Raw genomic sequence first — 114,291 nt, 5'->3', positions numbered from 1 at the left:
TACCTCGCGCAGAACTTCCTCGCGTTCTTCAAGCGCGATTACCACCGCGTCGCGACGCTGCATCTCGAATCGGGCTGGGTGCCGCCCGAGACGCGCGTCGAGGAACTCGAAAGCGCGATCCGCGCGGTGTGCGAGCCGTATTTCGACCGTGCGCTGAAGGATATCTCGCTCGGCCAGGTGCTGATGCGCCTGTTCTCGACGTCGCGCCGCTTCAACGTCGAGATCCAGCCGCAGCTGGTGCTGCTGCAGAAGACGATGCTGAACGTCGAAGGGCTCGGCCGCTCGCTCGACCCCGAACTCGACCTGTGGAAGACCGCGAAACCGTATCTCGAGCGCTGGATGACCGAGCAGATCGGCCTGCGCGGCTGGTATGAGCGTTTCAAGGTCGAAGCGCCGCAATGGAGCAAGACGCTGCCGCAACTGCCGCGCCTGATCCATCACGCAATGGCGGCGCGCCACGACGCGCCGCGCGCGGCGAGCGAGGACCTGATGCGCCAGATCCTCATCGAGCAGAAACGTACGAACCGGCTGATGCAGGCGCTGTTGATCTTTGGCCTCGCCGTCGGTGTCGGCGCGCTGGTCGCGCGCGTGCTGCTCGTGCTCGCGTACGGCGCATGATCGAAAGGAGCCGCGCGATGCCCGAACCGAAACAACCTTCAGCGCCCGGCGTGGCCGATTTCGCGACGCGCGACCCCGGCAACGCGTCGTTCTGGGACGAGCGTTTCGCGCGCGGCGTGACGCCGTGGGAATTCGGCGGCGTGCCGGACGGATTTCGCGCGTTCGCGCAGCGGCGCGAGCCGTGCGCGGTGCTGATTCCGGGCTGCGGCAGCGCGCAGGAGGCCGGCTGGCTCGCGCAGGCCGGCTGGCCCGTGCGCGCGATCGATTTCGCCGCGCAGGCGGTGGCGGCCGCGAAGGCGCAACTCGGCGCGCATGCGGACGTCGTCGAGCAGGCCGATTTCTTCGCATACCGGCCGCCGTTCGGCGTGCAGTGGGTGTACGAGCGCGCGTTCCTGTGCGCGCTGCCGCCGAGCCTGCGCGCGGACTATGCGGCGCGGATGGCCGAACTCTTGCCCGCCGGCGGATTGCTGGCCGGCTATTTCTTCGTGATGGCGAAACCAAAGGGGCCGCCGTTCGGAATCGAGCGTGCCGAACTCGATGCGTTGCTCGCGCCGCACTTCGAACAGATCGAGGATCTGCCCGTGACCGATTCGCTGGCCGTGTTCGAAGGGCACGAGCGCTGGCTCACGTGGCGCCGTCGCTGATCCCCGTGCGTCGCGCCCGTTGCCGGAGCGCGCCGGGGTTTCGGCTATAATTCAAGGTTTTGCAAGCCGTTTCCAGTTTCTGCGGGAAAAATATCATGCCGATCTACGCCTATCGATGCGAAGCGTGCGGTTTCGCGAAGGATGTACTCCAGAAGATGAGCGACGCGCCGCTGTCGCAGTGCCCGGAATGCGGGAAGGATGCTTTTCGCAAGCAGGTCACCGCCGCCGGCTTCCAGCTGAAGGGTTCCGGCTGGTATGTCACCGATTTCCGCGGCGGCTCGGGCGGCACCAGCGCGCCGGCCACGGCGTCGAGCGACGGTGCTGCAGCGCCGGCCGACGCAGCGCCCGCGGCCGCCGCGCCGGCCGCCGCGAGTTCCGAAAGTACGACGACGAGCGCTGCGCCGGCCCCGGCCGCGGCGCCCGCCGCCGGCAGTTGACAGTCGCGGCCCGGTCGGGCCGCGCCCACACCGCGCCGCCGGCGCGGTTCATTGACGGCAGATGATGAAAAAGACGACCCTGAAATCGGTGTTTCTGACCGGCCTGCTGGTTCTCGTCCCGCTCGCGATCACGCTGTGGGTGCTCGGCCTCATCATCGGCACGATGGACCAGACGCTGCTCCTGTTGCCCGAATCGTGGCAGCCCGAGCGCGTGCTCGGGTTCCACCTGCCGGGGATCGGCGCGGTGCTGACGCTCGCGTTCATCTTCGTGGTCGGGCTGGCCACGCAGAACTTCATCGGCCAGAAGCTCGTCACGTGGTGGAACGCGGTCGTGCGTCACATCCCGGTCGTCGGGCCGATCTACACGAGCGTCAAGCAGGTGTCGGACACGCTGCTGTCGAGCAGCGGCAACGCGTTCCGCAAGGCGCTGCTGATCGAATACCCGCGTCGCGGCTCGTATACGATCGCGTTTCTGACCGGCGCGCCCGGCGGCGACGTGGTCAACCATCTGACGGAAGAGTACGTGAGCGTGTACGTGCCCACGACGCCGAACCCGACGTCGGGCTTCTTCCTGATGTTGCCCAAGAGCGAAGTCATCGAACTCGACATGTCGGTCGATGCCGCGCTCAAGTACATCGTCTCGATGGGCGTCGTGGCGCCTCCGGCGCCGACTCCGGCGCCCGCCCGCCGTCCCGTCGAGCCGCCGCTGTAAGTAAAGAATCATCGCCCGGGCCGCGCGTTGCGGCGCCCGTTGATCAAACCGAACGAAAGCAAACATCATGTCGATGCGTACTGAATACTGCGGTCTCGTGACCGAACACCTGCTGGGCCAAACCGTGTCGCTGTGCGGCTGGGTGCAGCGCCGCCGCGATCACGGCGGTGTGATCTTCATCGACCTGCGCGATCGTGAAGGCCTCGTGCAGGTGGTGTGCGACCCGGATCGCGCGGAAATGTTCGCGACCGCCGAAGGCGTGCGCAACGAGTTCTGCGTGCAGATCAAGGGCCTCGTGCGCAACCGTCCGGAAGGCACGGTCAACGCCGGCCTGAAGAGCGGCAAGATCGAAGTGCTGTGCCACGAACTGAACGTGCTGAACGCGTCGGTCACGCCGCCGTTCCAGCTCGACGACGACAACCTGTCGGAAACGACGCGCCTCACGCACCGCGTGCTCGACCTGCGCCGTCCGCAGATGCAGCACAACCTGCGCCTGCGCTACCGTGTCGCGATCGAAGCGCGCAAGTACCTCGACGAGCAGGGCTTCATCGACATCGAAACGCCGATGCTGACGAAGAGCACGCCGGAGGGCGCGCGCGACTACCTCGTGCCGTCGCGCGTGAACGCGGGTCAGTTCTTCGCGCTGCCGCAGTCGCCGCAGCTGTTCAAGCAGTTGCTGATGGTCGCGAACTTCGACCGTTACTACCAGATCACCAAGTGCTTCCGCGACGAAGACCTGCGCGCCGACCGTCAGCCGGAATTCACGCAGATCGACTGCGAAACGTCGTTCCTCGGCGAGCAGGAAATCCGTGACCTGTTCGAAGACATGATCCGTCACATCTTCAAGACGACGATCGACGTCGAGCTCGACGCGACATTCCCGGTGATGCCGTACTCGGAAGCGATGGCGCGTTTCGGTTCGGACAAGCCGGATCTGCGCGTGCAGCTCGAATTCACCGAGCTGACCGACGCGATGAAGGACGTCGACTTCAAGGTGTTCAGCACGCCGGCCAACGCGAAGGACGGCCGTGTCGCGGCGCTGCGCGTGCCGAAGGGCAGCGAGCTGTCGCGTGGCGACATCGACGGCTACACGGAATTCGTGCGCATCTACGGCGCGAAGGGCCTCGCATGGATCAAGGTCAACGAGAAGGCGAAGGGCCGCGACGGCCTGCAAAGCCCGATCGTCAAGAACCTGCACGACGCATCGATCGCGGCGATCCTCGAGCGCACCGGCGCTGAAGACGGCGACATCATCTTCTTCGCGGCCGACCGCGCGAAGGTCGTCAACGACAGCCTCGGCGCACTGCGCCTGAAGATCGGCCATTCGGAATTCGGCAAGGCGAACGGCCTCGTCCAGGCCGGCTGGAAGCCGCTGTGGGTCGTCGACTTCCCGATGTTCGAATACGACGACGAAGATGCGCGCTACGTCGCGGCACACCACCCGTTCACGAGCCCGAAGGACGAGCACCTCGAATACCTCGAGACCGATCCGGGCCGTTGCCTCGCGAAGGCCTACGACATGGTGCTGAACGGCTGGGAAATCGGCGGCGGCTCGGTCCGTATCCACCGCGAGGAAGTGCAGAGCAAGGTGTTCCGCGCGCTGAAGATCGGTGCGGAAGAGGCGCAACTGAAGTTCGGCTTCCTGCTGGACGCATTGCAGTACGGCGCGCCGCCGCACGGCGGTATCGCATTCGGTCTCGACCGCATCGTCACGATGATGGCCGGCGCCGATTCGATCCGCGACGTGATCGCGTTCCCGAAGACGCAGCGTGCGCAGGATCTGCTCACGCAGGCGCCGAGCCCGGTGGACGAGCGTCAGCTGCGCGAACTGCACATCCGTCTGCGTCAGCCGGAACAGCCGAAGGCGTAACGCTTGTCGCAACGCGTGCGCGCGGCGACGCGCGCACGACACCCAACGAAAAAGGCGCCGTGGTGCGCCTTTTTCGTTTTTTGCGGTACAGTCGCAGCACTTGCCGCACGTTCGGGCACGGGCCCGCCGCACGGCCCGGTGCCGCATGAAACCAAGATGACGAAGCCGCCGAAAATCCCCGAATCCGTTCTCGTCGTGATCTACACGCCCGAACTCGACGTGCTGGTGATCAAGCGTGCCGACCAGCCCGATTTCTGGCAATCGGTGACCGGATCGAAGGACGCGCTTGACGAGCCGCTCGCGCTTACCGCCGCACGCGAAGTGGCAGAGGAAACCGGCATCTCGGTCGGCACGCACGACGTGCCGGCCACCGCGCTGGTCGACTGGCACCACCGGATCGAATACGCCATCTACCCGCAATACCTGCATCGCTACGCGCCAGGCGTCACGCGCAACGTCGAGCACTGGTTCGGCCTGTGCGTGCCGGGCCGCGTCGACGTGACGCTGTCGCCGCGCGAGCACGTCGACCATGCGTGGCTGCCGTTCCGCGAGGCGGCCGCGCGCTGCTTCTCGCCATCGAACGCCGAAGCGATCCTGCAATTGCCCGTGCGCGTGGCGCTCGCCCACGCGCCGCACGGCTCGTCGGCATGAATGCGGAAACCCGCAAGCGCTTCGCGCAATTGCGGCAGATGTTCCTGCAGGAGCGCGGCTCCGCGTCGCGGCTCGCATTCACGGCCGGCAACACGGTGCGGCTGTGCGAGACCGGCAGCGAATTCTTCAGCGCGCTGATCGAGCGGATCGATGCGGCGAGCGAGCAGGTGATGCTCGAAACCTACATCTTCTGCGACGATGCGGCCGGCCGACCGGTGTCGGACGCGTTGATCCGCGCGGTGCAGCGCGGCGTGCGCGTGCGCGTGATCACCGACGGCGTCGGCACCGCGCGCCAGCCGCTGTTCGACACGTGGGCTGCGGCCGGAGTCGAGCACTGCATCTACAACCGTTACCTGTTCGGCCGCTTCGGCTTCTCGCGCACGCACCGCAAGCTCGCGGTGATCGACCGGACGGCCGCGTTCTGCGGCGGCATCAACATCGTCGACGACTTCACGCAGGGCAGCGCGACGTTGCCGTTCCCGCGCTGGGATTTCGCGGTCGAGATGGCGGGGCCGGCGGTGGCGGATGTGAGCGCCGCGTTCGAACTGCAGTGGCATCGGATCCAGTTCGGCCACAAGCCGTATGCGCAGTACGCGGCGGGGCTGCACGGCGGCGAAGCGTTTCCCGACATGTTTCGGCGCTGGATGCGCAGCCATCGGTGGGTCAAGGCCGGCGCGCTGCGGATCGTGACGGAGCCGAGCGTCGCGTTCGTCGCGCGCGACAACGTCGTGAACCGCCGCGCGATCGAGAAGGCCTATCTCGCGGCGATCGGCCAGGCGCGCCAACGGATCCTGCTCGCGAACCCGTACTTCATGCCGGGCCGCAAGCTGCGCCGTGCGCTGACGGGCGCGGCACGCCGCGGCGTCGACGTGCGCATCCTGATCGGACGCAAGGAATTCACGGCGCTCGATACGGCCGTGCCGTTCCTGTATCACTCGCTGTTGCGCGCCGGCGTGCGCGTGGCGGAATATGACAAGACGATCCTGCACGGCAAGGTGGCCGTGATCGACGACAATTGGGCGACGGTCGGCTCGTCGAATCTGGACGCGCTGAGCCTGATGCTGAACAATGAGGCCAATGTCGTGCTGGTGCGCTACGACAGGGTCACGAACGAACTGCGCGACGCGATCGCGGCCGCCTTCTCCGAAGGCCGCGAAATCGACGCCGCGCGGTATGCCGCACGGCCGCGTATCGAGCGTATCCTGAACTGGCTTGCGTACAACACGTACCGCATCGTGATGAAGGCACTGACCGTCGGCGGTTACGACTGAAGCCGACTCAGCACTCGCTTCAAAATATCTGTCCGCACGTTCGTGCGGAAAAGCCGCTCCGGTCCCGCCGGAATCGCGCAAAATAGCGGCTCGGTTAGACACCGGTTTCTAATAATTTCCTTGTTTCGCGAGCGGTCGCACTCAATAATAGTACGGCCGTTCGATTTTATTTGAACCCCCGAACGGTTACAGAAATAGCTATGCGAAAAGGCGAACAGACGCGTGCCGCGATACTCGAAGCTGCTTTGGACCTCGCCAGCCGTGACGGGCTGGAGGGGCTGACGATCGGCCTGCTGGCCGAGCGCATGCAGATGAGCAAGAGCGGCGTGTTCGCGCACTTCGGATCGCGCGAAGACCTGCAGGTCGAGGTTGTCCGCGAGTATCACCATCGTTTCGAAAACGAGGTGTTCTTTCCGAGCCTGCGCGAGCCGCGCGGTCTGCCTCGTCTGCGGGCGATGCTGGCGCGATGGATCGAGAAGCGCATCCAGGAGGTGACGACTGGCTGCATCTACATCAGCGGCGCCGTCGAGTACGACGACCGGCCTGACAGCCCCGTACGCGAGCAGTTGATCGCGAGCGTGACCGCCTGGCGTGCCGCGTTGCTGCGCGCCATTTCGCAGGCGAAGGAAGAAGGCCATCTGCGTGCGGATTCCGATCCGGACCTGATGCTCTTCGAGTTGTACAGCTTCACGCTCGGCCTGCATCACGACGCACGATTCCTGCATTCGCCGGATGCCGTGCGCCTCACGTGGGCCGCGCTGGAAAAGACGATCGTTTCGTATCAGAGCGAGAGCCGTTAGCGGCGCGGAACCGCCCGCCAGGAGCTCGAGCCGTTTGCCCACCTTTGGAGAGAGTCATGGGACAGTACGCCGCGCCGCTGCGCGACATGCAATTCGTGTTGCACGAGCTTCTGAACGTCGAAGCCGAGGTCAAGCAAATGCCGCGGCATGCGGACCTCGACGCCGACACGATCAACCAGGTCCTGGAGGAAGCGGGCAAGTTCTGCTCCGAGGTGCTGTTTCCGCTGAACCAGGTCGGCGACCGCGAAGGCTGTACGTATGAAGGCGACGGCATCGTGAAGACTCCGACCGGCTTCAAGGAAGCGTATCGGCAGTACGTCGAGGCCGGCTGGCCGGCGCTCGGCTGCGATCCGGACTACGGCGGCCAGGGCCTGCCCGCGTTCGTGAACAACGCGCTGTACGAAATGCTGAACTCCGCGAACCAGGCATGGACGATGTACCCGGGCCTGTCGCACGGCGCCTACGAATGCCTGCACGCGCACGGCGCGCCGGAACTGCAGCAGCAATACCTGCCGAAGCTCGTGTCGGGCGAATGGACGGGCACGATGTGCCTGACCGAGCCGCACTGCGGCACCGACCTCGGCATCCTGCGCACCAAGGCCGAACCGAACGGCGACGGCTCGTACTCGATCAGCGGCACGAAGATCTTCATTTCGAGCGGCGAGCACGACATGTCGAAGAACATCATCCACCTCGTGCTCGCGCGCCTGCCGGACGCGCCGCAAGGCACGAAGGGGATCTCGCTGTTCATCGTGCCGAAATTCATTCCGGACGCCGCGGGCGAGCCGGGCGAGCGCAACGGCATCAAGTGCGGCTCGATCGAACACAAGATGGGCATCCACGGCAACTCGACGTGCGTGATGAACCTCGACGGCGCGAAGGGCTGGATGGTCGGCGAGCCGAACAAGGGCTTGAACGCGATGTTCGTGATGATGAACGCCGCGCGCCTGGGCGTCGGCATGCAGGGCCTGGGCCTCACGGAAGTCGCCTACCAGAACTCGCTGACGTATGCGAAGGAACGTCTGCAGATGCGCTCGCTGACGGGCCCGAAGGCACCGGACAAGCCGGCCGATCCGATCATCGTGCACCCGGACGTGCGTCGCATGCTGCTCACGCAGAAGGCCTACGCGGAAGGCGCGCGCGCGTTCACGTACTGGTCCGCGCTGCAGATCGACAAGGAGCTGTCGCACGGCGACGAAGCGGTGCGCAAGGAAGCGGCCGACCTCGTCGCGCTGCTCACGCCGATCATCAAGGCGTTCCTGACCGACAACGCGTTCGAGTCGACCAACCACGCGATGCAGATCTACGGCGGCCACGGCTTCATCTCCGAGTGGGGCATGGAGCAATACGTGCGCGACGCGCGGATCAACATGATCTACGAGGGCACGAACTCGATTCAGTCGCTCGACCTGCTGGGCCGCAAGGTGCTCGGCGACATGGGCGCGAAGCTGAAGAAGTTCGGCAAGCTCGTCACCGAATTCGCGGAAGCCGAAGGCGTGAAGCCGGAGATGGCCGAGTTCATCAATCCGCTCGCCGACATCGGCGAGAAGGTGCAGAAGCTGACGATGGAAATCGGCATGAAGGCGATGCAGAACCCGGACGAAGTCGGCGCCGCCGCCGTGCCGTACCTGCGCACCGTCGGCCACCTGGTGTTCTCGTACTTCTGGGCACGCATGGCGCGTATCGCCCTCGACAACGAAGCGTCGGGCGACCCGTTCTACAAGTCGAAGCTCGCCACCGCCCGCTTCTACTTCGCGCGCCTCTTGCCCGAGACGGCCGCGACGATCCGCGCCGCGCGCGCCGGTTCGAAGACGCTGATGGAAGTCGACGAATCGCTGTTCTGACGCGAGTCCGGGCGGTGCGCGCCGTGCGCCGCCCGAACGCAACGGTTCCTGGTACTCACTTCGCCGTGCAGCCCTTACAACCCGCGCTGCACGACACTATCCGGAGACATCCCGTGAGCAATTTCCTGATTCGCAAGGTCGCCGTGCTGGGCGCTGGCGTGATGGGCGCGCAGATCGCCGCGCACCTCGTCAACGCGCGCGTGCCGGTGCTGCTGTTCGACCTGCCGGCCAAGGAAGGCCCGAAAAACGCGATCGCGCTGAAGGCGATCGAGAACCTGAAGAAGCTGTCGCCCGCGCCGTTCGGCGTGAAGGACGACGCGAAATACCTCGAAGCCGCGAACTACGAAGACGACATCGCCAAGCTCGCCGAGTGCGACGTCGTGATCGAAGCGATCGCCGAGCGGATGGACTGGAAGCACGACCTGTACAAGAAGGTCGCGCCGCACATTGCGCCGAACGCGATCTTCGCGACCAACACGTCGGGCCTGTCGATCACGAAGCTGTCCGAAGGTTTCTCGGACGAGCTGAAGTCGCGCTTCTGCGGCGTGCACTTCTTCAATCCGCCGCGCTACATGCACCTCGTCGAGCTGATCCCGACCGCGCATACGCGCCCGGAGATTCTTGACCAGCTCGAAACCTTCCTGACGAGCATCGTCGGCAAGGGCGTCGTGCGTGCGAAGGACACCCCGAACTTCATCGCGAACCGCGTCGGCATCTTCTCGATCCTCGCGGTGATCACCGAGGCCGCGAAGTTCGGCCTGCGCTTCGATGAAGTCGACGACCTGACGGGCAGCCGCCTCGGCCGCGCGAAGTCGGCGACGTTTCGCACCGCGGACGTGGTCGGTCTCGACACGATGGCGCACGTGATCAAGACGATGCAGGACAACCTCGCCGACGATCCGTTCTTCCCGGTCTACCAGACGCCTGCCGTGCTCGCCGAGCTGGTGAAGCAGGGCGCGCTCGGCCAGAAGACGGGCGGCGGTTTTTACAAGAAGGAAGGCAAGGCGATCAAGGTGCTCGACGCGAAGACGGGCAGCTACGTCGACGCGGGCGCGAAGGCCGACGAGACCGTCGGCCGCATCCTGAAGCGCCCGCCGGCGGAACGCCTGAAGCTGCTGCGCGAGACGGACCATCCGCACGCGCAGTTCCTGTGGTCGATCTTCCGCGACGTGTTCCACTACATCGGCGTGCATCTCGAATCGATCGCCGACAACGCGCGCGACGTCGATCTCGCCATCCGCTGGGGCTTCGGCTGGAACGAAGGCCCGTTCGAAGGCTGGCAGGCTGCCGGCTGGAAGCAGGTCGCCGAGTGGGTGCAGGAGGACATCGCGGCCGGCAAGGCGCTCGCGAACGTGCCGCTGCCGTCGTGGGTGCTCGAAGGCCCGGTTGCCGAGAAGGGCGGCGTGCATACGGCCGAAGGCTCGTGGGCGCCGGCATCGAAGCGCTTCGTGCCGCGCTCCGACCTGGCCGTCTACGACAAGCAGGTATTCCGCGCGCCGCTGATCGGCGAAGCGGGCGCCGATCCGAAGTCGTACGGCAAGACGCTGTTCGAAACCGACGCGGTGCGTGCATGGGTCGACGATCGCGCCGGCGAGGACGACGTCGTGATCGTGTCGTTCAAGTCGAAGATGAACACGATCGGACCGAGCGTGATCGACGGCCTCGTGCAGGCGATCGAACTCGCGGAGAAGGACTATAAGGGCGTCGTGATCTGGCAGCCGACGTCGCTGAAGCTCGGCACGCCGGGCGGCCCGTTCTCGGCCGGCGCGAACCTCGAAGAGGCGATGCCCGCGTTCATGATGGGCGGCGCGAAGGGCATCGAGCCGTTCGTGAAGAAATTCCAGGAAGGCATGCTGCGCGTGAAGTACGCGAACGTGCCGGTCGTCGCGGCCGTGTCGGGCATCGCGCTCGGCGGCGGGTGCGAGCTGATGCTGCACAGCGCGAAGCGCGTCGTGCACGTCGAGAGCTACGTCGGTCTCGTCGAAGTGGGCGTCGGCCTCGTGCCGGCGGGCGGCGGCCTGAAGGAAGCGGCGCTGCGCGCGGCGGATGCCGCAACGGCCGCGAACGCGACCACCGACATCCTGAAGTTCGTCACGAAGTCGTTCGAGAATGCGGCAATGGCGAAGGTGTCGTCGTCGGCGCACGATGCGCGTGCGATGGGCTACCTGAAGCCGTCCGACACGATCGTCTTCAACGTGTTCGAACTGCTCGACACCGCGAAGAAGGAAGCCCGTGCGCTGGCCGCCGTCGGCTACCGTGCGCCGCTGCGTGCGAAGGACGTGCCGGTGGCAGGCCGTTCGGCGATCGCGACGATCAAGGCATCGCTCGTCAACATGCGTGACGGCCGCTTCATCAGCGACCACGACTACCTGATCGCGAGCCGCATCGCGGAAGCCGTGTGCGGCGGCGATGTCGAAGCCGGCAGCCTCGTCGACGAGCAATGGCTGCTTGCGCTCGAGCGTCGCGCGTTCGTCGAGCTGCTCGGCACGCAGAAGACGCAGGAACGGATCATGGGCATGTTGCAGACCGGCAAGCCGGTGCGTAACTGAGCGAGCAGACAAGGAGTCTGAAATGAGCAAACAACTGCAAGATGCATACATCGTCGCCGCCAGCCGTACCCCGATCGGCAAGGCCCCGCGCGGTGTCTTCAAGAACACGCGCCCCGACGAGCTGCTGGTCCACGCGATCAAGTCGGCGGTCGCGCAGGTGCCGGGCTTCGACACGAAGCTGATCGAGGACGCGATCATCGGCTGCGCGATTCCGGAAGCCGAGCAGGGCCTGAACGTCGCGCGCATGGGCGCGCTGCTTGCGGGCCTGCCACAGACGGTCGGCGGCGTGACCGTCAACCGTTTCTGCGCGTCGGGCATCACCGCGCTCGCGATGGCGGCCGACCGCATCCGCGTCGGTGAATCAGACGCGATCTTCGCGGGCGGCTGCGAATCGATGAGCATGGTGCCGATGATGGGCAACAAGCCGTCGATGTCGCCGCACATCTTCGATCGCAGCGAAGACTTCGGCATTGCGTACGGAATGGGCCTGACCGCCGAGCGCGTCGCGGAGCAGTGGAAGGTGAGCCGCGAAGACCAGGACGCGTTCTCGGTCGAATCGCACCGCAAGGCGCTCGCCGCGCAGCAGGCCGGCGAGTTCGGCGACGAAATCGCGGCATACACGATCACCGAGCGTTTCCCGAACCTCGCGACTGGCGAAGTCGACGTGAAGACGCGCGAGATCGCGCTCGACGAAGGTCCGCGTGCGGATACGACGCTCGAAGGCCTCGCGAAGCTGCGCACGGTGTTCGCGAACAAGGGCTCGGTCACGGCCGGCAACAGCTCGCAGACGTCGGACGGCGCGGGCGCGCTGCTCGTCGTGTCGGAGAAGGTGCTCAAGGAATTCAACCTGACGCCGCTCGCGCGCTTCGTGAGCTTCGCGGTGCGCGGCGTGCCGCCGGAAATCATGGGCATCGGTCCGAAGGAAGCGATTCCGGCCGCGCTGAAGGCCGCGGGCCTGAAGCAGGACGACCTCGACTGGATCGAATTGAACGAAGCATTTGCCGCGCAGTCGCTGGCGGTGATCCGCGATCTCGGCCTCGATCCGTCGAAGGTCAACCCGGTTGGCGGCGCGATCGCGCTCGGCCACCCGCTCGGCGCGACCGGCGCGATCCGCGCGGCGACCGTCGTGCACGGCCTGCGTCGCCGCAACCTGAAGTACGGGATGGTCACGATGTGCGTCGGCACCGGCATGGGTGCGGCGGGCATCATCGAACGCCTGTAAGCGGAGCGGGACTGTAGCGATCACGGTGCGCGAGCCACGAGCTTGCGCACCGTTTTTCATTCCGGAAGAGGACAGACCAAGGAGACGGTTGTGGCCGAAATTCAAGTGGAACGCGCCAACGGCGTGATGACGATCACGATCGCGCGTGCGGCGAAGAAGAACGCGCTGACGGCGGCGATGTATCAGACGATGGCCGATGCGCTTGCCGACGCGCAGGAAGACAAGGCAATCCGCGCGATCCTGCTGCGCGGCAGCGACGGCAACTTCAGCGCGGGGAACGATCTCGAGGATTTCCTGAAAACGCCGCCGAAGGACGAGAACGCGTCGGTGTTCCAGTTTCTCGCGCGCATCAGCAGCGCCAGCAAGCCGGTCGTCGCCGCGGTGCCGGGCATCGCGATCGGCGTCGGCGTGACGATGCTGCTGCACTGCGACCTCGTCTACGCGGCCGACACCGCGACGTTCTCGCTGCCGTTCGCGCAGCTCGGGCTATGCCCGGAAGCGGCGTCGAGCGTGTTGCTGCCGCGTCTGGCCGGCCACCAGGTCGCCGCTGAAAAGCTGCTGCTTGGCGAAGCGTTCGATGCGCTGGAAGCGCACCGGATCGGCATCGTCAATCGTGTGCTGCCGGCGGCCGAACTCGATGCATTCGCGGCGAAGCAGGCTGCGAAGCTCGCTGCGCTGCCGGCGTCGTCGCTGCGCGTGACGAAGGCGCTGCTGAAGGATACGGGCGGCGTGGCGGTTGCCGCGCGGATGACCGAGGAAGCCGGCCACTTCGCCGCGATGCTCCGTGCACCGGAAGCGCGCGAGGCGATGACGGCGTTCTTCGAGAAGCGCAAGCCGGATTTCCGTCAGTTCGACTGATACGGCGGGCCGCGCCGGCGATGCGTGGCCGGCGCGCCCGGACGGCCGAGGTCAGGCCGTCCCGTAATCGACGTGGCCGGTTTCCCGGCAGAAGCTGACCAGCCGCAACCCCGCCGCCTTCGCGATGCCGATCGCGAGCGACGACGGCGCGGAGATCGTCGCGACCATCGGGATGCCGACCCGTGCCGACTTGCGCACGAGCTCGTAGCTCGCGCGGCTCGACAGGAACACGAAGCCGTCGGTCGTGTCGGCGCGCGACAGCACGAGCGAGCCGATCAGCTTGTCCAGCGCGTTGTGGCGGCCGACATCCTCGAACGCCATCCGGATCGCGCCTGTTGCGTCGCACCACGCGGCCGCATGCAGGCCGCCGGTGAGCCGCGTGAGCGCCTGGTGCGCGGGCAGCGCGCGGGCCGCGCACGCGAGCGCGTCGGGCGCGAGGCGGGCGAGAAAGCCGGTGTCGGGCACGCGTTCTGGCGCGAGGTCGAGCAGATCGATGCTCTCGATGCCGCACACGCCACAGCCGGTGCGCCCCGCGAGCGCGCGACGCCGGTCCTTCAGCGCGGCGAACGCCTGCTGGACGACCTCCAGATGCACCTCCGCGTGCGGCAGCGGCGCGTCGGCGTGCAGGATCACCTCGATGTCCTTGATGTCGCTGCCACGCGCGACGACCCCTTCCGATATCGCGAAGCCAACCGCGAATGCTTCGAGGTCGAGCGGCGTGCACATCATCACAGCATGCGAGATGCCGTTGAAGACGAGCGCGACCGGCCATTCCTGGCCGACATAGTCGTGCGCGGTTTCGACTGCGCCGCCGCGCGTGCGGCGCACGGACAGCTCGATCGCGCCGCGCGGCTCGTCTCGCGGTGCATCTCGCGGTTGGTCGCGCAGTGGGGCGCGCAGTGGGTCGAATTGGGTCGGATTCACGAGCACTCCCGTTGGTTCGAAGCACGTGCGGCGACGATCGCATTCGCCGCTCGCGCGCAGAGGTTCTAAAATACCTCAGGCAGGCCGGCCACGCCGGCATCCGCCACTCAGGTAACGACCATGGGACTCAGCGACGCTCCGCTGCTATTCAACTTCGAACACGATTCGTCGGAAAACCTGACGTACATTCCGATGATCGTGCGTTTCAATCTCGACCGCTTCGGTCTGCGGATTTCACTGGAGCAGTGGCAACTGCTGCCGCTCGAGGACCGCAAGCTGCTCGCGCGCTTTCCGGCCGACGACGACACCGCGATCGAGCCGAACTTCGATCACGCGTTGTTCGAGATGCTGCGCACGCATGCCGACCTCGAGCCGTCGTGGTTCCAGCCGGACGATCAGCCGGCCTGGCGCGGCACCGACACGGTGCCGGATGCGCTGGTGCAGCAGAGCGCGCTGGCCGGGCTGCCGGCGCCTGCCCTTGCGCAGTGGCAGCGGCTCGCGCCGTTCCAGCGCTACGTGCTGATGAAGCTGTCGCGCAAGCCGAAGCTCAATCACGACTTCCTGCCCGCAATGCGGGAGTTCGGGCTGACGGCCACGCACTGACGGGCCGCGGTGCTGCAGCGCGGCGCGCGCATTACAGCGGCGGCAGCGACCGCGGCTTGCGGTCGGCGCCGGTCGCGACGTAGGTGAGCGTCGCTTCGGTGACCTTCACGATTTCGCCCATCAGGCGCATGCGTTGCGCGTACACCTCGACGTCGACCGTCACCGACGTGTTGCCGGTGCGCGTGATGGTGGCGTAGAAGCTCAGCAGGTCGCCGACGAACACTGGCTGCTTGAAGACGAACGAATTGACCGCGACCGTCGCGACGCGGCCGTTCGCGCGCTGGCTCGCGGGGATCGAGCCGGCGATGTCGACCTGCGACATGATCCAGCCGCCGAACACGTCGCCGTGGACGTTGGCGTCGTGCGGTTGCGGGACGACGCGCAGCGCGGGCTGCTTTTGCGGGAGCTCGAGGGTCGAATCGGTCATGGCGGGTGCTTTCATCCTGTAATAAATGCGCCGCCGCGCGCACGACAGCCGGCGAGGCCGCCGGCAGCGGCGCGAAGCGGCTTCTGCGACAATACAACGTTCGCAAATTGTACGAGAAAGCGCGCCAGTCGGCCGTTGCCGCACGCGCCCGACCCATCGCCGATCCTTCCCCCATGCGCCGATTTCCTGCTTCCGGCGAGCCCGCGCCGGCTCCGACCGGGCCTCGCAACGACTGGCAGACCATCCGGTCGTTGCTGCCGTATCTCGCCACTTACAAACTGCGCGTGGCGCTCGCGCTCAGCTGCCTGATCGGCGCGAAGGTCGCGAACCTCGGCGTGCCCGTCGTGATGAAGCGCATCGTCGATCATCTGTCCGCCGTGCAGCAGCTCACCGCGCTCGGCCGCGCCGAACACTCGGCCGGCATCGTGCTCGCGGGCGGCGTGGGCCTGCTCGTCGTCGCATATGCGCTCGTGCGGCTGTCGACGTCGCTGTTCACCGAGTTGCGCGAAATCCTGTTCTCGAAGGTCACCGAGAGCGCGGTGCGCCAGCTCGCGCTGCAGGTGTTCCGGCATCTGCACGGGTTGTCGCTGCGCTTTCACCTCGAGCGCCAGACCGGCGGCATGTCGCGCGACATCGAGCGCGGCACGCGCGGGATCCAGCAACTGATTTCCTATTCGCTGTACAGCATCCTGCCGACGCTCGTCGAGGTCGGGCTCGTGCTCGGCTTCTTCGTGGTCAAGTACGAGGCGTACTACGCGTACGTGACGCTCGCGGCGCTCGTCACGTACATCGTGTTCACCGTGAAGGTCACGAACTGGCGCACGCACTTTCGCCGCACGATGAACGAGCTCGATTCGCGTGCGAATTCGCGCGCGATCGATTCGCTGATCAACTACGAGACGGTAAAGTACTTCGGCAACGAAGAGTGGGAAGCGCAGCGCTACGACGAGAACCTGAAGCGCTACCGCAAGGCCGCGATCCGCTCGCAGAACTCGCTGTCGGTGCTGAACTTCGGCCAGCAGGCGATCATCGGCACGGGGCTCGTGTTCATCCTGTGGCGTGCGACGCAGGGCGTGCTGGCGGGCAAGCTGACGCTGGGCGACCTCGTGCTGATCAACACGTTCATGCTGCAGCTGTACATTCCGCTGAATTTCCTCGGCGTCGTGTATCGCGAACTGAAGCAGAGCCTCACCGACATGGACCGGATGTTCGGGCTGCTGTCGGCCGCGAAGGAGGTCGCGGATCTTCCCGACGCGCGGCCGCTCGCGGTGGCCGGCGCGCAGGTGCGCTTCGAGCACGTGAACTTCTCGTATGAAGCGTCGCGCGCGATCCTGCACGACGTGACGTTCACGATCGACGCGGGCACGACGACCGCGGTGGTCGGCCACAGCGGCTCGGGGAAGTCGACGCTGTCGCGGCTGCTGTTCCGCTTCTACGATCTCGACCGCCAGACGGGCGGCGCGATCAGGATCGACGGCCAGGACATTCGCGACGTCACGCAGGACTCGCTGCGCGCGTCGATCGGGATCGTGCCGCAGGACACCGTGCTGTTCAACGACTCGATCTACTACAACATCGCATACGGCCGGCCGACCGCGAGCCGCGACGAAGTGATCGCGGCCGCGCGCGCCGCGCACATCCACGACTTCATCGAAAGTTTGCCGAAGGGCTATGACACGCCGGTCGGCGAGCGCGGACTGAAGCTGTCGGGCGGCGAGAAGCAGCGCGTCGCGATCGCGCGCACGCTGCTGAAGGATCCGCCCGTGCTGCTGTTCGACGAGGCGACGTCGGCGCTCGATTCGCGCTCGGAGCGCGCGATCCAGCACGAGCTCGACCAGATCGCGCGGCATCGCACGACGCTCGTGATCGCACACCGGCTGTCGACCGTCGTGCATGCGCAGCAGATTCTCGTGATGGACCACGGACGCATCGTCGAGCGCGGCACGCACGACGAACTCGTGCGCGCCGACGGGCTGTACGCGCAGATGTGGGCGCTGCAGCAGCAGCGCGCGGCGGCGGGCGGGGAGGCGGCCGAGGCCGCGTGAGCGTGGGTGCCGCGCGACGCGGTGCGTGGCGGGAGCGGGTGGTTGACCGTCCGTCCGTTCGGTAGCGGGCGGTGTCACGACGTCACGGCCCGGCGGCCCGGCGGAGCGTTCGCGGCGTGTGAACCCGGCTCGGCGGGGGCTTCAGCGGCCTGTCAGGCCATCGGCCGCCGCGCCGGCGAACCGGCGAACCGGCGAACCGGCGGCCGCCGTTCGGCCACGAAACGATCAGCCCGCGGCGGCGCGCAGCCGCGCGTCGAGCTCGCCGAGCTGCGCGGGCGTACCGACGTTCTCCCAGATACCTTCATACAATTCGCCGGTCGCATGGCCGGCCTCGATCGTCGCCTTGAAGTAGGGCGACAGCGCGCGGTGCGTGCCGGGCACGATGTCGCGGAACATCCGCGTGTCGTACACGCCGATGCTGCCGAACGTCACGCGCGGCGTGCCGGCGAGCGACAGCCGGCCGTCGTCGCGGAGCACGAAATCGCCGGCTGGATGGAACGGCGGGTTCGGCACCATCACGAGATGCATCGCGGGCGCGTCGAGCGCGGCCATCTGCGCGGCGCGCGCGGCGAGCGTCCGGTAGTCGAATGCGCAGTACACGTCGCCGGCAACCGCCGCGAATACCGTCGGCCGGCCGTCACGTTCGAGCAGCGGCAGCGCCTGCGCGATGCCGCCGGCAGTCTCCAGCGCGTCGCCTTCGGCCGAATACGCGAGCCGCACGCCCCAGCGCGAACCGTCGCCGAGCGTGGCCTCGAGCTGGTCGCCGAGCCATGCGTGGTTGATCACGATCGTCTCGATGCCCGCGCGTGCGAGCGCTTCGATCTGCCAGACGATCAGCGGCTTGCCGCCCGCTTCGAGCAGCGGCTTCGGGCGGGTGTCGGTGAGCGGGCGCATCCGTTCGCCGCGCCCGGCGGCGAAGATCATCGCCGTGGTCAGGGTAGTGCTCATGTTCGGCCGGGTGTCAGGGCGGTAGATGGCGGTCAGAATGGCGGTCAGAACGTATAGCCGACGTCGGGCGCCGCCTTGTCCTCGAGCGCGTCGAGCAGCTTCGCGAACGGCACGAGCGGGCGGTAGCGCAGCGCGACCTTGCGCGCATAGGTCAGAAAGCGCGGCAGGTCGTTCAGATAGTGCGGCTTGCCGTCGCGATAGTTGATGCGCGCGAACAGGCCGAGGATCTTGATGTGGCGCTGCAGCCCCATCCATTCGAGCTGGCGGTAGAACTCGCCGAAATCCGGGTCGACCGGCAGGCCGGCCTTTTTCGCCTTCTCCCAGTAGTACGCGAAGCAGTCGAGCTCGAACTCCTCGTCCCAGCTGATGAACGCGTCGCGCAGCAGCGACACGACGTCGTACGTCAGCGGCCCGTAGACGGCGTCCTGGAAGTCGAGCACGCCCGGGTTCGGCTCGCAGACCATCAGGTTGCGCGGCATGAAGTCGCGCAGCATGAAGCCCTGCGGCTGCGCATGGGCGCTCGCGACCAGCAGCGCGAAGGTGCGCTCGAGCGTGTCGCGCATCACGTCGGTCACGGGCTTGCCGAGGTGGCGGCCGACGAACCACTCGGGCAGCAGCTCCATCTCGCGGCGCAGGAACGCTTCGTCGAACGGCGGCAGCACGTCGGGCTTCGAGCTCAGCTGGAAGCGGATCAGCGCGTCGAGCGCGTCGCGCATCAGCGGGCGGGCGGCGACCGGGTCGGCCGGATCGAGCACCGAGATGTACGAGGTGCGGCCGAGATCGGTCACGAGCATGAAACCAGCGTCGAAATCGTATGCCAGCACGTCCGGCACGTGGTTGCCGGCCGCGGCCAGCAACTGTGCGACCTGGACGAACTCGCGGCACTTCTCGGGCGGCGGCGCGTCGACTGCGATCAGCGCACCGCCAGGGCTCGTGGCAGACGCGACACGGAAATAGCGGCGGAAACTGGCGTCCGACGAGGCGGGCGCGAGCGTCGACAGGTCGAGGGCGTAGCGCTCGGCGAGCGGGTGCAGCCACGCGATGAGCGCTTCGAGGCGGGCGTCGGGCTGGGATGCGGCGGATGGGGGCGTCATGAAACTCGGCGGAGGGGGGAACGTCTTGCCATATAATACCCCACGACTTTTTTGACGCGCCCCGCGTCAGCTTCCGCCGTGCAGGCCCGCCGCCTGTCGCGCCGCTTGCCCGATCGCCTTCCCCGTTTGCGCTCCGCCGCAGTCGCGGTTCGACGGTGCGGCCCGCCGTGCGCGAACATGCTATGCAGGTACGGTTGACAAGGGGCGATTCGCCAAACGATAGATGCCGCCCAAACCGCTATTCCCGAATGTCTTCCCCGGTGACGGGGCGCCGCGCAAACGGCGGCTCGCGCTCGCGCTCCTGGCCGTGCCAGGCCTCGTGCCGGCCGTGTCGTACGCGCAGCTGTCGGGCGCGGCCGCGCAGCCGCAGCCGCTCGATTCGCCGTGGGATCTGCGTCTCGCGCCCCAGCTCGAGGATCATCCGCTGAAGGACGGCGCGAAGCCGGCCGCCTTCGTGATCGCCGACCATGCGAGCGGTACGGCCGAGCAGGACCTGGCCGCGAAGGGTTCGGCCGAGCTGCGCCGCGGCGATGCGGTCGTGAAGGCCGATGCGATCCACTACGATCAGGATACCGACATGGCCGACGCGTACGGCCAGGTCCGGGTGATCAACAACGGCACGTCGTTCGCGGGCCCCGAGGCGCATCTGAAGATCGAGGCGAACCAGGGCTTCATGACGGCGCCGAAGTACCACTTCAACATGACGGGCGGATCGGGCAGCGCGGAGCGCGTCGACCTGCTCGACAGCGAGCGCTCGGTGTTCGTCAATGGCACTTACACCGCGTGCCAGTGCTCGACGAACCCCGCGTGGTACATCAAGGGCAGCCGTTTCGACTTCGATACGGGCGCCGACGAAGGCACCGTGCGCAACAGCGTGCTGTTCTTCCAGGGCGTGCCGATTTTCGCGAGCCCGTGGATGACGTTCCCGTTGTCGGGCGAGCGGCGCAGCGGCCTGCTGCCGCCGACGTTCTCGATGAACTCGAACAACGGGTTCGAGCTGACGCTGCCGTACTACTTCAACATCGCACCGAACCGCGACCTGACGCTCACCCCGCGCATCATCTCGCGGCGCGGCGTGCTGACCGAGGCGACGTTCCGTTATCTGTCGCCGACTTATTCCGGCACGTTTACGGCGAATTACCTGCCGGACGACCGGCTCGCGCACCGCAACCGCTACGCGATCTACTGGCAGCACCAGCAGAACTTCGGCGGCGGTTTCGGCGGCTACGTCTATTTCAACAAGGTCTCGGACAACACGTATCCCGAAGACCTTGGGTCGATGAACCAGTTCATCAACGGGACGCAGACGCTGTACCAGCAGGAAGCCGGCCTCACGTACAACAAGGGCCCGTGGTCGGTGCTCGCGCGCTACCAGCACTGGCAGACGCTGCCGCCGTCGATCGCGCCGTACAGCCGCGAGCCGCAGCTGAACGTGAAGTACGCGAAGTACAACGTCGGCGGCTTCGACTACGGCGCGGAAGCCGACTATTCGCGGTTCCGCATCACGACCGCCGATTCGACCGAAGGCGACCGCGTCGTCTTCAACCCGTACCTCGCGTACGGCGTGTACGGCCCCGGCTACTTCGTCGTGCCGAAGGTCCAGTACCACTTCGCGTCGTACGACCTGAACTACCTGTCGTCGGGCACGCCGAACAGCCCGAAGCGCTTCACCGAGTCGATCCCGACCGTGAGCTTCGACTCGGGCCTGATCTTCGACCGCTCGGTGCGACTGTTCGGCCAGGACTTCATCCAGACCCTCGAGCCGCGCCTGTACTATGTGTACACGCCGTATCGCGACCAGTCGAACGCGCCGCTGTTCGACACCGCGGAATCGGACTTCGGGCTCGCGGAGATCTACCAGCCGAACACGTTCGTCGGCAACGACCGGATCGCGGACGCGAACCGGATCACGGCCGGCCTGACGTCGCGCTTCATCGATCCGCGCACCGGCGACGAACGCGCGCGCTTCGTGATCGCGCAGCAGTACTACTTCGCCGACCAGCGCGTCACGCTGAACTCGGGCCAGACCGCGGCGCAGGCGCGCCACTCCGACCTGATCGTCGGCGCCGCGCTGAAGCTCGGCTCGGGCTTCATGTCCGAGACGGCGTTCCAGTACAACCAGAACAACAACCAGCTCGTGAAATCGAGCGTCGGTTTCGGTTACAGCCCGGGCGAGCGCCGCGTGATCAACGTCGGCTATCGCTACACACGCGCGAACACGACGCTCGACGGCCAGCCGATCAACCAGTTCCTGGTGTCGGCGCAGTGGCCGCTTACGCGCCGGCTGTACGCGATCGGCCGTTTCAACTACGACCTGGCCGGAGATCGCGTGGTCGACGGTCTGCTCGGCTTACAATACGACGCGGATTGCTGGGCGCTCGGGGTCGGGGTCCAGCGGTTCGCGAACGGCGTGAATACGTCGGGGCAGCAGAACTCGTCGACGCGTTTCATGATGCAGCTGACGCTCAAGGGCCTGTCGACGGTCGACAACGGCCTCGTCTCGGCATTCCGCGCCGGGGTGCCGGGCTACACGCCGCTGCCGTCCGCACCGCCGCCGATGTCCCGCTTCAGCAACTACGAGTAACGCCGGCTTGTCTGCACCGGTCAGCACGATTTCAATGGAGTATCAGTGGCAATGAAGAAAACCCTTCGTTTCGCGGCAGTCGTGTCCAGCCTCGCCGCGTCCGCCGCGCTGCTCGCCGCTGCGCCGGCCGCGGCGCAGGCACTCGGTTCGCAAGGCGCGCAGCTCGCCGACGAAGTCGTCGCGGTCGTCAACAACGACGTGATCACGGGCCGCGAACTCGACCAGCGCGTCGGCCTGATTTCGCGCCGGCTGCAACAGCAGAACGCGCCCGTGCCGCCGGCCGACCAGCTGCGCGCGCAGGTGCTGAACCAGATGGTGCTCGAGCGCATCCAGGTGCAGAAGGCGAAGGACGACGGGATTCGCGTCGACGACGCCACCGTGCAGGCCACGCTGCAGCGCCTCGCGCAGGCGAACGGGATGACGCTCGACCAGTATCGTGCGCGCATCGAGGGGCAAGGCGTGCCCTGGAGCATCTTCACGAACGACGCCCGTACCGAACTGATGCTGTCGAAGCTGCGCGAGCGCGAAGTCGACGGCAAGATCACCGTGTCGGACGCCGAAGTCGCGAACTACATCGCGAGCCAGCGCGGGCCGAGCGCATCGCAGCAGCAGGACCTGCGCCTGGAGCACATCTTCATCAAGGCGCCGACCAACGCACCGCAGCCGGAGATCGAAGCCGCGCAGAAGAAGGCTGAGGCGTTGCTGCAGCAGGCGACGTCGGGCGCCAATTTCGAGAAGCTCGCGAAGAACAACTCGGAAGCGGACGACGCGAAGAAGGGCGGCGACCTTGGCTTCAAGGCGCCGGGCGCGCTGCCGCCGGACGTCGTCGCAGCCGCATCGAAGCTGCGCCCGGGCCAGGTCAACCCGACGCTGATCCGCGTGCCGGACGGCTTCGAGGTCGTGCGTCTGGTCGATCGCCGCGAGAGCCAGGGCACCTCGGCCGCGGCACCGAAGATCGTGCAGACGCACGTGCGCCACATCCTGCTGCGCGTGGGTGAAGGCAAGTCGGAAGGCCAGGCGCGCCAGCAACTGCTCGACATCCGCAAGCAGATCGAGGCCGGCGGCGATTTCGAGAAGTTCGCGCGCACCTACTCGCAGGACGGTTCGGCGTCGCAAGGCGGCGATCTGGGCTGGATCAGCCCGGGCGAGACCGTGCCTGAATTCGAGCGTGCGATGAACAACCTGCAGGATGGCCAGATCAGCCAGCCGGTGCGTACCGAGTACGGCTATCACCTGATCCAGGTGATCGGCCGCCGCGATGCGGAAGGCTCGGTGCAGCAGCAGATGGATATCGCACGCCAGGCCATCGGCCAGCGCAAGGCCGAGCAGGCGTATGCCGACTGGCTGCGCGAGCTGCGCGACTCGTCGTACGTTCAGTACAAGATCAGCGGCATGGGCCAGGCGAACTGAGCGGGCGCCAGATGACGACACCCGCGCTGCAGATCGCGATCACGACCGGTGAACCCGCGGGTGTCGGTCCGGAGTTGACCGTGCAGGCATTGCAGGACGCCGCGCGGCGCTGGCCGGATGCACATTTCACCGTGCTCGGCGACGCCGCGCTGCTCGATGCGCGCGCGGCGGCCGTCGGCGCCGACCGGGCGGTGCTCGCCGGCGCCAGCCAGGTGTCGGTCGCGCATCACGCGCTCGCCGCGCCCGCGCAGGCGGGCACGCTCGACGCGGCCAACGGCCGCTACGTGCTCGGGCTGCTCGACGCGGCGATCGACGGGGCGGTGGCGGGGCGGTACGACGCGATCGTCACCGCGCCGCTGCAGAAGAGCACGATCAACGATGCCGGCGTGCCGTTTACCGGCCACACCGAATATCTTGCGGAGCGCACGCACACGCCGCGCGTCGTGATGATGCTGGCGGGCACCGGCGAGCGGCCGCTGCGCGTCGCGCTCGCGACGACCCACCTGCCGCTGAAGGACGTATCGGCCGCGCTGACGATCGACGGTCTCGTCGAGACGCTCGCGATCATCGATCACGATCTGCGGCGCGACTTCGGTCTCGCCGCGCCGCGCATCCTCGTGACGGGGCTGAACCCGCACGCGGGCGAGAACGGTTATCTCGGGCGCGAGGAGATCGACGTGATCTCGCCGGCGCTCGCGCGCGCGAAGGCGCAGGGCATCGACGCGCGCGGCCCGTATCCGGCCGACACGCTGTTCCAGCCGCGCTACCTCGCGGATGCCGATTGCGTGCTCGCGATGTTCCACGATCAGGGCTTGCCCGTGCTGAAGTACGCGACGTTCGGCGAGGGCATCAATGTCACGCTCGGGCTGCCGATCATCCGCACGTCGGTCGATCACGGCACCGCGCTGGATCTGGCCGGCACGGGCCGCGCGGATCCGGGCAGCATGGTCGCCGCGCTCGACACGGCCGTCACGATGGCGCGCCATCGCCGCGCGTCCTGACGCGCCGGCCTTCGCGGCCTGACTTTATTCGTCGTATTTTTCGTTTTTCTCAGTCGATGTCGAACAGCAGACAGCATCAAGGCCACTTCGCGCGCAAGCGCTTCGGGCAGAACTTCCTCGTCGATCACGGCGTGATCGACTCGATCGTCTCGACGATCGGCCCCGCGCGCGGCCAGCGGATGGTCGAGATCGGCCCCGGGCTCGGCGCGCTGACGGGCCCGCTGATCGAGCGTCTCGCGACGCCCGAGTCGCCGCTGCACGCGGTCGAACTCGACCGCGACCTGATCGGCCGGCTGCAGCAGCGCTTCGGCGCGTTGCTGGAGCTGCATGCGGGCGATGCGCTCGCATTCGATTTCCGCTCGCTCGCGGCGCCCGGCGACGCGCCGTCGCTGCGTATCGTCGGCAACCTGCCGTACAACATTTCGAGCCCGCTGCTGTTTCACCTGATGACGTTCGCGGACGCGGTCATCGACCAGCATTTCATGCTGCAGAACGAAGTCGTCGAACGGATGGTCGCAGAGCCGGGCACGAAGGCGTTCTCGCGGCTGTCGGTGATGCTGCAGTACCGCTACGTGATGGAGAAGATGCTCGACGTGCCGCCGGAATCGTTCCAGCCGCCGCCGAAGGTCGATTCGGCGATCGTCCGGATGATTCCGTACGAGCCGCACGAACTGCCGGACGTCGATCCCGTGCTGCTCGGAGAAGTCGTCACGGCCGCGTTCTCGCAGCGCCGCAAGATGCTGCGCAATACGCTCGGCGACTATCGCGAGACGATCGATTTCGATGCGCTCGGCTTCGATCTCGCACGACGTGCGGAGGATGTCAGCGTGGCCGAATACGTCGGCGTCGCGCAGGCGCTTGCGGCGGTGCGCAAGTCCGCAGACTGATCGCAGCGCGCGCCGCGTCGAGGTTCACGAGGCTGCCCTGCCGGGCGGCCTTTTTATTGCCCGGCCGTTTCGGCGGGCGGTGCCGCGCCGCCGTGCTCGCGTCACGCCCGCCGGCGCGGCGGCGCGTTGACGAGCGCGATGCCGGTCAGCACCAGCGCGGCCGCGGACATGAAGCGCCAGCCGACCGACTCGCCGAGCAGCAGCACGCCGAACGCGACGCCGAACAGCGGCGACAGGAACGTGAACACCGACAGCCGCGATGCACTGTAGCGCGTGAGCAGCCAGAACCACGACAGATAGCTGACGAACGCGACGATCACCGACTGATAAGCGAGGCTCGCGAGCGCAAGCGGTGTGACGCGTGCGAACGACGTCTCGCCGAGCACGGCCGCGAGCCCGACCAGCACGACGGCCGACACCGCGAGCTGGTAGAACAGCGTCTTGCTCGCGCTCGTGCGCGCGAGCGACGTCGAGCGCACGACGACGGTCGTCGCGGCCCACATCGCGCCGCCGAGGATCCCGAGCGCGTCGCCGGCGAGCCCGGCCAGCACCGACGCGCCGGGCGCGCCCGGTTTCAGGAAGCCGTCCGCGAACGCGAGCGCGATGCCGGCGAAGGCGAGCGCGACACCCGCCCACTGCGTGCGCTGCAACCGCTCGCCCGGCGCGAACAGGTGCAGGCCGAGCGCCGTGAAGCACGGTGCCGTGTACAGGAAGATCGCCATGTGCGATGCGCTCGTCAGCGTCAGGCCGAAGAACACGCAGATGAACTCGCCGGCGAACAGTGCGCCGGCCGCGATACCCGCGCCGAGCGTGCCGTCCGCGCGAAACAGCGGCGTGCCGCGCGAGCGGGCCCAGCCCCACAGCAGCAGCGCGGCGATCACCGAGCGCAGCCCGGCCTGGAACATCGGCGGGATGGCCGCATTCGTGCTCTTGATCGCGACCTGCTGGAAGCCCCAGATCGCGCAGAGCAGCAGCATGACGCCGACGGCGCGGGTATCGAGCGCGCGGCGCACGGGCGAAGCGGCGAGCGCGCTCATCGACGGGCCTCGGCGCAATGGCGGGAAGACGGCAGCAGCGGGCGGACGGCGCGGACGGCGCGCTCGAATCGGCGGTTTCGCACGGCGGGCAGTGTGGGTGAGTGAATAGGGTGAGTCGCGTTTCCGCGGCGGGCGGCATGCCCGCTTTTGGTGCGAGGTGGGACGATGTTACCCGATCGGCCGCGACGACGGAGCGCGTCGCGCCTGATGGTTTCCACGGGCGTGCGGGCGGCGGTGCCGCGCGCCGATGCGCGATATCGGCCGGTGGCGCACGGGCACGCGCGGCGAGATTCATGCGACTCCGGTAGAATTTCCGGTTCTGGAAAGGCCCCACAGGAGTACAACACATGCGTTTGCTGCATACGATGCTGCGAGTCGGCGATCTCGACCGCTCGATCAAGTTCTACACCGAATTGCTCGGCATGAAGCTGCTGCGCCGCGAGGATTATCCGGACGGCAAGTTCACGCTTGCGTTCGTCGGCTATGAAGCGGAAAGCACGGGCACCGTGATCGAGCTGACCCACAACTGGGATACGCCGTCGTACGATCTCGGCAACGGTTTCGGCCACCTGGCGCTGGAAGTCGACGACGCGTACGCGGCCTGCGACAAGATCAAGGCGCAAGGCGGCAAGGTCACGCGCGAAGCGGGCCCGATGAAGCACGGCACGACCGTGATCGCATTCGTCGAGGATCCTGACGGTTACAAGATCGAGTTCATCCAGAAGAAGGCGCACTGAGCGCCGGACGAGCGGTTCGCGCCGCGTTACGCGTCGCGGGCAACGAAAACGGGCGATGCGGCGTGATCCGCATCGCCCGTTTGGCGTTTACGTCGCGACCGACGGCGTTACAACGACGGCAACAGCTCGGGCGGATGATGCTTGAGCGTGTGCCGCGCTTCGCGGAATTCCGGAAAGATCGATTCGACGGTCTGCCAGAAGGCCGGACTGTGGTTCATTTCGCGCAGGTGCGACAGTTCGTGCGCGACGACGTAGTCGATGATCGACATCGGGAAATGGATCAGCCGCCAGTTCAGCCGGATCTTGCCGTCGCTCGAGCAGCTGCCCCAGCGCGTCGCCGCCGACGACAGCGCGACCATCGAATACGTGACGCCGAGTTTTTCCGCATAGACGACGAGGCGTTCGCCGAAGATCCGCTTCGCCTCGTTCTGCAGCCAGCCCTGCACGCGATCCTTGATCTGCTGCATGTCCGCCTGCACGGGCAGCGGCAGCGACAGCCGCAGTGTCTCGGTGTCGAACGCGAGGGCGCCCGCGCCGAGCGCGATCGTCACCGTCTTGCCGAGATACGGAAGCTGCGCGCCGTCGCGCCAGTCGATTTGCGGTAGCGCGCGCTGCTCGGTGCGGGTCTTCCATTCCGCGAGCTTCGCGAAGATCCAGCGCTGCTTCTCGGCAATCGCCGCTTCGATGTCGGCGAGCGTGACCCAGCGCGGCGCGGTGATCGACAGCCCGCTGCCGTCGATCGTGAAGCCGATCGTGCGGCGCGCCGAGCGCTTCAGCCTGTATTCGAGCACGCGGCTGTCGAGCGCGAACGTGCGGATGCGGGAGCGATCGGGGGCGCGGCCCGGGTCGAGCGGGACGGAGGGCGCAGCGGTCGCCGGCGTGGCTTCAGGCTGCGTGGGCGTCGACGTGGGCGGGGCGGCGGGTGCCGACGGTGCGGCAGCCGGCCCGTCGAAGAGCGGCAGATCCATCTGGCGATGATCGAGAGCCACGACGGCAGGCCGTGGCCGCGGACGCTTTTTCATCAATTCGCTTCGTTTCGTCGTACGCAACGGCGGCAATCCGGGAGATTCAGATGCGCGCGGCATCGCGCGTACCCGCATTGCCCGGCTCGCGATAGGCGTCCGGATCGATGCGGCGCATTTCCGCTTCGATCCACGCTTCGACCTGCGAGTTCAATACGTCGGGCGTTTTGCCTTCGACCGGAATCGGCTTGCCGATCGACACGGTGACCACGCCCGGGAATTTCGTGAACGAATTGCGCGGCCACACACGGCCTGCATTGTGCGCGATCGGCACGACCGGCGCGCCGGTTTCGATCGCGAAGCGCGCGCCGCCCGTCTTGTACTTGCCCTGCTTGCCGACCGGCGTGCGTGTGCCTTCCGGGAACATGATCATCCATGCGCCTTCCGACAGGCGCTTCTTGCCCTGGCGGATCACCGACACGAAGGCATTCTTGCCTTCCTTGCGGTTGATGTTGACCATGTGCAGCAGCCCGAGCGCCCAGCCGAAGAACGGCACGTACAGCAGCTCGCGCTTGAACACGTAGCAGAGCGGCTTGGGCATCAGCGCCGGAAACGCGAGCGTCTCCCACGCGGACTGATGCTTCGACAGCAGCACGGCCGGGCCGTCGGGCAGGTTTTCCATCCCTTCGATCCGGTAGTGGATGCCGTTCAGCCAGCGCACGACCCACAGCGTCGACTTGCACCAGCCGGCCGCCATCCAGTAGCGCGCGTCGGGGCGCATGAACGGAAACGCGATGAAGCACGCGGTGGCGTACGGCACCGTGTACACGATGAAGTAGATCAGCAGCAGCAGGGAGCGGATGAAGCGCATCGGCGTGGGTCTGACAGTAAGGAGGATGCGCGCGGCGCCCGCATCACTCGTGTTCGTGTGAAAGGAAATCCAGGGCGAACGCGCGCAGGTCGTCGTGGACCTTCGTGCCGTCGGGCAGGTTGCCCGCTGCGAGCGTCTTCTTGCCTTTGCCGGTCAGCACGAGGTACGGCTGGAAGCCGACCGCGACGCCGGCCTGCAGGTCGCGCAGCGAGTCGCCGACGACCGGCGTGTGAGCGGGATCGATCTCGAAGCGCTCGGCGATCATCTGCATCATGCCGGGCTTCGGCTTGCGGCAGTCGCAGTGATCCTCGGCCGTGTGCGGGCAGAAGAACACCGCGTCGATGCGCGCGCCGACCGCGGCCGCCGCGCGATGCATCTTCAGGTGCATCTCGTTGAGCGCGGCCATGTCGAACAGCCCGCGACCGATGCCGGACTGGTTGGTCGCGACGACCACGCGATAGCCTGCGTGGTTGAGCCGTGCGATCGCCTCGAGGCTGCCGGGCAGCGCGATCCACTCGTCGGGCGTCTTGATGAACGCATCCGAATCGACGTTGATCACGCCGTCCCGGTCGAGGACGACGAGCTTGCGGTTGGGGCTGGTCGGCATCGTTCGGCCTTTATGCGGCGAGCTTCGAGATGTCGGCGACGCAGTTCATCTGCTGGTGCAGTGCGAACAGCAGTGCGAGACGGTTCGCGCGCAGCGCGGGATCCTCGGCGTTGACCATAACATCGTTGAAGAACGTGTCGACCGGTGCGCGCAGCGCGGCGAGCGCGGACAGTGCGCCGGTGTACTCACGTGCTTCGAGCTGCGATTGCACGTGCGGCGTCACGGCCGTGAGCTGTTCATGCAGCGCCTTTTCGGCCGCCTCGACGAGCAGCGCCGGCTGTACCGCGCCGTTCGCGCCGCCTTCCGACTTCTTCAGGATGTTCGAGATCCGCTTGTTCGCGGCTGCGAGCGCTTCCGCTTCCGCGAGGCGCGTGAATTCGCGTACGGCGTCGAGACGTGCGACGAGATCGTCGACGCGGGTCGGGTTCAGGCTCAGCACCGCGTCGACTTCACCGGCCGTGTAGCCGCGTTCGCGCAGCAGGCCGCGCAGGCGATCCATGAAGAACGCGAAGATCGCATCGGTCGATTCCGCGACCCCCGGCACGCCTTCGAAGCGCGCGTGGGCCGTGCGCAGCAGCGACACGAGATCGAGCGGCAGTTGCTTCTCGAGCAGCAGGCGCAGCACGCCGAGCGCGTGACGGCGCAGCGCGAACGGATCCTTCTCGCCGGTCGGCGCGAGGCCGATGCCCCAGATGCCGACGATCGTCTCGAGCTTGTCGGCGAGCGCGACGGCGGTCGACACCGGCGTGGTCGGCAGCGCGTCGCCGGAGAAGCGCGGCTGGTAGTGCTCGGCGCATGCCAGCGCGACGTCGTCGGGTTCGCCGTCGTGACGCGCGTAGTACGTGCCCATCGTGCCCTGCAGTTCCGGGAACTCGCCGACCATGTCGGTCAGCAGGTCGGCCTTCGCGAGGCGCGCGGCGCGCTTTGCGTGTGCGGCATCGGCGCCGATCGCGGGCGCGATTTCACCGGCCAGCGCTTCGAGGCGCTCGACGCGCGCGAGCGCCGAACCGAGCTTGTTGTGATAGACGACGTTCGCGAGCAGCGGCACGCGCTCGGCGAGCGGCTTCTTCTTGTCCTGCTCGAAGAAGAACTTCGCGTCGGCGAGGCGCGGGCGCACGACGCGCTCGTTGCCTTCGATGATCTCGCCCGGCGTCTTCGTCTCGATGTTCGACACGATCAGGAAGCGCGAGCGCAGCTTGCCGCCGACGTCGGTCAGCGCGAAGTACTTCTGGTTCGTCTGCATCGTGAGGATCAGGCATTCCTGCGGAACCTGCAGGAATTCGTCCTCGAAGCGGCACGGGTAGACGACCGGCCATTCGACCAGCGACGTCACTTCGTCGAGCAGCGATTCGGGCATCACGACGGTGTCGCCGTTCGCGTGCTCGTTCAACTGCGTGCGGATCGTTTCGCGGCGATCGGCGAAGTGCGCGATCACGCGGCCCTTGTCGCGCAGCGTGTCGGCATACGTGTGCGCATGCTGGATCGCGACGAGGCCGTCGGACAGGAAGCGGTGGCCGAGCGTGGTGTCGCCGGCATCGATGCCGAACGCGGTGACCGGCACGATGCGATCGTCGTGCAGCACCGTCAGGCGATGCACCGGGCGCACGAACTTCACGTCGGAGCCGTCCGGGCGCTGATAGGTCATGAACTTCGGGATCGGCAGCTTCGCGAGCGCTTCGTCGAGTGCGGCCTGCAGCCCGTCGGCGAGCGTCGCGCCGGCCGCCGAATAGTTGACGAAGAACGCTTCGGCCTTGCCGTCCTGCGCGCGCTCGAGATCGGCGATCGTCAGGTTCGGGTGGCCGAGCGCCGCGAGCTTCTTCGCGAGCGGGGCGGTCGGCTTGCCTTCGGCGTCGAGCGCGACCGACACGGGCAGGACCTTTTCGCGGACCTGCTTTTCAGGCGCGACGGCGCGCACGTTCTGTACGACGACCGCAAGGCGGCGCGGCGTGGCGTAACGCTCGAATACGAGTTCGCCTTCGATGAGGTCGCGCGCGGCGAGGCGTTGTGCGACACCTTCGGCGAATGCGTCGCCGAGGCGCGCGAGGGCCTTCGGCGGCAGCTCTTCGGTCAGCAGTTCGACGAGCAGGGGGGCGGGATGATTGTGCGTCATGTCTGGAATAAATCTCGTCTCGTCAGTCCTGATCGATCTTGCGTTCGACCTTGAGCGGCGGCGCCCATGCCGGTTGCGCGGCGTCCTGGGCATCGGTGGTGAGGCCCGGCACGCCCGGCGGGTTGCCGAGCATCGGGAAGCCGAGCTTCTCGCGCGAGTCGTAGTAAGCCTGTGCGACGAGACGCGACAGCGCGCGGATGCGGCCGATGTACGCCGCACGTTCCGTCACCGAGATCGCGCCGCGCGCGTCGAGCAGGTTGAACGTGTGGCCGGCCTTCAGCACGAGTTCGTACGCGGGCAGCGCGAGCTGCGCGTCGATCATCTTCTTCGCTTCCGCTTCGTAGCTGTTGAAGAACGTGAACAGCAGGTCGACGTTCGCGTGCTCGAAGTTGTAGGTCGACTGCTCGACCTCGTTCTGGTGGTAGACGTCGCCGTACGACAGGCGGCGCAGCTCGGGGCCGTTCGGGCCTTGCTCTTCCCACTCGGTCCAGACCAGGTCGTACACGTTCTCGACCTTCTGCAGATACATCGCGAGGCGCTCGAGGCCGTACGTGATCTCGCCGAGCACCGGCTTGCATTCGAGGCCGCCGACTTCCTGGAAATACGTGAACTGCGTGACTTCCATCCCGTTCAGCCACACTTCCCAGCCGAGGCCCCATGCGCCGAGCGTCGGGTTTTCCCAGTCGTCCTCGACGAAGCGCACGTCGTTCTGCTTCAGGTCGAAACCGAGTGCCGCGAGCGAGCCGAGGTACAGGTCGAGGATGTTTTCCGGTGCCGGCTTGAGCACGACCTGGTACTGGTAGTAGTGCTGCAGGCGGTTCGGGTTCTCGCCGTAGCGGCCGTCCTTCGGGCGGCGCGACGGTTGCACGTAGGCGGCGCGCCACGGCTCGGGGCCGACCGCGCGCAGGAACGTGTGGACGTGCGATGTGCCCGCGCCGACTTCCATGTCGATGGGCTGGAGCAGGGCGCAACCCTGCTTGTCCCAGTAGGACTGCAGCGTCAGGATGATTTGCTGAAACGTAAGCATGAAGAGCCTTCGTGGCGCTGGCGCTCCGTTGCGGGCGGCGCTCCGGGCGGGGCCCGGAGGGTCGGCTCGCGCGGCGGCGCGGCTTTGTTAGTGTGCTGAAACGTGCAATTTTACCGGATCGGCGACCGGATGCGGCCGGAACGCGGACGAAGGGGGCGTCGACGGTGGTCTCGCCGCCTCCGTGCGGGTTGCCGGCACGCCCGGTGCGGCCTGGGGCGCTGCGTCGCGACGGCGTTCGCGATGCGCTTGCGGCAGCGGTTCCCGCGGGCGTTAAGATGCGCATATCGCGGTGCGCGCGACCGTTGTCGCGCGACCGATTGCCGATTCCCGGAGCGCATGGACGACTCGAACGACCTCCTCATTCCGCTGTTGCCGCCGCTGCTCGCGCTGCTCGGCCGGGCCGCCGACGCGCATGCGCGCGGCGAGCGCGCCGCGCACGATCTGTGGCTGAGCGCCGCCGGTCATCTGCACGCGACCGACATGACCGCGCTCGCGCGACTGACCTCGACGCTGGTCGCGCGGCAGCGCAAGGCCGACGCGCTCGCGCTGGCCGAATGCGCGGCGCGCCTTCACCCGGGCGCGGGCGCCGGCTTCAATCATGGCTACGCGCTGCAGATGCTCGACCGTCACGCCGACGCCGTCGCGCCGTACCGCGCGGCGTTCGCGCTCGACCCCGGCTGGCCGTCGCTGCGCAACAACCTCGCGGTCGCGCTGCGCTTGTCGGGCGGCGATCGCCGCGAGGAAATCGCGCTGCTCGCCGCGGCCGTGGAGGCCGATTCTCGCGATGTGCAGGCGTGGATCAACCTCGTCGTCGCGCGGCTCGCGATGCAGGATCTCGACGGGGCGCTCACGTGCGCCGCGCGGCTCGCGGAGATCGCTCCCGACAACGCGCTTGCGCTGAACAACATCGCGATGACGATGAAGGAGGCGCAGCGCTGGGACGACGCCGAGCGCTACGCGACGCGCGCGTGCGAGCTGGCGCCCGACGACGCGGCGTTCCGTTTCAACCTCGCGATCATCCAGCTCGTGCGCGGCAACTACGCGCACGGCTGGCGCGGCCACGAGGCGCGCTGGGACGGTGCCGGCGAACTGCGCGGACGCCTGCCGGTGCTGCCCGGCCCCCGCTGGCGCGGCGAGCCGCTTGCCGGCAAGACGCTGCTCGTGTGGGGCGAGCAGGGGCTCGGCGATGTGCTGCAGTTCAGCCGCTACGTCGCGCCGCTCGCCGAGCGCGTGCACCGCGAGGGTGGCCGGCTCGTCTGGAACACGTTCCCGCAGGTGGGCACGCTGATGGCGCGCAGCCTCGGCGCGCATGCGGACGCGTTCAGCGCGGGCGGCGGCGTCGACGAGCTGCCGCCATTCGACTACGAAGTGCCGCTGATCGGCCTGCCGCTGCTGCTCGGGACGCAGGCGCCGACGTTCGGCGCATCGGTGCCGTACCTGCACGCCGATCCGCGCGCGCGCGACGCATGGCGCGCGCGGCTCGCGGGCGACGGCCGGCTGAAGGTCGGGCTCGTGTGGACGGGCAGCGCGGGGCACCAGCGCAACCCGTTCCGGCGCGTCGGGCTCGAGCGCTATGCGAGTGCGTTTCGCGGCATCGACGGTGTCGCGTTCCATTCGCTGCAGCCGGGCGCGGAAGCAGACGTCGCCGCGGCGCGCGCGGCCGGCTTCGCGATCGACGATCACACGGCCGAACTGAAGAGTTTCGACGATACGGCCGCGTTCATCGGCGCGCTGGATCTGGTGATCACGGTGTGCACGTCGGTCGCGCACCTGTCGGGCGCGCTCGGCGCGCGCACATGGGTGCTGCTCGACGTGAATCCGCACTGGCCGTGGCTGCTCGAACGCACGGACAGCCCGTGGTATCCGACCGCCACGCTGTACCGGCAGCCGGCGTTCGGCGCATGGGCGCCGGTGATGGACGCGCTTGCGCGGGATCTGCGCGGGGTGGTGGAGGAAGCGAAGCGCAAGCGTTGACCGGCGTTTCGAAGGAGTCACGCCGAAGCTTCGGTACCCGGGCCGAACCGCAGGCCGGGGCAGCCGCCGCCGCGCAGCGCGCGACGGCCGGCCGATGCGTCAGGCGTTCCGGTCGCCACCGGCCTTCGCGCCGTTGCGGCGGCGCAGGCCGGGCCCGAACGTGAAGCCGAACGCGAGCAGCACCAGCGACACAGCGAGCACGGTGTTGTTACCGCTCGTCACGTACGGCGTGAAGCCGCTCGTGCCTTCGATCCGCACGTCGAGCGAGCCGATCGTGAACGGCTTCAACTGGCCGAGCACGCGACCGTGCGCGTCGATCGCGGCCGTCATCCCGGTGTTGGTCGAGCGCAGCATCGGCCGCCCCGTTTCGAGCGCGCGCATCCGCGCGATCTGCAGGTGCTGGTCGAGCGCGATCGTGTCGCCGAACCACGCGAGGTTCGTCACGTTGACGAGCACGCCGGGCGGTTGCGGGTTGTCGCGGATCGTCGCGGCGATTTCCTCGCCGAACAAGTCCTCGTAGCAGATGTCGGCCATCACCGGCTGGTTGTGCACGAAGAACGGCTTCTGCACCGGCGCGCCGCGCGCGAAATCGCCGAGCGGCATCTTCATCAGGTCGACGAACCACCGGAAGCCCCACGGGATGAATTCGCCGAAGGGCACGAGATGGTGCTTGTCGTAGTGATAGATGTCGCGCGAGTGCGGTGTCACGCCGTACAGGCTGTTCGTGTAGTCGACGTAATGGCCGTCCGGCGTCACCGACGCGCCGACCGCGCCGAACAGCACGGCCGAGCCCGTCGTGTCGCTGAACTTGCGGATCGCGACGGCGAACGGCTCGGGCAGCTCCTGGATCATCACCGCGATCGCGGTCTCCGGCGTGACGATCAGGTCGGCCGGCTTCTCGATGATCATCTGCTGGTACATCCTGATCGCCGCGTCGATGCCCGCTTCCTCGAACTTGATGTCCTGCTTCACGTTGCCCTGCAGCAGCCGCACGGTGAGCGGCGCGTTCGCGGGCACGGTCCACGTGGCCTGCGACAGCCCGAGGCCGGCGGTGATCAGCGCGACGGCGATGGCGGCCGGCGCGGCAATCCGCACGCGCGCGTTGCCGCCGGCGCCTTGTTCATTCGCATTCGCGGGCGCGCGGCGCGCGGCGACGAGCGCCTGCACGACCAGCGCGGCGAACAGCGCGAGCACCCAGCCGATCCCGTACACGCCGACAACCGGCGCGAAGCCCGCGAACGGCCCGTCGACCTGCGGATAGCCGCTCGAGAGCCACGGGAAGCCGGTGAACACGGTGCCACGCAGCCATTCGCCGAGCGCCCACGCGCTGGCGAACGCGAATGCGCCGTGCCAGGTCGGCGAGAACGGCCGCGGATCGGGGGTGCGGCGGTGCCATGCATGGCCCGCGCAGAACGACCACAGCCCGGCCGAGAACGCCGGGTACAGCGACAGGTACGCCGAGAACAGCACCAGCGCGCCGCCCGCGAGCGGTGCCGCCATCTCGCCGTACACGTGCATGCTGATGTAGAGCCACCAGATGCCGCTGATGAAGTTGCCGAAGCCGAACGCGCCGCCGGTGAGCGCGGCGCCGCGCCAGTTCGACGTGCGTGTCAGTTGCGCGAAAAAACAGACGAATACGACGAGTTGCAGCCAGCCGCCATGCGGCGTCGGCGCGAAGCTGAGCGTATTTGCTGCGCCGGCTAGCAGCGCGGCCGGGTAGTGCCAGCGCGGCAGCGCACGGCCGGACGCCGGCGCGAGAAGACCGCCAGCCGGGCGGGACGGGATCGGATCGTCCATGTGAAGCGGAAGGGGCGAGCGGTTGAAGGAGGCGCGGCCGGCGCGAGACGGTCAGTCCTCGTGCGAGGCTTCGGCGCGGCGGCTCGCGAGCGGGTTGCGGCGCACCAGCAGCACGTGGACCTGGCGCGCATCGCCGCGCTGGATCTCGAACACGAGGTTGCCGAGCTGCAGCTTCTCGCCGCGATGCGGCACGCGACCGAAATGATGGGTGATCAGGCCGCCGATCGTGTCGACTTCGTCGTCGGGGAAAGCGGTGCCGAACGTCTCGTTGAACTGCTGGATCTCGGTCAGCGCGCGCACGCGGTAGCGGCCGTCCGGCCCCGAGATGATGTTGCCGGCCTCTTCGTCGAAGTCGTATTCGTCCTCGATGTCGCCGACGATCTGTTCGAGCACGTCCTCGATCGTGATCAGGCCCGCGACGCCGCCGTATTCGTCGACGACGATCGCAAGATGATTGCGGTTCACGCGGAAGTCGTGCAGGAGCACGTTCAGGCGCTTCGATTCGGGGATGAACACGGCAGGGCGCAGCATCCCACGCACGTCGAATTCCTCTTCGGCATAGAAGCGCAGCAGGTCTTTGGCTAGCAGCACGCCGATCACGTTGTCGCGGTTCTCCTCGTACACCGGGTAGCGCGAGTGCGCCTTCTCGAGGACGAACGGGATGAAGTCTTCAGGCTTGTCCGCGATGTTGATCGCGTCCATCTGTGCGCGCGGCACCATGATGTCGCGGGCGCACAGGTCGGACACCTGGAACACGCCTTCGATCATCGACAGGGAATCGGCGTCGATCAGGTTGCGTTCGTGGGCGTCCTGGAGGATTTCCAGCAGCTCGGTCCGGGATTCCGGCTCGGGCGAAATGAAGTCGGTCAGGCGCTCCAGCAGCGAGCGCTTTTCTTGCGGTTTGTCGGTTGGCTTTCGACTGGGATACGAATCGTTCATGGTGGTGCGCCCGGGTCATGCCGGGGCGCGCTGTCACGGAGTAGGCAAGGATACACCAAGGGCATGGCGCGGCCGTGTCACACCGGCCGTCCGGCCAGGCTCAGGCGGCCCGCGCGAGCCCCGCTCGGGGACGGCCATGCTGCGCACGGCGCCGTCCTTCGTATCCATCCTATCTCAGAAAGGGTCGCCGGGGCAGCGGCGGCAAAAATGCGTGCACCGGCGGTGGCTGGGCGCTCGGGCGGCAGCGTGCACGGCGGCATTTCGTCGCGCCGCGCCGGCGCAGGCCTCAGAAGCGCAGGCCGGTCGAGCAGCCGCCGGCGGCCGCGCCGTTGGTCGCGGCGCCGCCGCAGCCGAACAGGCCGCAGCCGGACAGCGCGATGCTCGCAGCGACGATCAGCGCGGCGAGCGTACAGCGCGAACGGCGTGACGGTTGCAGCGGAGCGGTTTTGGGTCCGGATGCGCGGCCCGCGCCGGTCGCCGGCGGGGCGCCTGTGTGCCGGTCGGACGTCACCGGCATCGCGCGAGCAGCCCTTCGAGCGCGCGGTCGGGGATCCCGCTCGCGCGCAGCGCGTCCACGGTACGGCTCACGTAGTCGAGCGTCGTCCCGTAGCGGCCGGCCGCGCAGCCGAACACTTCCTTCACGACCGGGTCGGTCAGCTTGCCGGTGTAGGTCGGCGCGTCGCGGCGCATCACGAACGCGAGCGCGTTCACGCGTTCGCCGGTCTCGAGCGAGCACGGCAGCCATGCGGGCCGATAGGAGCCCATCGGCATTTCGCGCTTCCACAAGGTTTCGAGATGTGGCTGCGCGGTGGGGCCCGCGAGCCGGAATGCGATGCCCGAGCACGAGCCGCCGCGATCGAGCGCGAGCACGAGCCCCGGACGTTCGGGTGTGCCACGGTTCACGCGCGACCACAGGTAGAGCCCGCGATGGTAGCCGTGCACCTTGCCGCGCACGGCGGCGACGGTCGGCAGCCCGGGGTTCCAGATCAGCGAGCCATAGCCGAACAGCCACAGATCCTGCTGACCGTTCCAGTCGCGCATCGTGTGCGCGAGCGACGCCGCGAGCTCGTCCTCCGTCAGCAGCCGTCCCTCGCCGATCGACGGCGGGTAGGCGGGCGGCAGTATCGCGGCGTGTTGCATGGCGAAGGCGGTGCTTACTGGTACGGGTTCGGGAAGCCCAGTTTCGCGAGGATGTCGACTTCGAGCGCTTCCATTTCCGCTGCGTCCTCGTCGCTGGTCTCGTGATCGTAGCCCTGCGCGTGCAGCGCGCCGTGCACCAGCAGGTGCGCGTAGTGGGCCGTGAGCGGCTTGCCCTGTTCGTGCGCTTCCTTCTCGACGACCGGGCAGCACAGCACGAGGTCGCCGATCACGGTGCCGTCGGGCGCCGCGTCGTACGCGAAGGTCAGCACGTTGGTCGGATAGTCCTTGTGGCGGTAGCCGGCGTTCAGCGTGCGGCCTTCTTCCTCGCCGACGAAGCGCACGGTCAGCTGCGCGCTGGCGAACAGCGCCGGCTCGATCCATTCGGCGATCAGCTTGCGCTTGGGGAGCGTCTTGCGCACGTCGCCGGTGATCTCGTCGCCGTACTGCACGGACAGGTCGAGTTCCGGCTCGCGCAGTTCGGCTTCCAGCTCCTCTTCGCGCGGCGCGAGTTCGGCGCCCACGTGAAGCGTCACGCTGTCGTAGTGCTCGGGCTGCAGCGCGAGCTTCGCGCGCATCGCCGGGTCGTTGTGCTGCGCGACGATCGCGACGGTCGCCTCGCCCGAGCTGCCCGACAGGTCAAACATCAGGCTTCGGCCGTCCGGGAAGTCGATTCGCAGTCCTTGTGCGTTGATGGTCCGGGCTTTGCCCTTCGCATCGAACAGCGAAACACGCGGGGAATCGGGCGCGGCGGACTGGTCGCGACCGGACTTGCGGGAGCGGGAAGATTTCATGACGGGTGAGGCGATTGGGACGCGTTGAGGATACACCAAACGGCCGATCGCACCCGAATTCTAACCGGCCGCGCACAAGCAAAAAAAGCCCGGCGCGCCGTCGGGCGGGCCGGGCCGTTGGCCGGTATGGCGCGCGGGCGCCGCCGGCGCTTCACGCGTCCTTGTGCTGAGCGTGGAAGTCGTCGTAAGCCTCGACGATGCGCGCGACGAGCGGATGGCGCACGACGTCGGCGCTCGTGAAGCGCGTGAGCGCGATGCCGCGCACGCCGCCGAGCACCTGCTGCGCCTCGACGAGGCCGCTCTTGTGCCCGCGCGGCAGGTCGACCTGGCTCGTGTCGCCGGTCACGACGGCCTTCGAGCCGAAGCCGATCCGCGTGAGGAACATCTTCATCTGCTCGGGCGTCGTGTTCTGCGCCTCGTCGAGGATGATGAATGCGTGGTTCAGCGTGCGGCCGCGCATGTACGCGAGCGGCGCGATCTCGATCATCTGGCGCTCGAACATCTTCGCGGTCTTGTCGAAGCCGAGCAGGTCGTACAGCGCGTCGTACAGCGGACGCAGGTACGGGTCGACCTTCTGCGCGAGATCGCCCGGCAGGAAGCCGAGCCGCTCGCCGGCCTCGACGGCCGGGCGCGTCAGCACGATCCGCTTGACCTGGTCGCGCTCGAGCGCGTCGACCGCGCACGCAACCGCGAGGTAGGTCTTGCCGGTGCCGGCCGGCCCGATGCCGAACGTGACGTCGTGCGACAGGATCTGCTTCAGGTATTCGCGCTGCGCGGGCGTACGGCCGCGCAGATCGGCGCGCCGCGTGTAGAGCTTCGGCGCCGGCTCCTCGTCCGGCTCGTTCGCGTCGAGCTGCACGACGGGCTCGTCGAACGGATGGTCCGGGTCGCCGCGAAAACGCACGTCGAGCGTGTCCTGGCGGCCGTTGCCGGCGGTGTGACGCACCTCGACCAGCGCGAGCTGGATATCGTCGACCGACAGCGGATCGCGCGAACGGTTGTAGAAGTTCTCGAGTGCGGCGAGCGCGAGCTTCGCGCCGCGCCCGCGGACCGTGATCCGGTGGCCGCGCCGCGCGAGCGTGACGTCGAGCGCCTGTTCGATCTGCCGCAGGTTCTCGTCGAGCGGGCCGCAGAGATTGGCGAGGCGCGCGTTGTCGTCGCGCGGTGCGGTGAATTCCAGTGCTTGGACGGTCTTCAAAGTAGCGTCGGGCTCCTGTTGAGCGTCAATCTGTCAGTGGGTGGCCGCGCTCGCGTCGTCGCTCACGAGCAGCAGCTCGCCGCGCAGCGAGTGCGGGTACGCATGGTTGATCCTCACGTCGATCATCTGGCCGATCAGGCGCGGGTGCGACGCGAGCGGCGCCGGGAAATTCACGACCCGGTTGTTCTCGGTGCGGCCCGCGAGTTCGTTCGGGTCCTTGCGCGACGGGCCCTCGACGAGGATCCGCTCGACCTTGCCGACCATCGACTGGCTGATGCGTGCGACGTTTTCCTCGATGGTCGCCTGCAGATGTTGCAGGCGTTTGAGCTTCACTTCGCGCGGCGTGTCGTCGGCGAGGTTCGCGGCCGGCGTGCCGGGGCGCGGGCTGTAGATGAACGAGAAGCTGGTGTCGTAGCTCATGTCGTGCACGAGCGCCATCATCTTGTCGAAATCGTCCTCGGTCTCGCCGGGGAAGCCGACGATCATGTCGGTCGACAGCGACAGGTCCGGGCGGATCGCGCGCAGCTTGCGGATCACCGACTTGTATTCGAGCACCGTGTAGCCGCGCTTCATCGCCATCAGGATGCGGTCGGAGCCGTGCTGGACGGGCAGGTGCAGGTGGCTCACGAGCTTCGGCACCTTCGCGTACGTGTCGATCAGGCGCTGCGTGAATTCCTTCGGGTGCGACGTCGTGTAGCGGATCCGCTCGATGCCGGGGATGTCGGCCACGTATTCGATCAGCGTCGCGAAATCGGCGATCTCGGCGGAACCCGCCGTCAGCGCGCCGCGGTAGGCGTTCACGTTCTGGCCGAGCAGCGTGACTTCGCGCACGCCCTGGTCGGCGAGGCCGGCCACTTCGGTCAGCACGTCGTCGAGCGGCCTCGACACTTCATCGCCGCGCGTGTACGGCACCACGCAGTAGCTGCAGTACTTCGAGCAGCCTTCCATGATCGACACGAACGCGCTCGGCCCCTCGACGCGCGCGGGCGGCAGGTGGTCGAACTTCTCGATCTCGGGGAATGTGATGTCGACTTGGGCACGGCCGCTCGCGCGGCGCTGGTCGATCATCTGCGGCAGGCGGTGCAGCGTCTGCGGGCCGAACACGAGGTCGACGTACGGCGCGCGCGACACGATCGACGCGCCTTCCTGGCTCGCGACGCACCCGCCGACGCCGATCAGCAGGCCCGGTTTCGCTTCCTTCAGCTCGCGCACGCGGCCGAGGTCGGAGAACACCTTTTCCTGCGCCTTCTCACGCACGGAGCACGTGTTGAACAGGATGATGTCCGCGTCTTCCGGGGTATCGGTCTTTTCGAGGCCTTCGGCCGCATTGAGCACGTCCACCATCTTGTCCGAGTCGTACTCGTTCATCTGGCAGCCGAAGGTCTTTACGTAAACTTTCTTGGTCATGGGGATTCGCCGTTCGCAGTGGTTGACCTGGGGGCGTCGTCAAGGGTGAATCGGGACGGCCGTGCACTGCGCGCGAATCGAGCGAGCATGCGCGCATCGGGCAGGAAAGGCCGTCGGGAAAGCCTTCCATTATAGCTTTTCATGCCGTGGCGGACGGGCGGCCGGTTGCGGGCGCGCGACGCTCGCTCTTCGGTTCCGACCCCGCAACGCTGCGTGGCCTGCCGCTAGCGGCACGCGTTCAGCAGGTCGTCGAGCGCGGCTTCCTCGCGTGCGAAGCGCTCGGCGAGAAAGTCGAGCAGCACGCGCACGCGCGGCGCCATGTAGCGCTTGCTGTGATAGATCGCGTGCAGCGGCGCGTCCTGGTGCCGCCAGTCGGGCAGCAGCACGCGGAGGCGCCCGGCGCGCACGTCGTCGGCGATGTCCCACAGCGATTTCAGCGCAATGCCGTGGCCGCGCAGCGTCCATTCGCGCGTGAGCCCGCCGTCGTTGGTCTCGAACGCGGTCGACACGGACACCGTGTGGATCTGCACTTCGTCGCCGCGCGTGAAGTGCCAGGTGTTCATCGGGCCCGATGCGATCGTGATCACGTTGCACGCAAAGCGGGCCAGATCATGCGGGTCGGCCGGCACGCCGTGGCGTTCGACGAACGACGGCGCCGCGCACAGCACGCGCCGGTTGGTCGCGAGCCGGCGGGCGATCAGCGCGCCGTCGGGCGGCGCGGCGAAGCGGATCGCGAGGTCGATTTCGTCCTGCCATAGATTCGACGACGAATCGGACGCCGTCAGCGCGAACGTGACGCCGGGATGCAGCGTCGTGAATTCGTGGAGCCAGTCGAGCAACTGGTGGCGGCCGAAATCGGAGGTCGACGACAGCCGCACCTTGCCGCTCACGACGTTGCGGCCTTCCTGCAGCATCGCATCCGCGTCGTCGAGCGCCTGCAGCGCCTGGCGGCAGCAGTTCAGGTACAGCTTGCCCTCGTCGGTGAGCCGCAATTGCCGCGTCGAGCGTTCGAACAGTCGCGTCGCGATCTTCGCTTCCAGCTTCGCGAGCCGCGCGCTCGCGGCGGCCGGCGTGAGGTTCAGCTTGCGCCCGGCGGCCGTCAGGCTGCCCAGCTCCGCCGCCTCGACGAACAGCCGGATGTCGCCCAGTCGGTCCATGCGATTTTCCAGAGATATTTGAAAATGGTTCAAATGCCACGCCAATTATCAAATATAGGCGCCTTCGGGACAATGCGCGCACATCCCGCTTTCTTGTGCGGTGCGGCACCGACCGGGCGCCGCGCCCGCCGCCTTCCGGAGAACGTCATGCCCATCCCGTTACTGGCGCTCGCGATCAGCGCGTTTGCCATCGGCACCACCGAATTCATCATCATGGGGCTCCTGCCCGAAGTCGCGCGCGACCTCGCCGTGTCGCTGCCGTCGGCCGGGCTGCTGGTCACGGGATACGCGCTCGGCGTCGCGGTCGGCGCGCCGCTGCTCGCCGTGCTGACGAGCCGCATGCCGCGCAAGGCCGCGCTGCAACTGCTGATGGCGATCTTCATCGTCGGCAACGTGCTGTGCGCGACCGCGTCCGGCTACGCGATGCTGATGGCCGCGCGCGTCGTCACGTCGTTCGCGCACGGCTCGTTCTTCGGAATCGGCGCGGTGGTCGCCGCGTCGCTCGTGCCGGCCGACAAGCGTGCGAGCGCGATCGCGCTGATGTTCACCGGCCTCACGCTGTCGAACGTGCTCGGCGTGCCATTCGGCACGTTCGTCGGCCAGTTGCTCGGCTGGCGCGCTTCGTTCTGGATCGTCGCCGCGCTCGGCGTGCTGTCGCTCGGCGGTGTCGCGCTGCTGGTGCCGAACCGTCACGACAGCGGGCCGGTCGGCCTCGGCCACGAGGTACGCGTGCTGAAAGAGCCGCAGGTGTGGCTCGCACTGCTGATGACCGTGCTCGGCTTCGGCGGCGTGTTCGTGGTGTTCACGTACATCGCGCCGATTCTCGAGAGCGTGTCCGGCTATTCGCCGCGCGCGGTCGCGCTGATCCTCGTGCTGTTCGGCGCGGGGCTGACGATCGGCAACATGCTCGGCGGCAAGCTCGCCGACCGCGCGCTGATGCCGTCGCTGCTCGCGATCCTCGTCGCGCTGATGGCGGTGATGGCCGTGTTCGCGAAGACTAGCCACCTGCCGGTCGCGGCCGCCGCGACCGTCTTCGTGTGGGGGATCGCCGCGTTCGCGACGGTGCCGCCGCTGCAGGCGCGCGTGGTCGAGAAGGCCGCGAGCGCGCCGCATCTCGCGTCGACGCTGAACATCGGCGCGTTCAACGTCGGCAACGCGGGCGGCGCGTGGCTGGGCGGGCTCGCGCTGGAACATGGCTTCGCACTCGATGCGTTGCCGTGGGTCGCTGTCGCGGTGACGTTCGCGGCGCTCGTCGTCACGTGGGTCGCGATGCGGCTCGATGCGCGCGCACCGGCACGTGGTGCGGCGCCGGCGGCGCATTGAGCGGTTGACGGGCGGTGCGTCGACCGGTGCCTTCTTCGGTGCCGGATCGGCGCCGTAGCGGCAGGAAAAGGTTCGCGAGAAACGCATTCCTCCGCGATGCTGATAACGGTGTGAAGATAACTTCGTTTGCCGGCCGGGGGGCGGGTGATAGCGTCTCGATACGCGCTGTTCGTGGCGCAACCCGATTCCGGCTTACCCCATTCGCAGGGCCGCGCGGCGGCCCGGAGGCAATGCTATGTCTTCACCCCTGGCGCTGGTGCGCGACGTGTCTTCCTTCGAGTCCGGCGACGCCGCCGACGCGCGGACGACCGCGTCGCTCGACGTCCTCGAGCAGGTCGTCGGCGTGAACCTCGCGCGCTTGCGCGCCGAGCGGCAGCTGTCGCTCGATGCGCTCGCGCGGCTATCCGGTGTATCGCGTGCGATGCTCGCGCAGATCGAGTCGGCGCGCAGCGTGCCGTCGATCAAGGTGCTCTGCAAGATCGCCGCGGCGCTGAAGGTGTCGGTCGCCGCGTTTCTGCGCCGGCACGCGGTAAACGGCTTCGAGCACCTGGCGGCCGAGCGTGCGTCGCGCGTCGTCAGCTCGAACGGCCGCTTCTCGGCGCGCGCGCTATATCCGGAAGGCGAACCGGCCGCCGCCGAGTTCCACGAGTTGCGGATCGCGCCGCTGCATACGGAACCCGGCGCACGGCGCGCGCCCGGCACGACGGTGAACCTGGTCGTGAGCGAGGGGACGCTCGAGGTCAGCGTGCACGATCGCCGCCAGTTGCTCGCGACCGGCGACGCGATCGTGTTCGACGCAGACCAGCCGTACAGCCTGCGCAACCCGGGCGACAGCGAAGCACGTGCGTTCCGCGTGACGGTGAGCCCCGAGGTGCCGCCGCGCTGGCTCGTGCCCGACGCCGCACACGCGGCTGGCTGATGCTTCGGCCGAAGCCGGGCTCGCACCTGTCGCGTTCCGGACGGGCGCCCGGTGCCCGGTATCGGTCGTTTGGACGATGCCGTTAGACGGAGTCGTCAGTAAGGTTTTAGGTGTGGTTCGCTGCGCGGTGCGCGCAGCTGATGTATGCTTGGCCCGCCGGTCACGGGTAGCCCCCGGCCGGCATCAGTGCGTCTTCAGGGCGGGGCGAAATTCCCCACCGGCGGTAGGCTGGCGAAAGCCGGCGAGCCCGCGAGCGCCCGTGCATCCGCGCGGGGTCAGCAGATCTGGTCGAATGCCAGAGCCGACGGTCACAGTCCGGATGAGAGAAGATGTGCAGATAGTCATGTCCGCCAGGGCCGCTTTGCCACGCGTGCGAAGCGGATTGTCGTTCTGTCTGTTTGCAATGCCCTGAAACGTTTTTCGCCCAAATCGTATTTGCGAGGAGCGTTTCACATGTCCTTGATGTCCGTTTCGTCGGCACCGTCCGACGCCTTTGCCGATCTCCCGTTGCTCGATTCCGAACCGGTGCCGCCGCGCATCGCCGCCGCGCTCGACGCGATGCGTGCGGGCCGTGCCGTCGTGTTGCAGGACGATCACGACCGCGAAAACGAGGCCGACCTGATCGTCGCCGCCGAGCGCATCACGCCCGAGACGATGGCGCTGCTGATCCGCGAATGCAGCGGCATCGTGTGCCTGTGCCTGACCGACGATCAGGTGCGCGCGCTCGAGCTGCCGCCGATGGTGCAGACCAACGAGAGCCGCAACGGCACCGCATTCACCGTATCGATCGAGGCGCGCGAAGGCGTGCACACCGGCGTGTCCGCGGCCGACCGCGTGACGACGATTCGCGCGGCGATCGCCGACGATGCGAAGCCGTACGACATCGTGCGCCCCGGCCACGTGTTCCCGCTGCGTGCGCAGCCGGGCGGCGTGCTGGCGCGCCGCGGTCATACCGAAGGCACGGTCGACCTGTCGATCCTCGCGGGCCTGAAGCCGGCGGGCGTGCTGTGCGAACTGATGAATCCGGACGGCACGATGACGCGCGGCGACGACGTCGAGCGTTTCGCGCAGCAGCACGGCCTGCCGATGCTGACGATCGCCGAACTGGTCGAATTCCGCGAGGCGCTGGCGGCTGCGCGCGAGCGTTGCTGCGAACCGGCCTGACGGGGAAGGCAGCGGGCGCATCGATGCGCCCGCGAGACGGCGCGCGCGCATCGGCGCACGCGAGCGCCGGCCGTCAGGACTGCACGTCGCCGAATTCGCCGCGCTGGCCGGCCGCGACGAGCGCCGGCAGTTCATCCATCTTGCGCATGATCCGCGTGATGCCCATCGCGCGCAGCGCATCCGCGTAGTTGTCGGGGATGTGGCTCGCGCCGACGAACGCGATCGTCTTCATCCCGGCCGCGCGCGCGGCGTTCAGGCCCGATACGCTGTCTTCGACGACGATGCAGCGCACCGGCGCGACGCCAAGTGTTTGCGCCGCATGCAGGTACACGTCGGGGTAGGGCTTCGGCCGCGCGACCTGCTCGGAGCTGAACACGCGGTCTCCGAAGATTTCGGTCAACGACGCGCGCTTCAGCGAGTTGCGCACACGCACGAGCCGGCTGTTCGAGACCACTGCGGCAGGCAGGCCGACCTTCAGCAATGCATCGCGCACGCCGGTGATCGGCGCGAGCGACTGTGCGAGTGCGATCTCGATGTTGTGCTCGATGGTTTCGATGAAGTTCTCGGGCATCCGGATCGCGAAATGCGCTTCGAGTCCGGCGAGAAAGCGTGATGTCTGCTGGCCGAACGCGGATTTCGCGGCGGCTTCGAAATCGAGGTGCGGGAACGTGGCGGACAGCGTTTCGAGCAATACGCGGTCGGCGATGACTTCGCTGTCGACGAGTACGCCGTCGCAGTCGCAGATGAGGTGATCGAGCATGATGGTGAAGAAGCGGGGTGTCGGCGACGCCGATCATGCCGCCATGATACGTGCTTTCGCCGATGCTCCGCGAGCCGTTCGGCCGGCTGCCTTCACCGTCGCGTCGATCCCGTGCCGCTCACGCGTGCCGGCTCGCGCTGCTGCACAGCGGCGGCCCGCTCGCGCCGGCCGCCGCTGTGCAGGCGTCACACCTCGACCACGCGCCCCGTTTGCCACGACGTCATTGCCGCCTCGGCCAGCTCGAGCGCGGCCAGCCCGTCGTCGATCGTCGTCCTGACGGGCGTGCCGTCGCGCAGCGCATCGACGAAGTGCGCGATCTCGGCCGCGTACGCATGCCGGTAGCGCTCGAGGAAGAATGGCTCCGGCACGTCCGTTGCAACGCCGTTCGCGGACCACGCGGCGACTTCGGTCGGCCGCACGTTGCCGGCCTGCAGCATCCCGAGGCTGCCGAGCAGCTCGAAGCGCTGGTCGTAGCCGTAAGCTGCGCGGCGCGACGTGTTGATCTGGCACAGCAGCCCGCGCCGCGTGCGGATCGTGACGGCCGTCGAATCGATGTCGCCTGCGTCGCGCACGGCCGGATCGGTCAGGCAACTGCCGGTCGCATGCAGCGTCTGCGCTTCGTCGCCGAGGATCCAGCGGAACACGTCGAAGTCGTGGATCAGCATGTCCTTGAAGATGCCGCCCGAGCTGCGGATATAGTCGGCGGGCGGCGCGCCGGGGTCGCGGCTCGTGACGACCAGCATTTCCGGCACGCCGATATCGCCGCGCTCGACGCGTGCCTTCAGCGCGGCGAAAGTCGGATCGAAGCGGCGCTGGAAGCCGATCATGCAGGTCACGCCGCGGCGTCGCACGACGTCCGCGCATTCGCGCGAGCGCGCGACGGTGAGGTCGACCGGCTTCTCGCAGAACACCGCCTTGCCCGCGTTCGCCGCCGCGACGATCAGGTCGGCGTGCGTGTCGGTGCTCGACGCGATCACGACGGCCTGCACGGATGCGTCGCCTAGCGCGCGTTCGACGTCGGCGACCTGCGCGCCGTGCGCATGCGCGAGCGCGTCGGCCGACGGCGCGTGCCGGTCGACCACGTATTTGAGCTTCGCGCCCGGATGGCGTGCCAGATTGGCCGCGTGGATCTTCCCGATTCTTCCCGCGCCGAACAAAGCGAATTCGATCATGCTGCTCTCCTGTTGACTCCGTTGTCTTCCGTTCGGGCGCGGCGCGTTGGCCGTGGCCCGCGTTGCCCATCAAAACGAATGGTTGATGCCGAGGTTCACGCCGGTCTGCGAACGGCCCGGCAGCGGATTCGCGAGGTTGTCGTTGTCGCTGCCGGGGTTGTTGTTCGCGACCGAGAAATTCGAGCCGCTCGCGTTGCGCACGTGGGCGACGGTCGCGTAGAGCAGCGTCCGCTTGGACAGGCTGTATGCGCCGCCGAGCGCGAACATCGACGCATGGCCGGACGGATCGTGCGTCGCATCGCCCGCGCCGGAACCGACGTGCACGTAGTACGCGGCGCCGCCGAGCGACAGCACGGGCGTCACGCGATACTGTGCGCCGATCCAGTAGTGATCCGCGTTGCGCGCGAGGCCGGCGGGTGTGTCCGGCGCGTTCAGGTGCGTGTAGGCGGCCTGCAACGTCAGCGCGCGCCAATAGAGATTCGCACCGGCGAAGACTTCGCGCGAGCTCGTGAACACGTTGCTCATCCGGCCGTTCGCGTCGCGCAGTTCGTCGTACATCGCGCGCAGCATCACGAAGTCGTTGCGGTACGTGAGCTGGACCCCGTCGCTACGGCCGTACTCGTTCGCCGCGCCCAGGTTGAAGCCGCCGGCCTGGTTGCCGAGCGCGTACTGCGCATGCAGGCTGAAGCCGTTCCACGACGGCGACCGGTACTCGATGTTGTTGCTCGTGATCGGCACGTTGCGGCTGCGCACCAGCGCGGTGGCCGAATATGCCTGTTGCAGCAGCGGGTCCATGTCCCACTGGTCGTTCGCGATGAACAGGTTGCGACCGAACGTCAGCGTGCCGAGCCGATCGTTGCGCACGCCGACGAGCGCCTTGCGGCTGAACAGGCGGCCGTTGCCGTCGCCCGCCGTGCCCGACATCAGGTTGGTGCCCGATTCGAGGTTGAAGATCACGCGGTAGCCGCCGCCGATGTCTTCCTGGCCGAGCAGCCCGAACCGGCTCGCGCCCCAGTCGCTGCTTTGCGCACGCAACCGCGACGCGGTGGTGCCGTTGCCGGTTTGCACCTGGCTCACGTAGTCGAGGCCGGCGTCGGCGACGCCGTACAGCGTGACCGACGTCTGCGCGAACGCAGGCGAATAACAGAGGATTCCTGAGCAGCCAAGCGCGGTAAGCGCGATTCGTTTCATGTCGTCTCCAGACCTTGCGTCGTTTTGTTGTGGATTGTCTTGCTGGCCGGCGTTGCATCGCGCGCCTCTTCGGGCGCGGCGTGATGCCTGGCACGAAGCGTGTCGCGGCGGCCTGCGCCGCCGCGCTCGCTCAGCGGGCGGCCAGCTCGCCGCGGACGTAATCGATGCTCGCCCGCAGCCGGTCTTCGATGTCGTCGGCTTCGGCGATTTCGTTCGCGAACGGCTCGAACGAGAATGCGCCCCGATAGCTGCGCGCGAGCAGTTCGCGCAGTTGCCGGACGTTACCGAGCCGGTCGGCGCCGCCGACCAGCACACGATGGCCGTCGCGCATCCGGTCGACCGGCAGGTCGCTTTCCTCGACGCCCGAGATGTGCACGAGGCCCGTCAGGTTCGGGAAGAAGATGTCTTCGCCCGCCAGGTGATGGTGGAACGTGTCGTGCACGAGCCGGAACACCTGTTCGCCGGCTGCCGCGTAGATGCCCTTCACCGCGTCCGACTTGCGGCGCAGCGCGCATTCCTCGAAGCCGAGCGGTTCGATGAAACCCAGCAGGCCGCGCGCATCGAGGATCGGCTTGAGCGCCTTCAGCGCCGTCACGAGATCCGCATGGCGTGCGTCGGCGTCGCGCGAGTCGGCGCGGCTGTTGGTCGGGCACAGCACCAGCGCACGCGCGCCGCATTGCGCGGCGTAGTCGGCGAGCACGGTCGCTTCGTCCGCGCGCTCGGCGCTCCATTGCTCGAAGCGCTGCAGCGCGTTGATCGTCAGGATCGTCACGCCGCCGGCTTCGGCCGCCGCGCGCACCGCGGCGGCCGGCGTGCCGTCGGTGATCTCGACGCCGTCCAGATCGTTGCGGATCTCGATCGTGTCGACGCCGAGTCGCCTGCATAGCGCGACATAGCGGTCGAGCGGCAGGCGCGGCGCGCTCATCCGGTTCAGCGAAAAGTGGAATGCGTGTTGCGTCATCGTTGTCTCCTCGGGTCTCGGGTGGGGCAGGGCGAATCAGGCGAAGCTGCGCGCGGGGTTGCCGGCCGGTACGGCGTCCGGTGCCGACGCGAGCGCGCGCCACGTGTCGCGCAGCCATTGCGCGCACGCGACGTTGTTGTCGAAGATCGAATAGCGGGCGCCGCCGCCGTAGTCGGGAAACGGGATGAACTCGCAGCTGATCTGCTCGAGCCGCGCCGGCCGTGCATGAACCTGCCACTGCAGCAGGCGCCGTAGCGCCGTTTTCCACGTGTCGAGCGACGCGGCGCGCCACTCGCCGTGATAGGTGCCCGGTGGCGGCGCGACGAACGGGTACTGGATTCCGCGGCCGGGCCGTCCGTCCGCGCGGCGCATCCAGCGGTTCTCCGGGTTGTTCGGAATCACGCTGCGCGCATGAGCATGGCGAACCCAGCCGCGCGCGATCCAGTCGGCGTAGAGGGCCGACGGCGACGTCGGGGCGAGCAGGCGGTACGCGCTGTCGGCCGGCTCGTGCAGGCCCGACGCGTCGAGTTCGGCGCGGTTGCCGATCTTGAACAGCAGGTGCGAATGGTCGAGCGTGATCCGGAACGGCACGCCGGCCTGCTCGACGTGCCGCGCGACACGTGCCACGCGCGTGAAATCCTCGCTCCACATGTCGACGTGCACTTCGAGGCTCGGCAGGCAGCCGACCGGCTCGCCGCGTTCGTATGCGCGCAGGTAGAAATCGGCGACTTCGCGGTCCGACAGCGGATGGCCGTGCGCGTGGTGCGCGTACAGCTGGCAGTTGAGCACCGTGCTGCCGAACCGCGCACCGGCGTCGACGATCTCGGCGACGTGCGCTTCGTCGCGGCCGGCGCGCCAGATGCCGCCGATCGCGCGAATCGGCAGCGCGTGCCGGTCGACCAGCGCGAAATACGGCGACAGGTCCTCGCCGCGCACCGGGTTCTTTTCGACATAGTCGAACACGCCGGCGCCGGCGATCATCCGGAACCGCTCGGCGGGCGTGGGCAGCGGCAGGCCGTCGTGTTCGAGCACGCCGTCGAGGTTCACGCCGATGAGGATCGCTTCAGCCATCGCCTGCCGTCCGTCGTTGTCCTGGATGGCTGCCAAATGTACGGACGTGCCGGGCCGGCTGCATGACAAACGTTGACGAAAAATCGCCAATGCGGCGGTCGATTTTTGCGCCGTGCATCGGGTGCGCGGCGCGGTGTGCGTCAGCCCTGCAGATACGGGCTGGTGCGCACGTTGGCCGAACAGAACACGCGGAACTCGACCGGGTCGGCGGGCGGCGGCTGTTCGACGATGCCGCACGCATGCAGCACGTGCTGCAGCGCGGAGATCGCCTGGCCGTCGGGATCCTGGTCGATCGCGATGTCCATCGAGCCGGCTTCGATGTACGTGCGGTGCAGATCGATCATCTCGTGCCCGATCCAGACGACGCGCCCGGCCGCGCCCGCCTTGCGCAGCGCGGCCTCGATGCCGGCGGAGCCCGCACCGCTGTTGTAGATCCCGACGATGTCGCCGTGCGCGTGCAGCGCGTTCGTCACCGCGCGATAGCAGCGGTCGTCCTGGTCGAGCGTTTCGACCGGCGGCTCGTCGCAGCCGAGGTCGGCGAATGCGTCGGTCAGCTGGTCGACACAGCCGGCCATCCGGTCGGCGTGCGCGCGATAGCCCATGCGTCCGCCCAGCAGCAGCACGCGGCCCGGGTGCGGTGCGAGGCGGCCGAGGTAGTAGCCGGCCGTGCGCCCGGCGCGATAGTTGTCGATGCCCGCGTAGTGCACGCGCGAGATGCCGCCGATGTCGGTGACCATCGTGACCACGGTCTCGCCGCGCGCGATCGCACCGGCCAGTGCGTCGTGCACGCGCGGCGTGTCGCGTGCGGTGACGATCAGCGCCGCGCGCCGGTACGCGGGCCGCTCGATCAGCGCGGCGGCGCGTTCGTCGTCCGCGGCAGGCAGGATGGTCCGGTGTACGACCACGCGCCGGTCGAGCATCTGCAGCGAGCGTTGCAGCGCCTGCTGCAGCCGCCGGAAGAACGGCGTGTCGGTGTCCGGCAGCAGCACGTCGACATGGAGCAGCCCGTGCCGCGTGTCGGGCAACTGGCGCGGCACGCCGAGCTGGCGGGCGGCCGCGACCACCCGCTCGCGTGCGTTCGCGGACACGCTGCCGCGCTCGTTCAGCACGCGGTCGACGGTGGTCGTGCTGACGCCGGCGAGCGCGGCGATCTCGTCGAAGCGTGCGGTGCGCTTGCGCCAGCGTGGCCCGGTAGGGTCGGCCATGGTCGTCTCCATCCTGTGTCGTCGCCAGCGGGGTGTGGCGCTGTCCGGAACGCTAAAGCGATGGCGAAATTTCGTCAACGTTTCGATTGAGCGGGGCAGGGCCGTCGCCTAATTTTGGCTCCATGCCGAAGCGCTCGCCGCGCTTCCCGCGAACGAGAAACCAGGAGACACGAGTGGCCCATACGGACGACCAGGCGCACGAGCGCACCGCGGCGGCGCACCGCCGGGAATACCGAATGATCGGCGGCGCCGGCGAGCGCGCACGGGCGGCGGGGCTCGCCAACGCCGACTGGTACCGGTGCCCGGTGCCGCGGCCGGTGATGAAGCAATTGATGCAGCGCGACGATGCGCGCGCAATCCGCGACACGCTGATCTGGTACGCGGCGATCGTCGCGAGCGGCGTGCTTGCGTGGCTCGCATGGCGCGCGCATTCGGCGTGGGCGATTCCCGCGTTCTTCGTGTACGGCACGCTGTACTGCAGCCCGGCCGACTCGCGCTGGCACGAATGCGGGCACGGCACGGCATTTCGCACGCGCTGGATGAACGACGTGCTGTACCAGGTCGCGTCGTTCCAGGTGTTCCGCCGCGCGACGGTCTGGCGCTGGAGCCACGCGCGGCATCACACCGACACGCTGGTGGTCGGGCGCGATCCGGAAATCGCCGCGCCGAAGCCGACCGACTGGCTCGGACTCGCGTTGAACGTGGTCGCGCTGAAGCACGTGGCGAGCGAGCTGCGCAAGATGATCGCGCTCGCGTTCGCCGGCCGGCTCGACGACGAGGCGCGCACGTACGTGCCGGACTCGGAATGGCCGAAGGTCGTGCGCGAGGCGCGCATCCATCTGGCCGTCTACACACTCGTGATCGGTGCGTCGCTGTACTGGCGCACGATCCTGCCGCTGCTATACATCGGACTGCCGAGTCTCTACGGCGCGTGGCTGTACCTGTACTTCGGCCTCACCCAGCACGCCGGCATGCCCGAGAACGTGCTCGACCATCGGCGCAACTGCCGGACCGTGATGATGAATCCGGTGTTCCGCTTCCTGTACTGGAACATGAACTACCACGTCGAACATCACATGTTCCCGATGGTGCCGTTTCATGCGCTGCCGGCGCTGCACGACGCGGTGAAGGCCGACATGCCGCCGCCGTACCGCAGCACCGTGGCCGCGTATGCGGAGATCGTGCCGGCGCTGATCCGGCAGACGCGCGATCCGTCCCATCACGTCGTGCGGCCGGTGCCGGGTGCGGCGCGCGCGTGACGGACATCGAACATTCCAGCCAGGGAGACACGCATCATGACGCAATGGATCGACACCGGCGCACTCGACGATATCGACGATGAAGACGTCGCGCGCTTCGACCACGACGGCCGCACGTACGCGATCTACCGGATCGACGGGAACGTGTACGCAAGCGATGGCCTGTGCACGCATGAGCGCGTGCATCTCGCGGACGGGCTCGTGCTCGACCACGTGATCGAATGCCCGAAGCACAACGGGCGCTTCGACGTGCGCGACGGCCGGGCGCTGTCGGCCCCCGCCTGCGAGAAGCTGCGCACCTATCGCGCGAAGGTCGAGGACGGCCGCATCCTGATCGAGGTGTGACGCGATGACGAACGACCGTGTAATGGCGATCGTCGGCGCGGGCCATGCGGGTGGCCGCGCGGCGCAGGTGCTGCGCGAAGGCGGCTGGCGCGGGCGCATCGTGCTGATCGGTGCCGAGCCGCACCTGCCGTACGAGCGGCCGCCGCTGTCGAAAGGCGTGCTGACCGGCGAACGCAGTGCGGCGCAATGCGGGCTGCGCGATCCGGACGCATGGCGTGCCGACGACATCGAGCCGATCGTCGCGACGGTCGAGCGGATCGATCCGGTGGCGCGGGAGTTGCACGTGTCGGGCGGCCGCCGATTCGATTACGACGCGCTGCTGCTCGCGACCGGCGGCCGCGCGCGCCGCCTCGCGATTCCGGGTGCGGAACTCGACGGCGTATTCGCGTTGCGCACGCTCGACGATGCGGCGGCGCTCGGCGGCCGGCTCGTGCCCGATGCGCGGGTCGTGCTCATCGGCGGCGGCTTCATCGGCCTCGAGGTCGCGGCGTCGGCGCGCTTGCGCGGCTGCCGCGTGACGGTGCTCGATGCGGCGCCGCGCCTGCTCGGGCGCGCGGTGCCGGCGCCGATTGCCATGCGCGTGCATGCGCTTCACGCGCAGCACGGCGTGGCGATCGGCCTGAAGCGCCGGCCGGTCGCGATCGAGCGCACGGCCGACGGTGCGCTGGCCGTCGTGCTCGACGACGGCGACACGCTGATCGCCGATACGGTCGTGGCCGGCATCGGGATCGAGCCGGCCGACGAGTTGGCGCGCGACGCGGGTCTGGCGGTCGATCGCGGGATCGTCGTGAGCGCGCGGCTCGAGACGTCGGCACGCGGCATCTATGCGGCCGGCGACGTCGCGGTGTTCCCGAGCGGCGTGTCGGGGCGGCTCGTGCGTCAGGAGACGTGGCACGGTGCCGAAACGCAGGCGCGCGTCGCGGCGCGCAACATGCTCGGCGCCGACGAAGCGTATCGCGACACGCCATGGTTCTGGTCCGATCAATACGACGCGCAGCTGCAGGTGGCCGGCGAGCCGGCGCTCGGCGAGCGGACGGTCGCGCGCGTGCTCGGCGACGACGCCGAAATCCATTTCCATTTCGACGCGGGCGAGCGGCTCGTCGCGGCGAGCGGCTTCGGTCGCGCGTCGGCTTTCGTGAAGGAAATGCGCGTGGCGAGGATACTGGTCGAGCGCGCGATCGACGTGACGCCGGCGGCGGTTGCCGATCCGGGCGTGAAGCTGAAGTCTCTGGTGCCGGCCGCGCGCGATCGCTAGCGGCGCAGGTGCGAGGGGAGGGGAAGGAGGGTAGCGCGCGGCAACCTATGCCGCGCGCCGGATGTGGCGAATGTGGCGAATGTGGCGAATGGCAGTGCGGTCAGGCCATCGCGTGCAGATGCAGATACAGGCCGGCGGCCGCGGCGCCGCCGAGCAGCGGGCCGATCACGGGCACCCACGCATAGCGCCAGTCGCTGTCGCGCTTGCCGGGGATCGGCAGCAGCGCATGCATGATGCGCGGCGACAGGTCGCGCGCCGGGCTCATCGCATAGCCGGTCGGGCCGCCGAGCGAGATGCCGATGCCGAGCACCAGGAGGCCGACGGGCAGCGCGTCGAGCGCGCCGAGGCCGACTTGCGGCGAGGCCAGATACAGCACGCCGAGGATCAGCACGAACGTACAGATCGCTTCGGTCAGCACGTTGTGCGTGACGCTGCGGATCGCGGGCGCCGTGCAGAACACCGCGAGCTTCAGGTCGGCGTCGACTTCCTTCGCGAAGTGCTGGCGATACGCGAGCCACACGAGCAGCGAGCCGGCCATCCCGCCGAGCATCTGCGCGAGGATGTAGCCGCCGACTTTCGACCACGCGAACTTGCCCGCGAGCGCAAGGCTGATCGTCACGATCGGGTTCAGGTGCGCGCCGCTGAACGACGCGGTCACGTAGACGGCGACGAACACGGCCATCGCCCAGCCCATCACGATCACGATCAGGTCCGCGCCTTTGCCCTTGGTCTTCGCAAGCAGCACGTTTGCGACCGCGCCGTTGCCGAGCAGCACGAGGATCGCGGTGCCGATGAATTCTGCAATATAAGGTGACATGATTTGTCTCTCGTAAGTCGCGGCGGACTCGCGCGCTGCGCGGTCCGCCGATGTTGTTGTATTTCTCTGGATTGTTTGCGATTACTGCGCGTCGTCGGCCCACGCCTTGGCGGCGCGCACCGCGCGTTGCCAGCCGGCCATGCAGCGTTCGACCTGCTCCTTCGGCATCGACGGCGAGAAGCGGCGATCGAGCTGCCACTGGCTGCGCACTTCGTCGAGGTTCTTCCAGTAGCCGATCGCGAGCCCCGCGAGGTAGGCCGCGCCGAGCGCGGTCGTCTCGGTGATCTGCGGACGCACCGCGTCGACGCCGAGCAGGTCGGCCTGGAACTGCATCAGCAGGTTGTTCGCGCTTGCGCCGCCGTCCACGCGCAGCTCGCCGATGCTGATGCCCGAGTCGGCCTCCATCGCGGCCAGCACATCGAGCGACTGGTAGGCGATTGCGTCGAGCGCCGCGCGTGCGAGGTGCGCGGACGTCGTGCCGCGCGTGACGCCGAACACCGAACCGCGTGCCCGTGCGTTCCAGTGCGGCGCGCCGAGGCCCGCGAACGCCGGCACGAGATAGACGCCGTCGGTGTGCGGCACGCTCGCGGCGAGCGCTTCGATTTCGGCGGCCGTCTTGATGATGCCGACGCCGTCGCGCAGCCACTGCACGACCGCGCCAGCGATGAAGATGCTGCCCTCGAGCGCGTACTGCACGTCGTCGCCGATCTGCCACGCGATCGTCGTCACGAGGTTGTTCTTCGACTCGATCGGCTTGTTGCCGGTGTTCATCATCAGGAAGCAGCCGGTGCCGTAGGTGTTCTTCACCATGCCCGAGGTCGTGCACATCTGGCCGAACAGCGCCGCGTGCTGGTCGCCGGCGATGCCCGCGAGCGGAATCTTCGATGCGAACACGGTGGTCTTCGTGTGGCCGTAGATTTCCGACGACGCCTTCACTTCCGGCAGCATGTTGCGCGGGATGTCGAGCAGTTCGAGCAGCTCGCTGTCCCACTCGCGCGTGTGGATGTTGAACAGCATCGTGCGCGATGCGTTCGTCACGTCGGTCACGTGCAGCTCGTGCTTCGTGAAGTTCCATACGAGCCAGCTGTCGACGGTGCCGAAGGCGAGCTTGCCCTGGCGCGCCTTCTCGCGCGCGCCCGGCACGTTGTCGAGGATCCATCGGATCTTGGTAGCGGAGAAGTACGAGTCGATCGGCAGGCCGGTCTTCGCGCGCACCTTCGCCTCGAGGCCCTGCTTCTTCAGAGAATCGCAGAAGTCGGCGGTGCGGCGGTCCTGCCAGACGATCGCGTTGTACACCGGCTGGCCCGTCTCGCGATCCCAGACGATGGTCGTCTCGCGCTGGTTGGTGATGCCGATCGCGGCGATCGACGTGCCGTTCAGGCCGGTGCGCGTGACCGCTTCGGCGGCGACGCCCGCCTGCGTCGACCAGATTTCCTGCGGGTCGTGCTCGACCCAGCCGGGTTGCGGGTAGATCTGTTCGAATTCCTTCTGGGCGATCGATACGATGTTGCCCTGGCGATCGAACAGCATTGCGCGGGAGCTCGTCGTGCCCTGGTCAAGCGCGAGGATGTACTGATCCTGCATGTCTCTCATCTCCATCCGTGGATTGGCGTAGTTGTGATGCGCGCCGCGTGTGGCGGCGCGTCGGTGAGTCAACGTCGGTAACGCAACTGCTACTGCAATCGGAATCAGGCGTGCGGTGCGTGCACGGCGGCGAACCACGCGTCGATCGCGGCCGTCACGGCGTCGAGCGTGCCCGGCGTGACGTGCAGGCCGAGCTTCGAGCGGCGCCACAGCACGTCCTGCGCGCAGGTCGCCCATTCGACGTCGCGCAGGTAGCGCAGTTCGGCGTCGTGAATGCCCGGTGCGATCTCGGCGCCCAGGTCGGCGAGCGACTTCGCGCCATCGATCACGCGCTCCGCACGCGTGCCGTACGCACGCGCATAACGGCGTGCAAGTGCGGCAGGCAGCCACGGATGGCGTTTCGCGAACGCGCCGGCGAATGCGTCGAACTTCGCGTTCGCGATGTCGCCGCCCGGCAGGGGGGCGCCGGCCGTCCACGTCTTCGCATCGCGGCCGAGCGCGCGGCACAGCATGTCGCCGGCTTCCTCGGCGAGCTTGCGGAACGTCGTGATCTTGCCGCCGAACACCGACAGCAGCGGCGCACCGGCGCCGTCGTCCATCTCGAGGCGGTAGTCGCGCGTGACGGCCGATGCGTTCGCCGCGTTCTCGTCCTCGAGCAGCGGACGCACGCCCGAATAGGTCCAGTGCACGTCGGCCGGTGAGATCTTGCGCTTGAAGTAGCGGTTGATCGACTCGCACAGATACTGCGTCTCGTCGCGGTCGATCGCGACCTTCGCGGGATCGCTCGTGTATTCGACGTCGGTCGTGCCGATCAGCGTGAAGTCGTGTTCGTACGGAATCGCGAAGATGATCCGCTTGTCCGGGTTCTGGAAGATGTAGGCGTGGTCATGATCGAACAGGCGCCGCGTGACGATGTGGCTGCCCTTCACGAGCCGCACGCTGTGATGCGCGCCGCGGCCCAGCGCGCCGTGCAGCACGTCGCCGACCCACGGGCCGGCCGCGTTCGCGACCGCGCGCGCGTGCACGACGCGGATCGAACCGTCCGCGTGCTGCAGCCGTGCTTCCCATTCGTCGCCGTGGCGTTCGGCGGATACGAGCTTCGTGCGCGTCAGGATCTCGGCGCCGCGCTCCTGCGCATCGAGCGCGTTCAGCACGACGAGGCGTGCGTCGTCGACCCAGCCGTCCGAATACACGAAGCCGCGCTTGATCGAGTCGATCAGCGGCGCGCCGGCCGCATGGCGCCGCATGTCGATGCCGCGCGAGCCCGGCAGCAGTTCGCGTTTGGCGAGGTGATCGTAGAGGAACAGGCCGATGCGGATCAGCCACGCCGGCCTCAGGTTCGGCATGTGCGGCATCACGAAGCGCAGCGGCCACATGATGTGCGGCGCCGCGCGCAGCAGCGTCTCGCGCTCCTGCAGCGCTTTGCGCACCAGTCCGAATTCGTTGTATTCGAGATAGCGCAGGCCGCCGTGAATCAGCTTCGTGCTGCACGACGACGTGTGCGACGCGAGGTCGTCCTGCTCGCAGAGCAGGACCGACAGGCCGCGGCCGGCCGCATCGCGCGCGATGCCCGCGCCGTTGATGCCGCCGCCGACGACGAGCAGATCGTAGCGATTCGGTTGAGTCACCCTGCTGTCCTTATCGTCTGATGGAAATTGGCGAACACGGAATGTTCGAATTCGAAATTTAACGAACGAAATCGAAAAAGTAAAGTTCGAAAAAGCAGGGCCAGTAGCGCGCGGCGCGATCCCGGACGATACTGGCGGAATCGACCGTTTCGCGAGGTGAATCATGCGTATTGGGATGTGGGCCGGCGCGTGCGCCGTCGTTCTGGCAGGATGCGCCGCCGGCACCCCGCCGCTGGCCGGCAACTGGCGTGCGCCGTCGTTCGTCGACCTGCAGACGTCGTGCGGCGGCGCCGCGCGCGACTGGGGCGCGGACGCGCAGCCTGTCTATTCGACGCTGTACGACGCGTACGTCGCGAAACGGTATCGCGGGCTGACGCAAGCGAACTATTGTGCGTTCGTAAACGAACTTTCGACGCACTATGCGGCGCCGGACGCGGCGGGGCGTGCCGGCTGGGTCGCGTATTTCAACGGCGCGCGTGCGCAGGCGGTGAGCTGGCGGGCCGCGGTCGATCCGACGCTGCGCGGCGGCTGACGCGGAGAAGCTGCGGGAGGCGGAACGAGCTGGGAAGGCGGCACGGCCGGGAATCCGGCCGGCGCGCTCAGGTCAGGAACAGCGGGACTTCACGAATAGCGGCATTTGATCGATCGCAACGCGGCGTCGCCAGTTTCGGTCACGCAGTATTTGCGTCCCGATCCCAGTCCTTCCAGTCGAACGAGCTGCTGTTCGAGCAGCGCGTCGAGTTCATCGCGATCCATGTCGCCGTGATCGGGGGCGTCTTTCACTAGCAGTAGCGTGGCGAATTCATGCGGACTCAGCATCGTTCTCTCCATGGCAACCGGTTTGCCCGCGCGGCCGGCACACGCGCCGGTGCGCGATACCCCGCAGGGTATGGCTTGGGGGGAAAGCTGTATTCGCCGGCCTTGGGATTCGCACACGCCTTGGCAGGGCGGATCGGGCGAACGGGCCGGGGAACTGGAGTCTAGTCGAGCGCGCGGGCAACGACAAATCGTGCCCCGTTAATTTTCAGTTTGACAGGCACGCAAGCTGCAAGCGGTCCGGTCGGCGCGCCAACTTCTTGATTTCACTTGAAGTTTCAGGTGCGGTGCAGCATTGCAACCGTCATTCCGCGACGTACACCTGGGTACCGGCGGCCGCGACTGCATCGGCCATCTCGGGGGGCAGCGGCTTGTCGGTGAAGAGCGCATGCACCTGGCTCAAGTGCCCCTGGCGCACCAGCGCGGGGCGGTCGACCTTCGAATGGTCGGCGACGAGATAGACGGTGCGCGCATGCTGCATGATCGCTTCGGCGACGCGCACCTCGCGCGTGTCGAAGTCGCGCAGCGTGCCGTCGGCCTCGATCGCCGACGTGCCGATGATCGCGTAGTCGACCTTGAACTGGCGGATGAAGTCGATCGCGAGTTCGCCGACGATGCCCTTGTCCCACGGCCGCACGATGCCGCCCGTGATCAGCACCTCGCAGTCCGGATAGCCGCTCATCATCGATGCGACGTTCAGGTTGTTCGTGATCACGTGCAGCCCGTGATGCCGGTTCAGCGCGCGGGCGACTTCCTCGGTCGTCGTGCCGAGGTTGATGAACAACGATGCCTGGTCGGGGATGTGCGACGCCGCGAGCGCCGCGATGCGCCGCTTCTCGTCGTGGAACATCCGCTGGCGCGCGGTGTACGACACGTTCTCGGAACTGGTCGGCAGGCTTGCGCCGCCGTGGTAGCGGCGCAGCAGGTTCAGGTCGGCGAGCCAGTTCACGTCGCGGCGGATCGTCTGCGGCGTGACCGCGAAGTGCGCGGCGAGATCGTCGACGGTCACGAAGCCGTCGCGCTGCACCCATTCGAGCAATTCCTGCTGGCGCGCGTTCAGGGTGAGGCGAGGATCTCGGGTCATGGCTCGGCGGTCGGATCGTAAGGCGGAGCGGCTATTGTAAGGGCGGGAAGGGCGTTCGACCGGCCTGCCGCGCACGGTGGCCGGCGATTCATGCGGAAACTGCATGGATTCATGTGACAAATGAATTTGTGCGATTGCGCGGATCGCGCTGCAATGACGGACTGCCCGCACGCGCGGGCGCGCGTTCATTCAGCTTTCGACGAGGTAGAACCGATGACTGGCTTCAACTGGCACAACCCGTATCCGACGACCCGCATTCCGGTGTTCGCACGCAACGTAGTGTCGACGTCGCACCCGCTCGCGGCGCAGGCCGGGCTGCGGATGCTGTGGAAGGGCGGCAACGCCGTCGACGCGGCGCTGGCCGCCGCGGCTGCGATCACGGTGGTCGAACCCGTGTCGTGCGGGCTGGGCGGCGACGCGTTCGCGCTGGTGTGGGACGGCGAGCGGCTGTCGGGCCTGAATTCGTCGGGCGTCGCGCCTGCCGCGTGGAACCCAGACTATTTCCGCAAGCGCCACGGCGAGGACGCGAATGGCATCGCTAACAAGCCGACGCGCGGCTGGGATACCGTCACGGTGCCGGGCGTGATCGCGGGCTGGGAGGCGCTGCACGCGAAGTTCGGCTCGCTGCCGTTCGCGGACCTGCTCGAGCCGGCGATCGAGATCGCCGAGCGCGGCTATTCCGTGTCGCCGATCGTCGCGCACAAGTGGGCGGCCGCGGTGCCCGAGTTGCAGGGGCTGCCGGGCTTCGCCGAGACCTTTATGCCGCGCGGGCGCGCGCCGCTCGTCGGCGAGCGCATGTGCCTGCCGGGCCACGCGCAGACGCTGCGCACGCTCGCGAAGGAAGGTGCGCGCGCATTCTACGAGGGCGCACTCGCCGGGCAGATCGCGGCGTTCTCGCGCGAAGGCGGCGGTGCGCTGACCGAAGCCGACCTGCGCGCGTACCGGCCGGAATGGGTCGAGCCGATCGGCAAGCGCTTCGGCCGCCATACGATTCACGAGATTCCGCCGAACGGGCAGGGCATCGCCGCGCTGATCGCGCTCGGCATCGCCGAGCATGCGGGCGTGACCGAATGGCCCGTCGATTCGGTCGACTCGCAGCACCTGCAGATCGAGGCGATGAAGCTCGCGTTCGCGGACGTCTATCGCTACGTCGCCGATCCGCGCGCGATGGAAGTGACGCCCGAGCAAATGCTCGACGATGCGTATCTCGCGGAGCGCGCGAAGCTGATCGACCGCTCGCGCGCGACGCACTTCGCGGCCGGCCGGCCGCATTCGGGCGGCACGATCTATTTGTCGGCCGCGGACGAGCGCGGGATGATGGTGAGCTTCATCCAGTCGAACTACATGGGCTTCGGCTCGGGTCTCGTCGTGCCGGGCACCGGCATTGCATTGCAGAACCGCGGGCACGGCTTCTCGATGGACCCGGCGTCGCCGAACGTCGTCGCGGGCGGCAAGCGGCCGTTCCACACGATCATTCCGGCGTTCGTCACCGAGGAAGCGAACGGCCGCACCGAGGCCGTGATGAGCTTCGGGGTGATGGGCGGCGACATGCAGCCGCAGGGCCATCTGCAGACCATCGTGCGGATGCTCGGCTACGGGCAGCAGCCGCAGGCCGCATGCTGCGCGCCGCGCTGGAAGGTCAATCGCGACTTCACGCTCGACGTCGAGGCGACGATGAATCGCGATACGGTCGATGCGCTCGCCGCGCGCGGCCATACGATCAAGTCGATCGACGATCCCTACATGGATTTCGGTTCGGGGCAGTTCGTGTGGCGCCTCGATCCGGACGATCCCGAGCGCGGCTACGTGGCCGCGAGCGACAGCCGCCGTGACGGGCTGGCGGCCGGTTTCTGACGGAACGCTTCCAGTGTGGTGCCCCGACGGGCGGCCGAACGGCCGCCCGTTTTGCTTGCTGCAGCGCATGCCGTCGCATGCGCGCAATCCGTTTGAGGAACTCATCTAACGAACGGCAATATGCGCGGCGGAACTGCGCCCGTCAGGTATGGTCAGTGCTCTGAAGCACGAAGATCGAAGTCCGGCTAAGATGCCAGAATGGTTCGGCCGGACCAATCCACTATAAATGCAAGCAAAACGTCGCCTGCGGGCGCTCCGGGCCGGTGCCGAAGGCACGGGCCGGACGGTCGCGCGACGACTGGGAGCGCATCACCATGCACACTGAAACGACGCATGTCATGCCGTGGCGTATCGAGGACATCGATCTGAACCGGATCGATCGTCCGCGCGCCGCTGCGAACGAGGATTTGCTGCTGCTGCTGTGCGCGGCATCGTTCATCGAGAGCGGCTCCGATCTGTACACGAGCAACCTGAGCGAGTTTTTCAACGACGACCCCGAAGTATCCGAGTGGCTCAACAATGCATGGGAGCACGAAGAATTGCAGCATGGCCGCGCGTTGAAGGCGTATATCGCGCACGTGTGGCCGGAGTTCGACTGGGATACGGCGTTCGCGAATTTCTTCGACGAGTATTCGAAGACCTGCTCGATCGAGGCGTTCGAGAAGACGCGCGCGCTCGAGATGGTCGCGCGCTGCGTCGTCGAAACGGGCACGGCCACGCTGTATCGCGCGATCAACGAGTGCTCTGACGAGCCCGTGCTGAAGGAAATCACCGACAACATCCGCACGGACGAAGTGCGCCACTACAAGCACTTCTTCAAATACTTCAAGAAGTACAACCAGCTCGAAGGCAACGGCCGGCTCGCCGTGCTCGGTGCGCTGATGCGTCGCGTGATGGAAATCAAGAACGAGGATTCGGAGATCGCGCTGCGCCACGTGTTCGCGATCCGCTATCCGGAGCGCGTCGGCGACAGCGAATACAATCGTGCGCGCGTGGCGCGCATCAACTCGCTGGTGCGACGCAACCTGTCGGCCGACATGTGCGTGAAGATGCTGCTCAAGCCGCTCGACCTGCCCGCGAAGATCCAGCCGGGCGTCCACTATCCGCTCACGAAGCTCACGCAGCACGTGTTCTTCCGCTGATCGTCTTTGCGTGAACCGGCCGGCGCGTATGCTGCGGTATCGTCATCCGCTTTCCACCGGGGCCGCCACCATGACCGATTCCCATCGCCACGCGCTCGAACAATGGACGTTCGACGCGTGGCCGCCGGCCGTCGTCGCACTGTTCGACGGCACCGCGCTCGAACGCCACGCCGACTTCGCCGCATCGTTGATCGTCGCGACCGACGACGGCCAGTTGCGCACGACGCTGCTCAGCGTCGGCGAGATCTACGCACGCGATGCGGGCACGTTGCTGCTCGCGCTATGGCCGCAGTCGCGTGCGGCGCGCGCGCTTGCGCAACGGCGTGCAGCCGCGTTGACGCTCGTCGCGGACGGGGCGTTCTGGCAGGCTCAACTGAGGATCGAACCGCTCGAAGGGGACTTCGGCGGATTGGCCGGATTCGCTGCGACGATCGCGCACGGCGATGCGCAGCGGGTCGGCTATGCGCGTCTCGCGACGGGCGTCACGTTTGCGCTGGAAGGGGCGTGCGCCGAGGTGCTCGCACGCTGGCAGCGCCAGGTCGAGCATCTGCGGCGCGCGGCCGCGCGGCTTCAGTGACCGCGCTGGCCGCTGCGCGACGAACGGTTGCGGTTCGCGTGCGCGGCATTGCCGGTCGCGGGACGTGCGCCGTTGCCGGCGGACGGTCGACCGCTGCCGCCGCCATTGCCGCTGTTGCTGTTCGCGCCGCCTGCCGTGCGCGGCTTCGCCGCCTTCGCGGCCTTCGGCTGCGCGTTGCCGTCGCGCTTCGCGGCCGGCTGGCCTGAGCCGCCTGCACGCGGCTGGCGATTGCCGCCACCGCCGTCGCCGTGTCCGCCACGCGGCTGCTGGCCGCGGCGCTGCTGGATCGGCTCCGGCTTCGCGGTCGGATCGGGTTCGAAGCCCGCGATCACTTCCTGCGGAATCTCGCGCTTGATGAGCCGCTCGATGTCGCGCAGCAGTTGCTTCTCGTCGACGCACACGAGCGACACGGCTTCGCCGGTCGCGCCCGCGCGGCCCGTACGGCCGATCCGGTGCACGTAATCTTCCGGCACGTTCGGCAGGTCGAAGTTGACGACGTGCGGCAACTGGTCGATGTCGATCCCGCGTGCGGCGATGTCGGTCGCGACCAGCACCTGCAGCGTGCTGTTCTTGAATTCGGCGAGTGCGCGCGTGCGGGCCGACTGGCTCTTGTTGCCGTGGATCGCCATCGCGCTGATGCCGTCCTTCGTCAGCTGTTCGGCGAGCCGGTTCGCGCCGTGCTTCGTCCGGGTGAACACGAGCACCTGGAACCAGTTGTGTTCGCGGATCAGGTGCGTGAGCAGCTCGCGCTTGCGATCGCGGTCGACCGGGTGAATCTTCTGCGCGACGCTTTCCGCGGTGGTGTTGCGGCGTGCGACTTCGATCAGCGCGGGCGAGTCGAGCAGGCTGTCGGCGAGCGACTTGATCTCGTCGGAGAAGGTGGCCGAGAACAGCAGGTTCTGGCGCTGCGGCGGCAGCTTCGCGAGCACGCGCTTGATGTCGTGGATGAAGCCCATGTCGAGCATCCGGTCGGCTTCGTCGAGCACGAGGATGTCGAGATCCGACAGGTCGATCGTCTTTTGCTGCATGTGATCGAGCAGGCGGCCCGGCGTCGCGACGACGATGTCGACGCCGCGCTTGAGCGCATCGATCTGCGGATTGATGCTGACGCCGCCGAACATCACGGTCGAGCGCAGCTTCACGTATTTGCTGTATGCACGCACGCTTTCCTCGACCTGTGCGGCGAGTTCGCGCGTCGGCGTGAGGATCAGCGCGCGCACCGCGCGCTTCGCGCCGCGGTGCTCGGCATAGAACGTGTGCAGGCGCTGGAGGATCGGCAGCGTGAAGCCGGCGGTCTTGCCGGTGCCGGTCTGTGCGCCGGCGAGCAGGTCGCCACCGCCGAGGACGGCCGGGATCGCCTGCTGCTGGATGGGGGTCGGCGACGTGTAGCCGAGCTCGTTGACCGCCTTGACCAGCGGTTCGGCCAGGCCGAGAGATTCGAAAGACATAGATACCACTCTTGAGTTTTATGATCGGCGACGCCTCGCGCGGCCCGCGCGGGGAACTGGCGTCGCAAAAAGCAAAGGGGCGCGGCTGCGGTTTCCCGCAGCCGCGCCCCCGTCTGTGTCGCGCGTTATTTAGTCAAGCGGCGCGGAACGCAGGTCGCTCACCTGTTGCGGCGAGATCGGCGTACCGTTGTTGCCCCACGACATCCGGATATACGTGACGACTGCCGCGACTTCCTGGTTCGACAGCGACTGTGCGAACGGCGGCATCCCGTACGGACGAGGATTCTTGAACGTGCTCGGCGGATAACCACCATTCAGCACCATGCGGATCGGGTTGACTGCCGATTCCATCACGATCGAGTGGTTGCCTGCCAGCGGCGGATAGGCCGGCGGCTTGCCCGAGCCGGTTTCGGCGTGGCAGGTCGCGCAGTTGTCCGCGTAGATCTTCTTGCCCTGGTCGAACAGTGCATTGCCGAACTGCTTCGACGGCTCGTACTGCATGTTCTTCGGCGCTTCAGCCTTCTGCGGGATCGACTTCAGGTACGTCGACATGGCGCGCGTATCTTCGTCGTTCATGTACTGAAGGCTGTTGTGCACGACGTCGGCCATCGGGCCGAACACCGCGCCCTTGTTCGACACGCCGGCCTGCAGCAGGTCGGACAGCTCCTGCACGTGCCAGTCGCCGAGGCCGAGTTCCTTGTCGTTCGTCAGCGACGGCGCATACCAGTTCTGCAGCGGGATCAGGCCGCCCGCGAAGGCTGCCGAGCTCACCGGGCCGCCCATCATGTTGATCGACGTGTGGCACATCGAGCAGTGGCCCAGGCCTTCGACGAGGTACGCACCGCGGTTCCATTCGACCGACTTCGTCGGATCCGGCTTGTATTCGCCTTCCTTGAAGAACAGCGTGCGCCAGCCGATCAGCAGGTTACGGTTGTTGAACGGGAACTTCAGTTCGTGCGGACGGCTCGGCACCGACACCGGTGCGACCGAACGCAGGTACGCGTAGATCGCGTCCGAGTCGGCGCGCGTGACCTTCGTGTAGCTCGCGAACGGGAAGCCCGGGTAGAGCAGGCTGCCGTCCTTCGAACGGCCGGAGTGCATCGCGCGGTAGAAGTCGTCCGACGTCCACTTGCCGATACCGTCCTTGTCGTCCGGCGTGATGTTCGGGGTGTACATCGTGCCGAACGGCGTCGCCATCGGCAGGCCGCCCGCGAACGACTTGCCGCCGCGCACGGTGTGGCACGCGATACAGTCGCCGACGCGCGCGAGGTATTCGCCCTTCTTGATCAGCGCGGCCTGGTCGGCCGGCGTGGCCGCGACGGCAGCAGCGCCGTGCAGCGTGTCGTTGCCCGGCCACAGGACCGGGACGAGAGCGGCGGCGGCGACAATTGCGGCAGCCGAGAGTGCAAACAGGGACTTGCGTTTCATTGTGTCTGTCTCCCTTGCCTTATTGCGGTTCGCTGCCGCAGGCGAGCGGAGTCTTCATCGAACGCGCCGGAGCCGGCACGGGGTTGGCGGGCGCCGGTTGAGCCGCAAGCCATGCGGTCACGGCCGTCACGTCTTCGTCGGACAGCTTCGACGCGATCTCGTGCATGCAGTCAGGTGCCTTCGCGTGGCGGTTGCCCGAGCGCCATGCGCCGAGCTGTGCGCTCAGGTAGTCGGCGTGCAGGCCGACGAGGCCTGGGATCGCCGGCTGCATGCCGGTCAGCCCTGCGCCGTGGCAGGCCACGCAGGCCGGCAGCTTGCGGGACGGGTCGCCTTGCGTGACGAGCTGCTTGCCGCGCGCGAGCGTGGCAGCCGGCAGCGTCGGCTTGGCCGGCGCCGGGTACGGCGGGCGCTCGGCGGAGAAGTGCTCGGCGATTTCCTTCAGGTAATCGTCGTTCAGGTACGTCAGCAGGTAGTTCATCGGCGGGTACTTGCGCCGGCCGTCACGGAAGTTGACGAGCTGGTTGTACAGGTACTCGGCGGGCTTGCCGGCAAGCCGCGGGAAATAGTCGTTGTCCGTGCCCTGGCCGTGAACGCCGTGGCATGCGGTACAGCCGCGCACGCGCTCGGCCATGGTATCGGGTGCCTTGAGCGGCGCCTGCTGGGCGTGCGCTTGCTCGGGCTTGGTCTGCGCTTGGGCAGCGCTCATAAGGCCCGCGCTGCCGATCAAGAGAACGGCGAGCAACGGACGGAAGAGGCGTCTTGAAGACACACGAGACTCCATGTTTATTCGTCGGGGACCTGTCCGGGCTACGATCGGCTCGGCGCGTGGACGGCAGGACAGCCGGGCTGCTGCGACGCGGCATTCTATCATCGATGGGTAATGACGGCTATTTGGCAAAAGGACATCGGTTCCTGTCCGTTTGCGACTTGCGACAATTTGACGCGGTTTGAGCGCCGGCAGCGTGAACCGGCGTGCGCTTTGGCCATCGAAGACCGTACACTCGCGGGTCGCGCGGCGCCGCCTCCGCCGCAGATCCAGTCATTTCTCCCGTTTCCGGAATCATCGATGACGTTTTTTACCATGCCGTTGCCGTCTTCCCGCCGTTGTTCCGCCTGCCGCCGCATCGCCGGCCTGCCGTTCTCGGGAGGGCGCGCACGATGAGGATCGACAGCTTGTGGATCGGGCAGGTCGCGCTGGCGGCGCTGATGGACGCGACGTTCGCGATGGCGGTCGGCTCGGCGCTGCTCAAGGCGTGGCTCGGCAAGGACGGCGCACGGCCGGTCGTCGCGCCGTCGCACCCCGCATGGCTGCGCGCGCAACATTCGCTGGTCGCGGCGGCGCTGGCGCTCGTGCTCGCCGAGCTCGGCTGGCTGGTGTACGAGGCGGCGTCAATGAGCGGTGCGGGGCTCGGCGGCGCGTTCGCCGCGATCCCGACCGTGCTCATGCAAACTCATGCCGGCTTCGCGTGGAGCGTCGCGTTCGCCGGCGCCGTGGTGCTCGCGATCGTCGCGCTGGCCAGGCCCGACGGCCCGCTCGCGCATGCGGTGCTGTGGCTCGCGGTGATCGTGGTCGCGGGCGGCAAGGCGTCGCTCGGCCATGCGGCCGATACGGGCCCGCTGTCCGCGGCGGTCGGCGTGCAGACGCTGCACCTGCTCGCCACTGCGGTGTGGGGCGGCCTCGTGCTCGCGGGCGGGCTCGCAGTGCTGCCGGCGCTCGGCTCGTCGGTCGCGCGCGGCGCGCTGATCCGGATCGGTCAGCACCTGTCGCGCACGTCGATGATCGCGGTCGTGTTCGTGCTCGGCACCGGCGTGCTCAATGCGCTGCGCGGGCTCGGCGGCTCGCTCGCGCCGCTCGACGGCAGCACCTGGGGGCGCGTGCTGTTGCTCAAGCTGCTGCTCGTCGGGCTCGCGCTCGTGCTCGGCGGGCTGAACCGCTTCTCCGCGCTGCCGCGCCTGCGTCGCACCGCGTCGACCGAGGATGCGCACACGTTCCGCAACATCCTGCATCTCGAAGCGTTGACGATGATCGGCGTGTTCGTCGCGGCCGCCGTGCTGTCGTTCAGCGTGCCGGGCTTCGCGGCGCTTGGCTGACGGTGCGCCCGGCGCGGCGCGCGGCGGCGTCGCCCGCACGTGGCGCGCACGCAAAAACGGCCGCCTGGTCGGGCGGCCGTCCCGAAACCGGCGGCGCGGCGTGGCGGCCGCGCAAGCCGGCTTGTCTCACCATTCGGCGACGCTGCCGTCCGCGTGACGCCATACCGGGTTGCGCCAGCGGTGGCCCGTCTTCGCCATCTCGCGCACCTTCTCCTCGTTGACGTCGATGCCGAGCCCCGGGCCCTGCGGGATCGCGACGAAGCCGTCTTCGTAGCGGAACACCTCCGGGTTGCGCAGGTAGTCGAGCAGGTCGTTGCCCTGGTTGTAGTGGATGCCGAGGCTCTGTTCCTGGATGAACGCGTTGTAGCTGACCGCATCGAGCTGCAGGCACGCGGCGAGCGCGATCGGGCCGAGCGGGCAGTGCAGCGCGAGCGCGACGTCGTAGCTTTCCGCGAGCGTCGCGATCTTGCGGCACTCGGTGATGCCGCCCGCATGCGATGCGTCGGGCTGGATGATGTCGACGTAGCCGCCCGCGAGGATGTGCTTGAAGTCCCAGCGCGAATAGAGCCGCTCGCCCAGCGCGATCGGCGTGTTGGTCTGGTTGACGATGTCGCGCAGCGCCTCGGCGTTCTCCGACAGCACCGGCTCCTCGATGAACATCAGCCTGTACGGATCGAGCTCCTTCGCGAGCACCTTCGCCATCGGCTTGTGCACGCGGCCGTGGAAGTCCACGCCGATCCCGACGTGCGGGCCGACCGCGTCGCGTACTGCCGAGACGTTTGCGATCACCTGCTCGACCTTGTCGTAGGTGTCGACGATCTGCAGTTCCTCGGAGCCGTTCATCTTCACGGCCTTGAAGCCGCGCTCGACCACCGCGCGCGCATTGTTCGCGACGTCGCTCGGACGATCGCCGCCGATCCACGAATACACCTTGATCCGGTCGCGCACCTGACCGCCGAGCAGCGCGTGCACGGGCACGCCGTGATGCTTGCCCTTGATGTCCCACAATGCCTGGTCGACGCCCGCGATCGCGCTCATCATGATCGGGCCGCCGCGGTAGAAGCCGGCGCGATACATGACCTGCCAGTGATCCTCGATCAGCAGCGGGTCGCGGCCGACGAGGTAGTCGGCGAGTTCCTGCACCGCGGCTTCGACCGTGTGCGCGCGACCCTCGACGACCGGCTCGCCCCAGCCGACGATGCCTTCGTCCGTTTCGATCTTGAGGAACAGCCAGCGCGGCGGGACGACGAAGGTTTCGAGGCGGGTGATTTTCATCTCGGGAGTCTCCATGGTTGACCGGCGCGGACGTGCGGATGCGACGCCGGTCGCGTGCGTTGCGGTTATCCTAGCGTAGGCCGCTAAAAAATAGTATTAATAGCATTATTGTGCAGATAGTGGGCAACGGGCGGCATGTCCGCCAACGGAGAACGATCATTCAACGCGACCTGCATGGACAGACGGCTTTCCAGCTTGCGACCGCGATCCTGCGCGGCGACTATCCGCCTGAATCGCTGCTGCCGAGGGAACCCGAGCTGATGGAGATGTTCGGTGTGAGCCGCACGGTGCTGCGCGAGGCGCTGCGCACGCTGACGTCGAAGGGGCTCGTCGAATCGCGGCCGAAGGTCGGCACGCGCGTGCGGCCGCGGCGCGCGTGGAACCTGCTCGATGCCGACCTGCTCGATTGGTATGCGCGCGTCGCGCCGCCGCTCGCGTTTGCGCTGAAGCTGCAGGAGATGCGCGAGATGATCGAGCCGCACGCGGCCGCGCTGGCTGCGCGCGCACACTGCCCGGGCGGCTTCGATGCGATCGAGGACGCGGTGCGTGCGATGGCCGCCGCACGCAACATCGACGAATGGGTGCGCGCCGACCTGCGCTTTCACCTGAGCGTGCTGGAGGCCGGCGGTAACGAACTGCTGGTGCCGCTCGGCGCGCTGATCGACCGCACGCTCGAGGCCCAGTTGCATCTGAATGCGCGGCGCGCGCACGTGTTCAACGCGTCGCTCGCCGAGCACACGGCCGTCAGCGACGCGATCCGCGTGCGCGACGAGGACGCCGCGCGCCGCGCGATGACGACGCTGCTCGCGGTGACGCGCGCGCGAATCGAGATGGCGTGACGGGAAGGGCGCTGGCGTGCCGTCAGGCGCTCGCTCAGCCGCCAATGGCCGCGATCAACGTGCGATGCCTCGAGGATGTCGATATCGACGGGCTGCCCGTCGCGCGCTTCGCCGGCCGCTCGCACTAGCGCCGGCAGCAGCATGGCGCTGGCCCAGGGCGGCGCGCCGTCGCGCGCGTTGCCATCAGGACGGTTCGACCGGCGCCGCGCGCGGCGTGGGCATTTCGGCCTGCGGCGCCGGGCCCGTCGTGCGCGTGCCGGCCTCGGCCGGGCGTTCGATCAGCGGCGCGAGCGCCGGCGCCATCGACTTCAGCAACTGCACGGCCATCGCGCTCGTAAAGTCGTAGCGGGCTGCGTACGGCTCGTGCGCGGTCGCCGTCAGCACGCCGAAGAAGCGGTCGCCGAGCACGAACACGAACGTGCCGCTGCGATTGACCTTGCGCGACTCGATCAGCCGCGCACCGCGCGCATACACGTTGAAGCGCTGGTCGCCCGTCCCCGTCTTGCCGTACACCGCCAGCGTCTTGCCGTCGGGCAGCGTGAGGCCGCCCGCGAGCCGCCGCCCGGTGCCGTTGAGCACGACGTCGCGCAGCAGCGTGCGCGACACGTTGACGATCTCCGGCGACAGCGTCGGCTGCGGTTGCGCGGCCGCGCGCACGAAGCGCGTTTCGTACGGCGTGCCCTTCGCGAAGTCCAGGCGAGTGATCGTCTCGGTCGGTGCTTTCTCGCCGTTGTTCGCGATCAGGCCGATCAGTTTCGCGAGCGCGTCGGGCTGGTCGCCCGATGCGCCGATCGCGGCCGCATACGACGGCGTGACGTTCGCGAACGGATAGCCGAGCGCGCGCCACGCCTTCGTGATTTCCGCGTACGCGCGCAGCTCGACCATGCGGCGGATGCGGCGATCCTGGGTCGCGTGATAGCGCGTCTTGTACAGCCATGAGTAGGTGTAGAAGCGGGCATCGTGGCTGTCGCGCTGCACGTCGGCGAGCGATGCGTTCGGGTGCGCGCGCAGGTAGTTCAGCGTCCATAGCGCGAGCGGGTGGACGCTCGCGATATAGCCGCGATCGTTCAGGTTGAAGCGGTCGATCGCGTACTTCGCATAGAGCGCGGCGAGATCGTCGTCCGACAGCGACGCGGCCGGCGTGCCCTTCAGTTGCGCGCGCATCTGCGCATCGAACCACGCGAGCGATTCGTTCGGCGCGACGCTGCGCAGCACCGTCGCGATCTTCGGCGGCGACTTGCGCACGTCCTGCAGCATCAGCGCGAGCGCGTCGTCGGGGGCCTTGTCCGCATAGCGTGTGTAGTAGCGCTTCACGTAGACCTGGCTTTCGCCGTCGACGAACTGCGCGAGGTAATGCCGGCGCTGTTCGGGATCGTCGAGCCACGACGACGACGGACCGGCCGCCTTCAGCATTTCGTAATGAACGATGTCGCGCATCAGCCGCACGAACACGAGGTTGACCGAATGCTCGAACGCGGCGTGCAGCGTCATGATGCGGCCGTTGTCCGACTTGTCGAAGTTCGAGAACACCTGCGCGCCGCCGCCCGTGTAGAACACGTCGGGACTTGCCGAGTACTTGCGCTCGACCGCCGCGTCGAGCATCACCTGCAGCGAGCGGTCGCGCGTATGCGACAGGTAGTCGAGCGCCCAGTGCGACAGCGCGTCGATCGGATCGGGCTTCACCCGCGCGAGCTGTGCGTTCGACAAGCTGGCGTAGCGTGCGTGCAGGTCGGACACGATCTGCAGGTAGGTGATCAGCGTGCGCAGCTTCGCGGTCGAGCCGAGGTTGATGCGCCCGCCGCGATTCACGTCGAACGGCTCATTCACGCTGTCGGTCTGCACGCGCAGCATGTTCGCGCCGTTGCGATGCTCGTACAGCGTGAAGCTGTACGTCAGGTGCGACGGATCGTCCTTCGGCGCGAGCATCTCGAAGCCGTACAGGCCGGCCGCCTGCGCGCCATCGCGGGTCGACGCCAGCGCGAGCCGTTGGGCGACGGCCTGCTGCACGCCGTTGTCGAGCGTGCTGGTCGCCTGCAGGTCGAACTGGTCGAGCTGATACAGGTCGCTGATGCCGAGCAACGACAGCAGCGATGTGCGTGCCGACGTCACGGCCTTGCGCGACACGAACGACTGCACGTGCGCGGCGGCCGGCGGTGCGCTGCGCTCGATCTGCGCGGCGAGCGCCGCATCGCGCAGCGCGGGCGAGATCACGCCGCCGCTCGACAGCAGCCGCAGATAGCTGTCGGTCAGCTTCTGCAGCGCCGGATAGCCGCGATTCAGGAAGTACGACGGCGCGCGCTGCGCGATGATCAGCGACAGTACCTCGCGGAACGTCTTGCCCTGTTCGTCGACGTTGTCGCCGGTCGTCGGGGCGGACAGAATGCGGTTCACGTCGTTGAAGTCGCGGCCGTACCAGGCGGCAAGACCGTCGCCGATGCCGGTGATCTCGCCGATATGCGGACGCGCGGCGAGCGGCACCGAATTCAGGTAGCGCACGAGGATCGTCCGGCGCGCGAGCATCGTCTGCGGGCCGTTCATGTACGCGAGGATCGACGCGGACGCGATCTGCCGCAGCTTCTCGGGCGGTGTCGCGGTGCGCCCGTTCGGCGAATGGCGGAATTTCTCGATCTGCGTGGCGAGCGTGCTGCCGCCCGGGCGCGCCTGGTGACGGTTGACGACGTGCATCGCCTGGTCGGCGAGCGCGCGGCTGAAGCGGCCCCAGTCGATCGCCGGGTTGCGGTTCGGTTGCGCCGGGTCGAGCAGGTAGCGATCCTCGATGAACGTCAGCGAGTTGGCGACCACGCGCGGCACCGCGTCGAAATCGGCATACACGCGCTGCGGGAACACCGTCGCGAACAGCGGCGAGCCGGTCGAGTCGAACAGCATCAGCCCGGCCTGGTCCTTCTCGTCGTAAGGTAGGAACAGGCCGCGGTCGGCGAGCGACAGCATTCGCTCGGAGTCGCGCGCCTGCTGGCCGACGACGAAGCCGCGCGCGAGCAGGCGCTGCTGGAATGCCGGAATCATCGAGTAGCCGAGCCGCTCGTCGTACGGGCCGTTCGCCGGGAAGCGGATATGGTCGCTCGGCCCCGTCTCGACGGTGTAGCCGACGTCGCGGGTGAGTTCGGACAGGTAGTGCGCCTGCAGGCGCGACGTCTCGATCTCGGTCTGTACGACGCGCGCAATGATCGCGATCGCGATCACCAGCGCGGCCAGCAAAGACCATTTGATCCACGTCCAGACCGATGCACTACCGGTCACGCGCGGCAGGATGCGATTCAGCGGCCGATTCATGGCGGCATCTCCCTGAAGGCGCGGGCTCCGGCCGCGCCCCTCATTAAGGATTAGTGTAGTCCTCAACCGCAGCCTGCCAAGGGCGGTTCACTACCGAGATGCGCCGACGCAACACGCGTGCCCAAGCCGCGCGAAGCCGGTGGCGCGAACCGCCGCCGCCGCGGCTGGCGCGCCATTGCGGCCGTTCGGGGATACACGCAACGGGCCGGATCGATGCCGAAAAACGGTGCTCGATTACGCCCTTCATTCACCTGACGAAACGATCGATCAGGTGATCGACGAAGAGCCGCGCCTTGCGCGGAAAATGGCGTCGGCTCGGGTACACGATATTCATCTCCAGTTCCTCGAGCCGATAGTCGGGCAGCATCGCCAGCAGACGGCCCTTCACGAGATCCGGTTCGACGAGAAAGTCGGGCAGCACCGCGATACCCATGCCCGCGAGCGCCCAGTTCCGGATCAGCCCGATGTTGTTCGACGACGCGGATTTGTTCGGGCGCACGGTGACGGGCGTCGAGCCCTGATTGAATGACAGGTGTTCGCCCGCGAAGTCGGCATGAAACGCGAGGCACGCGTGGGACGCGAGGTCGTACGGGTGGGCCGGCGCGCCATGCCGCTCGACATATTGAGGCGCCGCGCAGACAAGCCGCTTGAGGCGCGTGAGCGGACGTTTCACCAGCGTGTTGGTGCTGATGTGCTGCGACAGCAGCAGCCCGACGTCGAAGCCTTCCGATACGAGGTCGACGTGGCGATCCACGATCGTGACTTCCGGCACGATGGCCGGATGCAGCGTCTTGAACGCATCGATCGCGGGGGCGAGCACGTGCATCCCGAACATGACGGGCGCGGCGATCTTCAGCGACCCGATCGGCTCGTGATGCATCGACGCGATCGTTTCCTCGACGCGGTCGATTTCCTCGATCACGTGACGGATCTGCGTGAGATACAGATGACCGGCGTCGGTCAGCGACAGGCTGCGGGTCGTGCGATTCAGCAGACGTGCGCCGAGGCGATCCTCGATGCCCATCACGAGGCGCGTGGCCGATGAATTGGAGATGTTCAGCTCGGTGGCGGCTCGCGCGAAGCTGTGCAATTCGGCCACCTTCACAAATAACCGCATCGGTAGGAGTTCGTCCATTTTTTGTCGATAAACAGAAATTGTTTATTGAGTTCTATATATCGATTTATAGGTTTTGAACGTCTCTTTTGGGTGAATGACTATTATGAAATGCCGTGTTTATCCGGGTCGAAATCAGGCGAAAAATTGGAGATTTTTTGAATATTCCGATTGTCCTGATCGTGCTCGGTATTGCATCGTATATAAACCTTGATGGCTGATTTGTATTTAGTAATTGTACGAAATTTTAGGAAAATTTAAAGGGAGACGAATTTGATATTTCACGTGCGATTCGATTCGAACGGGCCGCATCGCTATCGCCATAGCAGTTTCGCGGGATCGTACCGGCGCACCGCCTCGACGAAGCAGTGGATCAGGTAGTCGCATGCGAGCGTGTTCAGCGCATCGCGTCGCGTGAGCACGCCGGCCGACACGGCCGGAATCGTCTCCTTCACGTCGATCGTGACCATCCGCTCGCGTATCCAGTCGATTTCCATGAAGTGCTTCGGCACGCACGATACGGTGTCGGTGTGCACCGACAGCGAGAACGCCGCGCTGAACGACGTGCATTCGACGATCGGCTGCGGCGCCGGGTAGCCGTGCGCGACGAATACGTTCTGCAGCAACCGGCCGATGCTTTCCGGCGACGTGTTGAGCACCCACTGCGCGTCCTGCAACTGCGCGAGCGACGTGCAGTGGCGCAGCGGATTGCTCGCGCGCGTCATCAGGATCAGCTCCGATTCGATCAGCGGCCGGAACGTGAATTCGGGCGACAGCCGCGTTGCATCGACGATCGCGATCACGAAATCGAGCGAGCCGTCGCGCAGGCGCGGCAGTGCCGTGTCGAGAAAGCCTTCGCGCACGTCCAGGCGGATCGTCGGCATCCGCTGGCGGAACGCATCGAGCGCGGCCGGCAGGAAGCCGAGCGACATCAGCGGCGTCAGCGCGCACGCGAGCGCGCCTTCCGTGCCGCCCGACAACTGGATCACGTCGTCGCGTGCGTGCTGCATTTCCGCGAGGATCAGCCGCGCTCGTGCATGGACGGCCTGCCCGAAGCGCGTGAGCTGCGCGCCGCGCGCGTTGCGCGTGACGAGCGGCACGCCGAGGTCTTGCTCGAGTTCGCGGATCGCCTTCGTGAGCGCGGGCTGCGACAAATGGATGGCGCGCGCGGCGGCGCGCAGGCTGCCGTGTTCGGCGATGGCGGCAAGCGCGCGGAGCTGGTGATGTTTCACGGCGTGGCGGGGCGCGGCGGCAGTGGCGACGTTCGTATCCTACACCGCGCCGGCGCGGGAAAAGCACGCGATAACCATGCGTTATCACGATCGGAAAATGTCGCTCCGGGCTGCGTATTTTGAATGCCTAGACTGCATGCGCAGGCCGTCGAACTGGCCGCGCACCCGATACGCACAACCAGTACGGAGATACACCTTCATGAAGGCGCCCCGAGCGGACAGCATGTTCGGCGGGCATGTCGGCGACGCTGCCGCATCCCCGTCCAATCGCCAGTTGATCGTTGCAATCACGATCGGCAACGGCCTCGAATTCTTCGATCTCACCGTGTTCAGCTTCTTCGCGGTGCTGCTCGGCAAACTGTTCTTTCCGGCCGCGTCCGCGCAACAGCAATTGCTGATGTCGGTCGCGACCTTCGGCGTCGGCTTCATCGCGCGGCCGCTCGGCGGCGTCGTGATCGGGCTCGTGGCCGACCGCTTCGGCCGCGTGCCGGCCATGAACCTCACGCTCGTCACGATGGCGCTCGGCACCGGGATGATCGGCATTCTGCCGACCTATGCGCAGATCGGCGTCGCGGCGCCCGTGCTGGTCGTGCTCGCACGGCTGCTGCAGGGCTTTTCGGCCGGCGGCGAAGTCGGCGTATCGACGTCGCTGCTCGCCGAGCGTGCGCCGCCCGGCGAACGCGGCTACTACACGAGCTGGCAATTCGCGAGCCAGGGCGCCGCGGCGCTGGCCGGTTCGTTCGTCGGCTTCCTGCTATCGTATTTCCTCGAGCCGGCCGCGCTCGAATCGTGGGGCTGGCGCGTGCCGTTTCTCGCCGGCGTGCTGATCGCGCCGGTCGGCCTGTATCTGCGCGCACGCTTCAATGCGATCGAACAGCATGCGCCGGCCGCCGCTGCGCGACGCTCGTCCGCGGTGCTCGGCACCGTGCTGCGGCGCGACGGCGGCGCGGTGCTGACCGCGCTCGGCCTCGTGGTCGGCGGCACGGCCGCGCATTTCATCGTTCTCTATTACATGTCGACGTACGCGATCCGGGTGCTGCGCCTGCCGATGGATACCGCGCTGTGGTGCGGGATCTTGTCCGGTGCGGTGATGTTCGTCGCCGCGCCGATCGGCGGACGCCTGTCGGACCGCACCGGCAGCAAGCGTGTCGCGCTGTGGACGCGCGTGGCGCTGACCGTGCTGATCCTTCCGGGCTTCTGGCTGATCCGCGCGGTGCCGTCGATCGCGACGATGTACGCCGTCGTGATGCTGCTCGCCGCGCTGCATTCGATCAACGCCGGCGCGAACGGTGTGATCCTCGCGGAGCTGTTTCCGAAGAGCACGCGAGCGACCGCGCTGTCGATCGCGTATGCGGGCGGCGTATCGATCTTCGGCGGCTTCGCGCAGTTCATCGTCACCTGGCTGATCGGCGCGACCGGCAATCCGGCCGCGCCGGCGTGGTACGTGATCGTCTGCGGTGTGCTGTCGCTCATCGCACTCGCGTTTGCGTCGGACCGCAGCGCTCAGGATGACTGATTGTTTTTCTCGTTCTTCCATTTGCCCCATGACTACCACCGTTTCGTTTTCGTCGTCGCCTGCCGACGTCGCCGCCGGCAACCTGTGCGACCTGCCCGCGCGCACGATGCTCGAGTTGCTGAAGTCCCGGCAGATCGGCGCGTGTGACCTGCTCGATGCGCATCTCGCGCGAATCGCGACGGTCAATCCATGCGTGAATGCGCTCGTCACCATCGCCGATCCCGATGCGCTGCGCGCCCGTGCGCGCGAGCTCGATGCGCGCTGGATGCGCGGCGAATGGCAGGGGCCGCTGCACGGGCTGCCGGTGTCGCAGAAGGACCTGACCGCGACGCGCGGCGTGCGCACGACCTTCGGTTCGCCGTTGTTCGCCGATCACGTGCCGCAGCACGACGCGCTGATCGTGCGCCGCTGCGCGAGCGCCGGCGCGCTGATGATCGGCAAGTCGAACACGCCTGAATTCGGCGCCGGCTCGCATACGTTCAACGAGGTGTTCGGCCCGACGCGCAACCCGTGGGACCTGACGCGCTCCGCCGGCGGCAGCAGCGGCGGCGCGGCGGCCGCGCTTGCATGCGGGATGAATCCGCTCGCGTGCGGCAGCGACATGGGCGGCTCGCTGCGCAACCCGGCCGCGTGGAACAACGTTGTCGGGCTGCGGCCGTCGCCCGGGCTCGTGCCGCGCGCGCCGGACCTCAACGGCTGGGCGACGCTCGGCGTCGACGGGCCGATGGCGCGCGATGTTGCCGACACCGCGTTGCTGCTGTCGGCGATCGCCGGGCCGAGCGGCGAAACCGCGACCGAAATCGCGGAGCCGGGCGCGCGCTTCGCGCAGCCGCTCGAGCGCAATTTCCGCGGCACGCGGATCGCGATGTCGCGCGGTCTGCCCGGCGTGCCGGTCGATCCCGAGATCCGGCGCGCGGTGGACGCGCAGGCGCGCGTATTCGCGTCGCTCGGCTGCGAAGTCGAATTCGACGACCCCGATCTCGCCGAAGCCGAGGACGTGTTCCGGATCGAGCGCGCATGGATGATCGGCACGCTGGTCGACGGCTTCGACGAGCGGCAGCGCGCGGCGCTGAAACCCGAACTCCTCGACGAATACCGGCTGCATCGCTCGCTCGCGGCCGCGGATCTCGGCCGCATGTTCGTGACGAAGACGCGCCTGTTCGAACGGATGCGCACGTTCATGCAGCGCCATGCGTTCTACGTGCTGCCGACTACCCAGGTGATGCCGTTCGATGCCGCGCTGCGCGTGCCTGCCGATGTACTCGGCATCGCGAATACGTCCTACATCGACTGGATGCGCGTGTGCTGGCTGCTGTCGTCGACCGAGGCGCCGATCCTGTCGGTGCCGTGCGGCTTCTCCGCGACCGGCTTGCCGATCGGCATGCAGATCGTCGGCCGCTATCGCGACGACTGGGGCGTGCTGCAACTCGGCCATGCGTACGAAATCGCTGCCGGCCGTCGCTGGATGCCGCCGCCCGTCGTCGCCGACGCACTGCGCTGACCATTTTTCCCGGCTGACACCGGACCGTTCCGGTTCGTGCCGGCAGGCCGCGCGCCTGCGGGAGGCGCGCACGCCTGCGTTTGGCCATTCAACCCGCGCAATGGAGATCTCTCGATGAAAAAACGGCTGTTGGCAGGCGCGGGCGTCGCGCTGATCGCGGGTGCGGCGCACGCACAGAGCAGCGTTACGCTGTACGGCATTATCGATGAAGGGCTGACCTACACGAGCAATGTTGCGTCAACCGGTGCGAACGGCACGACAAGCGGCAAGCCCGCGCTGCGGTTGCTGGGCGGCGTGCAGCAGGCAAGCCGCTGGGGGCTGCGCGGCAGCGAGGATCTCGGCGGCGGGCTGGCGGCGGTCTTCACGCTAGAGAACGGGTTCGATCCGAGCACCGGCAAGCTCGGGCAGGGCGGGCTGATCTTCGGCAAGAAGGCGTTCGTCGGGTTGTCGGGGCCGTTCGGCACCGTGACGCTCGGCCGGCAGTACGACACCAACGTAGACTTCCTCGGCCCGCTCGAGGCCGCCGCGCTGTTCGGCGGCTACATGGTTGCGCACCCCGGCGACCTCGACAACGTGAACAACGCGAACTCGACCAACAACGCGATCAAGTTCACGAGCAACGACTACGGCGGGTTCCGCTTTGCGGCGATGTACGGGGTCGGCGGCGTGGCGGGCGCGGCGACGCGCGACCAGGTGTGGTCGGCGACCGTCGGCTATACGCGCGGGCCGCTCGCGGTGGCGGCCGGCTACCTGAATGCGCGCAACCCCAACGTGTCGTTCTTCGGGACGACCGGCAGCCCCGCGCCGACCGTGGGCGGTGTGCCCGGCAACAACATGCAGTCGCCGGTGTATTCGGGCTATGCATCGGCGCGCACGTTGCAGGTCGCGGCGGTGGGCGGTACCTATGCGATCGGCGCGGTGACGCTCGGCGCGATGTATACGAACACGTCGTTCCGCCAGCTCGGCGACCTGTCGTCCGGGCCGAACCCTGGCGGCGTGTCCGGCAACGCGGTGTTCAACAACGCCGAGGCGAGCGTGCGCTACCAGTTCACGCCCTATCTGTTCGGCGGCGTCGCGTACGACTATACGCGCGGCGGCGGTGTGAACGGTCGCGATGGCGCGACGTATCACCAGGTTGCGGCCGGGCTCGACTATTTCCTGTCGAAGCGCACGGACGTCTACGTGACCGCTGTCTATCAGCGCGCTTCGGGCATCGATTCGACTGGGCATGCGGCCGTCGCGGCGATCAACGGCCCCGGCGCGTCCGCGAACGACCGGCAGCTCGAGGCGCGAATCGGCATGCGGCACAAGTTCTGAGGTGCCGGTCCGGACGATGGAGACCGGCCGCACGGTTATATCCTCACGAAACGCCCGCGACCGACGGGCGAATACCGGTTGCCCGCACGCGGTCCGACGCTGCGTTGCGCGGCGTTTCCGAGGGAGAGCCCAACCACGAGCCGAAAATTCATTCTGAAGGGCGACACGACCGACCATGGCGGCGTCGTGCTGGACGGGATCGCCAATTCGTCGTTCGACGGCCGCGAGCTTGCCTATCTCGGCGCGCCGGTGTTCCGCGCCACGTGCAAGACCCAGGGCGCGATCGTGTCGGACGGCGGCGAGCGGACGATGACCGTGATGGGCAAGGTCGTCGCGCTCGATCACGACCTGTGCCAGTGTCTGTGCACGCCGCAACCGAAGCTGATCCCGTAGCAGGGCACGGGGACCATCTCGGGCTGAAGCCTGTCGTCAGACGCTGCCGTCGGTCTCGATCACGAGGATGCGCGCTTCGCCGAGCGGGTGCGCGACGTGCTCGGTGCCGACCGTTGCATGGAAGACGTCTCCTGTCTCGAGCACCGCCGCGTGCTCGATGCCCGCTTCTCGATAGCGCATCTCGACACGGCCGTCGAGCACCGCGAACACTTCCTCACCGTCGTTCACGTGCCATCGGTACGGCTGATCGGTCCAGTGCAGACGGACCGTGATGCCGTTCAGGTTCGCAATGTCCAGCGCGCCCCACGGGCGCTGCGCGGTGAACGCGCGACTGCGGACGATGTTCATCGTTGGATCCTTGCGTGCCAATACGTCGACAGGCAGGCGGACGGACGGTGCCTGCCGGCGGGATTCCGTTCGCTCGGGATCAGTGCGACATCGCGCGCAACGCTGCGTCGACGATCTGCCTGCGCTTGTCCAGACCGGCCGCCGAGCGCGCCGTCACGCGTTTCAGGACCGATGCCGGCGCGGTATCTGGCGAACCCGCATTGAACGGCGGCGCCGGCGCGTATTCGAGCGCGAGCTGAATCGACTGCGCCTCTTCTTCGCCGGCCAGTTCGGCGGCGATCGTCAATGCGAAGTCGATGCCGGCCGTCACGCCGCCGCCGGTGATCAGGTTGCCGTCGCGCACCACGCGTTCGCGCACGGGCACCGCGCCGAGCGGCTCCAGCAGTGAATGAAAGCTCCAGTGCGTCGTTGCGCGGCGTCCGCGCAGCAGGCCGGCCACGCCGAGCAGCAGCGCACCCGTGCAGACCGATGTCACGTAGCGCGCCGTGGCCGCGCGCTGCTGCACGAACGCGATCGTTTCGGCATCGAGCAGCAGCGCGTTGATTCCGATTCCGCCGGGCACGCAGATCACGTCGAGCGGCGGGCAGTCGTCGAACGTGCAGGTCGGCGCGAGCGCGAGGCCGCTGCTCGACGCGACCGTGTCGCGCGATTTCCAGACGAGATGGACGGCCGCGTCGGGCAGCGACGCAAGCACATCGTGCGGACCGGTGAGATCGAGCTGCTGGACGCCCGGGAACACGAGAAGGCCAATATGCAGGGTCATGCGAACACTCCGAATGGAAGGGGAACGCGCCGCAGCCGGCGCACGATGGACAGATCGATTCTAGGCGCGTAGTGTTTGGCGAAATTGCCATATCACCCACGTTTTCAGCCAATCGCCATGTCTGCCGCACCACGCTCGATCCTGGTCCTCGCGTTTCCCCGTGCGCAATTGCTCGACGTGACCGGGCCGCTGCAGGTGTTCGCTTCCGTCAACGAGCTCGCGCAGGAGCGCGGCCAGCCCGCACCGTATGCGCCGCGCGTCGTCGCCGCCGACGCCGGGCCGATCGAGACCTCGTCCGGCCTCGTCGTGATGGCCGATTCGCTGCGCTCGGCCGGACGGCCCGATACGGTGATCGTGGCCGGCGGCAAGGGCGTGCAGGCGGCGTCGCGGGATGCGCGGATGGTGCGTTGGGTCCGGCAGCAGGCGCAGCGCGCACGACGTGTCGCGTCGGTCTGCACCGGCGCGTTCCTGCTTGCCGAGGCCGGCCTGCTCGACGGGCGGCGCGCGGTCACGCACTGGGCACGCTGCGACGAATTCGCGGCGCGCTACCCGAACGTGCGCGTCGAAGCCGATCCGATCTTCATCCGCGAAGGCTCGTTGTGGACGTCGGCCGGCGTGACGGCCGGCATCGATCTCGCGCTCGCGCTCGTCGAGGAGGATCTCGGACGGGCGGTCGCGCTCGACGCCGCACGCGAACTCGTCGTGTTCCTGAAGCGGCCGGGCGGGCAGGCGCAGTTCAGCGCGATGCTGTCGATGCAGCGCACCGACGATCGTTTCGGTGAGTTGCATGCGTGGATCGCCGAGCATCTGGCGGCCGATCTATCGGTGCCGGCGCTGGCCGAGCGCGTCAGCATGAGCGAGCGCAGCTTCGTGCGCCACTATCGCGCCGAAACCGGCCGCACGCCGGCGCGCGCGGTCGAGCAGATCCGTATCGAGGCCGCGCAGCGTTTGCTCGGCGAAACCGTCTGGCCCGTCAAGCGAATCGCCACGCGCTGCGGCTTCGGTTCCGAAGAGACGCTGCGACGCAGTTTCGTGCGCGTGCTCGGCGTGTCGCCGCAGGGCTATCGCGAGCGGTTCGTGCGGTAACGGCACACGTGCACCATTGGCGGCCGTGCGCAATGCCGGGGACGGAACGATTGCGGTGTCGAACTGAACGCAGGTCGATCACTTTCGAGTCCGAAGCGCTGCGACTATTCAGAAGTGGAGAACAATAGGCGGGGGCTTGTGCCGTGCCCGTGGCGCGCTCTATTCTGTTCCGTTGGCGATTCGAAGGGGGCGCAGCATGGACCGCATCCAGGCAATGGAAGTTTTCACCCGCGTGGTCGACGCGAACAGCTTTACGCGTGCGGCCGACACGCTCGCGATGCCGCGCGCGTCGGTGACGACCATCATCCAGAATCTCGAGGCGCTGCTCGGCGTGCGTCTGATGCACCGGACGACGCGCCGGCTGTCGTTGACGCCGGAGGGCGCCGCGTACTACGAGCATTGCATGAAGATCATCTCGGAGATCGCGGAAGCCGACGCGAGTTTCCAGACCGGCAACCGCAAGCCGAGCGGCGTGCTGCGCGTACACATGCCGAACTCGCTCGGGCGGCGCGTCGTGCTGCCCGAGCTGTCGGTCTTCCGGCAGCGCTATCCGGACATCACGCTCGATCTCGGCCTGTCGGACCGATACGTCGATCCGGTCGAGGAGGGCATCGACTGCATGATCCGGGTCGGGCCGCTCGAGGATTCGTCGATGGTCGCGCGGCGGATCGGGATGCTCAAACGCGTGACCTGCGCGTCGCCCGACTATCTGGCGCGCCATGGCGAGCCGCAGGAGATCGCCGATCTCGCCGATCATCATGCGGTGAATTTCCGTGCGAGCCACGGCGCGCGTGCGATTCCGTGGGTGTTCATGATCGAAGGCAAGCCGGTCGAGGTGCGGATGAACGGCAGCGTGACCGTCAACGATTCGGACGCGTATGTGACGTGCGGGCTCGAAGGGTTCGGAATGATCCAGCCGACGCTGTTCATGGTGCTGTCGAACCTGCTCGACGGTTCGCTCGTCGAGGTGCTGCCCGACTGCAATCCGAAGCCCAAGCCGATCTCGATCGTGTATCCGCACAACCGGCATCTGTCGCAGAAGGTGCGCGTGTTCGCGGACTGGATCGCGGAGTTGTTCGAATCGACGCCGGCGCTGGAGGGCGGGGAGAACTGGCGCGGGAAGGTGCGTGTGGATGCGGTAGAGGAGCGCGGATCGTTGGTGGCGTAGAGCGCAACGTGCGCGTGACCTGAAGGACGGGTGACACGCGACACCCGCTTGCACCGGATGAGACAATGAAAAAAGCCGCTGCTCCGTAAGGAGCAGCGGCTTTTCGCATTTGGTGGCGAATCAGGGACTCGAACCCCGGACCTGCGGATTATGATTCCGTCGCTCTAACCGACTGAGCTAATTCGCCGAAGACTTGAATTATGTAGATGTACCGCCCGGCTGTCAACACCTTTTTCCATCTTCCCTGAAAAAAGTTGCCGGCGGCCCGTTCGGGCCAGGATAGCGGGCGGGGTGCCGCCCGCTATCCTGCCTCAATCCTGCGCGTAGATATTGGAGTCCTTCGTCTCCTTGACGAACAGCAGGCCGATCACGAACGTGACCAGCGCGATCACGATCGGATACCAGAGCCCCGAATAGATGTCGCCCTTCGCCGCGACGATCGCGAATGCGGTCGCCGGCAGGAAGCCGCCGAACCAGCCGTTGCCGATGTGATACGGCAGCGACATCGACGTGTAGCGGATCCGCGTCGGGAACATCTCGACCAGCATCGCGGCGATCGGGCCGTAGACCATCGTCACGTAGATCACGAGGATCGTCAGGATCACGATCGTCATCGGCCAGTTGAGCTGCGCCGGGTCGGCCTTGGCCGGATAGCCTGCCGCCTTGAGCGTGGACGCGAGCGTCTTGTCGAACGCCGCGCCCTGCGCCTTCGCATCGGCCGCCTTGCCGTCATAGGCCGGGATCACCGTGTCGCCCACCTTGATCTCGGCGCTCGAGCCGGCCGGGGCCGCGATGTTCTCGTAGTTCAGGCCGGCCTTCGCGAGCGCGCTCTTCACGATGTCGCACGAGCTCGTGAACTTCGACGTGCCCACCGGGTTGAACTGGAACGAGCAGGTGGCCGGGTCGGCAACGACCGAGATGGGTGCCTTCTGCGTCGCGAGTTCGAGCTGCGGGTTCGCGTAGTGCGTGAGCGCCTTGAACAGCGGGAAGTACGTGAGCGCGGCGATCAGGCAGCCGGCGAGAATGATCGGCTTGCGGCCGATCCGGTCCGACAGCGAGCCGAAGAACAGGAAGAACGGCGTGCCGATCAGGAGCGCGATCGCGATCAGGATGTTCGCGCTGGCACCGTCGACCTTCAGCGTCTGCGTCAGGAAGAACAGCGCGTAGAACTGGCCCGTGTACCACACGACGGCCTGGCCGGCGGTCAGGCCGACGAGCGCGAGGATCACGATCTTCAGGTTCTTCCACTGGCCGAATGCTTCGGTCAGCGGCGCCTTCGACGTCTTGCCTTCCGCCTTGATGCGCAGGAACACCGGCGATTCGTTCAGCTGCATCCGGATCCACACCGACACCGCGAGCAGCAGGATCGACGCGATGAACGGCACGCGCCAGCCCCAGTTGCCGAATGCCTCCTCGCCGATGAAGGTGCGCACGCCCAGGATCACGAGCAGCGACAGGAACAGGCCGAGCGTCGCGGTCGTCTGGATCCACGCGGTGTAGAAGCCGCGCCGGTTCGCCGGTGCATGTTCGGCGACGTAGGTAGCCGCGCCGCCGTACTCGCCGCCGAGCGCGAGGCCCTGCAGCAGCCGCATCCCGATGAAGATCACCGGAGCGGCGATGCCGATCGACGTGTAGCCGGGCAGGAAGCCGACCACGAACGTCGAGATGCCCATGATCACGATCGTCACGAGGAACGTGTGCTTGCGGCCGACGAGGTCGCCGAGCCGGCCGAACACGATCGCGCCGAACGGTCGCACGGCGAAGCCGGCCGCGAAGCCGAGGAGGGTGAAGATGAAGGCGGCGGTCGGATTGACCCCGGAGAAGAAGCTCTTGCTGATGTAGGCCGCGAGCGAGCCGGCCAGGTAAAAGTCGTACCACTCGAACACGGTGCCGAGCGACGACGCGAAGATCACCTTCTTTTCTTCGCCCGTCATCGGCGAGTGCGAAATTTGCCCGCCTAACGTTGCCATGAATCGTCTCCAAGTCCCTTGATATAGATATGCGGCCGCCTTGGGTGGGCGGGCCTGTCGACGATTATTGGCAGGGAAACTTACGGCGCACTGACTCGCGCATGCAAAACGACTGCGCGTTAACCCGCGAAGAATCGGCCGCTTCGCGTCCCGATCGTGTCGCGAACGGGCGATAAAGCGGCGGTTTCGACGCGATCGCGCCACGCCGGGCGGAGTGGGGCCGGCACGCGTGTCAGGATGGATCGGGCGCGGCGCCCGACAGCGGCAGGCTGATGCGCACGAGCGTGCCGGCGAGGCGCGGCGTGTGCTGATAGACGTGATCGTCGAGCGTCAGCGTGCCGCCGTGCTGCGTGGCGATTTCGCGCACGATCGCGAGCCCCAGCCCGCTGCCGTCGCCTTCGCGGCCGAGGATCCGGTAGAAGCGCTCGACGACGCGCTCGCGTTCGCCGGCCGGGATGCCGGGCCCGGTATCCTCGACCTCGAGATGCACGCGCTGCGCCGCATGATCGGCCCGCACGCGCACGGTGATGCGCCCGCCTTCGGGCGTGTAGCGGATCGCGTTGTCGACCAGGTTGCCGAGCATCTCGCGCAGCATTACGGGATGGCCGTCGACGTCGAGCGGCGCGTCGTCCTCCGGGCCTTCGTAGCCGAGGTCCATCCGCTTCGCGAGTGCGGCCTGCACCCAGTCGCGCACCGTGCGCCGTGCGAGCGAGCCGATCTCGACCGGCTCGAACGTCAGCCCGCTCGCGCGGTTCTCGGCGCGCGCGAGCGCGAGCAGTTGCGTGACGAGCCGCGCGGCCTGCTCGGAGCTCGTCGCGATCTGCTCGAGCGAGCGCTGCACGTCGGGCGGCACGGGGTGGCGCAGCGCGAATTCGGCCTGCGTGCGCAAGCCGGCGAGCGGCGTCTTCATCTGGTGCGCGGCGTCGGCGATGAAGCGTTTTTGCAGCGCCATGTTCTGTTCGAGGCGCGCGAGCAGGTCGTTGAACGACGTGACGAGCGGCTCGATCTCGGGCGGCGCGCGCTGCGCCTCGACGGGCGACAGGTCGTCGGGCCGCCGCGCGCGGATGTGCGCCTGCAGCGCGTTGAGCGGCGCGAGCCCGCGCGACAGCCCGAACCACACGAGCAGGATCGCGAGCGGCAGGATCACGAACTGCGGCAGGATCACGCCCTTGATGATGTCGTTCGCGAGCGCATTGCGCTTGTCGAGCGTCTCGCCGACCTGGACGAGCACCGGTTGCGTGCCGCTCGACTGCGGCAGCGCGACGGTCGTATATGCGACGCGCACGTCGTTGCCGCGCAGCAGGTCGTCGCGGAACACGACGACGCCCGGCGGCGGGCGATCCTCGTCGCGCGGCAGCGGCATGTCGGCCTCGCCCGCGACCAGCTCGCCGCGCGTGCCGAGCACCTGGAAGTAGACGCTGTCGACGTTGTCCGCGCGCAGGAAGTCGCGCGTCTGCTGCGGCAGCGTCAGCTCGGCGACGCCGTTGACCGGATGGATCTGCCGCGCGAGCACATACGCATTGGTTTCGAGCGCGCGGTCGAACGGGCCGTTCGCGATCGTCTTCGCGACGAGATAGGTGACGGCGATGCTCATCGGCCACAGCAGCAGGAGCGGCGCGAGCATCCAGTCGAGGATTTCGCCGAACAGCGAGCGCGGGCGTACGGCTTCGGGCGTGTCGATCTCGTCGGGCGGCGCGAACGGGTTCTCGTAGCGCGCGTCGCGCGCAGCGTCGGCGGCGGACGGTTGCTCGCCGCTCGGATGACGGGAATGGGCCGGCGTGGCCATCGCGGCGACGGCCGGGGTCAGCGCAGCGGCGTGCCGGACGCCGCGGGCTGGGGCGCTGCCGTGTCGGGGGGCGCCGCGGGTGCGACTTTCTCGAGGCAGTAGCCGAGGCCGCGCACGGTGGAGATCCGCACGCCGCTCGGCTCGATCTTCTTGCGCAGCCGGTGCACGTACACTTCGATCGCGTTGTTGCTGACCTCCTCGCCCCATTCGCACAGATGGTCGACGAGCTGCTCCTTCGACACGAGCCGGCCGATGCGCTGCAGCAGCACTTCGAGCAGGCCGAGTTCGCGCGCGGACAGGTCGAGCACGCGCTCGTTCGCATACGCGATGCGGCCGACCTGGTCGAACGCGAGCGAACCGTGGCGCACGACGGTCGGGCCGCCGCCCGCGCCGCGCCGGGTCAGCGCGCGCACGCGCGCCTCGAGCTCGTTGAGCGCGAACGGCTTGGCCATGTAGTCGTCCGCGCCGAGATCGAGCCCCTTCACGCGCTCGTCGACGCTGTCGGCGGCGGTGAGGATCAGCACGGGGAGGTTGGAATTGCGCGCGCGCAGGCGCCTCAGCACGTCGAGCCCGGACATCTTGGGCAGCCCGAGATCGAGGATCAGCAGGTCGAAAGTCTGCATCGACAGCGCGGTATCGGCGTCGACGCCGCTCTTCACGTGGTCGACCGCATAGCCCGATTGGCGGAGTGACCGGGTGAGGCCGTCCGCGAGTATGCTGTCGTCTTCGGCGATGAGAATTCGCATGTTGCTGACCGGTGGCCGGCGGGGCGTTCACGCCGGCGCGGCTGTCTCCGAAGTTATTCGTGTACGACGCAACCCGCATTGCGGGCTTGCATAAAACACTGTTTTTTTATACAGTGTCTGCATTCGTGGGCGGCGCTTGAAAGCGGGCGCGCCTCTAACAGACGCTGCTCATCATAGCAAAGGACGATTCATGGAAGATAGCAAGAAGGGCTCCGGGATGACCGCCGAGAAGAGCAAGGCGCTGGCGGCCGCACTCGCGCAGATCGAGAAGCAGTTCGGCAAAGGATCGATCATGCGGATGGGCGACGGCGAAGCGGCCGAAGACATCCAGGTCGTCTCCACGGGCTCGCTGGGTCTCGACATCGCGCTCGGCGTCGGCGGCTTGCCGCGCGGCCGGGTGGTCGAGATCTACGGTCCGGAATCGTCGGGTAAAACCACGCTCACGCTGCAGGTCATCGCCGAACTGCAGAAGCTGGGCGGCACGGCAGCCTTTATCGACGCCGAGCACGCGCTCGACGTCCAATACGCGTCGAAGCTTGGTGTGAACGTGCCGGAGCTGCTGATTTCGCAGCCGGACACCGGCGAGCAGGCGCTCGAAATTACCGATGCACTGGTGCGCTCGGGCTCGATCGACATGATCGTCATCGACTCGGTCGCGGCGCTCGTGCCGAAGGCGGAAATCGAAGGCGAGATGGGCGATTCGCTGCCGGGCCTGCAGGCTCGCCTGATGTCGCAGGCGCTGCGCAAGCTGACGGGGACGATCAAGCGCACGAACTGCCTCGTGATCTTCATCAACCAGATCCGGATGAAGATCGGCGTGATGTTCGGCAACCCGGAAACCACGACGGGTGGCAACGCGCTGAAATTCTATGCGTCGGTGCGTCTCGATATCCGCCGGATCGGCTCGATCAAGAAAAACGACGAGGTGATCGGCAACGAAACCCGCGTGAAGGTCGTCAAGAACAAGGTGTCGCCGCCGTTCCGCGAAGCGATCTTCGACATCCTGTACGGCGAAGGCATTTCGCGTCAGGGCGAGATCATCGATCTCGGCGTGCAGGCGAAGATCGTCGACAAGGCTGGCGCCTGGTATAGCTACAACGGCGAGAAGATCGGTCAGGGCAAGGACAACGCGCGTGAATTCCTGCGCGAGAATCCGGAAATCGCCCGTGAGATCGAAAACCGCATTCGTGAATCGCTCGGTGTCGTCGCAATGCCGGATGGCGCAGGCAACGAAGCCGAGGCGATGGACGAAGAAGAGTGATGGTCGGGCGCCGAGGTCAGGCTGGCGAACCGGAGCAGAGCGACGCGCCCGAAACGGCGGGTCGCTCCGGCCGGCGAACCGGGTCCTCGGGCGCCAACCGGCGGGTCGCGGGCAGTCAGGCCGCGACCCGCACCGCGACGAGGGCATCCGACGATGCCCTCGTTTCGTTTGAGATTGCCGCGCCGGTCGATCCGTTCGACGACGACGAATCGTTCGACGCGCACGACCGGTCGCGCCGTCGCGTATCCGGCGTAAGTTTCCCGGGTGAGCGCGCAGCCAGTTCTGCGGCGCCGGTTGCGGAAGACGTCTATACGCGCAGCAGTCAGCATCCCCGCCGCACGCGCCGCGCGTCCGGTGCGTCTTCCGGCGACGAGGCGGGTGCGAGCGAGCGCAAGCCGTCGAAGCCGCCGCGTTCGCTGAAGGGCCGCGCACTTGGCTATTTGTCCCGGCGCGAGTACAGCCGGGCCGAACTCGCACGCAAGCTTGCGCCGTACGTCGGCGAGGACGAATCGGTCGAACCGGTGCTCGATGCGCTGGAGCAGGACGGTTGGTTGTCCGATGCGCGCTTTGCCGAGAGCCTCGTGCATCGCCGCGCATCGCGTGTCGGGGTCGCGCGCATCGTCAGCGAACTGAAGCGCCATGCGGTCGGCGACAGTCTCGTCGAGGAAGTGAATGCACAATTGCGCGAGACCGAATTGACGCGCGCGCAGGCCGTCTGGCGCAAGAAATTCGGTGCACTGCCGCAAACGCCGGCCGAGCGCGCGAAACAGGCGCGCTTTCTTGCTGCGCGCGGCTTCTCGAGCGCGACCATCGTGAAGTTGCTGAAAATCGGCGACGATTTTTTGAGCGACGACTGACCGGTTCGGTCGCGCGCGCGGCGCGCGATTTTGCTGCAATGCAACCATCGATGGACAGCGGGGAATACCCGCCGTTGCGGCAGACTGCCTCAAATACCCAATATGCTAAAATCCACGGGTTTTCCTCTTCGGCCTCAACCTCCAGCATGCCGCTATCCGAGCCCGTGCCCCGTCAGTTGCGACATCGACGCGCAATCCGAGCGGAAGCTTACGAGCGCGGCGACGGCTTGTGGGACATCGAAGCCTGCCTGACCGACCACAAGCCGCGCGATGTCGCGCTTGCGTCGGGCATCCGGCCCCAAGGCCTGCCAATCCACGAACTCTGGCTGCGCGTGACTATCGATCGTGACCTCAATGTCGTCGACGCCGAGGCGTCTTCGGAATGGGTTCCCTATCCCGGTCACTGTCAATCCGCCCCTCCTGCTTATCGGGCCCTCATCGGGCTCAATCTCTTCCGCAATTTCCGCCGCAACGCGAACCGGCTGCTCGCCGGCGTCGCAGGCTGCTCCCATCTCACCGAACTGTGCGCCGTGCTGCCGACCGCAGCGATCCAGGCGTTCGCCGGTGACGTATGGAACGTGCGCGAAGAGGGCGGCGAAGGGCCGGATCACGACGCCGCGCACGCCGAACCGCCTTTCCAGCTCGGTCGCTGCCGGGCGTTGCGGTTCGACGGCGAGGTCGTGCGGCAGTACTACCCGCGCTGGTATGGCGCGGGCCGGCCGGACGCGCCCGGTGATGGCAGCACGAAGGAATGAACGGAAATCATTCGAAGAAGCGTCTTAAGCGACATTTCATCCAACTCTCAGACTGAAGGGAATCACGCATGAAGATTCACGAGTACCAGGGTAAGGAAATCCTGCGGAAATTCGGAGTCGCGGTACCGCGCGGCAAGCCGGCGTTCTCGGTTGACGAGGCCGTCAAGGTGGCAGAAGAGCTCGGCGGCCCGGTGTGGGTCGTGAAGGCTCAGATTCACGCGGGTGGCCGTGGCAAGGGCGGCGGCGTGAAGGTGGCGAAGTCGATCGAGCAGGTTCGCGAATACGCGAACCAGATCCTCGGCATGCAACTCGTTACGCACCAGACCGGTCCGGAAGGCCAGAAGGTCAACCGTCTGATGATCGAGGAAGGCGCGGACATCAAGCAGGAACTGTATGTCAGCCTCGTCGTCGATCGCATCTCGCAGAAGATCGTTCTGATGGGTTCGAGCGAAGGCGGCATGGACATCGAGGAAGTCGCCGAAAAGCACCCGGAACTGATCCACAAGGTCATCGTCGAGCCGTCGACCGGCCTGCTCGACGCGCAAGCCGACGACCTCGCCGCGAAGATCGGCGTGCCGGCTGCTTCGATCCCGCAAGCGCGCGCGATCCTGCAAGGCCTGTACAAGGCATTCTGGGAAACCGACGCGTCGCTGGCTGAAATCAACCCGCTGAACGTTTCCGGCGACGGCAAGGTCATCGCACTCGACGCGAAGTTCAACTTCGACTCGAACGCGCTGTTCCGCCACCCGGAAATCGTCGCGTACCGCGATCTGGACGAAGAAGATCCGGCTGAAATCGAAGCGTCGAAGTTCGACCTCGCATACATCTCGCTCGACGGCAACATCGGCTGTCTCGTGAACGGCGCAGGCCTCGCGATGGCGACGATGGACACGATCAAGCTGTTCGGCGGCGAGCCGGCGAACTTCCTGGACGTCGGCGGTGGCGCGACGACCGAGAAGGTCACGGAAGCGTTCAAGCTGATGCTGAAGAACCCGGATCTGAAGGCGATCCTCGTGAACATCTTCGGCGGCATCATGCGCTGCGACGTGATCGCCGAAGGCGTGATCGCCGGTTCGAAGGCCGTGAACCTGAACGTGCCGCTCGTCGTGCGCATGAAGGGCACGAACGAGGACCTCGGCAAGAAGATGCTGGCCGATTCGGGCTTGCCGATCATCTCGGCGGACAGCATGGAAGAGGCTGCGCAGAAGGTTGTCGCGGCTGCCGCAGGCAAGTAAAGAAGCGTGCCCGGACCTGGCGCTACGCGCCAGGCCCCCCGGGGGAGTCAAGAAAACTTGGGGCGGCCCGGCGTTTTCTTGGCGCGCTCAATGAATAGGTATGGCGGCGCGGTTTGCACGCGACGCCAATCGAACAGAGGTCAAAATACATGTCGATTCTGATCAACAAGGACACGAAGGTCATCACGCAGGGCATTACCGGCAAAACCGGTCAGTTCCATACGCGCGCCTGCCGTGAATACGCAAACGGCCGCGAAGCATTCGTCGCGGGCGTGAACCCGAAGAAGGCCGGCGAAGATTTCGAAGGCATTCCGATCTACGCAAGCGTCAAGGAAGCGAAGGAAGAAACCGGCGCAACCGTGTCGGTCATCTACGTTCCGCCGGCAGGCGCAGCGGCTGCGATCTGGGAAGCGGTCGAAGCTGACCTGGATCTCGCGATCTGCATCACGGAAGGCATTCCCGTCCGTGACATGATCGAAGTGAAGGACCGCATGCGTCGCGAAGGCCGCAAGACGCTGCTGCTCGGGCCGAACTGCCCGGGCACGATCACGCCGGACGAACTGAAGATCGGCATCATGCCGGGTCACATCCACCGCAAGGGCCGCATCGGCGTCGTGTCGCGTTCGGGCACGCTGACGTATGAAGCCGTTGCACAGCTGACGGCGCTGGGCCTCGGCCAGTCGTCGGCAGTCGGTATCGGCGGCGACCCGATCAACGGTCTGAAGCACATCGACGTGATGAAGATGTTCAACGACGATCCGGATACGGACGCAGTCGTGATGATCGGCGAAATCGGTGGTCCGGACGAAGCCAACGCTGCCGAGTGGATCAAGGACAACATGAAGAAGCCGGTCGTCGGCTTCATCGCGGGTGTCACGGCGCCTCCGGGCAAGCGCATGGGCCATGCCGGCGCGCTGATCTCGGGCGGTGCGGATACGGCCGAAGCGAAGCTGGAAATCATGGAAGCGTGCGGCATCACCGTCACGCGCAACCCGTCGGAAATGGGCCGTCTGCTGAAGAAGGCGCTGTAATTTCCGTCTGGTTCACCCCGCAGAAAACGCCGGCCATGCCGGCGTTTTTTGTTATGCTCGACGAAATGATTTTGTAAGGGCCTGGCATGCGCGATGCGTGTCTCGGCGATGAGCCGGGTCGCCTGTCCGACAGTCGTTGCCCCGCACCGGATACCGTTCATGCTTGAATTCCTGACGTCGCTGCACTGGGGCGCCGTGCTTCAGATCGTCATCATCGACATCCTGCTCGGCGGCGACAACGCGGTCGTGATCGCGCTCGCGTGCCGCAACCTGCCGGCCAGCCAGCGGCTGCGCGGCATCGTGTGGGGTACGGCCGGTGCGATCCTGCTGCGTGTCGTGCTGATCGCATTCGCGGTCGTGCTGCTCGACGTCCCGTTCCTGAAATTCGGCGGCGGCCTGCTGCTGCTGTGGATCGGCATCAAGCTGATGGTGCCGGACGCCGACGCGCACGATAACGTGAAGCCGGCCGACCGGCTGTGGGACGCGGTGAAGACGATCGTGATCGCCGATGCGGTGATGAGCCTCGACAACGTCGTCGCGATCGCGGGCGCCGCCGAACAGGCCGATCCGTCGCACCGGCTTGTGCTCGTGATCTTCGGGCTCGTCGTCAGCGTGCCGATCATCGTATGGGGCAGCACGCTGGTGCTGAAGCTGCTCGACCGCTTTCCGATCGTCGTCGCGTTCGGCGCCGGGTTGCTTGGCTGGATCGCGGGCGGGCTGATCGTGCACGACCCGGTGGCCGATCGCTGGCCCGTCCTCGATACGCCGGCCGCGATCTACGGCGCGAGTGTCGCCGGCGCATTGCTCGTCGTGGTGGCCGGTTACGCCCTCAGACGCCGTCGCGGTGTCCCGCACGCGCACTGACGTTGGCCATCCGGCCGAGTGCCGGATTCGCAGCCCGCTGGCTACGATCGAAACGCCTGCCTGAACCGGCAGGCGTTTTTCGTTTCCGGAGCCTGTCATGTTCGAAGTCTTTTCCGTTTCCCTGTTTCGTCGCATTGCCGCCGATCTGCGGCGCACCCGTCGGACGGTGCCGCGCTGGCGGCCGGCCGGCTTCACGCTGATCGAACTGATGATCGTGCTCGCGATCGTCGGCGTGATCGCGGCCTATGCGATTCCCGCGTACCAGGATTATCTGGCGCGCTCGCGCGTCGGCGAAGGGCTCGCGCTCGCGTCGTCCGCGCGGCTCGCGGTCGCCGACAACGCCGCGAGCGGCGCGAGCCTGAACGGCGGCTACAGCCCACCAGCCGCCACCCGCAACGTCGAATCCGTCGTCATCGACGGCGAGACGGGCCAGATCACGGTGGCATTCACGACGCGCGTCGCCGCGGCCGGCGTGAATACGCTGGTGCTGGTGCCGTCCGCGCCCGACAAGGCTGATACGCCGACCGCGCGCGTGCCGCTTAAAAAGGGTGCGATGCAGGCCGGCGCGATTGCATGGGAGTGTTTTGCCGCAGGGAAGGACGCGTCGTCGCTGCCGGCGCCGGGCGCCGGCCCGTTGCCTGCGGAGGCGGCAACGTTGCCCGCGAAATATGCGCCGGCGGAGTGCCGCGCGTAGCATCGGCGGTGACGCGGGCCAGCGCAGCCCGGCCGGCATGGTGCGGCCTTTGCCGCTCCTGCCGGCTGCGCCGGTCGTGTGTCCGTCGTGCCATGGCGCTACAGGCCCGCACAGAGCAGGGAAAGTTTTGTATAGTGCGCCGGTTGCTGACATCCGGTTTGCTCATGCCCACTACTTTTTCCCGTTCGTTGCCGCTCGTTGCGCTGGCTGTCGCCCTGATCGTGCCGTACGCGATCACGAATCACACGTATCCGATCCCGACCTTCTATTCAGAGTTTGCCGCACTGGTGCTGTATATGCTGGTGGGCGTCTCCGTCGTGCTGCTCGCGGGCACGGGCCGCCCGGCCCAGCCGTTTGCCGCGCCGACCGCTTTCGTCGCGCCGCTCGGGTTTGCGGCGGTGCTGATCGCGCAGGTCGCGCTGATGCCGCTGAAGGTGCCGTCGATGAACTGGCTGGCGGTCGGCTATCTCGCCGCGGCGCTGGTCGCGATGCAGGCCGGCTATATGCTCGCGCGCGAGAGACTCGCGGAAGCCGTCGCGCGGATGATGGCCGGCGCGCTGTTGATCGGCGGGGTGTTCGCCGTCGCCAGCCAGATCGTGCAGTTGTTCCATCTCGAGTCCGTGGTGGCACCGTTCGTCGTCTCGTACAACATCACGATCGATCGCCGCCCGTACGGCAACATGGCGCAGGCGAACCACCTGGCGACCTACATCGCGTTCGCGCTCGCGGGTGCGCTGTACCTGGTGCAGACGCGCCGTCTCGCCGTCTGGGCGTGGCTCGCGCTGTCGGTCGTACTGTCGGTCGGCCTCGCGCTGACCGTGTCGCGCGGGCCGTGGCTGCAGGTCGCGGTGATGGTGGTCGCGGGTTTCTGGATGGCGTGGCTCGAATCGCGCCGCGAGCCGGGCAATCGGCGCGCATGGCTGATGCCGGTCGTGCTCGCGGTGGCTTTCGTCGTGGTGAACGTCGCGGTGCGCTGGGCCAACGTGCATTTTCATCTGGGGCTTGCCGAGTCGGCGGCCGACCGGATGCGTGACGCCGGACAAATCGCGCCGCGCCTCGCGCTGTGGAAGTACGGTCTCGCGATGTTCCGCGAGCATCCGCTGCTCGGCGTCGGCTGGGGCGAGTTCCCGTCGTACCAGTTCGCGCTCGTGCGCGCGCTTGGCGGCGTCGAGATCGCGAACAACTCGCACGACATCTTCATCGACCTGCTGGCGAAGTCCGGGGTCGTCGGCCTCGGCGTGCTCGTCGTCGCGCTCGTGACGTGGTTCGTGCGCGCGGTGCGCGCGCCGCAGTCGAGCACGCGCGTGTTCGGCCTCGCGCTGATCGGCGTCCTGCTGATGCATGCGCTCGTCGAGTACCCGCAGCAATACATGTTCTTCCTGCTGCCCGCGATGTTCGTGATCGGTCTGCTCGAAGTGAAGCCGCTGCGGATCCTGCCGGGCCGCGCGGCGTTCGGGCTGTTCGCGGTGCTGTCGGTCGGCGGCGTGCTGGCGGCGGTGCCGATTCTGCGCGACTACCAGCGTGCGGAAGTGCTGTATTACGGCAACAATCCGGCCGCGCAGTACCGCGCCGCGCCGTCGCTGCTGTTCGGCGCGTGGGGCGACTACGGAGCGGCGACGCTGCTGCCCGTTTCGCCGGACGACCTGCCGCTCAAGCTTGCCGCTCACGAGCGTGCGATCGCACTGCTGCCAGGCGAGACGGTGCTGCGCCGCTATGCAGTGCTGCAGGCGATGGCCGGTCGCGAAGCCGATGCGCTCGACACGGTCGCGCGCCTGCACGTATTCGCGAAGGAGCTGAAGGACTGGCCGCAGCAACTCGCGTCGCTGTACAAGCTGTGCGATCAGCAGCCGTCGTTGAAGGCGTTCAAGGCTGACGTCGTCGCGAAGTACGGGGAAGTGCCGCCCGACGCGGACGACGACGACTCGGACGACGATTCCGACTGAAGCAGGTCGGTGCCGGGCGGGGCATCGCGGCGTGTTTCGTATCGCGATGCAGCAGGGGAGCGGTGATGCGCCGGCGCAATGCGGCGATTGCTTCCCATCGCGAATGGATGCGGGTAGAAACTGGCCTGATTCGCGTCAACCATTGTCAAATCGCCGCCAGGTACGGGGCGGTGCGTGCACAATGCGCGAAAAGCGGTCGCGTGCATGGTTGCCCGTTGCGGGTCGCCGACGCGCAAGCAGCCCCGGGACATATCAGGGGAACCCGCCAAGCAGGATCGCGACCGATGCAACCATCGGTCGTGCGGCCGTAACGGGGCGCCGGTCCGATGGCCGCGGCGCAGGGCGATGCATGCGATGCGGCCAGGTGCGGCCCGCCGGCGCGGCATTCGTCCGCAACAGTGCTGAAGAACGATATTCGACCATGGCTCTCCGCTCTACCTACCTGATCCTGCCTGCCGTCGCGGTGCTGTTTTCCGGCTGCGCGATGCTGTCGTCGTCGCAGGAAAGCAAGCTCACCTGTCACATCCCGCGTGCCGTCTATCCGGATACCGCGAAGCCGCTCACGCGCCCGGTTACGGTGCTGGTGCGCGCGCTGATGACGACGTCGGGCGAGGCGCAGAACGTCACCGTGACGACGAGTAGCCGCAATGCGGCGGCCGACCGCGCCGCCGTCGATGCGATGACGCATGCGACCTGCGTGCAGACCGGCGCTACCGCGAATCCGTTCCTGCTGACCCAACCGTTCGTATTCGAACCGCGACACACCGATTGATGCGAGGGCGGTGCGGACAATCAGGCCGCACCGCCCTTGTTTCGAATGCACCTCAGTGCTGCGGCATCAGGTTCGCACCGTGACACGTCGGCTCGGCTGCATTGCGCAGCCAGAGCATCGTGAATCCGTTGTGTTCCTGGCGGATCAGCGCGTAGCGCCGCGCGACCGTGTTTCCGTCCTTGCCCGTCAGGTCCAGTTCGACCTGGAAGCGGTCCTTGCTGTCCGAGCAACCGCGCACCGGGCCGTATGCGAAACCGATATCGGGCGCGTTGCTTTCCGCGTTGAACGCCTTGCGGGCTTTCAGCGCTGCCACGGAGCCAGCGGGCTCGCTCCATTCGCGCGCGAGCGCGTCGTTCACCTTGAGCCATTCGTCGACGAAATCGCGTCCGTTGACCGCGGCGGGCTGCACGCGTAGCACCGTGTCGCCGTCGACGCGATAGCGGAAGATGCCCGGCCGTGTCATCACTTCGCTGTCGAGCGAGCCGACCGTCGTGCGTATTTCGAAACCGTCCGGGCGTACCTTGAAGCGGATCGCGTCGTCGTCGAGCACGTAGCCGTGTTCCGTATGGAACAGCGTGCGTTGTGCGGCCGAGCCGCTCGCCGGGGCGACCACGTCCGCGCCGAAGCGGCTCCAGCGCGACGAGCACCACGGCGTGCCGTGGACGACCGCGACCTGCCCGCCGGGCAATGTGCCGAACCAGAAGCCGCCGCCATAGGCGCCGCCGATGTCCTTGTAGTCGTCGGCTTGCCAGCGCAGCACGCGCCGCCAGCCGCCGTTTTCCCATGCATAGCCCGTGAGCAGGTTGTCGTCGCCGCACGCGATGTCGAAGCCGGCACGCACGAAGAGCAGCGGGCGAGACGTGCCGTTGCGTTCGACGTCGACGTCCGGGTTGCGGCCGAACGCCGATTCATCGTTTTTCGGCTGGGCTGGCCGGGCTGGAACGCCAAGCGTGGCTGCCAGCGTGCGTTTCAGCGTGGCGGGTTCGACGTGTTCGTCGCTGCACGCGAGCCGCGCGTCGATCGCGCCGACGAGCGCCTGCTTGTACGCACGGATCGCGTCGCGTAGCGGCGGCGAGACGTCGACGGTGCCGCCGCCGTCGCCTTGCGGATTACGCACCTGCTGGACGTGGTGCTGTGCGTCCAGCGCCGCGCGTGCGGCGTCGGCGGCGGCGGGGCATGGGCTGGCGGCGAACGCGGCGGCCGGTGTGGTGCAGGCGATGGCGAGCGCGAGTGTCGCGCGGTTCAGCATGTTTTTCATCGAAGTCTTTTGTCGTTCTTTTCCTGGTTCATCACGCGGGCGGCCGGACACCGAAGCGGAATCGAAACCCGGCGATGAGCGGAGGATTCGACCGGGGTCGCCTGTCAGCCGGCGCGGCACGATACTTCGCCGTGTCCGGCACGCCCTGCGTGCGATCAGAAGGTCCGCTTCTTCAGCGTGAATGCGTGCAGCCAGACAGCGTGTTGGTCGGTGCGTCGAAGTAGCCGCCTTGTGCGACCTTGTCGGTCGCTTGATCCTGCGACTTGCCGGCGACGTGTGCATCGGCCGGCACGTCGATCGCCTGCCACGTGGTTCTGCCGTCCGCCATACGCGAGGCCCCCAGCCGATCGTGTAGCCGCGCTGCGGATCGAGGAAGAGCAATTGGCCGATGTTCTGGCTTGCGGGCCATTGCGGCTGCGACCACGTTTGGCCGCCGTTGAGCGACTTCCACAGCTTCGTCGTTTGCGGCGCATTTCCTCCGCGTGCCTCGGGGGCGTTGTAGTTCATCCATGATGTGCTGAGGAACTGAACGGACCAGTCCGGCGAATACCACCACCCGGCATTCTGGCCGACCTGCCGGAACTGGCGCTTCATCCCGCCGTCGATCGTTCCACGGAAGAAGCCGATCGTCATGCGGTTCAGCAGTTCGCCGGTGTCGTTCATCCATGCTTCGGTCGGCTCGGGCCGCTGCGGTTCGTTCGATTCCGCCGTGGGCTTGAACGTCACCTCGGGATTGGCGAGCTTGACGCTCATCACGTCGTTGCCCTTGATGCGGAAGCGACCGCCGCCATACGGCGTGTCGTTCCGCATGAAGTGGGTCAAAACCGTTTCCCAGCCCGTCGCCATGCTGACGTACCCGTACGTTCCAATGGCCAGGGCAACGAGACCTCCGGCGATCCACGTCCAGCGCTTGTGTTTTTGCATGTCACTTTTTCAGCAAGCGACCCAGTGCGCGGCTGACTTCGTCGGGCCGGCCGGTCAGCCGGCGGCATCCTCCGCCTTCCAGTCCCCCGACTTCCCGCCGCGCTTCTCCCGCACGCTCACGTCGGTGATCACCATCCCGCGATCGACCGCCTTGCACATGTCGTACACGGTCAACAAGCCGACCTGCACGGCCTTTTAAATCAAAGGCTTACTGATAACGACTTATTCGATCTTGTCCCACCCGGTTGATAATGTGGGACAGCAGTGGGACGGATTTGGGACAACAACCGGACCGCACTGTGCCGCAAGTTTACGCGATTGGCCCGTTCGGGCGGAAGCACATGTACATGTCGCAGCACGACAGGATGTTCCGGACGCATCATTCGGTGCGTCGTTGGACGCGCGCCGTGGCATTCCGACGTGTTCTACTGGGCTGACCGCACTGACTAGCCTTGATGGTCAGATTCGCGCAGGGAACGTCGCGTTCCATGGCGTGAAGGTTGTGGCAGTCGATTCGGCTGATGCCGGAACGTCCAGCCTTGTGTCCGTGCGTCTTGATATGCCAGCCGCCGACTTCAAGGTCAAGTTCCCGGATTTCGCGAAGACGATCAAATTGCCAAAGAGTAAGGCTTGCCCGGACGGCGGTAAGAGGTCGCTTTCCGATCAGTCGATGACCGGTGCCAAGGGCGCGACAATCGAGTGCAACTGCTTCACCGGTGGAGATTGACGTAAGCGGGCCGAGGTGATGTTGATGCAAATGTCGTCTCGGCTGTCTCCGGAGTCGATCCTTTGAAGTATTCTTAGTAAGTTACCACTGGCGCAAATCACAACTACACGGGGAAGGGCATGACGGAAAAACAAACAGCCAACCTTACGGCTGAGTTACCCAAAGCATCGGCGCATCTTGAATCAATGCTTGTCGATGGTGAAAAGGTACAGGCGAGCACCATCCAGCGGCGGCTATTTGCCTTGACGCATCGGCGCTCCTTAGTGGCTGCGACATCCGGCGACTCATCGGCATGACGCGCGGCCTGATAGGAGGTTTTACACCGATTGATCTTCGCTGGCAGGACATCAAGACCGCACATATACAGGCTGGCATCTTCGGCAGTACGCTGACGGTTACGGCTCTTTCTCAGCCAGATTTAGCCAGTGGTGGCGCAATTCGGGGATTCAAGTTTTCGGGGCTGCGGAAAGATGAAGCGCAAGCCGTCTACCGAATTTGCCAAGCGCAGGAGCAGGCGTGGCGCGAAAAGCGCCGACAGCGTGAACTTGAAGAGTTAAGGGCCAAGTCTGGTGGTTTTCAGGGGGGCTTCGGTGATGGTGCGACTGTCAGCAACGAAAGCCCGACCGAGCGGCTTCAGAAGGCAAAGGCCATGCTCGATCAGGGCCTTATCAGCGATTCTGAGTACGAGACAATCAAAGCTCGGGTTATCAGTCAGTTTTGAGATGACATTGACCGCCGTTCGTCGGCGGTTTTTCATATTCGACTACTGATTGCCGTGCCGGGACGACATTCAACAGATGCGATTTCGGGGGATACCACCCGGACTGATATCGAACAAGAGAGCGGATTGACGAAAATTTTCCGCGAATCCGACATCACCGTCGAAGCCCGCGACGCCCGCCTTCGCGATAGTGGCGTAGTTCCCTACAGCGTGCAGCCGGACTGCTCCGATTGCGAACGGAGCAGGGCATTGGGTATCGCATCTCCCTCATCAACGACCGGAAGTTCATCCGGGTCGGCACATATCTTCCGCTGAACCGGCAGGCACCCATCGACTTGAAGCACGAGCTGGCGAAGCGCCTCAACGAAGATGTGCTTCTCCCGGTCTTCACCATCGACCCAGACGAAGACCTGACGGTAGCCTATGTCTTGCCGTACATGAACGGACTGATTTCGGGCAACTTTGTTGCCGTCGTGAACCGGTTCGCGGCACTGCTGGAATTCATCGTTCAGACGTACAACGGCGACGGACTGATTGATTTCGGTGCGCTAAGTGGTGGGTTGGCGACGCGACATTAGTTGGATGCTTGCACGGGGATGAAATAAATTAGAAGGCTAAAATAAATTAAAATGAAAGAAATGGCGCACCTTCACCGATGTGGGTACGTCGTCTGACGAAGATTCGCATCAATGATCGTCAAATTCTCGCTGCGCAAACGTACAACTGTCATGATTTCGCCTTGTTCCGGATAAAATCGTCTGAGCGATGATTGTCGCTACGACGGACCGTCTGTTATCTCAGAATCGTGACGGTCGAACCTGAGAGACAAGGACAAGAACAGATGGCATTCGGACCGACAGATTCGGGAAGTTTGAGATACAGCGACATCTTCGACGCGATTAACCGTGGCCTCATGCAGCATGGCCGTTTGCTGACGCTGCGCACCCCGCTGGGCGAGAACGTGCTCACGCCCGTTCGCGCGAACGGCTGGTCGAAGATCGGCCGTGATTATCGTTGGACTGTTGATGCAGTATCCATGCGCGACGACATCGAATTGCTCGCGCTGATGCATCAGCAGGTGTCGTTGTTGATTCAGCAATCGACAACACGCTATGCCGACGCGGAGTATCGTCCGATTCACGGCTTCGTGCATCAGATCAGGCGATTGGGGGCCGATGGTGCACTTTCGCTTTACCAGATCGAGTTCGCGTCCGCCCTGTTCTTCTTGGGCGAAGGTCGTGACGATCATTACTGGCTGGATTCGAACGCTGTCCAGAGCATCAGCACTGTCTTCGACAAATACCCTCAGTTGCGCGGGCACTACCGATTCAATCTCAGCAGCCAGCCAAGTACGCGCACATACACGCGACAGAGCGAATCGGATTTGAATTTCGTTCAACGTCTGCTGGAAGACGAAGGATGGTACTTTTATTGGGAGCATGCCCCAGTCAAGGATAACGAACCACCCAAGACCACACTGGTGATCGTGGACAGCATTTCGGCGTTGCCGGAAGCGCACGATGTCACGTATTCCCGAAGCAATACGGGCGATGAAATCGATGGCTTGACGCAGTGGGTGATGCAGCAGACTGCACAGCCAATGGAGTTCAAGTCCACCTCGTTCGATCAGGATCGACCGGGTACCAGCTTCGCGGCGAGTAGTCTGATGGAGGCGACGACATACACGGTCCAGCATTACCGGGACAAGGAAACCCTCAGCGTTCCGGGTGTACCTGCGACGGTGTATGAACCGACGACCTTGGGTTACCCGGACTCCGACAGCGGCGGCCACCGTGCGCGGATTCGGACGCAGGCATGGGACGCGATGGCCCGTCGCTTTATCGGCGTTGGCGGAGTGCGTTGGCTTGATGCCGGGTCGAGGTTCGTGCTGAACGATCATCCGCGCCACGATGACCGTGATCCGAAGGACCGGGAGTTTCTGGCGGTCGAGATGCACTGGTTCATCCTAAACAATGTACCGTTCGCGCGTCAGTCGGAAGCATTTCCGTTCAGCCTGCAATCGGAGTTCGACCGTGTTCAGGCGGAATACGAGCAGGCGTCCGTGTCTCGTCCTCATGCCGATGACGGTTCGGTAGGTCTCTTCTTGATGAAGCTGGAAGCCCAGCGCGCGGATGTCGTGTACCGTAGCCCGCTTGAACACAAGAAGCCGGTGATGCAGCTTGAACACCTACTTGTCGGCGCACCAAATGATGAGGAAGCGTGGACGAACAAGAACAACGAGATTCGTGGCCGGTTCGCATGGGACCGGCAGAGTAAGCCGGACGAGTACAACACGTCGCCGTGGATGCGCGTCATGCAGGGCGACACCGGTGACGGCTACGGTGCGGTCCACGTTCCCCGCAAAGGTGAATGGGTGGCAGTCGGGTACTGGCAGGGGGACTGTGATCGTCCCTTCGTGATGGGCCGGTTGCCCGGTGGGACCACTCAGCAGCCGTGGCATTCGGATGTACTGAAGTCGGGCCAGCAGTCGCGCGGTTTCGGCAATACCGGTGCATACAACGCCCTGATCCACGACGATTCCACGCATCAAGGTGGCCAGCGGCTGACGAGCTATACCGGGGGCACCTATCACCTATTCCATCAGGGATACCTGATTGACCAGACGGGCAATACGCGTGGTGGTTATCGCGGGATTGGTTACAAACTCCATACTGATGCGTTCGGTGCGATGCGAGCGAATCAGGGGATGGCGATCAGCACGCAGCACAAGTCGCCGGACGCCGAACAATTGGACGTGCGAGAGGCAAGCCAGCAATTGTCGCGTGCGGGGAATTTGGTCGATTCGTTATCGGAAGCCAGCAAGGGGCATCAGGCAGCGGACCTCAAGTCAGGTCACGACGCGTTGAAGCACTTCGCGGACGTTTTGGAATTGCCGCAGACACCCGAGGCCAAGGGTGGTCGCACGGCGGGCGGCGGCACGGGCACCGCGAACGCTTTCAAGGAACCGGTGATGCTGCTGGATAGCCCAGCAGGAATTGCGGCGTCAACGCAGCAATCGGTGCATCTTGCGGCAGACCAACTCATCAATCTCGTTAGCGGCCAGACCACTACTGTTGCGTCGGGACAGTCGCTGATCGTCGCGGCCCTAAACCTGATCAGTATCTTTGCGCAGAACGGTGGTATGAAGGCCATCGCTGGCAAGGGTGACATCGATATTCAGGCGCATGCCGGCGTGATCGATCTGGCGGCTCAGTTGGCGTTGCACATTCGGTCCGTGACAGACGTTATCGAGGTTGCGTCCGGCAAAGAAATCCGCATTCTTTGCGGCGGGGCAATCATCCAGATCAGTCAGGACGGCAGCATCAATATCCACTCACCAGGCAAGATCGACTTCAAGGCGGCGAGCTATTCGTTTGCTGGTCCCGCACGGGTTGATATCACGAATCCGGCGTTCAAGGATTCGCCGGTCCAGAAGCTGTCGCTGAACATGTTCGCGTCGCCTTCGGCGAAGAATGCTGCCCCGGTTGGCATGCCATATAAACTCTATGCGGACGGCGCGCTGGTCAAGCAGGGAGTATTCGACGAGACCGGCCAGTTGCCTATCGATCATCATGTGGCGACACAGAAGTACACACTCGAACTGGCGAACGGCGTTAAGCATGAGATCCCAGTGCCCGGCGACTATCGCGATGCCGCTAACGGTGCCCTCGCGAATCAGGGCTTCCAATTTCACGAAAGTAGCAGTGCGCCGGACATCACTCCGCCCGGCGACCGGGCGTTGCACCGGACACGCTACAGCGAGCTACTGAACCCGGCAACCGGAGACGAAGCATGACTGCCAAGACGATCACGACGCCGATGGCACTCAATCGCACTTCAAGTGCATCGGTGTGTTCACCGTGGTTTGTGGACACGACGGATGAGGGGAAGCCCGTCGAATTTCATCCGGTCACGTGTTCCTACCAACCTCTCGTAAACGGTCAGGAGGCGTTTGGTGCTGTCTACGATGCCATCATGGCGGCACGGTACAGCGTTGATATTATCTGCTGGGGCTTCCAGCCGTCGATGTATTTCAAGCGTGGGGATGGCGGAGCGTCGCTCAATATCGGAGACCTGCTACTCAAGAAGGGATTGGAAGGCGTTCGGGTCAGGCTTTTGTGTTGGGCGGACTCTCTGAATGTTGCTCAGGTCACGGAGAATTCGACTCCGGGATTCAACTGGCTTCGAAACCGCGTCTTGCAGAATGAGAATGATGCGGAGCGGGAATATGACCGTGCTTGGTATTTGACCGCGCGAGCAGTGCCGCCGTCCCCGTTCCGGGAAGAACAGGCGAACAAGCAAGCAGCCGATCTACGCGCGAAGCATGCTGTCGGCCTGCCGCCCCCTGAGCCGTCCAAGAAGACCGTAGCCTTGCAGGGGCTGCCGTGTATCGAAGTAGCAACGCGAGATTTTTCGTTGGGGGATCGCGCGGAAATCATCTACCGTGAATCGCGGTTTCGCGAAGACAAGAACCTGAACGAGGAAGCCGTCACGTTTGGTTTCGGCACCGAACCTTCGCACCATCAGAAGATGGTGCTCGTAGACTACGAAGCACCCGAACATGCCGTCGGTTTCGTCATGGGGCATAACACGCTGGATGCATACTGGGACGATGATAAGCATTCGTTTGCCCGGATGCATCCTCGCTTCGGGCGCAACGGTGCGACACCGCGACAGGATATGTCGGCGCTCGTCACCGGGTCGATCCTCGAACATCTGAATGTCAACTTCTGCAATGCATGGAAGCGCAGCACGAATGTCGATTTGTTGCCGGCCCGACGAGCACTCGCATCACGACTTCCGTTGCGAAAGGACAAGGGTACGCCGGTCATGGCGCAAATCCTGCGCACGCAATCGCAGGAAGGGCGCCGTGACATCCGTGCGATGTACAAGCAGGCAACGGACAATGCGTGCCGCTACATCTACATCGAGAATCAGTATTTCCGCTGGCCGCCGCTGGTGGATCACATCAAGACGGCGATCAACCGCCAGACATCTGGTGGGCGCGATATTGGTAAGCATGGGCCGCTGTATCTGTTCGTGGTGACGAATTCCAGCGATGATGCATTGGATCACGGGCAGGTATCGACGTACCGGATGATGGAGTCGCTGGGGCACGCAGACACGATGCCGAACGTGACAAGGTTAGAGCGAAACGATGTGTATCAGCAGCAGCGACGTAATCTTGTAGCCAGCATTGACGGTACTGACAGCAACGCGCAGTTGATCCAGACTTATGGAACAGGTTCGACGGCTGACATCGCAAAAGCCTTGGACAAGAACGAGGCGCACAAGAAGGATTTGCAGAAGCAACTCAATGACGTTAATGCCAAGATTGCTGATAATAACAAGGGTCAAATCATACCGGGCGACATTCCGGGGCTGAAGACACTGATCTGTACTCTGGTTGCACCGGATTCCCCGGCGGGAAAATGGATGGACACTTATGTACACAGCAAGATCATGGTCATCGACGATGTGTTCTTGACGCATGGTTCGGCAAACATCAATACGCGAAGTATGGAGGTCGATAGCGAGTTGAATATCTGTCACGAACACGGCGATGTGACCAAGGCACTTCGGAAGCGACTGTGGGCAATTCATACGAGGCTTGAGTCCGCAAACTCTCAGGGCGGGAGCGGCGATACCAATAGAGCGCGTGCGATAGGCGATGACATGGGTGTTGCATACGACACTTGGAAAATGATTCTTACGAGCAACCAGAAGCTTCAAAATTCGAAGAAACAATCACCAACTGCTTCAATCGTCAACTTCAAGACTGCCACGACCACACGAAGCGGGCTCGACTAATCATGCGTAGAGTTCCTATCGCCCTGTTCATTTTGTGCCTGTTGACCGCATGTTCGAAGAACGAAAGTGCTATGAATCCGTTGCCCGACGTTAGCGCAGTGCGCCTGAATCTCGCCTTCACTTGTGTGCATGAAGCCGATCATCTACCGCCGCTTGATCCCGAAGCAGATAAGTTGTTCCAGTACGCCCGGTTCCTTGAGAAGAAAGAAGGGGCCAAGGACTTCAACGATGTCGCTCGGTACTACCGTATCGCGGCCGCATTCGGTCACTATAAGGCCAATCATAATCTGCAAATTTTGATCTCGTCGGGAATGGCGTCTTCTCCCGATCCAGAGAAAGAAAGCGTTGATCTTGCCGAGCAGCTTATCAAAGCCGGTGTGCCAGGCGGCTACTACGATATCGGTCACTATCTTTTGAATGGGTACGGCGTTCAAAAAGACGACGACGCGGCCCAGAGATACATACGGAAAGCTGCGGACTTGGGTAATGCGGATGCACAGTATTACGTTGGCAACTTGCTTGACCCTGCTGATGCCGCGCCAGACATTGCCCTCAAAATGTTTCAGTGTGCAGCCGATCAGGGGCACGCAGAGGCCGCAAACTATCTCGGAGTCAGCTTCCAAACCGATAAAAAGTTAGTTGCGGCTGCGAAAGCATTTCAGACAAGTGTCACGGCAGGAAGTAGTCAGTCGGCTCTATTGCTTGAGGAAGCGTTTGATGTAAGTGGCGGAAAAGACCCGCTAACCAATCTCGGGGTCCATGCAGACGCTGAACGCAGTCGCCGATATGCGCTTGTCGGCAAGTTTCTGCGTGCCAATGATGGGCGGAATCCCAAGGTTCCGGACATCGACAAGATCGTGCCGCTTCCGCCCGCAAAACTTCCGCCGTGGGATGGAACATTCCAGTGGCAGAAGGAACAGGACGCTGCTGTTCCGCCGCAGAAGCCAACGAACGAAGTTGTCGATCAGATGGCGAAGGCGAAGCACCTCGACCCAGCAACGGGGTTGCCCTTGGCAAATCCAGCAGAGAAGACTTCTCAAGAGGACCAGCCTGCGAACATTTCAGCGCGCCTTCCGTTGGGGACAGTCGCGCACACCGGCCAGCAGTGCCCGGAAGATGGGGTATGGTGCGCGAAATTGGATGCCGGTCAGGTCGGCGATGCGAAACGCAGGTTTCTAAAGGGCGACTCGTTGCCGTCCGTCGTCGTGCATGAACCACGACGGCTTGCGGTTCTCGACAGCATGATGGGTACGCGGCAGCACATGGCACCCGTTGCATGGGAACTTGTCGCATACCTTGATCAGGCTTGATCTGATTCCACGCCGGAAAGACTATAGGCGGATGGCCCCTTTTGTAACCGACAGGAAGATCGCTCTACGTGAACCAACCTAATGAAGCGAAGAGGCGTGCGCACCCGGTGACGTTGATAGGGTTTGGTTGGTTGTTGTTCGTCCTTGGACTGCCTTGCTGGGCACTTGCGAGCAGTGCGCTTCAGGTATTCGCACCGTATGCCGACTGGCCCAAGATGGCGGGAATGATCGCCGTGCCAGTGCCGTTGCTATTTGTTGCCGCTTGGAAATACGACAGTGAGTACACGGGAGAAATCGGTCCTCTTCTGGTGGGCTGGTGTGTGGGCGTTGGAATGGCGCGACTCGCTTATTTAATCGGAGGCTTGGCCCCGCATGGATGATTGCTTGGCAAAGATCACGCCTTTGTACTCGTTCGTTTCGGGATGTGACTTGGGCAACGACAAATGACCCGATATATGATCCTCGACGGCGATCACACGACCGTGGCCGGAACGGTCCGGGCAAGGGCAACGCCGTTTGAACTTGATGGCAAGCACATCGCACATGAAGAGGACGATGTGTTTTGCCCGGTGTGTAAAACGATTGGCAAGATTCAGTGCGACGGCCCACGGTTGCCGATGACAGGACCAGACGGTCGGCGTGTGGCACTGAGTGATGACCTTTGTATCTGCAAGTGTGTCCCGCCGCCGAAGCTCATCCCGTCTCAGCAGGTCATGTCGGTTGACGCGTGATGATGTCTCGGTGCGCCCCTGCTTTGGGGTTCCGGACTCGCTGGACGGCGATATAAGGCAACGCAGCGGCTAATCGCTGCGTTGCGGGCCAAATCAGTTGCTTCAGGCCGGGCCACCGACCGGCGTAGCCCAATCAGCGAATGCAGCAAGGAAGCGCGGAAGGTCATCGAATGTGTCGAGGCTCACTTGCCAGCCATACGCGGTTTCGGTCGCCCCACGGTTCAGCCGCTTCGGAAACCGCGACATGTTCGAATGGAAACGATGTTCGTGGCCGACCGATGCAACTCCCGGCAATGCCATCACCTCGTCAGGCATCAGGCCGGGATGCACCACCAGCTTGACGCGATTCATCCTTGATGTGGTTTTGACCAAGTAGATGATCTGACCGTTAGGGGCCGCGAATTCGGCCACTTTCGATGTCTGGTTCGTCAGCCTGTATCCCGCCTTCTGGACTTCAGCAAGGATGGCGGCGACTTCGTCGTTCGCCGTGCCGCACGTCGCGATGTCATGGACCTTGGTCGTTGCCGGTTTCAACTGTGCAGACGACGGCACGTTGGGCGTCGGCATTGCTGTCTCTTGATCGCGCCGTGCTGATGGCTTCGGCGCAGTTCGACCAAGCAGCGAAGCCGTAGCGACATGCATCTGCTTATAGGCGCGGTCAAGCCAGTCAGTCCGACGCAAGACCGGATTCTTGGCGTCAAGTTCTCCCTTGGTGACTTCTCGAAGGTAGTAGCGCGTTGTGCTGCCGCCCGCACCGGACGGATGGCAGAACGCCCCCGAGACCTGCTTGCGTTGGAGTGCGCCGTGATGGACGCACCAGTCCAATGCGGCCTCAGGGCAAGGGCCAAGGCCGACAAACAGTGTGTCCGATGCCATTTCCCGCACTGATGGGACGAAGCAGTCACGGAAGCATTCGCTGAGAAGAGGTGATGCCATGACTTCATCGAAGCTCCCCGCGAACATTTTTCCGGCCTTGAAGGCAGCGTGCGGCACTACCGATGTCGATTGCAGGAGGTCGGCGTGCGAACTCCAAAGCGATTCAACATCCTCGATTCCAAGTAGTCGTTCGAACTCGAAGTGCCGCAGCATTTTCAACAGGTTCGGTCGCATCGATGGACCGCCGAAGGCTCCGACCTTCTTGATTTCACGGAGAATCATGTCCGTCGGGTGCCTGTGTCGAAGCAGTTCCTGCGCCTTGCCATACGACAGTTCAAGCTGCGTATTGCCGGGAGTAATTCCGACGATCACCAACTTTGCTTCCCGGTTGACGTACTCGAAGGGTGTGTACCGAAGCTCGTAGACGCCTGATTTTCCGAGACTGAATTGTGGTGCGGTTACCCCGTCCGCACCAAGACGCATCAGATCATTCGAGAAACGTTGAAACAGTTCGCGCTCCATCCCATGTCCCTAGTATTTTTCAGCGGGAGGCAGGTTAGCAACCCGACGTGGGAGATGAAAGAGAAATTTTCGGTATTCTTGTCGCGCCGCTTGCAGGGTGACTGCGATGAAGGAATGGCCTGTTCCATCGTTCGATGACGAGATTTCGCTCTGGCGGCGTCATGAACTCCATCAAGGCCCATCAGACGATTGGAATGCAGTCTGCAAAGTCGATATGCAACTGTCGGACGGGCTGCATGTTCTCCGGGTCGCCGGAAAGCACGGACGCTAACTGAGCGGCGATGCAAGTAAGCCCGTTGGAGTTTTTCAGGACATCGATTGTCAGTTGTGGCGGATAGCCGCTGACAGTCCTTGCGAGAGGATGAAGCCCGCCATGTGTGTAGCTGTTCAGGGCTTTCCAAGCAACATCACGATAATTCTTCACTTGTTCAAGCAGGGATGTCGGTGCATCGCTGGTGTCCAGTTCCTTTAGCATGTCGGCCAGCATCCGCCCATCGTTCGCTCTCCGTGCATTCTCTTCAGTCAGGGGGACACTGAGTCTTGCCACCCGATTCTCGGATGCCGCGTACAGCAACCAGATTCCTCGAACCAGAGATTCGTACTGCGGGCGAAGTAGCGCGAATCCGGATGCATGAAGCCCGCTGGTAATGAGCATCAACGCACCCATCGAGTGTTCGATTGATAGGAGTCCGGCTTGGAAGGAGACGGCGAACCGTTCGCCCTCTACCGGAACAAGGCTGCCAATATGCGCCGCGACCGCGCGGTGGAACTGAACCGTTTGATCGAGCGTAGCGGATAACCGATCTTCGTTCATGGTCAGCATGGATGGAATGGCGGCGTGTGGTGCTAAGTGGCGACCTTTGTCTCTGCATGACGTCCCGCGGCAATCCCCCCGTTTTGCACGGGGTTCAGAAATAGAAACTAAGCGGCCATGGCCAACCGCTGCTTTGGCGTAAATCCGCCCAGGGCCATGTTCGGGCGGTCATGATTGTAAGTCCACATCCAATCGGTCGCGAAGCGCTGCACGTGGTCCAAGTCTTCCCAGTGGTACTGCGACAGCCATTCGTACCGTACGGTCCGGTTGAATCGTTCGACATACGCATTCTGCTGCGGCTTGCCCGGCTGGATGTAGTCGAGCCTGATGCCGTACTGTCGGGCCCATTCGATGATCGCCGCGCTCAGGTACTCGGGCCCGTTATCGCACCGAATCGCTTTTGGCCTGCCGCGCCAACCAATGATCTGCCGCAGCGCACGGATCACGCGTTCCGACGGCAATGAGAAGTCGATCTCGATGCCGAGTGCCTCGCGGTTGAAGTCGTCGATCACGTTAAACAGCCGGATGCTACGTCCGTCGGCAAGTTGGTCGTGCATGAAGTCCATCGACCAGACCTGATTGACGGCAGACGG

101 protein-coding genes, 1 tRNA gene, 2 pseudogenes and 1 riboswitch (1 of these 105 only partly in view) are annotated in these 114,291 nt (G+C 66.2%); of the genes and pseudogenes, 56 read left to right on the top strand and 48 right to left on the bottom strand.

Going from position 1 to position 114,291, the window contains the following annotated elements:
- From ubiB to DIE13_RS21285, 12 genes are all read left to right on the top strand, one after another.
- Positions 1-618, top strand: the 3' portion of a protein-coding gene (gene ubiB / locus DIE13_RS21340) for a ubiquinone biosynthesis regulatory protein kinase UbiB (RefSeq protein WP_124829005.1). Its footprint begins 960 nt before the window's first position; the window shows 618 of its 1,578 coding nt (coding positions 961-1,578); its start codon lies beyond the left edge, outside the window; it ends in the stop codon at positions 616-618.
- A 17-nt stretch (positions 619-635) separates the two neighbouring features.
- Complete coding sequence (locus DIE13_RS21335; RefSeq protein WP_124829004.1) at positions 636-1,262, top strand: SAM-dependent methyltransferase; 627 nt, start codon at positions 636-638, stop codon at positions 1,260-1,262.
- Positions 1,263-1,357: 95 nt separating this feature from the next.
- The gene (locus DIE13_RS21330; protein ID WP_124829002.1) at positions 1,358-1,699 is read left to right on the top strand and encodes an FmdB family zinc ribbon protein; all 342 of its coding nucleotides are present in this window, start codon (positions 1,358-1,360) and stop codon (positions 1,697-1,699) included.
- A 61-nt stretch (positions 1,700-1,760) separates the two neighbouring features.
- Entirely contained in the window at positions 1,761-2,411 is a 651-nt protein-coding gene (locus DIE13_RS21325) for a DUF502 domain-containing protein (protein WP_175751297.1), read from the top strand.
- Positions 2,412-2,478: 67 nt separating this feature from the next.
- The gene (gene aspS / locus DIE13_RS21320; RefSeq protein ID WP_085042373.1) at positions 2,479-4,281 is read left to right on the top strand and encodes an aspartate--tRNA ligase; all 1,803 of its coding nucleotides are present in this window, start codon (positions 2,479-2,481) and stop codon (positions 4,279-4,281) included.
- A 156-nt stretch (positions 4,282-4,437) separates the two neighbouring features.
- Positions 4,438-4,932 (top strand): dihydroneopterin triphosphate diphosphatase, encoded by a 495-nt coding sequence (gene nudB / locus DIE13_RS21315; RefSeq protein ID WP_124828998.1) that lies wholly within the window; start codon positions 4,438-4,440, stop codon positions 4,930-4,932.
- Entirely contained in the window at positions 4,929-6,203 is a 1,275-nt protein-coding gene (gene clsB, locus DIE13_RS21310) for a cardiolipin synthase ClsB (RefSeq protein ID WP_124828997.1), read from the top strand. The genes nudB and clsB overlap by 4 nt, the downstream gene beginning before the upstream one ends.
- A gap of 200 nt (positions 6,204-6,403) precedes the next feature.
- On the top strand, positions 6,404-7,003 hold the full coding sequence (locus DIE13_RS21305; RefSeq protein WP_011885991.1) for a TetR/AcrR family transcriptional regulator: 600 nt from the start codon (positions 6,404-6,406) through the stop codon (positions 7,001-7,003).
- A 56-nt stretch (positions 7,004-7,059) separates the two neighbouring features.
- A complete protein-coding gene (locus DIE13_RS21300; RefSeq protein WP_124828995.1) occupies positions 7,060-8,847 on the top strand; it encodes an acyl-CoA dehydrogenase C-terminal domain-containing protein in 1,788 nt (595 codons plus the stop codon).
- Positions 8,848-8,960: 113 nt separating this feature from the next.
- Positions 8,961-11,396: a 3-hydroxyacyl-CoA dehydrogenase/enoyl-CoA hydratase family protein gene (locus tag DIE13_RS21295; RefSeq protein ID WP_124828993.1), complete on the top strand. Its 2,436-nt coding sequence runs from the start codon at positions 8,961-8,963 to the stop codon at positions 11,394-11,396.
- Between the two features lie 22 nt (positions 11,397-11,418).
- Entirely contained in the window at positions 11,419-12,618 is a 1,200-nt protein-coding gene (locus DIE13_RS21290; RefSeq protein WP_124828991.1) for an acetyl-CoA C-acyltransferase, read from the top strand.
- Between the two features lie 90 nt (positions 12,619-12,708).
- Positions 12,709-13,476, top strand: a complete 768-nt coding sequence (locus DIE13_RS21285) for an enoyl-CoA hydratase (RefSeq protein ID WP_124828990.1) — start codon at positions 12,709-12,711, stop codon at positions 13,474-13,476.
- A 51-nt stretch (positions 13,477-13,527) separates the two neighbouring features.
- Here DIE13_RS21285 and fdhD read toward each other — a convergent pair whose 3' ends face one another.
- Positions 13,528-14,406: a formate dehydrogenase accessory sulfurtransferase FdhD gene (fdhD, locus tag DIE13_RS21280; protein WP_409333477.1), complete on the bottom strand. Its 879-nt coding sequence runs from the start codon at positions 14,404-14,406 to the stop codon at positions 13,528-13,530.
- A 114-nt stretch (positions 14,407-14,520) separates the two neighbouring features.
- On the opposite strand from fdhD, the gene DIE13_RS21275 reads away from it, so the two are divergent.
- Positions 14,521-15,003 (top strand): nitrate reductase associated protein, encoded by a 483-nt coding sequence (locus DIE13_RS21275; protein ID WP_096507099.1) that lies wholly within the window; start codon positions 14,521-14,523, stop codon positions 15,001-15,003.
- Between the two features lie 31 nt (positions 15,004-15,034).
- On the opposite strand, the gene DIE13_RS21270 is transcribed toward DIE13_RS21275, so the two are convergent.
- Entirely contained in the window at positions 15,035-15,430 is a 396-nt protein-coding gene (locus DIE13_RS21270) for an acyl-CoA thioesterase (protein ID WP_124828988.1), read from the bottom strand.
- Positions 15,431-15,603: 173 nt separating this feature from the next.
- Between DIE13_RS21270 and DIE13_RS21260 the strand changes: the two genes are divergently transcribed.
- Positions 15,604-17,475 (top strand): ABC transporter ATP-binding protein/permease, encoded by a 1,872-nt coding sequence (locus tag DIE13_RS21260; protein ID WP_124828986.1) that lies wholly within the window; start codon positions 15,604-15,606, stop codon positions 17,473-17,475.
- A gap of 225 nt (positions 17,476-17,700) precedes the next feature.
- Here DIE13_RS21260 and murU read toward each other — a convergent pair whose 3' ends face one another.
- Both murU and DIE13_RS21250 read right to left on the bottom strand, forming a co-directional pair.
- A complete protein-coding gene (gene murU / locus DIE13_RS21255; RefSeq protein WP_124828984.1) occupies positions 17,701-18,423 on the bottom strand; it encodes an N-acetylmuramate alpha-1-phosphate uridylyltransferase MurU in 723 nt (240 codons plus the stop codon).
- A gap of 44 nt (positions 18,424-18,467) precedes the next feature.
- Complete coding sequence (locus DIE13_RS21250; RefSeq protein WP_124828982.1) at positions 18,468-19,517, bottom strand: aminoglycoside phosphotransferase family protein; 1,050 nt, start codon at positions 19,515-19,517, stop codon at positions 18,468-18,470.
- A 223-nt stretch (positions 19,518-19,740) separates the two neighbouring features.
- Between DIE13_RS21250 and DIE13_RS21245 the strand changes: the two genes are divergently transcribed.
- Genes DIE13_RS21245 through rsmA form a run of 4 tightly spaced genes read left to right on the top strand, consistent with a single transcriptional unit; the run spans position 19,741 to position 25,399 of the window.
- The gene (locus DIE13_RS21245; protein ID WP_124828980.1) at positions 19,741-22,101 is read left to right on the top strand and encodes an LPS-assembly protein LptD; all 2,361 of its coding nucleotides are present in this window, start codon (positions 19,741-19,743) and stop codon (positions 22,099-22,101) included.
- Between the two features lie 51 nt (positions 22,102-22,152).
- On the top strand, positions 22,153-23,511 hold the full coding sequence (locus DIE13_RS21240) for a peptidylprolyl isomerase (RefSeq protein WP_124828978.1): 1,359 nt from the start codon (positions 22,153-22,155) through the stop codon (positions 23,509-23,511).
- Positions 23,512-23,522: 11 nt separating this feature from the next.
- Positions 23,523-24,512 (top strand): 4-hydroxythreonine-4-phosphate dehydrogenase PdxA, encoded by a 990-nt coding sequence (pdxA, locus tag DIE13_RS21235; protein WP_124828976.1) that lies wholly within the window; start codon positions 23,523-23,525, stop codon positions 24,510-24,512.
- A gap of 56 nt (positions 24,513-24,568) precedes the next feature.
- The gene (gene rsmA, locus DIE13_RS21230) at positions 24,569-25,399 is read left to right on the top strand and encodes a 16S rRNA (adenine(1518)-N(6)/adenine(1519)-N(6))-dimethyltransferase RsmA (protein ID WP_124828974.1); all 831 of its coding nucleotides are present in this window, start codon (positions 24,569-24,571) and stop codon (positions 25,397-25,399) included.
- A 101-nt stretch (positions 25,400-25,500) separates the two neighbouring features.
- On the opposite strand, the gene DIE13_RS21225 is transcribed toward rsmA, so the two are convergent.
- On the bottom strand, positions 25,501-26,436 hold the full coding sequence (locus DIE13_RS21225; protein WP_124828972.1) for a DMT family transporter: 936 nt from the start codon (positions 26,434-26,436) through the stop codon (positions 25,501-25,503).
- Positions 26,437-26,783: 347 nt separating this feature from the next.
- On the opposite strand from DIE13_RS21225, the gene gloA reads away from it, so the two are divergent.
- The gene (gloA, locus tag DIE13_RS21220) at positions 26,784-27,173 is read left to right on the top strand and encodes a lactoylglutathione lyase (protein WP_124828970.1); all 390 of its coding nucleotides are present in this window, start codon (positions 26,784-26,786) and stop codon (positions 27,171-27,173) included.
- 107 nt (positions 27,174-27,280) lie between these two features.
- Here gloA and DIE13_RS21215 read toward each other — a convergent pair whose 3' ends face one another.
- Genes DIE13_RS21215 through glyQ form a run of 5 tightly spaced genes read right to left on the bottom strand, consistent with a single transcriptional unit; the run spans position 27,281 to position 32,750 of the window.
- A complete protein-coding gene (locus DIE13_RS21215) occupies positions 27,281-28,195 on the bottom strand; it encodes a M48 family metallopeptidase (RefSeq protein ID WP_124828968.1) in 915 nt (304 codons plus the stop codon).
- A 46-nt stretch (positions 28,196-28,241) separates the two neighbouring features.
- Positions 28,242-29,006, bottom strand: a complete 765-nt coding sequence (locus tag DIE13_RS21210) for a 1-acyl-sn-glycerol-3-phosphate acyltransferase (RefSeq protein WP_124828967.1) — start codon at positions 29,004-29,006, stop codon at positions 28,242-28,244.
- A gap of 43 nt (positions 29,007-29,049) precedes the next feature.
- On the bottom strand, positions 29,050-29,613 hold the full coding sequence (gmhB, locus tag DIE13_RS21205) for a D-glycero-beta-D-manno-heptose 1,7-bisphosphate 7-phosphatase (protein ID WP_124828965.1): 564 nt from the start codon (positions 29,611-29,613) through the stop codon (positions 29,050-29,052).
- A 10-nt stretch (positions 29,614-29,623) separates the two neighbouring features.
- Positions 29,624-31,723, bottom strand: a complete 2,100-nt coding sequence (gene glyS, locus DIE13_RS21200) for a glycine--tRNA ligase subunit beta (protein WP_124828964.1) — start codon at positions 31,721-31,723, stop codon at positions 29,624-29,626.
- Positions 31,724-31,745: 22 nt separating this feature from the next.
- On the bottom strand, positions 31,746-32,750 hold the full coding sequence (glyQ, locus tag DIE13_RS21195) for a glycine--tRNA ligase subunit alpha (RefSeq protein ID WP_080681364.1): 1,005 nt from the start codon (positions 32,748-32,750) through the stop codon (positions 31,746-31,748).
- Between the two features lie 336 nt (positions 32,751-33,086).
- On the opposite strand from glyQ, the gene DIE13_RS21190 reads away from it, so the two are divergent.
- Positions 33,087-34,724, top strand: a complete 1,638-nt coding sequence (locus DIE13_RS21190) for a hypothetical protein (protein WP_124828962.1) — start codon at positions 33,087-33,089, stop codon at positions 34,722-34,724.
- Between the two features lie 99 nt (positions 34,725-34,823).
- Here the strand turns inward: DIE13_RS21190 and lnt are convergent, their stop codons facing one another.
- From lnt to DIE13_RS21150, 8 genes are all read right to left on the bottom strand, one after another.
- A complete protein-coding gene (lnt, locus tag DIE13_RS21185) occupies positions 34,824-36,521 on the bottom strand; it encodes an apolipoprotein N-acyltransferase (protein ID WP_124828960.1) in 1,698 nt (565 codons plus the stop codon).
- Positions 36,522-36,572: 51 nt separating this feature from the next.
- Positions 36,573-37,460, bottom strand: a complete 888-nt coding sequence (locus DIE13_RS21180; protein ID WP_124828958.1) for an HlyC/CorC family transporter — start codon at positions 37,458-37,460, stop codon at positions 36,573-36,575.
- A 286-nt stretch (positions 37,461-37,746) separates the two neighbouring features.
- Positions 37,747-37,971, bottom strand: coding sequence for a hypothetical protein (locus tag DIE13_RS21175; RefSeq protein ID WP_124828956.1), 225 nt, complete (start codon positions 37,969-37,971; stop codon positions 37,747-37,749).
- The gene (locus tag DIE13_RS21170) at positions 37,968-38,600 is read right to left on the bottom strand and encodes a gamma-glutamylcyclotransferase (RefSeq protein ID WP_124828954.1); all 633 of its coding nucleotides are present in this window, start codon (positions 38,598-38,600) and stop codon (positions 37,968-37,970) included. The genes DIE13_RS21175 and DIE13_RS21170 overlap by 4 nt, the downstream gene beginning before the upstream one ends.
- 14 nt (positions 38,601-38,614) lie before the next feature.
- On the bottom strand, positions 38,615-39,391 hold the full coding sequence (ybeY, locus tag DIE13_RS21165) for an rRNA maturation RNase YbeY (protein ID WP_124828953.1): 777 nt from the start codon (positions 39,389-39,391) through the stop codon (positions 38,615-38,617).
- Between the two features lie 151 nt (positions 39,392-39,542).
- Positions 39,543-40,589 (bottom strand): PhoH family protein, encoded by a 1,047-nt coding sequence (locus tag DIE13_RS21160; RefSeq protein ID WP_124828951.1) that lies wholly within the window; start codon positions 40,587-40,589, stop codon positions 39,543-39,545.
- Positions 40,590-40,622: 33 nt separating this feature from the next.
- Complete coding sequence (gene miaB / locus DIE13_RS21155) at positions 40,623-41,996, bottom strand: tRNA (N6-isopentenyl adenosine(37)-C2)-methylthiotransferase MiaB (RefSeq protein ID WP_124828949.1); 1,374 nt, start codon at positions 41,994-41,996, stop codon at positions 40,623-40,625.
- 224 nt (positions 41,997-42,220) lie between these two features.
- Complete coding sequence (locus tag DIE13_RS21150; RefSeq protein WP_124828947.1) at positions 42,221-43,153, bottom strand: LysR family transcriptional regulator; 933 nt, start codon at positions 43,151-43,153, stop codon at positions 42,221-42,223.
- 147 nt (positions 43,154-43,300) lie between these two features.
- Between DIE13_RS21150 and DIE13_RS21145 the strand changes: the two genes are divergently transcribed.
- The 3 genes from DIE13_RS21145 (at position 43,301) to ribB (ending at position 46,559) form a co-directional block, all read left to right on the top strand.
- Entirely contained in the window at positions 43,301-44,476 is a 1,176-nt protein-coding gene (locus DIE13_RS21145; RefSeq protein WP_124828945.1) for an MFS transporter, read from the top strand.
- Positions 44,477-44,711: 235 nt separating this feature from the next.
- Positions 44,712-45,395: a helix-turn-helix domain-containing protein gene (locus tag DIE13_RS21140; protein ID WP_124828943.1), complete on the top strand. Its 684-nt coding sequence runs from the start codon at positions 44,712-44,714 to the stop codon at positions 45,393-45,395.
- Between the two features lie 186 nt (positions 45,396-45,581).
- Positions 45,582-45,730, top strand: a riboswitch (FMN riboswitch).
- Positions 45,731-45,848: 118 nt separating this feature from the next.
- Positions 45,849-46,559 (top strand): 3,4-dihydroxy-2-butanone-4-phosphate synthase, encoded by a 711-nt coding sequence (gene ribB / locus DIE13_RS21135; protein ID WP_096507126.1) that lies wholly within the window; start codon positions 45,849-45,851, stop codon positions 46,557-46,559.
- 73 nt (positions 46,560-46,632) lie between these two features.
- On the opposite strand, the gene DIE13_RS21130 is transcribed toward ribB, so the two are convergent.
- From DIE13_RS21130 to DIE13_RS21105, 6 genes are all read right to left on the bottom strand, one after another.
- Complete coding sequence (locus tag DIE13_RS21130; RefSeq protein WP_124828941.1) at positions 46,633-47,319, bottom strand: HAD family phosphatase; 687 nt, start codon at positions 47,317-47,319, stop codon at positions 46,633-46,635.
- Positions 47,320-47,504: 185 nt separating this feature from the next.
- Positions 47,505-48,491 (bottom strand): inositol 2-dehydrogenase, encoded by a 987-nt coding sequence (gene iolG / locus DIE13_RS21125; protein ID WP_124828940.1) that lies wholly within the window; start codon positions 48,489-48,491, stop codon positions 47,505-47,507.
- 69 nt (positions 48,492-48,560) lie between these two features.
- Positions 48,561-49,682 carry a porin gene (locus DIE13_RS21120; protein ID WP_124828938.1) on the bottom strand — a complete coding sequence of 374 codons (1,122 nt, stop codon included), beginning with the start codon at positions 49,680-49,682 and terminating at the stop codon, positions 48,561-48,563.
- 130 nt (positions 49,683-49,812) lie between these two features.
- A complete protein-coding gene (locus DIE13_RS21115; RefSeq protein WP_124828936.1) occupies positions 49,813-50,643 on the bottom strand; it encodes a TIM barrel protein in 831 nt (276 codons plus the stop codon).
- Positions 50,644-50,679: 36 nt separating this feature from the next.
- Entirely contained in the window at positions 50,680-51,714 is a 1,035-nt protein-coding gene (locus tag DIE13_RS21110) for a xylose isomerase (RefSeq protein WP_124828934.1), read from the bottom strand.
- Between the two features lie 140 nt (positions 51,715-51,854).
- The gene (locus DIE13_RS21105) at positions 51,855-52,919 is read right to left on the bottom strand and encodes a LacI family DNA-binding transcriptional regulator (RefSeq protein WP_124828932.1); all 1,065 of its coding nucleotides are present in this window, start codon (positions 52,917-52,919) and stop codon (positions 51,855-51,857) included.
- Positions 52,920-53,041: 122 nt separating this feature from the next.
- On the opposite strand from DIE13_RS21105, the gene DIE13_RS21100 reads away from it, so the two are divergent.
- Genes DIE13_RS21100 through DIE13_RS21090 form a run of 3 tightly spaced genes read left to right on the top strand, consistent with a single transcriptional unit; the run spans position 53,042 to position 55,778 of the window.
- Entirely contained in the window at positions 53,042-54,178 is a 1,137-nt protein-coding gene (locus tag DIE13_RS21100; RefSeq protein WP_124828930.1) for a fatty acid desaturase family protein, read from the top strand.
- A 36-nt stretch (positions 54,179-54,214) separates the two neighbouring features.
- A complete protein-coding gene (locus tag DIE13_RS21095) occupies positions 54,215-54,523 on the top strand; it encodes a non-heme iron oxygenase ferredoxin subunit (RefSeq protein WP_124828928.1) in 309 nt (102 codons plus the stop codon).
- Positions 54,524-54,527: 4 nt separating this feature from the next.
- On the top strand, positions 54,528-55,778 hold the full coding sequence (locus tag DIE13_RS21090) for an NAD(P)/FAD-dependent oxidoreductase (RefSeq protein ID WP_124828926.1): 1,251 nt from the start codon (positions 54,528-54,530) through the stop codon (positions 55,776-55,778).
- Between the two features lie 100 nt (positions 55,779-55,878).
- Here the strand turns inward: DIE13_RS21090 and DIE13_RS21085 are convergent, their stop codons facing one another.
- The 3 genes from DIE13_RS21085 to glpD all read right to left on the bottom strand — a co-directional run bounded on the left by DIE13_RS21085 (position 55,879) and on the right by glpD (position 59,807).
- Entirely contained in the window at positions 55,879-56,595 is a 717-nt protein-coding gene (locus DIE13_RS21085; RefSeq protein WP_096507128.1) for an MIP/aquaporin family protein, read from the bottom strand.
- A gap of 81 nt (positions 56,596-56,676) precedes the next feature.
- Positions 56,677-58,179 carry a glycerol kinase GlpK gene (gene glpK / locus DIE13_RS21080; protein ID WP_124828924.1) on the bottom strand — a complete coding sequence of 501 codons (1,503 nt, stop codon included), beginning with the start codon at positions 58,177-58,179 and terminating at the stop codon, positions 56,677-56,679.
- Between the two features lie 104 nt (positions 58,180-58,283).
- Positions 58,284-59,807: a glycerol-3-phosphate dehydrogenase gene (glpD, locus tag DIE13_RS21075; protein ID WP_124828923.1), complete on the bottom strand. Its 1,524-nt coding sequence runs from the start codon at positions 59,805-59,807 to the stop codon at positions 58,284-58,286.
- 163 nt (positions 59,808-59,970) lie between these two features.
- On the opposite strand from glpD, the gene DIE13_RS21070 reads away from it, so the two are divergent.
- Positions 59,971-60,339 carry a hypothetical protein gene (locus tag DIE13_RS21070; RefSeq protein ID WP_175751300.1) on the top strand — a complete coding sequence of 123 codons (369 nt, stop codon included), beginning with the start codon at positions 59,971-59,973 and terminating at the stop codon, positions 60,337-60,339.
- An 89-nt stretch (positions 60,340-60,428) separates the two neighbouring features.
- On the opposite strand, the gene DIE13_RS21065 is transcribed toward DIE13_RS21070, so the two are convergent.
- Positions 60,429-60,626, bottom strand: coding sequence for a hypothetical protein (locus tag DIE13_RS21065; protein WP_044846784.1), 198 nt, complete (start codon positions 60,624-60,626; stop codon positions 60,429-60,431).
- Positions 60,627-60,927: 301 nt separating this feature from the next.
- The gene (locus tag DIE13_RS21055; protein ID WP_124828921.1) at positions 60,928-61,707 is read right to left on the bottom strand and encodes a DeoR/GlpR family DNA-binding transcription regulator; all 780 of its coding nucleotides are present in this window, start codon (positions 61,705-61,707) and stop codon (positions 60,928-60,930) included.
- A gap of 213 nt (positions 61,708-61,920) precedes the next feature.
- Between DIE13_RS21055 and DIE13_RS21050 the strand changes: the two genes are divergently transcribed.
- The 3 genes from DIE13_RS21050 (at position 61,921) to DIE13_RS21040 (ending at position 65,280) form a co-directional block, all read left to right on the top strand.
- The gene (locus DIE13_RS21050) at positions 61,921-63,561 is read left to right on the top strand and encodes a gamma-glutamyltransferase family protein (protein WP_124828919.1); all 1,641 of its coding nucleotides are present in this window, start codon (positions 61,921-61,923) and stop codon (positions 63,559-63,561) included.
- Between the two features lie 314 nt (positions 63,562-63,875).
- Entirely contained in the window at positions 63,876-64,703 is an 828-nt protein-coding gene (locus tag DIE13_RS21045) for a ferritin-like domain-containing protein (protein ID WP_124828917.1), read from the top strand.
- 70 nt (positions 64,704-64,773) lie between these two features.
- Positions 64,774-65,280 (top strand): hypothetical protein, encoded by a 507-nt coding sequence (locus DIE13_RS21040; protein WP_124828916.1) that lies wholly within the window; start codon positions 64,774-64,776, stop codon positions 65,278-65,280.
- Here the strand turns inward: DIE13_RS21040 and DIE13_RS21035 are convergent.
- The 3 genes from DIE13_RS21035 to DIE13_RS21025 all read right to left on the bottom strand — a co-directional run bounded on the left by DIE13_RS21035 (position 65,274) and on the right by DIE13_RS21025 (position 68,937).
- Entirely contained in the window at positions 65,274-66,728 is a 1,455-nt protein-coding gene (locus tag DIE13_RS21035; RefSeq protein ID WP_124828914.1) for a DEAD/DEAH box helicase, read from the bottom strand. The genes DIE13_RS21040 and DIE13_RS21035 overlap by 7 nt on opposite strands.
- Before the next feature lie 129 nt (positions 66,729-66,857).
- Positions 66,858-68,156, bottom strand: a complete 1,299-nt coding sequence (locus DIE13_RS21030; RefSeq protein WP_124828912.1) for a cytochrome c — start codon at positions 68,154-68,156, stop codon at positions 66,858-66,860.
- Between the two features lie 19 nt (positions 68,157-68,175).
- Positions 68,176-68,937 carry a c-type cytochrome gene (locus DIE13_RS21025; RefSeq protein ID WP_096507137.1) on the bottom strand — a complete coding sequence of 254 codons (762 nt, stop codon included), beginning with the start codon at positions 68,935-68,937 and terminating at the stop codon, positions 68,176-68,178.
- A 377-nt stretch (positions 68,938-69,314) separates the two neighbouring features.
- Here DIE13_RS21025 and DIE13_RS21020 point away from each other — a divergent pair, with 377 nt between their 5' ends.
- Positions 69,315-70,247: a CopD family protein gene (locus tag DIE13_RS21020; RefSeq protein ID WP_124828910.1), complete on the top strand. Its 933-nt coding sequence runs from the start codon at positions 69,315-69,317 to the stop codon at positions 70,245-70,247.
- Between the two features lie 126 nt (positions 70,248-70,373).
- Here DIE13_RS21020 and dgoD read toward each other — a convergent pair whose 3' ends face one another.
- Complete coding sequence (gene dgoD / locus DIE13_RS21015) at positions 70,374-71,522, bottom strand: galactonate dehydratase (protein WP_124828908.1); 1,149 nt, start codon at positions 71,520-71,522, stop codon at positions 70,374-70,376.
- Positions 71,523-71,677: 155 nt separating this feature from the next.
- Here dgoD and DIE13_RS21010 point away from each other — a divergent pair, with 155 nt between their 5' ends.
- On the top strand, positions 71,678-72,361 hold the full coding sequence (locus DIE13_RS21010; protein ID WP_124829095.1) for a FadR/GntR family transcriptional regulator: 684 nt from the start codon (positions 71,678-71,680) through the stop codon (positions 72,359-72,361).
- A 44-nt stretch (positions 72,362-72,405) separates the two neighbouring features.
- Positions 72,406-72,489: pseudogene (locus DIE13_RS21005) on the top strand (GFA family protein); the annotation flags it as partial.
- 55 nt (positions 72,490-72,544) lie between these two features.
- Here DIE13_RS21005 and DIE13_RS21000 read toward each other — a convergent pair.
- The 3 genes from DIE13_RS21000 to DIE13_RS20990 all read right to left on the bottom strand — a co-directional run bounded on the left by DIE13_RS21000 (position 72,545) and on the right by DIE13_RS20990 (position 77,998).
- A complete protein-coding gene (locus DIE13_RS21000) occupies positions 72,545-75,652 on the bottom strand; it encodes a biosynthetic peptidoglycan transglycosylase (protein ID WP_124828906.1) in 3,108 nt (1,035 codons plus the stop codon).
- A 247-nt stretch (positions 75,653-75,899) separates the two neighbouring features.
- Positions 75,900-76,787, bottom strand: coding sequence for a LysR family transcriptional regulator (locus tag DIE13_RS20995; RefSeq protein ID WP_124828904.1), 888 nt, complete (start codon positions 76,785-76,787; stop codon positions 75,900-75,902).
- Between the two features lie 293 nt (positions 76,788-77,080).
- On the bottom strand, positions 77,081-77,998 hold the full coding sequence (locus DIE13_RS20990; RefSeq protein ID WP_124828902.1) for a LysR substrate-binding domain-containing protein: 918 nt from the start codon (positions 77,996-77,998) through the stop codon (positions 77,081-77,083).
- Between the two features lie 199 nt (positions 77,999-78,197).
- Here DIE13_RS20990 and DIE13_RS20985 point away from each other — a divergent pair, with 199 nt between their 5' ends.
- The 4 genes from DIE13_RS20985 (at position 78,198) to DIE13_RS20970 (ending at position 82,725) form a co-directional block, all read left to right on the top strand.
- A complete protein-coding gene (locus DIE13_RS20985; protein WP_124828900.1) occupies positions 78,198-79,514 on the top strand; it encodes an MFS transporter in 1,317 nt (438 codons plus the stop codon).
- Between the two features lie 28 nt (positions 79,515-79,542).
- Complete coding sequence (locus tag DIE13_RS20980) at positions 79,543-81,015, top strand: amidase (RefSeq protein WP_124828898.1); 1,473 nt, start codon at positions 79,543-79,545, stop codon at positions 81,013-81,015.
- A gap of 114 nt (positions 81,016-81,129) precedes the next feature.
- Positions 81,130-82,332, top strand: a complete 1,203-nt coding sequence (locus DIE13_RS20975) for a porin (protein ID WP_124828896.1) — start codon at positions 81,130-81,132, stop codon at positions 82,330-82,332.
- Between the two features lie 78 nt (positions 82,333-82,410).
- Positions 82,411-82,725: a PAAR domain-containing protein gene (locus tag DIE13_RS20970; RefSeq protein ID WP_244097728.1), complete on the top strand. Its 315-nt coding sequence runs from the start codon at positions 82,411-82,413 to the stop codon at positions 82,723-82,725.
- Positions 82,726-82,761: 36 nt separating this feature from the next.
- On the opposite strand, the gene DIE13_RS20965 is transcribed toward DIE13_RS20970, so the two are convergent.
- The gene (locus DIE13_RS20965) at positions 82,762-83,073 is read right to left on the bottom strand and encodes a cupin (protein ID WP_124828894.1); all 312 of its coding nucleotides are present in this window, start codon (positions 83,071-83,073) and stop codon (positions 82,762-82,764) included.
- Between the two features lie 79 nt (positions 83,074-83,152).
- On the bottom strand, positions 83,153-83,836 hold the full coding sequence (locus tag DIE13_RS20960; protein WP_124828892.1) for a DJ-1/PfpI family protein: 684 nt from the start codon (positions 83,834-83,836) through the stop codon (positions 83,153-83,155).
- Positions 83,837-83,953: 117 nt separating this feature from the next.
- Here DIE13_RS20960 and DIE13_RS20955 point away from each other — a divergent pair, with 117 nt between their 5' ends.
- Together DIE13_RS20955 and DIE13_RS20950 are read left to right on the top strand one after the other, a co-directional pair.
- A complete protein-coding gene (locus DIE13_RS20955; protein WP_124828890.1) occupies positions 83,954-84,922 on the top strand; it encodes a GlxA family transcriptional regulator in 969 nt (322 codons plus the stop codon).
- Positions 84,923-85,118: 196 nt separating this feature from the next.
- Positions 85,119-86,090, top strand: a complete 972-nt coding sequence (locus DIE13_RS20950; protein WP_124828889.1) for a LysR family transcriptional regulator — start codon at positions 85,119-85,121, stop codon at positions 86,088-86,090.
- A 110-nt stretch (positions 86,091-86,200) separates the two neighbouring features.
- Here the strand turns inward: DIE13_RS20950 and DIE13_RS20945 are convergent.
- From DIE13_RS20945 to DIE13_RS20930, 4 genes are all read right to left on the bottom strand, one after another.
- Positions 86,201-86,277, bottom strand: a tRNA-Met gene (locus DIE13_RS20945).
- A gap of 124 nt (positions 86,278-86,401) precedes the next feature.
- On the bottom strand, positions 86,402-88,060 hold the full coding sequence (locus tag DIE13_RS20940) for an MFS transporter (RefSeq protein WP_124828887.1): 1,659 nt from the start codon (positions 88,058-88,060) through the stop codon (positions 86,402-86,404).
- Between the two features lie 232 nt (positions 88,061-88,292).
- The gene (locus DIE13_RS20935) at positions 88,293-89,846 is read right to left on the bottom strand and encodes a sensor histidine kinase (protein ID WP_124828885.1); all 1,554 of its coding nucleotides are present in this window, start codon (positions 89,844-89,846) and stop codon (positions 88,293-88,295) included.
- A gap of 17 nt (positions 89,847-89,863) precedes the next feature.
- Positions 89,864-90,592, bottom strand: a complete 729-nt coding sequence (locus DIE13_RS20930; RefSeq protein ID WP_124828883.1) for a response regulator transcription factor — start codon at positions 90,590-90,592, stop codon at positions 89,864-89,866.
- Positions 90,593-90,782: 190 nt separating this feature from the next.
- Between DIE13_RS20930 and recA the strand changes: the two genes are divergently transcribed.
- The 9 genes from recA (at position 90,783) to DIE13_RS20885 (ending at position 100,004) form a co-directional block, all read left to right on the top strand.
- Positions 90,783-91,853: a recombinase RecA gene (recA, locus tag DIE13_RS20925; RefSeq protein WP_124828881.1), complete on the top strand. Its 1,071-nt coding sequence runs from the start codon at positions 90,783-90,785 to the stop codon at positions 91,851-91,853.
- On the top strand, positions 91,853-92,710 hold the full coding sequence (gene recX, locus DIE13_RS20920; protein ID WP_124828879.1) for a recombination regulator RecX: 858 nt from the start codon (positions 91,853-91,855) through the stop codon (positions 92,708-92,710). The genes recA and recX overlap by 1 nt, the downstream gene beginning before the upstream one ends.
- 146 nt (positions 92,711-92,856) lie before the next feature.
- Positions 92,857-93,465 carry a DUF2889 domain-containing protein gene (locus DIE13_RS20915; protein ID WP_124829091.1) on the top strand — a complete coding sequence of 203 codons (609 nt, stop codon included), beginning with the start codon at positions 92,857-92,859 and terminating at the stop codon, positions 93,463-93,465.
- A gap of 68 nt (positions 93,466-93,533) precedes the next feature.
- Positions 93,534-94,700: an ADP-forming succinate--CoA ligase subunit beta gene (gene sucC / locus DIE13_RS20910; RefSeq protein WP_006755512.1), complete on the top strand. Its 1,167-nt coding sequence runs from the start codon at positions 93,534-93,536 to the stop codon at positions 94,698-94,700.
- 149 nt (positions 94,701-94,849) lie between these two features.
- The gene (sucD, locus tag DIE13_RS20905) at positions 94,850-95,731 is read left to right on the top strand and encodes a succinate--CoA ligase subunit alpha (protein ID WP_072442724.1); all 882 of its coding nucleotides are present in this window, start codon (positions 94,850-94,852) and stop codon (positions 95,729-95,731) included.
- A 159-nt stretch (positions 95,732-95,890) separates the two neighbouring features.
- Complete coding sequence (locus tag DIE13_RS20900) at positions 95,891-96,595, top strand: TerC family protein (RefSeq protein ID WP_124828877.1); 705 nt, start codon at positions 95,891-95,893, stop codon at positions 96,593-96,595.
- Between the two features lie 97 nt (positions 96,596-96,692).
- Positions 96,693-97,289, top strand: a complete 597-nt coding sequence (locus tag DIE13_RS20895) for a pilin (RefSeq protein ID WP_124828875.1) — start codon at positions 96,693-96,695, stop codon at positions 97,287-97,289.
- A gap of 164 nt (positions 97,290-97,453) precedes the next feature.
- Entirely contained in the window at positions 97,454-99,232 is a 1,779-nt protein-coding gene (locus tag DIE13_RS20890; protein ID WP_124828873.1) for a PglL family O-oligosaccharyltransferase, read from the top strand.
- Positions 99,233-99,653: 421 nt separating this feature from the next.
- A complete protein-coding gene (locus tag DIE13_RS20885; protein ID WP_124828871.1) occupies positions 99,654-100,004 on the top strand; it encodes a TonB family protein in 351 nt (116 codons plus the stop codon).
- A gap of 52 nt (positions 100,005-100,056) precedes the next feature.
- On the opposite strand, the gene DIE13_RS20880 is transcribed toward DIE13_RS20885, so the two are convergent.
- The 3 genes and pseudogenes from DIE13_RS20880 to DIE13_RS20870 all read right to left on the bottom strand — a co-directional run.
- Positions 100,057-101,262 carry a hypothetical protein gene (locus tag DIE13_RS20880; protein ID WP_124828869.1) on the bottom strand — a complete coding sequence of 402 codons (1,206 nt, stop codon included), beginning with the start codon at positions 101,260-101,262 and terminating at the stop codon, positions 100,057-100,059.
- A 172-nt stretch (positions 101,263-101,434) separates the two neighbouring features.
- Complete coding sequence (locus DIE13_RS33465) at positions 101,435-101,590, bottom strand: hypothetical protein (RefSeq protein ID WP_234745330.1); 156 nt, start codon at positions 101,588-101,590, stop codon at positions 101,435-101,437.
- Between the two features lie 650 nt (positions 101,591-102,240).
- A pseudogene (locus DIE13_RS20870) lies at positions 102,241-102,378 on the bottom strand (cyclic pyranopterin monophosphate synthase MoaC); the annotation flags it as partial.
- A gap of 202 nt (positions 102,379-102,580) precedes the next feature.
- Here DIE13_RS20870 and DIE13_RS20865 point away from each other — a divergent pair.
- From DIE13_RS20865 to DIE13_RS20835, 8 genes are all read left to right on the top strand, one after another.
- The gene (locus DIE13_RS20865; protein ID WP_124828868.1) at positions 102,581-102,913 is read left to right on the top strand and encodes a hypothetical protein; all 333 of its coding nucleotides are present in this window, start codon (positions 102,581-102,583) and stop codon (positions 102,911-102,913) included.
- A 119-nt stretch (positions 102,914-103,032) separates the two neighbouring features.
- Positions 103,033-103,209 (top strand): hypothetical protein, encoded by a 177-nt coding sequence (locus DIE13_RS33155; protein ID WP_208446963.1) that lies wholly within the window; start codon positions 103,033-103,035, stop codon positions 103,207-103,209.
- Positions 103,206-103,634 carry an SHOCT domain-containing protein gene (locus tag DIE13_RS20860; protein WP_208446964.1) on the top strand — a complete coding sequence of 143 codons (429 nt, stop codon included), beginning with the start codon at positions 103,206-103,208 and terminating at the stop codon, positions 103,632-103,634. Before DIE13_RS33155 ends, DIE13_RS20860 begins: the two co-directional genes overlap by 4 nt.
- Before the next feature lie 230 nt (positions 103,635-103,864).
- Complete coding sequence (locus tag DIE13_RS20855) at positions 103,865-104,212, top strand: hypothetical protein (protein WP_124828865.1); 348 nt, start codon at positions 103,865-103,867, stop codon at positions 104,210-104,212.
- 263 nt (positions 104,213-104,475) lie between these two features.
- Positions 104,476-107,430, top strand: coding sequence for a type VI secretion system Vgr family protein (locus tag DIE13_RS20850; protein WP_124828863.1), 2,955 nt, complete (start codon positions 104,476-104,478; stop codon positions 107,428-107,430).
- Positions 107,427-109,445 (top strand): phospholipase D-like domain-containing protein, encoded by a 2,019-nt coding sequence (locus DIE13_RS20845; protein WP_124828861.1) that lies wholly within the window; start codon positions 107,427-107,429, stop codon positions 109,443-109,445. The genes DIE13_RS20850 and DIE13_RS20845 overlap by 4 nt, the downstream gene beginning before the upstream one ends.
- 2 nt (positions 109,446-109,447) lie before the next feature.
- Positions 109,448-110,755 carry a sel1 repeat family protein gene (locus DIE13_RS20840; protein WP_221622215.1) on the top strand — a complete coding sequence of 436 codons (1,308 nt, stop codon included), beginning with the start codon at positions 109,448-109,450 and terminating at the stop codon, positions 110,753-110,755.
- Between the two features lie 443 nt (positions 110,756-111,198).
- Positions 111,199-111,486 (top strand): PAAR domain-containing protein, encoded by a 288-nt coding sequence (locus DIE13_RS20835; protein WP_124828858.1) that lies wholly within the window; start codon positions 111,199-111,201, stop codon positions 111,484-111,486.
- Positions 111,487-111,588: 102 nt separating this feature from the next.
- On the opposite strand, the gene DIE13_RS20830 is transcribed toward DIE13_RS20835, so the two are convergent.
- From DIE13_RS20830 to DIE13_RS20820, 3 genes are all read right to left on the bottom strand, one after another.
- Positions 111,589-112,884 carry a hypothetical protein gene (locus DIE13_RS20830; protein WP_124828857.1) on the bottom strand — a complete coding sequence of 432 codons (1,296 nt, stop codon included), beginning with the start codon at positions 112,882-112,884 and terminating at the stop codon, positions 111,589-111,591.
- Between the two features lie 181 nt (positions 112,885-113,065).
- Positions 113,066-113,707: a DUF6988 family protein gene (locus DIE13_RS20825; protein ID WP_244097729.1), complete on the bottom strand. Its 642-nt coding sequence runs from the start codon at positions 113,705-113,707 to the stop codon at positions 113,066-113,068.
- A 98-nt stretch (positions 113,708-113,805) separates the two neighbouring features.
- Positions 113,806-114,291, bottom strand: a 486-nt coding sequence (locus tag DIE13_RS20820) for an IS3 family transposase (RefSeq protein ID WP_124828856.1), incomplete at its 5' end; no start/stop codon positions are given.

Origin of the sequence: Burkholderia sp. Bp9016, assembly GCF_003857765.1 — a bacterium.
Lineage (GTDB): Bacteria > Pseudomonadota > Gammaproteobacteria > Burkholderiales > Burkholderiaceae > Burkholderia.
Note: the sequence above shows the minus strand (reverse complement) of the source record. Positions and strands in the feature narration are given on the sequence as shown.

Coding starts and splice junctions, on each gene's coding strand:
- DIE13_RS21335 (WP_124829004.1), top strand. CDS start 636: ATGCCCGAACCGAAACAACCTTCAGCGCCCGGCGTGGCCGATTTCGCG.
- DIE13_RS21330 (WP_124829002.1), top strand. CDS start 1,358: ATGCCGATCTACGCCTATCGATGCGAAGCGTGCGGTTTCGCGAAGGAT.
- DIE13_RS21325 (WP_175751297.1), top strand. CDS start 1,761: ATGATGAAAAAGACGACCCTGAAATCGGTGTTTCTGACCGGCCTGCTG.
- aspS (WP_085042373.1), top strand. CDS start 2,479: ATGTCGATGCGTACTGAATACTGCGGTCTCGTGACCGAACACCTGCTG.
- nudB (WP_124828998.1), top strand. CDS start 4,438: ATGACGAAGCCGCCGAAAATCCCCGAATCCGTTCTCGTCGTGATCTAC.
- clsB (WP_124828997.1), top strand. CDS start 4,929: ATGAATGCGGAAACCCGCAAGCGCTTCGCGCAATTGCGGCAGATGTTC.
- DIE13_RS21305 (WP_011885991.1), top strand. CDS start 6,404: ATGCGAAAAGGCGAACAGACGCGTGCCGCGATACTCGAAGCTGCTTTG.
- DIE13_RS21300 (WP_124828995.1), top strand. CDS start 7,060: ATGGGACAGTACGCCGCGCCGCTGCGCGACATGCAATTCGTGTTGCAC.
- DIE13_RS21290 (WP_124828991.1), top strand. CDS start 11,419: ATGAGCAAACAACTGCAAGATGCATACATCGTCGCCGCCAGCCGTACC.
- DIE13_RS21275 (WP_096507099.1), top strand. CDS start 14,521: ATGGGACTCAGCGACGCTCCGCTGCTATTCAACTTCGAACACGATTCG.
- DIE13_RS21270 (WP_124828988.1), bottom strand. CDS start 15,430: ATGACCGATTCGACCCTCGAGCTCCCGCAAAAGCAGCCCGCGCTGCGC.
- DIE13_RS21260 (WP_124828986.1), top strand. CDS start 15,604: ATGCGCCGATTTCCTGCTTCCGGCGAGCCCGCGCCGGCTCCGACCGGG.
- murU (WP_124828984.1), bottom strand. CDS start 18,423: ATGAGCACTACCCTGACCACGGCGATGATCTTCGCCGCCGGGCGCGGC.
- DIE13_RS21250 (WP_124828982.1), bottom strand. CDS start 19,517: ATGACGCCCCCATCCGCCGCATCCCAGCCCGACGCCCGCCTCGAAGCG.
- DIE13_RS21245 (WP_124828980.1), top strand. CDS start 19,741: ATGCCGCCCAAACCGCTATTCCCGAATGTCTTCCCCGGTGACGGGGCG.
- DIE13_RS21240 (WP_124828978.1), top strand. CDS start 22,153: ATGAAGAAAACCCTTCGTTTCGCGGCAGTCGTGTCCAGCCTCGCCGCG.
- pdxA (WP_124828976.1), top strand. CDS start 23,523: ATGACGACACCCGCGCTGCAGATCGCGATCACGACCGGTGAACCCGCG.
- rsmA (WP_124828974.1), top strand. CDS start 24,569: ATGTCGAACAGCAGACAGCATCAAGGCCACTTCGCGCGCAAGCGCTTC.
- DIE13_RS21225 (WP_124828972.1), bottom strand. CDS start 26,436: ATGAGCGCGCTCGCCGCTTCGCCCGTGCGCCGCGCGCTCGATACCCGC.
- gloA (WP_124828970.1), top strand. CDS start 26,784: ATGCGTTTGCTGCATACGATGCTGCGAGTCGGCGATCTCGACCGCTCG.
- DIE13_RS21215 (WP_124828968.1), bottom strand. CDS start 28,195: ATGAAAAAGCGTCCGCGGCCACGGCCTGCCGTCGTGGCTCTCGATCAT.
- DIE13_RS21210 (WP_124828967.1), bottom strand. CDS start 29,006: ATGCGCTTCATCCGCTCCCTGCTGCTGCTGATCTACTTCATCGTGTAC.
- gmhB (WP_124828965.1), bottom strand. CDS start 29,613: ATGCCGACCAGCCCCAACCGCAAGCTCGTCGTCCTCGACCGGGACGGC.
- glyS (WP_124828964.1), bottom strand. CDS start 31,723: ATGACGCACAATCATCCCGCCCCCCTGCTCGTCGAACTGCTGACCGAA.
- glyQ (WP_080681364.1), bottom strand. CDS start 32,750: ATGCTTACGTTTCAGCAAATCATCCTGACGCTGCAGTCCTACTGGGAC.
- DIE13_RS21190 (WP_124828962.1), top strand. CDS start 33,087: ATGGACGACTCGAACGACCTCCTCATTCCGCTGTTGCCGCCGCTGCTC.
- lnt (WP_124828960.1), bottom strand. CDS start 36,521: ATGGACGATCCGATCCCGTCCCGCCCGGCTGGCGGTCTTCTCGCGCCG.
- DIE13_RS21180 (WP_124828958.1), bottom strand. CDS start 37,460: ATGAACGATTCGTATCCCAGTCGAAAGCCAACCGACAAACCGCAAGAA.
- DIE13_RS21170 (WP_124828954.1), bottom strand. CDS start 38,600: ATGCAACACGCCGCGATACTGCCGCCCGCCTACCCGCCGTCGATCGGC.
- ybeY (WP_124828953.1), bottom strand. CDS start 39,391: ATGAAATCTTCCCGCTCCCGCAAGTCCGGTCGCGACCAGTCCGCCGCG.
- miaB (WP_124828949.1), bottom strand. CDS start 41,996: ATGACCAAGAAAGTTTACGTAAAGACCTTCGGCTGCCAGATGAACGAG.
- DIE13_RS21150 (WP_124828947.1), bottom strand. CDS start 43,153: ATGGACCGACTGGGCGACATCCGGCTGTTCGTCGAGGCGGCGGAGCTG.
- DIE13_RS21145 (WP_124828945.1), top strand. CDS start 43,301: ATGCCCATCCCGTTACTGGCGCTCGCGATCAGCGCGTTTGCCATCGGC.
- DIE13_RS21140 (WP_124828943.1), top strand. CDS start 44,712: ATGTCTTCACCCCTGGCGCTGGTGCGCGACGTGTCTTCCTTCGAGTCC.
- ribB (WP_096507126.1), top strand. CDS start 45,849: ATGTCCTTGATGTCCGTTTCGTCGGCACCGTCCGACGCCTTTGCCGAT.
- DIE13_RS21130 (WP_124828941.1), bottom strand. CDS start 47,319: ATGCTCGATCACCTCATCTGCGACTGCGACGGCGTACTCGTCGACAGC.
- iolG (WP_124828940.1), bottom strand. CDS start 48,491: ATGATCGAATTCGCTTTGTTCGGCGCGGGAAGAATCGGGAAGATCCAC.
- DIE13_RS21120 (WP_124828938.1), bottom strand. CDS start 49,682: ATGAAACGAATCGCGCTTACCGCGCTTGGCTGCTCAGGAATCCTCTGT.
- DIE13_RS21115 (WP_124828936.1), bottom strand. CDS start 50,643: ATGACGCAACACGCATTCCACTTTTCGCTGAACCGGATGAGCGCGCCG.
- DIE13_RS21110 (WP_124828934.1), bottom strand. CDS start 51,714: ATGGCTGAAGCGATCCTCATCGGCGTGAACCTCGACGGCGTGCTCGAA.
- DIE13_RS21105 (WP_124828932.1), bottom strand. CDS start 52,919: ATGGCCGACCCTACCGGGCCACGCTGGCGCAAGCGCACCGCACGCTTC.
- DIE13_RS21100 (WP_124828930.1), top strand. CDS start 53,042: ATGCCGAAGCGCTCGCCGCGCTTCCCGCGAACGAGAAACCAGGAGACA.
- DIE13_RS21095 (WP_124828928.1), top strand. CDS start 54,215: ATGACGCAATGGATCGACACCGGCGCACTCGACGATATCGACGATGAA.
- DIE13_RS21090 (WP_124828926.1), top strand. CDS start 54,528: ATGACGAACGACCGTGTAATGGCGATCGTCGGCGCGGGCCATGCGGGT.
- DIE13_RS21085 (WP_096507128.1), bottom strand. CDS start 56,595: ATGTCACCTTATATTGCAGAATTCATCGGCACCGCGATCCTCGTGCTG.
- glpK (WP_124828924.1), bottom strand. CDS start 58,179: ATGCAGGATCAGTACATCCTCGCGCTTGACCAGGGCACGACGAGCTCC.
- DIE13_RS21070 (WP_175751300.1), top strand. CDS start 59,971: ATGCGTATTGGGATGTGGGCCGGCGCGTGCGCCGTCGTTCTGGCAGGA.
- DIE13_RS21065 (WP_044846784.1), bottom strand. CDS start 60,626: ATGCTGAGTCCGCATGAATTCGCCACGCTACTGCTAGTGAAAGACGCC.
- DIE13_RS21055 (WP_124828921.1), bottom strand. CDS start 61,707: ATGACCCGAGATCCTCGCCTCACCCTGAACGCGCGCCAGCAGGAATTG.
- DIE13_RS21050 (WP_124828919.1), top strand. CDS start 61,921: ATGACTGGCTTCAACTGGCACAACCCGTATCCGACGACCCGCATTCCG.
- DIE13_RS21045 (WP_124828917.1), top strand. CDS start 63,876: ATGCACACTGAAACGACGCATGTCATGCCGTGGCGTATCGAGGACATC.
- DIE13_RS21040 (WP_124828916.1), top strand. CDS start 64,774: ATGACCGATTCCCATCGCCACGCGCTCGAACAATGGACGTTCGACGCG.
- DIE13_RS21035 (WP_124828914.1), bottom strand. CDS start 66,728: ATGTCTTTCGAATCTCTCGGCCTGGCCGAACCGCTGGTCAAGGCGGTC.
- DIE13_RS21030 (WP_124828912.1), bottom strand. CDS start 68,156: ATGAAACGCAAGTCCCTGTTTGCACTCTCGGCTGCCGCAATTGTCGCC.
- DIE13_RS21025 (WP_096507137.1), bottom strand. CDS start 68,937: ATGGAGTCTCGTGTGTCTTCAAGACGCCTCTTCCGTCCGTTGCTCGCC.
- DIE13_RS21020 (WP_124828910.1), top strand. CDS start 69,315: ATGAGGATCGACAGCTTGTGGATCGGGCAGGTCGCGCTGGCGGCGCTG.
- dgoD (WP_124828908.1), bottom strand. CDS start 71,522: ATGAAAATCACCCGCCTCGAAACCTTCGTCGTCCCGCCGCGCTGGCTG.
- DIE13_RS21000 (WP_124828906.1), bottom strand. CDS start 75,652: ATGAATCGGCCGCTGAATCGCATCCTGCCGCGCGTGACCGGTAGTGCA.
- DIE13_RS20995 (WP_124828904.1), bottom strand. CDS start 76,787: ATGGACGAACTCCTACCGATGCGGTTATTTGTGAAGGTGGCCGAATTG.
- DIE13_RS20985 (WP_124828900.1), top strand. CDS start 78,198: ATGAAGGCGCCCCGAGCGGACAGCATGTTCGGCGGGCATGTCGGCGAC.
- DIE13_RS20980 (WP_124828898.1), top strand. CDS start 79,543: ATGACTACCACCGTTTCGTTTTCGTCGTCGCCTGCCGACGTCGCCGCC.
- DIE13_RS20975 (WP_124828896.1), top strand. CDS start 81,130: ATGAAAAAACGGCTGTTGGCAGGCGCGGGCGTCGCGCTGATCGCGGGT.
- DIE13_RS20965 (WP_124828894.1), bottom strand. CDS start 83,073: ATGAACATCGTCCGCAGTCGCGCGTTCACCGCGCAGCGCCCGTGGGGC.
- DIE13_RS20960 (WP_124828892.1), bottom strand. CDS start 83,836: ATGACCCTGCATATTGGCCTTCTCGTGTTCCCGGGCGTCCAGCAGCTC.
- DIE13_RS20955 (WP_124828890.1), top strand. CDS start 83,954: ATGTCTGCCGCACCACGCTCGATCCTGGTCCTCGCGTTTCCCCGTGCG.
- DIE13_RS20950 (WP_124828889.1), top strand. CDS start 85,119: ATGGACCGCATCCAGGCAATGGAAGTTTTCACCCGCGTGGTCGACGCG.
- DIE13_RS20940 (WP_124828887.1), bottom strand. CDS start 88,060: ATGGCAACGTTAGGCGGGCAAATTTCGCACTCGCCGATGACGGGCGAA.
- DIE13_RS20935 (WP_124828885.1), bottom strand. CDS start 89,846: ATGGCCACGCCGGCCCATTCCCGTCATCCGAGCGGCGAGCAACCGTCC.
- DIE13_RS20930 (WP_124828883.1), bottom strand. CDS start 90,592: ATGCGAATTCTCATCGCCGAAGACGACAGCATACTCGCGGACGGCCTC.
- recA (WP_124828881.1), top strand. CDS start 90,783: ATGGAAGATAGCAAGAAGGGCTCCGGGATGACCGCCGAGAAGAGCAAG.
- recX (WP_124828879.1), top strand. CDS start 91,853: ATGGTCGGGCGCCGAGGTCAGGCTGGCGAACCGGAGCAGAGCGACGCG.
- DIE13_RS20915 (WP_124829091.1), top strand. CDS start 92,857: ATGCCGCTATCCGAGCCCGTGCCCCGTCAGTTGCGACATCGACGCGCA.
- sucC (WP_006755512.1), top strand. CDS start 93,534: ATGAAGATTCACGAGTACCAGGGTAAGGAAATCCTGCGGAAATTCGGA.
- sucD (WP_072442724.1), top strand. CDS start 94,850: ATGTCGATTCTGATCAACAAGGACACGAAGGTCATCACGCAGGGCATT.
- DIE13_RS20900 (WP_124828877.1), top strand. CDS start 95,891: ATGCTTGAATTCCTGACGTCGCTGCACTGGGGCGCCGTGCTTCAGATC.
- DIE13_RS20895 (WP_124828875.1), top strand. CDS start 96,693: ATGTTCGAAGTCTTTTCCGTTTCCCTGTTTCGTCGCATTGCCGCCGAT.
- DIE13_RS20890 (WP_124828873.1), top strand. CDS start 97,454: ATGCCCACTACTTTTTCCCGTTCGTTGCCGCTCGTTGCGCTGGCTGTC.
- DIE13_RS20885 (WP_124828871.1), top strand. CDS start 99,654: ATGGCTCTCCGCTCTACCTACCTGATCCTGCCTGCCGTCGCGGTGCTG.
- DIE13_RS20880 (WP_124828869.1), bottom strand. CDS start 101,262: ATGAAAAACATGCTGAACCGCGCGACACTCGCGCTCGCCATCGCCTGC.
- DIE13_RS33465 (WP_234745330.1), bottom strand. CDS start 101,590: ATGGCGGACGGCAGAACCACGTGGCAGGCGATCGACGTGCCGGCCGAT.
- DIE13_RS33155 (WP_208446963.1), top strand. CDS start 103,033: ATGACGGAAAAACAAACAGCCAACCTTACGGCTGAGTTACCCAAAGCA.
- DIE13_RS20860 (WP_208446964.1), top strand. CDS start 103,206: ATGACGCGCGGCCTGATAGGAGGTTTTACACCGATTGATCTTCGCTGG.
- DIE13_RS20850 (WP_124828863.1), top strand. CDS start 104,476: ATGGCATTCGGACCGACAGATTCGGGAAGTTTGAGATACAGCGACATC.
- DIE13_RS20845 (WP_124828861.1), top strand. CDS start 107,427: ATGACTGCCAAGACGATCACGACGCCGATGGCACTCAATCGCACTTCA.
- DIE13_RS20840 (WP_221622215.1), top strand. CDS start 109,448: ATGCGTAGAGTTCCTATCGCCCTGTTCATTTTGTGCCTGTTGACCGCA.
- DIE13_RS20835 (WP_124828858.1), top strand. CDS start 111,199: ATGACCCGATATATGATCCTCGACGGCGATCACACGACCGTGGCCGGA.
- DIE13_RS20830 (WP_124828857.1), bottom strand. CDS start 112,884: ATGGAGCGCGAACTGTTTCAACGTTTCTCGAATGATCTGATGCGTCTT.
- DIE13_RS20825 (WP_244097729.1), bottom strand. CDS start 113,707: ATGCTGACCATGAACGAAGATCGGTTATCCGCTACGCTCGATCAAACG.